The organism is Bacillus sp. TSO22, from assembly GCF_020223595.1.
Classification (GTDB): Bacteria; Bacillota; Bacilli; order Bacillales; family Bacillaceae; genus Bacillus; species Bacillus inaquosorum.
Map to the genome: position 1 here is coordinate 57672 of NZ_JAHAWO010000013.1, position 115343 is coordinate 173014.

102 protein-coding genes and 6 pseudogenes (2 of these 108 cut by a window edge) are annotated in these 115343 nt (G+C 47.2%); 36 read left to right on the forward strand and 72 right to left on the reverse strand.

Features of this window, described 5'->3' with window-relative positions:
• Both glvR and glvA read right to left on the reverse strand, forming a co-directional pair.
• Positions 1 to 315, reverse strand: the start of a protein-coding gene (gene glvR / locus KHQ79_RS16050) for a MurR/RpiR family transcriptional regulator GlvR (RefSeq protein WP_003239782.1). It extends 450 nt beyond the left edge of the window; 315 of the gene's 765 nt are visible here — the first part of the coding sequence; it begins with the start codon at positions 313 to 315; its stop codon lies off the left edge, out of view.
• 65 nt (positions 316 to 380) lie between these two features.
• The gene (gene glvA, locus KHQ79_RS16055; RefSeq protein WP_225516030.1) at positions 381 to 1730 is read right to left on the reverse strand and encodes a 6-phospho-alpha-glucosidase; all 1350 of its coding nucleotides are present in this window, start codon (positions 1728 to 1730) and stop codon (positions 381 to 383) included.
• 334 nt (positions 1731 to 2064) lie between these two features.
• Here glvA and KHQ79_RS16060 point away from each other — a divergent pair, with 334 nt between their 5' ends.
• From KHQ79_RS16060 to KHQ79_RS16080, 5 genes are read left to right on the forward strand one after another with little or no spacing between them, the layout of a single operon-like run.
• Positions 2065 to 2379 carry a WXG100 family type VII secretion target gene (locus tag KHQ79_RS16060; RefSeq protein WP_225516032.1) on the forward strand — a complete coding sequence of 105 codons (315 nt, stop codon included), beginning with the start codon at positions 2065 to 2067 and terminating at the stop codon, positions 2377 to 2379.
• Between the two features lie 5 nt (positions 2380 to 2384).
• Complete coding sequence (locus KHQ79_RS16065) at positions 2385 to 3608, forward strand: tape measure protein (RefSeq protein ID WP_088111310.1); 1224 nt, start codon at positions 2385 to 2387, stop codon at positions 3606 to 3608.
• Between the two features lie 11 nt (positions 3609 to 3619).
• Positions 3620 to 4387 carry a hypothetical protein gene (locus KHQ79_RS16070; protein ID WP_225516034.1) on the forward strand — a complete coding sequence of 256 codons (768 nt, stop codon included), beginning with the start codon at positions 3620 to 3622 and terminating at the stop codon, positions 4385 to 4387.
• A gap of 23 nt (positions 4388 to 4410) precedes the next feature.
• A complete protein-coding gene (locus KHQ79_RS16075) occupies positions 4411 to 4968 on the forward strand; it encodes a YfjD family protein (protein WP_003239791.1) in 558 nt (185 codons plus the stop codon).
• Positions 4969 to 5017: 49 nt separating this feature from the next.
• Positions 5018 to 5347: a YnfA family protein gene (locus KHQ79_RS16080; RefSeq protein WP_119913568.1), complete on the forward strand. Its 330-nt coding sequence runs from the start codon at positions 5018 to 5020 to the stop codon at positions 5345 to 5347.
• A 36-nt stretch (positions 5348 to 5383) separates the two neighbouring features.
• Here the strand turns inward: KHQ79_RS16080 and KHQ79_RS16085 are convergent, their stop codons facing one another.
• The 14 genes and pseudogenes from KHQ79_RS16085 to KHQ79_RS16150 form a co-directional block, all read right to left on the reverse strand.
• Positions 5384 to 5563: a small acid-soluble spore protein H gene (locus tag KHQ79_RS16085; RefSeq protein ID WP_003239795.1), complete on the reverse strand. Its 180-nt coding sequence runs from the start codon at positions 5561 to 5563 to the stop codon at positions 5384 to 5386.
• A gap of 52 nt (positions 5564 to 5615) precedes the next feature.
• Complete coding sequence (gene acoR, locus KHQ79_RS16090; RefSeq protein WP_225516036.1) at positions 5616 to 7433, reverse strand: acetoin dehydrogenase operon transcriptional activator AcoR; 1818 nt, start codon at positions 7431 to 7433, stop codon at positions 5616 to 5618.
• A gap of 115 nt (positions 7434 to 7548) precedes the next feature.
• Positions 7549 to 8925, reverse strand: a complete 1377-nt coding sequence (acoL, locus tag KHQ79_RS16095) for an acetoin dehydrogenase complex dihydrolipoyl dehydrogenase (protein ID WP_119913566.1) — start codon at positions 8923 to 8925, stop codon at positions 7549 to 7551.
• Between the two features lie 20 nt (positions 8926 to 8945).
• Positions 8946 to 10142: an acetoin dehydrogenase complex dihydrolipoyllysine-residue acetyltransferase gene (gene acoC / locus KHQ79_RS16100; protein WP_225516038.1), complete on the reverse strand. Its 1197-nt coding sequence runs from the start codon at positions 10140 to 10142 to the stop codon at positions 8946 to 8948.
• Between the two features lie 13 nt (positions 10143 to 10155).
• Positions 10156 to 11184 (reverse strand): acetoin:2,6-dichlorophenolindophenol oxidoreductase subunit beta, encoded by a 1029-nt coding sequence (gene acoB, locus KHQ79_RS16105; RefSeq protein ID WP_100276074.1) that lies wholly within the window; start codon positions 11182 to 11184, stop codon positions 10156 to 10158.
• 1 nt (position 11185) lies between these two features.
• Complete coding sequence (gene acoA, locus KHQ79_RS16110) at positions 11186 to 12187, reverse strand: acetoin:2,6-dichlorophenolindophenol oxidoreductase subunit alpha (RefSeq protein ID WP_225516040.1); 1002 nt, start codon at positions 12185 to 12187, stop codon at positions 11186 to 11188.
• A 230-nt stretch (positions 12188 to 12417) separates the two neighbouring features.
• Positions 12418 to 13106 (reverse strand): annotated as a pseudogene (locus KHQ79_RS16115) (YfjL-like protein).
• 29 nt (positions 13107 to 13135) lie between these two features.
• Positions 13136 to 13588, reverse strand: a complete 453-nt coding sequence (locus KHQ79_RS16120) for a DUF6884 domain-containing protein (RefSeq protein ID WP_225516042.1) — start codon at positions 13586 to 13588, stop codon at positions 13136 to 13138.
• A gap of 93 nt (positions 13589 to 13681) precedes the next feature.
• Complete coding sequence (locus KHQ79_RS16125; RefSeq protein WP_225516044.1) at positions 13682 to 14938, reverse strand: amidohydrolase; 1257 nt, start codon at positions 14936 to 14938, stop codon at positions 13682 to 13684.
• Between the two features lie 21 nt (positions 14939 to 14959).
• The gene (locus KHQ79_RS16130) at positions 14960 to 16492 is read right to left on the reverse strand and encodes an AbgT family transporter (protein ID WP_003239811.1); all 1533 of its coding nucleotides are present in this window, start codon (positions 16490 to 16492) and stop codon (positions 14960 to 14962) included.
• Positions 16493 to 16513: 21 nt separating this feature from the next.
• A complete protein-coding gene (locus KHQ79_RS16135) occupies positions 16514 to 17698 on the reverse strand; it encodes a M20 metallopeptidase family protein (protein WP_225516046.1) in 1185 nt (394 codons plus the stop codon).
• A gap of 146 nt (positions 17699 to 17844) precedes the next feature.
• The gene (locus KHQ79_RS16140) at positions 17845 to 18828 is read right to left on the reverse strand and encodes a tRNA dihydrouridine synthase (RefSeq protein WP_084990665.1); all 984 of its coding nucleotides are present in this window, start codon (positions 18826 to 18828) and stop codon (positions 17845 to 17847) included.
• A gap of 454 nt (positions 18829 to 19282) precedes the next feature.
• Positions 19283 to 20683 carry a 23S rRNA (uracil(1939)-C(5))-methyltransferase RlmD gene (gene rlmD, locus KHQ79_RS16145; protein ID WP_119913559.1) on the reverse strand — a complete coding sequence of 467 codons (1401 nt, stop codon included), beginning with the start codon at positions 20681 to 20683 and terminating at the stop codon, positions 19283 to 19285.
• 113 nt (positions 20684 to 20796) lie between these two features.
• Complete coding sequence (locus KHQ79_RS16150) at positions 20797 to 21660, reverse strand: DNA-3-methyladenine glycosylase family protein (RefSeq protein WP_225516048.1); 864 nt, start codon at positions 21658 to 21660, stop codon at positions 20797 to 20799.
• Between the two features lie 118 nt (positions 21661 to 21778).
• Here KHQ79_RS16150 and corA point away from each other — a divergent pair, with 118 nt between their 5' ends.
• Both corA and KHQ79_RS16160 read left to right on the forward strand, forming a co-directional pair.
• A complete protein-coding gene (gene corA, locus KHQ79_RS16155; RefSeq protein WP_003239822.1) occupies positions 21779 to 22738 on the forward strand; it encodes a magnesium/cobalt transporter CorA in 960 nt (319 codons plus the stop codon).
• 83 nt (positions 22739 to 22821) lie between these two features.
• A complete protein-coding gene (locus tag KHQ79_RS16160) occupies positions 22822 to 23682 on the forward strand; it encodes an NAD(P)-dependent oxidoreductase (RefSeq protein ID WP_225516050.1) in 861 nt (286 codons plus the stop codon).
• A gap of 244 nt (positions 23683 to 23926) precedes the next feature.
• Here KHQ79_RS16160 and pdaA read toward each other — a convergent pair whose 3' ends face one another.
• Positions 23927 to 24718 (reverse strand): delta-lactam-biosynthetic de-N-acetylase, encoded by a 792-nt coding sequence (pdaA, locus tag KHQ79_RS16165; protein WP_060398171.1) that lies wholly within the window; start codon positions 24716 to 24718, stop codon positions 23927 to 23929.
• A gap of 99 nt (positions 24719 to 24817) precedes the next feature.
• Complete coding sequence (locus KHQ79_RS16170) at positions 24818 to 25003, reverse strand: SE1561 family protein (RefSeq protein WP_003239829.1); 186 nt, start codon at positions 25001 to 25003, stop codon at positions 24818 to 24820.
• Positions 25004 to 25148: 145 nt separating this feature from the next.
• On the opposite strand from KHQ79_RS16170, the gene yfkAB reads away from it, so the two are divergent.
• Both yfkAB and mscC read left to right on the forward strand, forming a co-directional pair.
• The gene (yfkAB, locus tag KHQ79_RS16175) at positions 25149 to 26270 is read left to right on the forward strand and encodes a radical SAM/CxCxxxxC motif protein YfkAB (protein ID WP_060398170.1); all 1122 of its coding nucleotides are present in this window, start codon (positions 25149 to 25151) and stop codon (positions 26268 to 26270) included.
• Positions 26271 to 27113, forward strand: coding sequence for a mechanosensitive ion channel protein MscC (gene mscC / locus KHQ79_RS16180; protein WP_119913554.1), 843 nt, complete (start codon positions 26271 to 26273; stop codon positions 27111 to 27113).
• Positions 27114 to 27151: 38 nt separating this feature from the next.
• Here the strand turns inward: mscC and KHQ79_RS16185 are convergent, their stop codons facing one another.
• Positions 27152 to 27946 carry a YfkD famly protein gene (locus KHQ79_RS16185; protein WP_119913553.1) on the reverse strand — a complete coding sequence of 265 codons (795 nt, stop codon included), beginning with the start codon at positions 27944 to 27946 and terminating at the stop codon, positions 27152 to 27154.
• A gap of 70 nt (positions 27947 to 28016) precedes the next feature.
• Positions 28017 to 29072 carry a calcium/proton exchanger gene (gene cax / locus KHQ79_RS16190; protein WP_003239837.1) on the reverse strand — a complete coding sequence of 352 codons (1056 nt, stop codon included), beginning with the start codon at positions 29070 to 29072 and terminating at the stop codon, positions 28017 to 28019.
• 168 nt (positions 29073 to 29240) lie between these two features.
• Between cax and KHQ79_RS16195 the strand changes: the two genes are divergently transcribed.
• Positions 29241 to 30416 carry an MFS transporter gene (locus tag KHQ79_RS16195; RefSeq protein ID WP_084990678.1) on the forward strand — a complete coding sequence of 392 codons (1176 nt, stop codon included), beginning with the start codon at positions 29241 to 29243 and terminating at the stop codon, positions 30414 to 30416.
• A gap of 198 nt (positions 30417 to 30614) precedes the next feature.
• Here KHQ79_RS16195 and KHQ79_RS16200 read toward each other — a convergent pair whose 3' ends face one another.
• The 3 genes from KHQ79_RS16200 to yfkJ are packed head-to-tail and all read right to left on the reverse strand — an operon-like array spanning position 30615 to position 32274.
• A complete protein-coding gene (locus KHQ79_RS16200; RefSeq protein ID WP_019257785.1) occupies positions 30615 to 31442 on the reverse strand; it encodes a YihY family inner membrane protein in 828 nt (275 codons plus the stop codon).
• Positions 31443 to 31465: 23 nt separating this feature from the next.
• Positions 31466 to 31786 carry a hypothetical protein gene (locus tag KHQ79_RS16205; RefSeq protein WP_088111325.1) on the reverse strand — a complete coding sequence of 107 codons (321 nt, stop codon included), beginning with the start codon at positions 31784 to 31786 and terminating at the stop codon, positions 31466 to 31468.
• Positions 31787 to 31803: 17 nt separating this feature from the next.
• Entirely contained in the window at positions 31804 to 32274 is a 471-nt protein-coding gene (yfkJ, locus tag KHQ79_RS16210; RefSeq protein WP_003239845.1) for a protein-tyrosine-phosphatase, read from the reverse strand.
• A 203-nt stretch (positions 32275 to 32477) separates the two neighbouring features.
• Here yfkJ and KHQ79_RS16215 point away from each other — a divergent pair, with 203 nt between their 5' ends.
• Together KHQ79_RS16215 and KHQ79_RS16220 are read left to right on the forward strand one after the other, a co-directional pair.
• On the forward strand, positions 32478 to 32693 hold the full coding sequence (locus tag KHQ79_RS16215) for a DUF1128 domain-containing protein (RefSeq protein ID WP_003223104.1): 216 nt from the start codon (positions 32478 to 32480) through the stop codon (positions 32691 to 32693).
• Between the two features lie 210 nt (positions 32694 to 32903).
• The gene (locus KHQ79_RS16220; RefSeq protein ID WP_225516052.1) at positions 32904 to 34100 is read left to right on the forward strand and encodes an MFS transporter; all 1197 of its coding nucleotides are present in this window, start codon (positions 32904 to 32906) and stop codon (positions 34098 to 34100) included.
• Positions 34101 to 34132: 32 nt separating this feature from the next.
• Here KHQ79_RS16220 and yfkM read toward each other — a convergent pair whose 3' ends face one another.
• Entirely contained in the window at positions 34133 to 34651 is a 519-nt protein-coding gene (gene yfkM / locus KHQ79_RS16225) for a general stress protein 18 (RefSeq protein ID WP_225516054.1), read from the reverse strand.
• 242 nt (positions 34652 to 34893) lie between these two features.
• On the opposite strand from yfkM, the gene KHQ79_RS16230 reads away from it, so the two are divergent.
• Complete coding sequence (locus KHQ79_RS16230; protein WP_225516056.1) at positions 34894 to 39282, forward strand: multifunctional 2',3'-cyclic-nucleotide 2'-phosphodiesterase/3'-nucleotidase/5'-nucleotidase; 4389 nt, start codon at positions 34894 to 34896, stop codon at positions 39280 to 39282.
• A gap of 36 nt (positions 39283 to 39318) precedes the next feature.
• Here KHQ79_RS16230 and KHQ79_RS16235 read toward each other — a convergent pair whose 3' ends face one another.
• From KHQ79_RS16235 to treP, 4 genes are all read right to left on the reverse strand, one after another.
• Positions 39319 to 39984 (reverse strand): NAD(P)H-dependent oxidoreductase, encoded by a 666-nt coding sequence (locus KHQ79_RS16235; protein WP_019257780.1) that lies wholly within the window; start codon positions 39982 to 39984, stop codon positions 39319 to 39321.
• Positions 39985 to 40124: 140 nt separating this feature from the next.
• Positions 40125 to 40841 (reverse strand): trehalose operon repressor, encoded by a 717-nt coding sequence (gene treR / locus KHQ79_RS16240; RefSeq protein WP_084990689.1) that lies wholly within the window; start codon positions 40839 to 40841, stop codon positions 40125 to 40127.
• Between the two features lie 20 nt (positions 40842 to 40861).
• Complete coding sequence (treC, locus tag KHQ79_RS16245) at positions 40862 to 42550, reverse strand: alpha,alpha-phosphotrehalase (protein ID WP_225516058.1); 1689 nt, start codon at positions 42548 to 42550, stop codon at positions 40862 to 40864.
• A gap of 70 nt (positions 42551 to 42620) precedes the next feature.
• Positions 42621 to 44033: a PTS system trehalose-specific EIIBC component gene (treP, locus tag KHQ79_RS16250; protein ID WP_225516060.1), complete on the reverse strand. Its 1413-nt coding sequence runs from the start codon at positions 44031 to 44033 to the stop codon at positions 42621 to 42623.
• A gap of 222 nt (positions 44034 to 44255) precedes the next feature.
• On the opposite strand from treP, the pseudogene KHQ79_RS16255 reads away from it, so the two are divergent.
• A pseudogene (locus tag KHQ79_RS16255) lies at positions 44256 to 44587 on the forward strand (spore germination protein); the annotation flags it as partial.
• Between the two features lie 16 nt (positions 44588 to 44603).
• A pseudogene (locus KHQ79_RS22425) lies at positions 44604 to 44828 on the forward strand (endospore germination permease); the annotation flags it as partial.
• On the opposite strand, the gene KHQ79_RS16260 reads toward KHQ79_RS22425, so the two are convergent.
• The 3 genes and pseudogenes from KHQ79_RS16260 to KHQ79_RS22430 all read right to left on the reverse strand — a co-directional run.
• Positions 44825 to 46240, reverse strand: coding sequence for an alanine/glycine:cation symporter family protein (locus tag KHQ79_RS16260; RefSeq protein WP_225516061.1), 1416 nt, complete (start codon positions 46238 to 46240; stop codon positions 44825 to 44827). The pseudogene KHQ79_RS22425 and the gene KHQ79_RS16260 sit on opposite strands and share 4 nt — an antisense overlap.
• Before the next feature lie 129 nt (positions 46241 to 46369).
• Positions 46370 to 46762: a DnaJ family domain-containing protein gene (locus tag KHQ79_RS16265; protein ID WP_003239874.1), complete on the reverse strand. Its 393-nt coding sequence runs from the start codon at positions 46760 to 46762 to the stop codon at positions 46370 to 46372.
• Positions 46763 to 46831: 69 nt separating this feature from the next.
• Positions 46832 to 46915: pseudogene (locus tag KHQ79_RS22430) on the reverse strand (hypothetical protein); the annotation flags it as partial.
• Between the two features lie 104 nt (positions 46916 to 47019).
• Here KHQ79_RS22430 and ltaS point away from each other — a divergent pair.
• Positions 47020 to 48969: a lipoteichoic acid synthase gene (ltaS, locus tag KHQ79_RS16270; RefSeq protein WP_019257772.1), complete on the forward strand. Its 1950-nt coding sequence runs from the start codon at positions 47020 to 47022 to the stop codon at positions 48967 to 48969.
• 33 nt (positions 48970 to 49002) lie between these two features.
• Here the strand turns inward: ltaS and nagE are convergent, their stop codons facing one another.
• A complete protein-coding gene (nagE, locus tag KHQ79_RS16275) occupies positions 49003 to 50361 on the reverse strand; it encodes an N-acetylglucosamine-specific PTS transporter subunit IIBC (RefSeq protein ID WP_225516063.1) in 1359 nt (452 codons plus the stop codon).
• A gap of 170 nt (positions 50362 to 50531) precedes the next feature.
• Between nagE and map the strand changes: the two genes are divergently transcribed.
• The 4 genes from map to KHQ79_RS16295 all read left to right on the forward strand — a co-directional run bounded on the left by map (position 50532) and on the right by KHQ79_RS16295 (position 52251).
• Positions 50532 to 51281, forward strand: a complete 750-nt coding sequence (map, locus tag KHQ79_RS16280) for a type I methionyl aminopeptidase (protein WP_060398158.1) — start codon at positions 50532 to 50534, stop codon at positions 51279 to 51281.
• Positions 51282 to 51362: 81 nt separating this feature from the next.
• Complete coding sequence (locus KHQ79_RS16285) at positions 51363 to 51677, forward strand: DUF3243 domain-containing protein (RefSeq protein WP_003239880.1); 315 nt, start codon at positions 51363 to 51365, stop codon at positions 51675 to 51677.
• 109 nt (positions 51678 to 51786) lie between these two features.
• Positions 51787 to 51942: a hypothetical protein gene (locus tag KHQ79_RS16290; RefSeq protein WP_003239883.1), complete on the forward strand. Its 156-nt coding sequence runs from the start codon at positions 51787 to 51789 to the stop codon at positions 51940 to 51942.
• A gap of 171 nt (positions 51943 to 52113) precedes the next feature.
• Complete coding sequence (locus KHQ79_RS16295) at positions 52114 to 52251, forward strand: YflJ family protein (RefSeq protein WP_003239885.1); 138 nt, start codon at positions 52114 to 52116, stop codon at positions 52249 to 52251.
• 41 nt (positions 52252 to 52292) lie between these two features.
• Here KHQ79_RS16295 and KHQ79_RS16300 read toward each other — a convergent pair whose 3' ends face one another.
• A complete protein-coding gene (locus KHQ79_RS16300; protein WP_225516065.1) occupies positions 52293 to 52958 on the reverse strand; it encodes an MOSC domain-containing protein in 666 nt (221 codons plus the stop codon).
• Between the two features lie 66 nt (positions 52959 to 53024).
• Between KHQ79_RS16300 and KHQ79_RS16305 the strand changes: the two genes are divergently transcribed.
• Positions 53025 to 53300, forward strand: a complete 276-nt coding sequence (locus KHQ79_RS16305; RefSeq protein ID WP_060398155.1) for an acylphosphatase — start codon at positions 53025 to 53027, stop codon at positions 53298 to 53300.
• Here KHQ79_RS16305 and nosA read toward each other — a convergent pair.
• From nosA to KHQ79_RS16350, 9 genes are all read right to left on the reverse strand, one after another.
• Positions 53291 to 54382: a nitric oxide synthase gene (gene nosA, locus KHQ79_RS16310; protein ID WP_225516067.1), complete on the reverse strand. Its 1092-nt coding sequence runs from the start codon at positions 54380 to 54382 to the stop codon at positions 53291 to 53293. The genes KHQ79_RS16305 and nosA overlap by 10 nt on opposite strands.
• A 118-nt stretch (positions 54383 to 54500) precedes the next feature.
• Entirely contained in the window at positions 54501 to 55295 is a 795-nt protein-coding gene (locus KHQ79_RS16315; protein ID WP_225516069.1) for an MBL fold metallo-hydrolase, read from the reverse strand.
• Between the two features lie 55 nt (positions 55296 to 55350).
• Positions 55351 to 56652, reverse strand: coding sequence for an Mg(2+)/citrate complex secondary transporter CitM (gene citM / locus KHQ79_RS16320; protein WP_225516071.1), 1302 nt, complete (start codon positions 56650 to 56652; stop codon positions 55351 to 55353).
• Positions 56653 to 57031: 379 nt separating this feature from the next.
• Positions 57032 to 57991: a tripartite tricarboxylate transporter substrate binding protein gene (locus tag KHQ79_RS16325; RefSeq protein ID WP_003239899.1), complete on the reverse strand. Its 960-nt coding sequence runs from the start codon at positions 57989 to 57991 to the stop codon at positions 57032 to 57034.
• Positions 57992 to 57993: 2 nt separating this feature from the next.
• Positions 57994 to 58674: a two-component response regulator CitT gene (gene citT / locus KHQ79_RS16330; protein WP_003239901.1), complete on the reverse strand. Its 681-nt coding sequence runs from the start codon at positions 58672 to 58674 to the stop codon at positions 57994 to 57996.
• The gene (yflR, locus tag KHQ79_RS16335; protein WP_225516073.1) at positions 58646 to 60274 is read right to left on the reverse strand and encodes a two-component sensor histidine kinase CitS; all 1629 of its coding nucleotides are present in this window, start codon (positions 60272 to 60274) and stop codon (positions 58646 to 58648) included. Before yflR ends, citT begins: the two co-directional genes overlap by 29 nt.
• A gap of 156 nt (positions 60275 to 60430) precedes the next feature.
• Positions 60431 to 61867: an anion permease gene (locus KHQ79_RS16340; RefSeq protein WP_133488970.1), complete on the reverse strand. Its 1437-nt coding sequence runs from the start codon at positions 61865 to 61867 to the stop codon at positions 60431 to 60433.
• Positions 61868 to 61994: 127 nt separating this feature from the next.
• Entirely contained in the window at positions 61995 to 63257 is a 1263-nt protein-coding gene (locus tag KHQ79_RS16345; protein WP_148983141.1) for a pectate lyase, read from the reverse strand.
• A gap of 192 nt (positions 63258 to 63449) precedes the next feature.
• Positions 63450 to 63797: a YflT domain-containing protein gene (locus KHQ79_RS16350; RefSeq protein ID WP_225516075.1), complete on the reverse strand. Its 348-nt coding sequence runs from the start codon at positions 63795 to 63797 to the stop codon at positions 63450 to 63452.
• Positions 63798 to 64040: 243 nt separating this feature from the next.
• Here KHQ79_RS16350 and KHQ79_RS16355 point away from each other — a divergent pair, with 243 nt between their 5' ends.
• The 6 genes from KHQ79_RS16355 to KHQ79_RS16380 all read left to right on the forward strand — a co-directional run bounded on the left by KHQ79_RS16355 (position 64041) and on the right by KHQ79_RS16380 (position 69474).
• A complete protein-coding gene (locus tag KHQ79_RS16355; protein ID WP_225516077.1) occupies positions 64041 to 64409 on the forward strand; it encodes a YfmB family protein in 369 nt (122 codons plus the stop codon).
• A 109-nt stretch (positions 64410 to 64518) separates the two neighbouring features.
• Positions 64519 to 65466, forward strand: a complete 948-nt coding sequence (yfmC, locus tag KHQ79_RS16360) for a Fe(3+)-citrate ABC transporter substrate-binding protein YfmC (protein WP_084990710.1) — start codon at positions 64519 to 64521, stop codon at positions 65464 to 65466.
• Between the two features lie 71 nt (positions 65467 to 65537).
• Entirely contained in the window at positions 65538 to 66539 is a 1002-nt protein-coding gene (fecD, locus tag KHQ79_RS16365; RefSeq protein ID WP_003239919.1) for a Fe(3+) dicitrate ABC transporter permease FecD, read from the forward strand.
• The gene (yfmE, locus tag KHQ79_RS16370) at positions 66536 to 67537 is read left to right on the forward strand and encodes a Fe(3+)-citrate ABC transporter permease YfmE (RefSeq protein ID WP_088111342.1); all 1002 of its coding nucleotides are present in this window, start codon (positions 66536 to 66538) and stop codon (positions 67535 to 67537) included. Before fecD ends, yfmE begins: the two co-directional genes overlap by 4 nt.
• A gap of 12 nt (positions 67538 to 67549) precedes the next feature.
• A complete protein-coding gene (yfmF, locus tag KHQ79_RS16375; protein WP_225516078.1) occupies positions 67550 to 68347 on the forward strand; it encodes a Fe(3+)-citrate ABC transporter ATP-binding protein YfmF in 798 nt (265 codons plus the stop codon).
• Between the two features lie 107 nt (positions 68348 to 68454).
• A complete protein-coding gene (locus tag KHQ79_RS16380; protein WP_225516080.1) occupies positions 68455 to 69474 on the forward strand; it encodes an NADP-dependent oxidoreductase in 1020 nt (339 codons plus the stop codon).
• Positions 69475 to 69526: 52 nt separating this feature from the next.
• On the opposite strand, the gene KHQ79_RS16385 is transcribed toward KHQ79_RS16380, so the two are convergent.
• Entirely contained in the window at positions 69527 to 69973 is a 447-nt protein-coding gene (locus KHQ79_RS16385; RefSeq protein ID WP_225516082.1) for a GNAT family N-acetyltransferase, read from the reverse strand.
• A gap of 68 nt (positions 69974 to 70041) precedes the next feature.
• Positions 70042 to 71172 carry a DEAD/DEAH box helicase gene (locus KHQ79_RS16390; protein WP_225516084.1) on the reverse strand — a complete coding sequence of 377 codons (1131 nt, stop codon included), beginning with the start codon at positions 71170 to 71172 and terminating at the stop codon, positions 70042 to 70044.
• 174 nt (positions 71173 to 71346) lie between these two features.
• Between KHQ79_RS16390 and KHQ79_RS16395 the strand changes: the two genes are divergently transcribed.
• Positions 71347 to 72903 (forward strand): ABC-F family ATP-binding cassette domain-containing protein, encoded by a 1557-nt coding sequence (locus tag KHQ79_RS16395; protein ID WP_019257748.1) that lies wholly within the window; start codon positions 71347 to 71349, stop codon positions 72901 to 72903.
• Positions 72904 to 73066: 163 nt separating this feature from the next.
• On the opposite strand, the gene KHQ79_RS16400 is transcribed toward KHQ79_RS16395, so the two are convergent.
• From KHQ79_RS16400 to yfmT, 6 genes and pseudogenes are all read right to left on the reverse strand, one after another.
• A complete protein-coding gene (locus KHQ79_RS16400; protein ID WP_225516086.1) occupies positions 73067 to 74257 on the reverse strand; it encodes an MFS transporter in 1191 nt (396 codons plus the stop codon).
• 65 nt (positions 74258 to 74322) lie between these two features.
• Positions 74323 to 74745, reverse strand: coding sequence for a MerR family transcriptional regulator (locus KHQ79_RS16405; RefSeq protein ID WP_003239946.1), 423 nt, complete (start codon positions 74743 to 74745; stop codon positions 74323 to 74325).
• Between the two features lie 122 nt (positions 74746 to 74867).
• The gene (locus KHQ79_RS16410; RefSeq protein ID WP_003239949.1) at positions 74868 to 75314 is read right to left on the reverse strand and encodes a YfmQ family protein; all 447 of its coding nucleotides are present in this window, start codon (positions 75312 to 75314) and stop codon (positions 74868 to 74870) included.
• A 123-nt stretch (positions 75315 to 75437) separates the two neighbouring features.
• Positions 75438 to 77327 carry an ABC-F family ATP-binding cassette domain-containing protein gene (locus KHQ79_RS16415; protein WP_225516088.1) on the reverse strand — a complete coding sequence of 630 codons (1890 nt, stop codon included), beginning with the start codon at positions 77325 to 77327 and terminating at the stop codon, positions 75438 to 75440.
• A gap of 133 nt (positions 77328 to 77460) precedes the next feature.
• Positions 77461 to 77826: pseudogene (locus tag KHQ79_RS22435) on the reverse strand (methyl-accepting chemotaxis protein); the annotation flags it as partial.
• A 508-nt stretch (positions 77827 to 78334) separates the two neighbouring features.
• The gene (yfmT, locus tag KHQ79_RS16425; RefSeq protein ID WP_060398136.1) at positions 78335 to 79792 is read right to left on the reverse strand and encodes a benzaldehyde dehydrogenase; all 1458 of its coding nucleotides are present in this window, start codon (positions 79790 to 79792) and stop codon (positions 78335 to 78337) included.
• 247 nt (positions 79793 to 80039) lie between these two features.
• Here yfmT and bcaP point away from each other — a divergent pair, with 247 nt between their 5' ends.
• The 3 genes from bcaP to KHQ79_RS16440 all read left to right on the forward strand — a co-directional run bounded on the left by bcaP (position 80040) and on the right by KHQ79_RS16440 (position 83565).
• Complete coding sequence (gene bcaP, locus KHQ79_RS16430; RefSeq protein WP_225516092.1) at positions 80040 to 81425, forward strand: branched-chain amino acid transporter BcaP; 1386 nt, start codon at positions 80040 to 80042, stop codon at positions 81423 to 81425.
• 91 nt (positions 81426 to 81516) lie between these two features.
• A complete protein-coding gene (locus tag KHQ79_RS16435; protein WP_225516094.1) occupies positions 81517 to 82224 on the forward strand; it encodes a YjjG family noncanonical pyrimidine nucleotidase in 708 nt (235 codons plus the stop codon).
• A 111-nt stretch (positions 82225 to 82335) separates the two neighbouring features.
• Positions 82336 to 83565, forward strand: a complete 1230-nt coding sequence (locus KHQ79_RS16440; protein WP_003239961.1) for an MFS transporter — start codon at positions 82336 to 82338, stop codon at positions 83563 to 83565.
• A 28-nt stretch (positions 83566 to 83593) separates the two neighbouring features.
• Here KHQ79_RS16440 and KHQ79_RS16445 read toward each other — a convergent pair whose 3' ends face one another.
• The 7 genes from KHQ79_RS16445 to cypD form a co-directional block, all read right to left on the reverse strand.
• Positions 83594 to 84529: a putative nucleotide-diphospho-sugar transferase gene (locus tag KHQ79_RS16445; RefSeq protein WP_032732199.1), complete on the reverse strand. Its 936-nt coding sequence runs from the start codon at positions 84527 to 84529 to the stop codon at positions 83594 to 83596.
• 14 nt (positions 84530 to 84543) lie between these two features.
• Complete coding sequence (locus KHQ79_RS16450; protein ID WP_225516096.1) at positions 84544 to 85707, reverse strand: glycosyltransferase family 2 protein; 1164 nt, start codon at positions 85705 to 85707, stop codon at positions 84544 to 84546.
• 28 nt (positions 85708 to 85735) lie between these two features.
• The gene (locus KHQ79_RS16455) at positions 85736 to 86647 is read right to left on the reverse strand and encodes a putative nucleotide-diphospho-sugar transferase (protein ID WP_060398131.1); all 912 of its coding nucleotides are present in this window, start codon (positions 86645 to 86647) and stop codon (positions 85736 to 85738) included.
• 23 nt (positions 86648 to 86670) lie between these two features.
• Positions 86671 to 87639 carry a GDP-mannose 4,6-dehydratase gene (locus KHQ79_RS16460; RefSeq protein ID WP_225516097.1) on the reverse strand — a complete coding sequence of 323 codons (969 nt, stop codon included), beginning with the start codon at positions 87637 to 87639 and terminating at the stop codon, positions 86671 to 86673.
• A 6-nt stretch (positions 87640 to 87645) separates the two neighbouring features.
• Positions 87646 to 88410, reverse strand: a complete 765-nt coding sequence (locus tag KHQ79_RS16465; protein ID WP_003239970.1) for a glucose-1-phosphate cytidylyltransferase — start codon at positions 88408 to 88410, stop codon at positions 87646 to 87648.
• A 238-nt stretch (positions 88411 to 88648) separates the two neighbouring features.
• Complete coding sequence (gene ltaS1 / locus KHQ79_RS16470) at positions 88649 to 90568, reverse strand: lipoteichoic acid synthase LtaS1 (protein ID WP_225516273.1); 1920 nt, start codon at positions 90566 to 90568, stop codon at positions 88649 to 88651.
• 438 nt (positions 90569 to 91006) lie between these two features.
• Positions 91007 to 94192 carry a bifunctional P-450/NADPH--P450 reductase gene (gene cypD / locus KHQ79_RS16475; RefSeq protein ID WP_225516099.1) on the reverse strand — a complete coding sequence of 1062 codons (3186 nt, stop codon included), beginning with the start codon at positions 94190 to 94192 and terminating at the stop codon, positions 91007 to 91009.
• A gap of 149 nt (positions 94193 to 94341) precedes the next feature.
• Here cypD and KHQ79_RS16480 point away from each other — a divergent pair, with 149 nt between their 5' ends.
• Entirely contained in the window at positions 94342 to 95412 is a 1071-nt protein-coding gene (locus tag KHQ79_RS16480; RefSeq protein ID WP_003239976.1) for a DUF3900 domain-containing protein, read from the forward strand.
• Between the two features lie 34 nt (positions 95413 to 95446).
• On the opposite strand, the gene KHQ79_RS16485 is transcribed toward KHQ79_RS16480, so the two are convergent.
• Positions 95447 to 96556: an FAD-dependent oxidoreductase gene (locus tag KHQ79_RS16485; protein WP_225516101.1), complete on the reverse strand. Its 1110-nt coding sequence runs from the start codon at positions 96554 to 96556 to the stop codon at positions 95447 to 95449.
• 158 nt (positions 96557 to 96714) lie between these two features.
• Between KHQ79_RS16485 and yetL the strand changes: the two genes are divergently transcribed.
• Positions 96715 to 97218, forward strand: coding sequence for a transcriptional regulator YetL (yetL, locus tag KHQ79_RS16490; protein ID WP_019257731.1), 504 nt, complete (start codon positions 96715 to 96717; stop codon positions 97216 to 97218).
• 23 nt (positions 97219 to 97241) lie between these two features.
• On the opposite strand, the pseudogene KHQ79_RS16495 reads toward yetL, so the two are convergent.
• From KHQ79_RS16495 to KHQ79_RS16510, 4 genes and pseudogenes are all read right to left on the reverse strand, one after another.
• Positions 97242 to 98233: pseudogene (locus KHQ79_RS16495) on the reverse strand (DMT family transporter).
• A complete protein-coding gene (locus KHQ79_RS16500; RefSeq protein WP_019257729.1) occupies positions 98233 to 98877 on the reverse strand; it encodes a Bax inhibitor-1/YccA family protein in 645 nt (214 codons plus the stop codon). The pseudogene KHQ79_RS16495 and the gene KHQ79_RS16500 overlap by 1 nt, the downstream one beginning before the upstream one ends.
• A 108-nt stretch (positions 98878 to 98985) precedes the next feature.
• Positions 98986 to 99153 carry a YezD family protein gene (locus tag KHQ79_RS16505; protein ID WP_014476089.1) on the reverse strand — a complete coding sequence of 56 codons (168 nt, stop codon included), beginning with the start codon at positions 99151 to 99153 and terminating at the stop codon, positions 98986 to 98988.
• 156 nt (positions 99154 to 99309) lie between these two features.
• Positions 99310 to 100182, reverse strand: a complete 873-nt coding sequence (locus tag KHQ79_RS16510; protein WP_060398125.1) for an STAS domain-containing protein — start codon at positions 100180 to 100182, stop codon at positions 99310 to 99312.
• A gap of 196 nt (positions 100183 to 100378) precedes the next feature.
• On the opposite strand from KHQ79_RS16510, the gene KHQ79_RS16515 reads away from it, so the two are divergent.
• The 3 genes from KHQ79_RS16515 to hmoA all read left to right on the forward strand — a co-directional run bounded on the left by KHQ79_RS16515 (position 100379) and on the right by hmoA (position 101812).
• Positions 100379 to 100933, forward strand: a complete 555-nt coding sequence (locus KHQ79_RS16515; RefSeq protein WP_225516103.1) for a hypothetical protein — start codon at positions 100379 to 100381, stop codon at positions 100931 to 100933.
• A 93-nt stretch (positions 100934 to 101026) separates the two neighbouring features.
• A complete protein-coding gene (locus tag KHQ79_RS16520) occupies positions 101027 to 101389 on the forward strand; it encodes a VOC family protein (RefSeq protein WP_225516104.1) in 363 nt (120 codons plus the stop codon).
• Positions 101390 to 101488: 99 nt separating this feature from the next.
• Positions 101489 to 101812, forward strand: a complete 324-nt coding sequence (hmoA, locus tag KHQ79_RS16525; RefSeq protein ID WP_003239990.1) for a heme-degrading oxygenase HmoA — start codon at positions 101489 to 101491, stop codon at positions 101810 to 101812.
• Positions 101813 to 101851: 39 nt separating this feature from the next.
• Here hmoA and KHQ79_RS16530 read toward each other — a convergent pair whose 3' ends face one another.
• From KHQ79_RS16530 to rhgW, 10 genes are all read right to left on the reverse strand, one after another.
• Positions 101852 to 102547 (reverse strand): DUF421 domain-containing protein, encoded by a 696-nt coding sequence (locus tag KHQ79_RS16530; protein WP_003239992.1) that lies wholly within the window; start codon positions 102545 to 102547, stop codon positions 101852 to 101854.
• 111 nt (positions 102548 to 102658) lie between these two features.
• Positions 102659 to 103999, reverse strand: a complete 1341-nt coding sequence (gene lplD, locus KHQ79_RS16535) for a family 4 glycosyl hydrolase (protein WP_225516106.1) — start codon at positions 103997 to 103999, stop codon at positions 102659 to 102661.
• An 8-nt stretch (positions 104000 to 104007) separates the two neighbouring features.
• Complete coding sequence (locus KHQ79_RS16540; protein ID WP_019257725.1) at positions 104008 to 104895, reverse strand: carbohydrate ABC transporter permease; 888 nt, start codon at positions 104893 to 104895, stop codon at positions 104008 to 104010.
• Between the two features lie 13 nt (positions 104896 to 104908).
• A complete protein-coding gene (locus KHQ79_RS16545; RefSeq protein ID WP_225516108.1) occupies positions 104909 to 105865 on the reverse strand; it encodes an ABC transporter permease in 957 nt (318 codons plus the stop codon).
• Positions 105866 to 105919: 54 nt separating this feature from the next.
• Positions 105920 to 107428: an extracellular solute-binding protein gene (locus KHQ79_RS16550; RefSeq protein WP_225516110.1), complete on the reverse strand. Its 1509-nt coding sequence runs from the start codon at positions 107426 to 107428 to the stop codon at positions 105920 to 105922.
• Positions 107429 to 107550: 122 nt separating this feature from the next.
• Positions 107551 to 110124, reverse strand: a complete 2574-nt coding sequence (locus tag KHQ79_RS16555) for an exo-rhamnogalacturonan lyase family protein (protein WP_225516112.1) — start codon at positions 110122 to 110124, stop codon at positions 107551 to 107553.
• Positions 110125 to 110172: 48 nt separating this feature from the next.
• Positions 110173 to 112164, reverse strand: a complete 1992-nt coding sequence (locus KHQ79_RS16560) for a beta-galactosidase (protein WP_225516114.1) — start codon at positions 112162 to 112164, stop codon at positions 110173 to 110175.
• 5 nt (positions 112165 to 112169) lie between these two features.
• Positions 112170 to 112823 carry a rhamnogalacturonan acetylesterase gene (locus KHQ79_RS16565; protein WP_225516116.1) on the reverse strand — a complete coding sequence of 218 codons (654 nt, stop codon included), beginning with the start codon at positions 112821 to 112823 and terminating at the stop codon, positions 112170 to 112172.
• A 164-nt stretch (positions 112824 to 112987) separates the two neighbouring features.
• The gene (gene rhgX / locus KHQ79_RS16570; RefSeq protein ID WP_225516118.1) at positions 112988 to 114826 is read right to left on the reverse strand and encodes a rhamnogalacturonan lyase; all 1839 of its coding nucleotides are present in this window, start codon (positions 114824 to 114826) and stop codon (positions 112988 to 112990) included.
• 46 nt (positions 114827 to 114872) lie between these two features.
• Positions 114873 to 115343, reverse strand: partial view of a rhamnogalacturonan lyase gene (gene rhgW, locus KHQ79_RS16575; RefSeq protein WP_472771074.1) — the end only. 1374 nt of this gene lie beyond the right edge of the window; the window shows 471 of its 1845 coding nt (coding positions 1375-1845); the start codon falls outside the window, past its right edge — the gene reads right to left on this strand; its stop codon occupies positions 114873 to 114875.

Here is a 115343-nt window from a genome sequence, read left to right on the forward strand (position 1 = left end):
ATCCGTCATGTCCTTTGTCCTTAAGAACTTCAGATTTGATTCAATATCATCAAGCAGCTTTTGAAAACTCATACTCTCGCCTTCTTCCGGCTGATCTTCCCACTTTAAAAAAACGCGAAATTCACTGTAGCCGCTGAAACCGAGCTTTTGGGCAAGCCGCAAAATCGAGGAACGCGATACGCTGCAAGCCTTGGCCAACGCATCGATTCCAAGGGTGTAGCACGTGTGCTTGTGATTCAATATATATTTTAAAATATGAAAATCGTTGTCATTTAATTTGCCGTAGTGCTGATTAATCAGTTCATCTAGCTTCATATCAGATCCCCCCATTTTCTTTCTATTATATACAATAACAGATTCGAAAACGGGGGGTATTTCAGTTATGAAATGCGGGTTGGGCTTTGATCAAGCTCAGGCCAGAAGTCTTTGTTGGCCTCAATTAAATCCTCGAGAATCAGCCTTGCCACACGTGCGTTTGGCACAGTTTTTGACAGGATCAGCGCCTGCCACAGCTTTTGGAACGATTTCTCCGCCCACGCTTCAACAGTCAGTTTCTCAACGGATACCTGCTGCTCCATCAGCCCTTTTTGGAATTGCGGAATGGTGCCGACGGTGATCGGTTCAGGCCCATTTGAGCCGACAATACACGGCACCTCGACCATCGCAGCCGGGTCAAAGTTCGCAATCGCTCCGTTATTTTCAACGATCAAGAGCATTCTTTCACCTGTGTTGTAGGCAATCGCCCGGGCTAGATCAACAATATATGATGCGTGATCATCGATTTTGATTTCGCTGTTTTCCGAGGACTGCTCGCGTGTGATCATGTCACATTGGCTGAAAATAAAGGCTTCGCGCCCTTCCATCACTTCGTTTGCCCGCGTATGATTCGGATTTGATTTTTTCACCATATCATCCGGGAACAAGTAATATTGCAAATACGTATTCGGCAGTGTGTCAGGATCTGCGGCCTGTACGTCACGCGCTTTTGCGAACGTGTCATTCCAGCTCGCCTCGACAGCTTCAGCCTCCGTCTTCGGAATGTACCCGTATTGAGATACATGCTCCTTCAGCTTCGGCATTAAATCATTGCCCTCTTGATCCTGAATCGATGTCCACCAGCCGAAATGATTTAATCCGTAATAGCGGACCTTCATTTCTTTTCTTGAGGACAGGCCGAGAATTTGCGCCATCCGGTCTTCGATTCCAACCGGCATATCGCAGATGTTCAGAATTTTCGAATTCGGCCTGAGGCGTCTTGTTGCTTCGGCTACAATTGCCGCCGGGTTGGAGTAATTGAGCATCCACGCATCAGGCGAATATGTTTCCATGTAATCTAATATTTCAAGCACGCCGCCGATCGAGCGCATGCCGTATGCGATGCCGCCCGGCCCGCATGTCTCCTGGCCGACAACTCCGTACTTCAGCGGAATTTGCTCATCCAGCGCACGCATCGCGTATTTCCCTACCCTGATGTGCGCCATGACAAAGTCGACATCTGTAAAAGCTTCTTCCGGGTCAGTCGTCGCTGTAAATTCAATTTCCGGCGCTTTTTCTCTGATAAAAACGTCACAGGCGCCTGCTATGCGATCCTGTCTCTCCTTATCATTATCATACAGCTTCAGCTTTCTGATCGGAAACTCCTCCAAATGGTCCAAGAGCATCAGTACGATCCCTGGAGTGAAAGTGCTCCCTCCGCCCGCTATTACGATTGAGAATGATTTTTTCTTCATATGACGACCTCCTTGATAACGTTTACATTTTATTTATACCATGTGAAGGCCCGTCCCGTAACACGTTTGGCGCACTTAGATCATTTGATCAATTTTAGTGTTTTTTCCCACAAAGCGGGAAATTTCTCATTTACCTTACGTCTGAGAGATTTGATTTTTTTACCTTTTTTGTAATCTTAAAGTCTCACCTACTGTGAAATTTAAGTGAATATACGCCCTTCCATTTCTTATGAAAAGGTTCTTTTGTACGATTCGGATACATGCCGAATTATTTATAATCATTTATATAAAACATCCATTTGTGCGTGAATTTAGAAAAGGCAGGGGACAAAAGTTGGACTCATATAAAGTCATTGAGCTGGCAAACAAGTACAGTGCGGCCGCAGAAGAGGTCAGAAGCTCCAAAATGCTGCTTGAATCCCGGTTATCTGCATTAGGGGATGCTTGGCAGGGAAAAGCAAGAGATTCGTTCGACCAGGATTTCGAGGAAACAAAAGCCGCCTACGATCAATTCGAACAGGAGCTGCTTGAAACAAGCCAGGAGCTAAAGGCAGCCGCCGTCAAAATAGAAGAACGAAAAGCTGAAATTGCCAGAATGGAAGTACTGGAACGTAAAGCAAGAGAGGAAAGACATAAACTCAGGGGGTGAATGGTGTGTCAGGAAACATTGCAGTTGATCCGGATAAACTCGAACAGCTGGCAAATGATGTAGTCACTGAATTAACCGATATGGAAAGCAAATATAAGGACCTGCATTTGGAGCTGGGGCAGATGATTTTACAATGCGATCCCCGCTACAGCAGCTGTTTTTCCGGAGTCGGCGATGCGTGGAGCTCAGGAAAAGCGCTCGTCACCAAGCTGAGTGACAATGAGATTTTCATCAGAAAAACGGGCGATAAATTTGTTGAACAAGATGATATTCTGCGAAAGCTCTATAATGCTTACGACAAATACGGAACGATGACAAGCTTAACCGCCCTTATGCTGACACAAGGAAAATACTACGGATTAGGGCTTACGAAATTTGTGAAACAGCCAAGCGGTTTGCATACCGCCCGGCACTCAAAACTTCTATTGGATATTTCCAGAGCCGTTGACAGCTCACGTTATCAAAAAGCGGCTAGAGTGCTTATGAATCCTAAATATTTGTTTAAAAAGACAAACCGGCCATTTTCAGATTTGGTACATAAAAAGTTTACAAAGTACTTCCCTCAGGATACGGTCGATTTTTCAAACAGCGTCAGAAGCTACACAAGAGGATTTCTTAATGAAGCCGGCGTACGCTCAACTTTGAAGGATGTCGGAAAAACGGGCTTGAAATTCGCAAAAGGAAATGCCATTACCGCCACACTGATCACCGGTGCGACCGAAACGTTCGGAGCGGGCTTGAAAATTGCTGAAAATTACGCGAAATACCAAGACAAACCCGAAGTTCTCAAGCGTGAAAACGCCAAGGCCGTCGGGAATGCTGTGAATAACACTATTTTCATCGCAGGAGGAGCTACGGCAGGCGCTGTCGTCGGCGGTGCCCTTGGAAGTGTGTTAGGCCCTGTTGGTACAGTAGTCGGAGGCACAATCGGATCAGCCGTAGGAGGTTTTGTTGGGGAAAAAATCGCAAAATTCACATCAGGCTTTGCTGAAAAAGCGGCGATAAAGCTGAAAGAACCGATTCACGCTGTCGTCGATACAGCCAAGAAAGGGCTGGAATCAGCCGGCAAAGTCGTCAAATCAGTGAATGACGGCATAGATGCGGCGAATAAAACGATACATAAAGGGATAGACAGCGCGAAAAAAGGAATGGAAAAAGCAAAGAAAACAGCGGACTCGCTTATACACGGCGCAACCCATTTCCTCAAAGGGAAACTTTCATTTGGATAGGAGAATAAACAATGAAGCAGTTTACGATCAGCATAGAAGAACTCTTATTTTGTTTTTACAGCGAAGGGTTTTTTGAACAGGGAATGGCCTTGAAGCAGGCCTATTTTCCGGAAATAGAAGATGAACAGCTCGGTGCTTTGTTCGAAGCGGCATGCCGCTCGCTTTTGGCCAAAGATGCGGCGGAATACCGTAATCATCAATACCGATTAAAGGACGAGTACTGCCCGTTTATCCACGTATTAAACGACGCGGATTATACAGTGAAACTGTCCAAATTTGATGAACAAGGCAAAGAACAGAATGTGTCTTGCCACGTTTCTAAGTTCGGCACTTACTCTCATGAACTGCTGTTTGATGAACAGGTGCACAGCATCAAAAAAATGGATTCAAGTGACGGATTACTTTCTAAAACATCCGAGTTTTTAAATATAATAGATGCTGAGGATAACAAAGAATCAATTATTACTCTGACATCAACTGAATTTGAATTGCTTCTGGAAGGTGCTTCAGACACTCCCACATATCTGAAAGAGTTTCTAGTTAAGCATGAACATCAAGAGGATATTACCCGATTCGTAAATGATCTGGCTTCACAAAAAGGGAAAATGGATACGCTGATGCGCCTTGTTTATGACAAAGACAACTCGCCGGAAGTGGCTGACATGGCTTTCGTCTTGCCTGGCAGCCGTCATACTTGGCTGGTAACAGGTATCACTCAAAATGAATTTTCTATCGTACCAGCAAATAAAGATGTGGTAAAAGGAATACTTTTTTGCTAAAGAGCGATAAAGGAGAATAGCAATTGAAAAACAATGAAGTAATTAAGGTCAAGAGTAGAATGTTTTTTAGAATATGGCTGTTCCTCGCCACAGGGGGCGCTTTTATTGCAGGAGTGTGGCTGGTGTCTGAAGCTCTCACATTTGAATCTAAGTATGCCCTGCTTTATTTGGGCGGAGGATTAATGGCGATTGTTTATGGATTAATCACATTTTTTATGGCTTTTCCGGCGTTCACAAGCCGGGGAAATGTCATTTTCAGCGTAAAGACTGGGCCTGATGGCGAGATCTTCTCGAGAAAGCGCAGCGTGCTGTTTTCTGAGGTAAAACGGATTTATATGGGACGGCATCATTACAGTTTGAAAGGGATCTTTTTTGAGGATATTATCATCGAGAAAACAAACGGCAAAGTCGTTCGCATCCCTACCTGGAACATTATCGCGAATCCGTTGTTTTTTGAAGCGGTTGAACGCTATATCCTCCCCCATCTGAATGAAGAGGCGAAAAGCAACTGGATCAGCCAATTTACGGAGATTCAGCGCAGCGCGTATTTAAAGGAATTTGAGAATCATCCAAAGCTTTAACAGCTCTCCTCCTTTATAATAAAAGAGAAAAGCAACTTGAGGAGTGCACGTGATGCTGATTACCATTCTTTTATTTCTCGCGGCTGGGCTTGCCGAAATTGGCGGCGGGTATTTGGTTTGGCTGTGGCTGAGAGAGGCAAAGCCAGTCGGCTATGGGATCGCCGGAGCGCTGATCCTTGTTGTCTATGGCATTCTTCCGACGTTTCAGTCCTTCCCTTCCTTCGGCCGTGTATACGCCGCTTATGGCGGGGTATTCATCGTGCTTGCGGTTCTATGGGGATGGCTTGTCGACCGGAAAACACCTGATCTGTATGACTGGATCGGTGCATTCATTTGTCTTATCGGCGTCTGTGTCATTTTATTTGCTCCGCGCGGATAACAAAAATGGCCCGCTTATGAAGCGGGCCATTTTTGTTTAATCCTCTTTTAAGTTGGTCAGCTGTACTTCATGCTCCTGCTCAGGTTCGTCCAGCGGATAGATTCTCGCTGTTCCGTTTTCTTCATTCACGTGCTGAATGTAAATAGGAACGCCGTTATATGTTACTTTCTTCATGTCGGGAGATTCTACAATTTCTTTCGCCCTTTGACTATTCATTCTAACACCCTCCTTCATACATAACGTTTCCATTTCTTGAAAGAAGTATGCTTTATGATTCAGCGGACAAGTTGAATTTTTTCAGCCGTTTGTAGAAAGTGCTCCGGGGGATCCCGCTGATTTTGGCGGCTTGAGAGACGTTTCCTTTTGCGGATTCAAGCGCTTTGATGATGATATCTTTTTGGATTTGCTCACGAAGGGTCAGCGCGCCGGCAGCAGCCGGCTTTTTTTCCGCCGGGATGATCGGCAGTCCTGCAGCTTCCAGTAAAGCGGTAAGCGGCTCATCCCTAAGCCGGCCGTCCGGAAATCTGATGGAAAGACGTTCAAACACATTAAACAGCTCGCGAATATTCCCCGGCCACCTCCATTGCTTCAGCATATCCAAAAAAGCAGGGGGAAGTTCGCCAGGCCAATGATTCTTCTGTTTGTAGTACTGGAAAAGATCCGGAATATCTTCGGGGCGTTCGCGTAAAGGAGGCAGCTCAATCGGATAGACATGAAGACGGTAAAACAAGTCCTCTCTGATTTTCCCGCTTTCGGCAAGCTCGCGCAAATCACAATGTGTGGCGGCAATGACTCTGATATCAACCGGAATTTCTTTCGTTCCGCCGACCGGCGTAATCTTGCGTTCCTGAAGCACCCGCAAAAGCGCAACCTGCATCGAGTGGGAAATTTCTCCGATCTCATCTAAAAATAAGGTGCCTTGATTCGCCTTTTGAAAGGCGCCTTTGTAGCCGTTTCGTTTCGCTCCCGTAAAAGCGCCCTCCGCATAGCCGAACAGCTCGCTTTCAATCAAATCAGACGGGATCGCTCCGCAATTGACAGCAACAAACGGGCCGTGCCGCCGCTCGCTGTTCTCATGAAGTGCGCGGGCCGCGACTTCCTTCCCCGTACCAGTTTCGCCCGACAGACATACCGTTGCATCCGCCGCTGCCGCTCGTTCAAGGCTCTTCAGCATAGCTTGCGATCGGCCGCTTTGCCCGATAACTCCGTTGAATCGAAACGCCGTCTTTTTCTTTTGTTCCGCGAGATAAAAACAAGTGCCGCCATCCCCCATAGTGACGGCTTTTTCAATTGAAAAGCCCCGTTCCTTCAATTCATACAGGTGCCTGCCCTGCCAATCCGGCATTGAGGTTCGAACCGCTTCACTCGCGCTGATGATATGCTGTTTGACATTGCAGAGCACCATCGGCACACGGGATGCAGCTCTATCCGCAAAACGGCTGATCAGCTCCAGCTCTTTCTCACGGCTTTTAGCTGCCAGTTCCCGTTCCGCGGCATAGGCAATCGCCGTAGCAATACCGAGCATATGAGGATGCGCGCCTGCTGCCGGACACGATATGTCAATCACACCTGCAAGACTGCCATCCTCATGGTGAATCGGAGCGGCTGAACAGTTCCACTGATGGGAAGCGATAGAGTAATGTTCGGATCCTTGTATCGCAACCGGCTCACTAATGTGAAGCGCCGTGCCAATCGCATTTGTCCCGACAGCCGTTTCCGTCCAGCATGCGCCTTCAACAAAGTTGATGCGTTTGGCTTCATAAAGCGCGCGAGGATGGCCGTCCAATGCCAGAACAACGCCGTCTGAATCAATTAACAGCGCCATCATTTCCATTTCTTTTATGGCAGGCAGCAGTTTTTCGAGGTAAGGCTGTGCGGTCGTCAAGAAGAATGAATGCTTTTTTGACTGCTGATCCAGCTCGGTTTGCTGTAAAACCTTGGGGCCTTTTTCTAAATAAGGATTGACCTCAGCTTTTTTGCAGCGATGCCATGACTCGGCGATCCGTTTTCTTAATCGGGCTTCGTCAAGCACACCGTCTTTCACAAAACGTTTCCAGGTTTGCAAATCGTTTGGGATCGAATTCATTTCCTTGATCGCTCCTCCCTTACACGCCGTTTTCATCTATTGTAGGGGAAAAATAAAGCGCTTTCAACAATAAAAAAGCAGGCGCCTTGTATCCCTGCGCCTGCTTTTTCCCGTGTTACGCATGCACTGCAAGCCCAATCGTGCTTAACAGCGCCTCGTGCAATGTTTCCGACAGTGTCGGGTGGGCGGCGATAAAATGCTCCGCCATATCAGCGGTCATCTCACCATTCATGATCGCAGCCGCCTGGCCGATGAGTTCGGTCACATCAGGACCAATCATTGAAACACCGACGATTTCGCCGAATTCCGGTTCTGCCACGATTTTGACCTTTCCTTCCGCTTGCTGTTTAATGAGCGCCTTGCCGTTTGCGGAAAAAGGAAATTCGCCAATCTTCACATCCCCGTATACGCTTCTTGCCTGTTGTTCTGTCATCCCGATGCACGCGATTTCCGGTGATGTATAGATGCAGCGAGGCACATGCTTCTCATTGATTTTGACATCCCTTCCGGAAGCATGAGAAGCAGCGATGATGCCCTCATGGAAAGCCGCATGCGCCAGCTGAATGCCTCCGATTGCGTCTCCGCACGCATAAATATGAGGCACATTCGTCTGCATATGCCCGTTTACCGAAATGCCTTTTGGAGAAAAATCAACTCCGGCCTGCTCCAGCTGTAATCCGTCAAGACGGGGTTTTCTGCCGACCGCCACTAGTACATAATCGGCCTTCGTTTTAAACTCCCGCTGCCCGCTTTTCCATATTGCCGTTTTGGCCGTTTGATCCACCCGCTCTAACCTGGATGAAGTATGCACTTCAACACCGTCATCCTCGAGCTTCTCCTGAAAGAGACGGGCAATCTCTTCATCTTCAGCTGGGATCAGCTGGCCGGCTGTTTCAATGATGGTCACCTTCGATCCCAGTCTGGCAAACAGCCCGGCATACTCACACCCGATGACACCGCCGCCGATAATGACAAGCGAAGACGGAATCTCAGAAAGGGAAAGCGCGTCCTTGCTGTCGATGATCCATTCGCCGTCAAACGGGGCGAATGGCAGTTCGATCGGCTCTGATCCGGAAGCAATCAATACTTGATCTGCTTCTCTGATTTCTTTTCCGTTCTCTCCTTCGATCAAGAGCTTTCTGTCAGAAAGAAAGGAGGCCGTCCCCTTCACAATCTGTATTTGATTTTTCTTCATTAAGAATTGAACGCCCTGGACAAGCTGTCTGACAACCTGTTGTTTTCGGTTTTGCATTTTACTCCAATCGACCGATATCGCACCTGCCGGAAGTTCAATTCCAAAGCTGGTGGCATGTTTGATTTTATCAAGAACGTTTGCGCTTTCTAACAAAGACTTCGTCGGGATGCAGCCTTCATTCAGGCAGGTTCCCCCAAGCGGGCCTTTGTCAATCAGCAGCACGTTTCTGCCCTGCTGTGCCGCGGAGACCGCTGCCGCATAGCCTGCAGGTCCGCCGCCGATAATGGCTAGTGTCATGTCGTTTTCACCTGCTTTTCCTATAAAATTAATGCTGCCGGTTCTTCTAAATATGTTTTAATCGCCTTCAGAAATGCAGCGGCAGGGGCGCCGTCACATGCTCTGTGATCAAATGTCAGGCTGAGCGGCAGGATCGTGCTTCTGACAATCTCCTCCCCTTGATACACCGGCGTGTCATAGCTTGCTCCGATGCCGAGAATCCCTGTTTCCGGCGGATTTAATATCGGCGTGAAATGCTCGACTCCAAAAGCGCCAAGATTTGTAATGGAGAAGGTTGAGCCTTGCAGTTCTTCGCTTCCCGCCCGTCCCTCGCGTGCTTTTTTGGCATTTTCTGAGATGGATTGAGCCAGTTCGATCAGCGACTGCTTTTCAGCATGGCGAATCACAGGCACAACTAATCCATTTTCCAAGGCCACAGCCATTCCGAGGTGCACATGAGGATGTGTGATGATGCGTTCATTTTTATAAAAGCTGTTTAGCACAGGATGAGCTTGCAGGGCGAGAACGGCGGCTCTTGAGACAAAATGAGTCATCGTCAGCTTTGTGCCGTACCGTTCTTCCGCAGTTGGCGAAAGCTGTTTTTGAAGGGCTGTCAGCTTGGTGATATCAGCCTTCATCGTAATCGTCAGCTGCGCGCTGTTTGCCAGGCTTTCCTGCATTCGGGCCGCGATGACTTTTCTCATGCCTGTCACTGGGGTTTCCTGCGCTTTCTGCTCAGAAACCGGCTCAGCCTGATCTTTTTTCTGTTCAGCAAGCGCCTTTATAACGTCGTCCTTCACGATTCGCCCGCCTGGTCCAGTGCCTTTCAGCTGTTTCAGGTCTAATCCCGCTTTTTCCGCTATTTTTCTGGCGACTGGAGATATCTTGATTCGTTCTTTTTTGGCGGCTGCGGGTTTGTTTTCTTGTTTGACGGGCTGGACGGCTAGCGGCGCGCTATCTTCCGAAGCAGGCTCTTTCGCCTCTTCCTGCACCGATTCATTGGCGTCCCCGATGTAGCAGATCGCTGTGCCGGGCGGAACCTCTTCTCCCTCTTTCACTTTGATATCGATCAGCGTTCCTTTTTCAGGCGCCTCGATTTCCATTTCAATTTTCTCCGATTGAATGCTGGCAATGCTTTCTCCCTTTTCAACCGGGTCACCTACTTTTTTATTCCATATCGATACTTCCCCTTGTTTCATGGCCATTCCCAATTTTGGCATCACTACTTTTACTGCCATTTGTGTCCCCCCTTTAATTCATTGCCGGCTCGCCAAGCAATTCAAGCGTGACGCTGACAATTTGATCTGGTGTCGGCAAATATTGATCTTCAAGCACTGGCGAAAACGGCACTGGTGTATGCGGCGCTGTAATTCGTTTAATCGGCGCATCAAGCAAATCGAAGCCCTTGTCGGCAACAATCGCAGCTATATCCGTGGCAATGCTGCATCGCGGATTGGCTTCATCAATGATGATCAGCCGGTTTGTTTTTTCCAACGATGTGAAAATCGCTTCCTCATCCAAAGGAGACAGACTGCGGGGATCAAGCACCTCGGCTTCGATGCCTTTTTCTGAAAGCTTCGCCGCCGCTTCAAGCGCGGTATTAACCTGCTTGCCGACAGCAAATAGCGTAATATCGCCGCCTTCGCGTTTGATGTCCGCCTTTCCGAGCGGGATTGTATAATAATCTTCCGGCACCTCGCCCTTCATGTTGTAGGACGTTTTGTCTTCAAAAAAGAACACCGGGTCATTGTCTTCTATTGCTGCAAGCAGCAGGCCTTTGGCGTCATATGGATTGGACGGAACGACCGTCTTCAATCCCGGGATGCTGGTGAAAAGGCCATACAGCGCCTGTGAATGCTGGGCAGCGGCCCGGAATCCTGCTCCGTAGGTAGTGCGGACGGTAATCGGCACTTGCGCTTTTCCGCCGAACATATAGCGGAATTTCGCCCCTTGGTTGATCACCTGGTCAAAGCACGTGCCGATAAAATCATTAAACATCAGCTCCGCAATCGGCCTCAGCCCGGTTGATGCCGCAGCCATGGCCGCCCCCATATAGCCCGCCTCAGAAATCGGTGTGTCCAGCACTCTTGTGCGGCCGAATTCCTGTACAAGCCCCTTTGTGACCCCTAATACGCCGCCCCATGCTTCATCATCCTGCAAATGATCGACCGCCGCTCCCCCGGCGACATCTTCACCGATCAAAAGCACATTTTCGTCTCTTCTCATCGCAAGCTTCATCGCTTCATTGATCGCGTCTGACATGCTTATGACTCTCGCCATCTCACATTCCCCCTTTTTCATATGACACGTAGACATCTGTCAGCAGCTCTGACTCTTTCGGATACGGACTGTCTTCGCTGAACGAGACGGCTTTTTCAATCGATTTGCTGACACGCTGTTCAATGTCTGACAGTTTATTTGCATCTGTTTCTTTTAACAGGTAGTTTTTAAAGCCTTGAATAGCATCCTTTTCTTCAAGGTGCTCAGCTCTTTCATCCTTCGTTTTATAGGTTTGGGCATCCCCTTCGAAATGGCCATAGTTTCGATAAGTCATACATTCAATCAAAGACGGGCCCCCGCCGTTTCTTGCTCGTTCTATCGCTTCCTCGGCTGCCTGGTAAACTGCTAAAATATCTTTTCCGTCAACTGTGACCCCCGGCATGTTATAGGCAGCCGCCCGGTCGGCGATTGAATCACAGGCCGACGCGTACTCAAATGGGGTGGCTTCGCCATAGCCGTTGTTTTCAGCAACAAATACGACAGGAAGGTTCCATACTGCTGCTAGATTCAGCCCTTCATGGAAGGTGCCTTGGTTATTTGCTCCGTCTCCAAAAAAGCAAACGCTTACATTATTAGTCTGTTTATATTTAGCGGTGAGCGCTGATCCGCATGCGAGCGTAAATCCGCCCCCGACGATTCCATTTGCCCCTAACATACCTTTATCGAGATCGGCAATGTGCATAGAACCACCCTTGCCTTTACACAATCCGGTCGCTTTCCCGAAAATTTCCGCCATCATGCCGTCCAGATCACAGCCTTTGGCGATACAATGGCCATGCCCCCTGTGCGTGCTTGTAATGCTGTCGCCATCATGTAAATGAGCGCACACCCCTACAGCCACCGCTTCCTCACCGGCATACAAATGGACGAATCCGGGAAGCACTCCCTGTGCGAACAGTTCATGCACTTTGTCTTCAAAGCCCCTGATTTCCAGCATCTTTTGGTACATCCACAGCGCTTTCTCCTCAGTTAATGACAAGCCTTCTCGTTTTAACAATTCCATTTTGTGTGCCTCCTTCTATTTAGGGTTCACGTTTTTAAATGCAAGAAGTGTGCCAGCCTTTGGAGCCCGTAAAATCAGTCTTTCCGTTTTTACACTGGAGACAGTTCGAGACAGGTGTCTCATTTTGTCTCGATTTGATCCATTTGTCTCGTTTTATGGCATGCAAAAAAGACCGGGCATCACCCGGTCTTTTGACAATGATCGACGTATTTATTTCCTCGGAAATCTTTTTAACTTCCTAATTCCTCCGCATCGTTTGGCTGAATAGCCGTTTTCGCAAGAAAATCAATTGAATATTTCACAAACCGATACCGCCGTCGCCGTCCTTCTGCATACAGTCTATCGTGCCGTTTGAATATGTATATCTCTTTTCATTAAGCGTTTTTCTGACCGTTTCCGCCAGCTTTGAAGCACCTGTTTTTGATAACCCGCTGGCATCTAATTGCATCGTTATGCTCATAGGCGCTTTTTCAGCCAGCTGTTTGTTCCATTTTGTATCTAATGTGAACTGACCGTTTTCAATGCTCAAAGCAGTGTCGGCTTTTATGATTTGCGGAACCGCTTTTTTCAGATCTGCTTCGATTTCCTTCGATGCTTCTTCATTTAAACGTTTTGCTGCTGATTCTGTATACGCCTCTTCAATTCCATCGCAAGTGACTTTAGGATAGAGAAATCCCTTCGTACACATTGGGTAGCGATGAGATTGGGTGTTTGCTTGGAACACATATTCCGAGGTTTTAGCGTTATATACCCCATTCGTAATCTTGATTTCTTTTTTGGGATAGGTTTGTTTCGCATAAGATATAAGCTTCTGCTTTGCGGCATTTTTCGTAAATGGATCACCGAAACACACATGATAGATATATAGCCCGCATCCGAATACCGCAATAACAAGCAAGCCAAATACAAGTTTTTTCATGTTCACATTCTTTTCTTGATATGTACGTGCTACAGTTCATGCTTGTCTTCAACCGCCCGGTTCAGCGCTTGAAGCATGTAGCCAATGCCTTTGTATGATGACAGAGGCCAGCTGATGTGCTGATGCTCGCCGATGACGGCGTTTAGGACGCTTCGATATTTTTTGCCGCCAAGCATGACAAGCTCTTCGATGTCGGAAAAGCCTTTTTCGCAAAATTGGCGGCGGAGCTCCTCTGCTGTCATGATCTCCGGGTGACCGGTTCCAAAAGCCACATCGTAATTTTCGGGAACGATATCATCTGGGCGAAGGAATCCGTGCTTCGCAGACAAAATCACCCATTCATCGAAAAATGTTTTCGCATATCGCTCGCACGCCTGATGAAACGGGCTGAGATAAGCGTCTTCCGCACTTACCGGCCCTGTATCTGGATGGATGTCCCATATTTTTTTCTTGCCGCAGGGGATGATGCATAGTCGTTTCATTTTTCTCTCCCCTTTATCATGTATCTCATATCAATGTACCATTATTTTCTTATTCCTGCATGTCATACAATAAAAATAGAGGGGGTTCCCCCTCTATTTCAACAGCTTCATTGCAGCCCGCTCCAGCAGCTGGACACCTCGCGGCAGAATGTCTTCCTGGATATCGAACTTTTCATGATGATGCGGGGCGGCGATGTCGGTGCCGATGATCATATACGTTCCTTTTCCTCCCCGCTCTTGAACCCTTTTGATCATGTAGCTTGCGTCTTCGCTCCCTCTTGATCCTGTTTGAATGCCTTTGCGAGAAGAAAAACCGTCAACCTCTGCAGCCGCTTCAAGCACAGTTTTGACCATTTCCTCGTCACATTTGATCGGAATGGCTCCGCCGATGATGTCGATGTCATATTCAAGCTCATGCATGGCTGCACTGTGGGCAATGATCTTTCGTACGCGTTCCTCCAGATCACAATTGACCTCTTCTGAATCAGACCGCGTTTCAATGATCATTTTGGCGTGCTGCGGGATGATATTTGCCGCTGTTCCGCCTTCAAGCACACCGACATTAATGCGGGTATCTCCTGAGCTGAAACGCGGAATGGCGTGAATGTTTAAAAGCGCTGTTGCCGCACCTAGCAATGCATTCTTGCCAAGCTCAGGCGCCGCGCCGGCATGAGAGGAGACGCCGCGGAAATGGACGGCCATTTTTGTCGTGGCCAGAAATCCTTGCGCTCCGCCGTATATTTCTCCCAGCGGCACATTGGTGCCAAGATGGTGGCAGAGAAGATAATCGACATCATCCAGCATGCCTTTCTCGGTGACGGCGTACGCTCCGCGGACGCCCTCTTCGGCGGGCTGGAAGATCAGCTTTAAGGTGCCCGCAAAGTTTCCGTGTGCCATCGCTTTTGCCACACCTAACCCAATGGCGGTGTGGCCATCATGGGCACAGGCGTGCATATTTCCTTCAAATTCAGACCGGAAGCCCTTGGCGAACGGGACATGGTCCGCCTCTGCACTTTCTGTAATAGGCAGTGCATCCATATCAAAGCGAAGCGCGACGACCGGTCCCGGTACATTTCCCTCCAGCGTGCCGATGACTGCGGTGTATCCGCCTTTCATTGGCGCAATGATATCGGGATCCGCTCCATTTTCTATTGCACGTTCAAAAGCCCGCTGCAGGTCTTTTTCAGAAGGGACACCTCTGCGGGCATCGCCATCAATTGCATCCTTTCCATATGTCACGTCGTATCCAAGGGCCAGCAGGGTTTCCACAACCTTTCCGGCTGTACGAAATTCCGTGAAGCCCACTTCTGGATGCCGGTGAAAATCTCGTCTCACTTGAATAATATCCATATCTCCCACCCTTTGTTGTTTTTACTTTGCATAGACGCCCGGCCCGATTGGCCAGCCAAATACGTACCAAATAAACATCATGAGCAGCCACGCCAAGAAGAACAGAACCGTATACGGAATCATTGTTGAAATCACGGTTCCAAACCCCGCATCTGTTTTGTAGCGCTTATAGTACGCCAGCAGCATCGGCAAATAAGGATTCATCGGCGTGATGGTGTTGGTGGCAGAGTCCGCTATCCGATAGGCGATTTGAATAAAAGCGGGATGGAAATCCAGTAGCATCAGCATCGGAATAAACACGGGTGCCAGCAGCGCCCATAACGCGGAACCGCTCGTAATAAACAGACTGACGATACACGTCAGCAACGAAAATCCGATTAATACAGGGAATCCCGTTAGATGAATAGATTGCAGAAAGTCAGCGCCTTTTACCGCCATAAAAATCCCCATATTGCTCCATGTGAAAAAAGCGATAAACTGAGAAATGACAAATACGAGCACAATAAAACCTGACATGCCTTTAACGGAATCACCCATCAGCTTCGGAACATCTGTCTGATCCTTAATGCGTCCGGCCATGATGCCGTAGACAACCGATACAGTAACAAAAAACAGTAAAATGATTGGGATAATGCCTTTCAGAAAAGGTGAGGAAAGAATTGAGCCGTTTTCAGGATCTCGCAGGAGCGCTCCCTCCGGAACGACTAATATCGCAATGATGCCCGCGTATAAGAGAGCCGCAGCCCCTGCCCCCTTCAGCGCTTTGATCTCTTTTTTCGTTAAAGCCGCCATTTCCGGCTGATATTCGCCGCGGTAACTGCCAAGCCGGGGTTCAACGATTTTGTCTGTCACCCATGCTCCGATAAAGGCTAAAACAAACACGGAAGCGGCCATGAAAAACCAGTTATCAACAGCGGACACGTGAGCATTTTTGTCGATCGTTTGGGCGACCTTTGTGGTGATGCCAGAAAGCAGCGCATCTGTCCCGGCAATCATCAGGTTGGCCGTAAAACCTGATCCTACCCCTGCTGAAGCGGCCGCAAATCCGGCGAGCGGATGACGGCCGGCTGCCATGAAAATCAGCGCGCCTACCGGCGGAATAATCACCCATGCCGCATCGGAAGCCAGATTCCCTAAAATCCCGACAAATACAACGGAATAGCTGATGATCGCTTTCGGAATGTGGGCCATCATCTTCTGCAACACAGCTTCAATTAAACCGACCCGTTCCGCCAGCCCGATGCCGAGCACCATTGTAAGCACAAGGCCGAGCGGCGGAAATTGAACAAAGTTGTTTACCGCTTCCGTCAGCATCCAGTGAATGCCCTCGGTGCTAAGCAAACTTTTGACTGCTATTGCTTTGCCGTCCGCCGGATGTGTTACTGCGTTTCCAGCCAGCAAAACAGACATGGCGATGACGATCATAGATAAGTAGATAAACAGCATAAAAGGATCAGGCAGCTTGTTTCCAGCCTTTTCGATCCACTTTAATATTCCTTTATGCTCAATCTTTTGTAAAGAATCAGCAGTCATTTCCGGCAGATGTTTAGCCATAGCGCCCTCCTATAATCGGTTTTAGTATGCCTTTACAGAAAACGTATGATGGGAATTGAGAATAAAAAAGACTGAATTTACAAATAATTTAACGCCTGCTGGTAATGCGTTTTCGTCAAATGTGAATTTAGAATGGTGATGAGGATAGATCATCTCCTCGCCTCCCGCTCCCAAAGCGATGTAACAGCTCGGCACTCGTTCAGAAAATGCGGAGAAATCCTCACCGCCCATCATCGGTTCTAACGGAAATACCTGTCCCTCTCCCCAAAGACTTACTGCTGCTTGTTTCACAAGCTCGGTGATATCCCGATCGTTTACAACAGATTTGTATCCATGGCGAAAATCAAATTCATATGAGGCGCCGTGGGCTTCGGTTACACCTTTTATGATCTGCTCCATCCGCAGTTTCGCCTGTTCCCGGATTTCTTCCTTAAACGTTCGCAATGTCCCGCCCAGCGTTACGGTATCTGGGATGACATTGAAGGCTGAGCCTGCGCTGCACATCGTGACGGAGAGCACCAGCCTTTCAGCTGGATCTGTATGTCTCGAGGATATGGTTTGCAAATGAGAAATCAGCTGAGAGGCGATCACGAGCGGATCGACGCACTGTTCGGGCTGGGAGGCGTGTCCGCCTTTTCCTTGAATCGTGATATCAAAGCGGTCAGAATTCGCAGTGACAGCACCTGATGCCAGACCGATTTTTCCTAATGGCATGGCAGAAAACAGATGGATGGCTAAGCACATATCAAGATGATCGGTAACACCGGCCTGCACCATTTCCTGCGCTCCGCCGGGATGAACCTCCTCAGCATGCTGAAAAATGAAATAGACTTCTCCTCTGATTTCGTCCTTTCTCTGAGATAATATCTCAGCCGCCCCAAGCAGCATAGCGGTATGCCCATCATGGCCGCAGGCATGCATCACACCCGAATGCAGGGAAGAAAAATCGCTCTCATGCTCCTCCTGAATCGGCAGGGCGTCCATATCAGCACGCAGCCCAATGCGTTTACCGGTCCGGGAACCGATCAGCCGAGCGACCACGCTTGTCCTTGTCGGACGGCTGATGTCAAGGTTGCCAAAAGAAGAAAGCGTATCATATACAAATTGAGCTGTTTTTTCTTCTTGAAAGGACAGCTCTGGGTATTGATGGAGATGTCTCCTCCATCCAATCACATTCTTGTACGTAGCGGCATATTCATCCATCATGCTTCCAGCCCCCAATCGTTTTTAGAAACTCTTGCATTTACTTTATTGATTATATGGCGCTGGTTCAATCGGAATGTCAGACAATCTGACTTATTAAAGGTGACATGGATCAAAAAAAGAAGAGGAAATCTGACAGATTTCCTCTTCTACTGCTCTTCCACCCCATCAAGATACTTTCTCTCAAAGTCATCGAGCAATGCACGCACTTCATCTGTTGACTTTGTGTTCATGCATTGATTTCTTAATTCACTTGCCCCGCGGAATCCACGGAGATATATCTTGAAAAAGCGAGGAAGAGGCTTGTACGCACGAGCTTCTGTTTTAGAATATTCATCATGGAGATCCAGATGCAGCCTTAAGAGATCAAGCAATTCCTTACTGCTATGTTCTTTCGGTTCCTTTTCAAAGGCAAACGGATTTGTAAAAATACCGCGTCCGATCATAATCCCATCAACACCATATTGTTCAGCGAGCTTCAAACCAGTTTGGCGGTCAGGAATATCACCATTGATCGTCAAAAGTGTATCTGGCGCCACCTCGTCACGAAGTTTCTTAATCTCCGGGATGAGTTCCCAATGCGCATCCACTTTACTCATTTCAGCTCTTGTACGCAGATGAATGGAAAGATTAGCAATATCCTGCTTCAATACATGTGTCAGCCAATCACGCCATTCATCTATATCCGTGTAACCAAGCCTTGTTTTCACGCTTACTGGCAATCCACCTGCTTTTGCAGCTTGTATTAGTTCTGCTGCAACCTCTGGACGACAAATAAGGCCGCTTCCCTTTCCATTCCCTGCCACATTAGGCACAGGGCAGCCCATATTGATATCCAGACCCTTAAACCCTAATTCCGCCATCCCAATACTCATTTGGCGAAAGTTTTCAGGCTTATCCCCCCATATGTGGGCAACCATTGGCTGTTCATCCTCTGTGAAAGTCAAACGGCCACGCACACTATCCTTCCCATCCGGGTGACAATAGCTCTCCGAGTTTGTAAACTCTGTAAAAAACACATCCGGTCTGCCAGCTTCACTCACTACATGGCGGAAAACAACATCCGTCACATCTTCCATTGGTGCCAGTACAAAAAAAGGTCGTGGTAATTCACGCCAGAAATTATCTATCATAACAAATTCAAATCCTTTCATTATGGGAGACGGCCAAATCTTTATCCCAAATTAAAAAGCTGATCATGCTTCTTTTACACTTATAGCATGCTTCAGCACTTCTTATCAAACTATAGTAAATTTTGAACATTTAAATCTTTACCAAGTGCAAAGAAAACCAGTGAGAAAAGGCAGTTTAGATCATAGGCTAGGTATATTATCGAGATTTATACAGTATACTCCTGAGTATTTTTTAGATGGACGAGTATCACATACTTGTTTCTGCGCCCCTACCCAAATTTGTGAAAGAAAGTATCGCTAAGATATTGAATTGGTTTGGATCTTAAAAATCCCGGGATTCTTATTGAAAAAACCCGAGAAATTACAGACCGGACAAGGGCGGCGCATGAAAAAGACCCGGAAACCGGAATTGTTTATTTTACCGGAATCCAAGTCTGATTAGGAATTGTTTATTTTAGTTAGACGATTTCAATACAAGCTTCGCTACAGCTTCCACATGAGCCGTCTGCGGAAACATATCCACAGGCTGAATATATTCCACGCGATAATCTTTCGACAGCGCCTGCAAGTCCTTCGCAAGCGTGGATGGATTGCAAGAAACGTAGACAAAGCGTTTCGGTTTGACTTTTTTGATCGTGTCCAGGAACGTGCTGTCACAGCCGGTTCTTGGCGGGTCGACGATAACGACGTCCGGACGGAAGCCTTCTTTCGTCCATTTCGGGAGCCAATGCTCAGCTGTTCCTGTTACGTATGTGGCATTTGTCATGCCGTGTTTTTTGGCGTTTTTCTTGGCATCATCAATTGATTCCTTGATGACGTCCATGCCGCGGACTTCCTTCGCTCCGTCCGCCACCCACATTCCGATGGTGCCGACGCCGCAATACGCGTCAACGACTTTTTCTTTTCCGGTCAGCTGCGCCGCTTTTTTCACTTCGTCATACAGCTTGACGGTTTGCTCCGGGTTGAGCTGGAAGAAAGCGCGGGCGCTCAGTTCAAATGATACGTCGCCAAGCACCTCTTGGATCACTGTTTTTCCGGCGAGCGGTTTTGTTTTCTCACCGAAAATCACAGAGGTTTTCGCTCCGTTTACATTTTGGATAATGGATTTGACCTCTGGCAGGCGCTTTTGGATCGCTTTGACGATTTCTTCCTTGTGCGGAAGCGTTTCTTTTGCTGTCACAAGCACGACCTGCACTTCGCCTGTTTCAAAGCCGACTCGCGTCACAATGGTGCGAACGTCGCCTTTTCGCTTCCGTTCATTATAAACAGACACATTGAAATCCTCTAAAATGCGGCGGACGATTCCTGTTGTTTTATTTGTTGCCGGATGCTGGACGACGCAGTCTTTAATCGGCACAATATCATGAGAATCAAGGCCGTATAAGCCGGCGATGATGCTGCCGCTTTGCGAGCGCCCGATTTGGAATTGGCTTTTGTTGCGGTAATTCCACGGGTTGTCCATGCCGATCGTTTCTTTGATTTCCATGTTCTCTATTTTAAACTTCGTATGGCGCTCAAGCGACTGAATGACGATGTCTCGTTTTTCCCGAAGCTGCTGGCTGTATGCAAGGTGCTGAAGCTGGCAGCCACCGCACTGTTCATAGACAGGACAAGGCGGTGCCACGCGGTGCTCCGACGATTTGCGGATCTTCTTAATGCGCCCCTCCGAAAACTTCGGCTGAACCTTTGTGGCCTGCACGACAACCTCTTCACCAGGAAGCGCGCCGGGCACAAAGACGACTTTTTTCTTAAAGTAGCCGACACCTTCACCGTTAATGCCGAGACGCTTAATCGTCAGCGGAAAGGTTTGTCCGACTTTCAGTTCGACGGGCGCCTGTTTCTTTTGTTGATTCACGTTGTTCTCTCCGTTTCTATAATGAAGCTTTCTGCAGATGGCAGAAAGTGAAATGTTTTTTCACATCTTTCTAGTATAACACGTTTGCAGGATTTCCTTCATTGTCAGACGAATTATTCGATACTCCTCCACAAATACAGAGACGCATAGCTTAAGTAAGGCTCCCACTCCTTGCTCATCGCCAGCATGATATCCTTTGCCGGCTTATCGTCCAGCTGAAAATGGCGTTTGATCGCATTCTGGAGACCGATATCGGCAAGCGGGAATAAATTAGGGCGTCCAAGGCCGAACATGAGGACGTTTTGCACGGTCCACGGGCCGATGCCTCTGATTTTGATCAGTTTCTTCATAATGTCTTCATCCGTCATATTCGGAAGCTCTGACAAGTCGAGTGTGCCTTCTGCGATCATCCTTGATGTATCAATGGCGTATTCCGCTTTTCTCATGCTGAATTGCAGATCGCGAAGATCCTGATAATCGAGTTCCGCAATCGTTTCCGGCTTTGGATAGCACCACACGCCGTCCTTCTGCTTGCCAAACGCATGGACAAACCGTTCTGTTAACGTGTAAGCGAAGGAAAGATTGAGCTGCTGGTGGATGATGCATTTCATGATGCAGTTGTACACGCTGTAGTCCAGTACAAGCGGCGTGCCTGCATGCTCTTCAAAAATGGCGGACAGACTCGTTTTCGAAAAATGATCGAGAACGTGATGCAAATCATGTTCCCATTGAAAAATCCGCTTGATTTCCTTCATCATCTCATCCTGATCCGTTTCCCCGCTGACGAGAAAATCAGGCTCGGCCGCATGGCCTAACGCCTGTACCTTCACAATACACACGTCCCCCGCCTGGTTTCTGATCGGCACGCGGATTTCCCGCGCTTCTTTATCTACCGCATTGAGGGGATCTAAAGACAGTCTGTCCAACACCCGGTCAAAATGGTACGGAGGCGTGACAGATACGTTTTCCTTCCACATGCAATCCACCCTTTTTCCGTTTTTTGTTCAGTATAACACGCCGCTGGAAATAGGCAGAGAACACCGTATACTTTTCTCATAAAGGCCGCATGATATAATGGCAGGTGGAGGGTTGTTTATGATCAACATTACCGCAATTACAACAGAGCATCAGCTGCTGAAAAATATACCAATCGAACGTGTGGAACAGCCTGATATTGCATGGTACTGGGTTGATTTTTACGGCCCGGAGGATACGGAAACGGCGTTATTGAGAGATTTTTTTCATTTTCACCCGCTTGCCATTGAGGATTGCTTCCAGCATATGCAGCGACCGAAGCTTGACCATTATGACGGCTATCGGTTCTACGTGATTCATGCGTTGAATAAGGAAACGCTGGAGACGGAGGAAGTCGATATCTTTCAAGGAGACAAATTTGTCGTCACCTTTCATTTACACGAAACACCCGGTATCGCCAAAGTCCGGGAGCGATTGTATGCTTCACCCGACATATTTAAAAAAGGGCCTGGGCACATTTCTTATATGATCATGGATCAGCTTGTTGATGAGTATTTTCCTCTCGTGTACAAAATTGAAGACCGGCTAAACGAAATTGAAGAAAGCCGGCCCCACAAAACGTACGGAACACTGATGAATGAGGTGTTTGATCTCAGGACAGACCTTTTGCACTTGAGACGGACAATTATTCCAATGCGTGATTTACTCTATCGGATTTTAAGCCTAGACCATGTGAAAGAGCAGCGGGAAACGAAAGCCTACTTCAGTGACATATACGATCATTTGTTAAAATTGTCTGAGATTGTGGAATCCAACCGTGACATGACGTCCGACTTGCGCGACAGCTACGTGACACTGAATTCAAACCGGATGAACGCGATTATGATGACACTGACGATCGTGTCAACCATTTTTATTCCGCTCACCTTTATCGCCGGGGTATACGGCATGAACTTCGACAACATGCCGGAGCTGCATTGGAAATACGGATATTTTGCCGTGCTCGGCCTTATGGCCGCGCTTGTGATCGGGATGCTGATATGGTTTGTACATAAAGGATGGTTCAATATATTTAAATGAGGACAGCGTGAAGCTGTTCTTTTTATGTTGGCAGATCATGTTCTTTTGTTTATAATGGAAAAAATATTCAGGGAGTGATCAGATTGAAAATCGCTGTCATCGGACTCGGCAATATGGGACAGCCCATTGCCAGAAATGTGCTTCAAGCAGGCTACAAATTGACTGTTTATAATCGAACTAAACAAAAGACGGAAGAACTTGCATCAGAAGGCGCACAGGCAGCTGACACGCCGCGACAGGCGGCAGAGTCAGCTGATATTGTCATAACGATGCTTTCAGATGACGATTCTGTCAGCGCCGTGACATTTGGAGAAGACGGATTGATTGAAGGATTAACAGAGAACGGCATTCACATCTCGATGAGCACGATCAGTGTTGAGTTCTCAGAAAAGCTCGCAGCAGCTCATGCGGAGAAAGGACAATCCTTCCTCGCCGCTCCTGTGCTCGGCAGGCCGGATGCCGCCGCCAAAGCCGCGCTCCGCATCATAACAGCCGGACCAGCGGAAGCAAAGCAAACAGCCAAGCCTCTGCTTGACAGCCTGAGTCAGCAGGTATTTGACGTCGGCGATGAAAGCAAGACTGCAAATGCAGCCAAAATCAGCATCAATTTCTTGCTCGTGTCTATGCTTGAGGCATTATCTGAATCATTCTTACTGATGGAAAAGTACGGCTTAGAACAAAAACAATTTTTAGAAATCGCCAGCGCGCTCTTTGGCTCTCCTGTCTATCAAAATTACGGAACCATCATGGCCGAGCAGAAATTTGAGCCGGCCGGTTTCAAAATGACCTTAGGTCTCAAGGATACCAATCTGGCACTCGCCGCCGCAGAACGAGTCTCTGCAAACCTCCCTCTTGCCGAGCTGGCCAAGAGCCATTTTGAAAGCGGGATTGAACAAGGCTTCGGAGATCTGGATTGGGCCGCACTGATTAAATGTATAAAGTAATGAGAAAAGCCTCTCCGTTTAAGGAGGGGCTTTTCAGATTGTTGACAAAATCCTAAAACGGGTTATGGTTTTAGGATTTTGTCATCTTTTCAGCGTGATTGAAAACCCTTGAAGTCTAGGAAGGCCGAGCATTGGAGCACAGCGAATGTTGAAATTCGTGAGCACCGAAGCGCAGGCCTGACAACGAATGCGAGGGTTTGTCGACACGCTGAAAAGCCTCTCCGTTTAAGGAGGGGCTTTCCTGTTACAAAGACGGCAGCTTCATCTCTTTCTCAAACATCAAATCATCAATGCTTTTAAATGTATAGCCTTGTTTTTTCAGATCTGTGATCGCATCATCCAGAGCTTCGGCATTGTCCCTCGATACGGTGTGAAGCAGGTAAATGGCTCCTGGATGCGCCTGCTTGATCATATGATCGTAGGCATATTTCTTCCCTTTTTGGTTGTTGATTTTCCAATCAACAAAAGCGACCGACCAGAAAACGGTTTGATAGCCTAAGCGTTTCGTTTCTTTTAGCACATACTCACTGAACACGCCGCGGGGCGGGCGCAGATACAGGTTGTCCTGCTTTCCCGTAATTTTATAGACCTCTTCGTTGACGGAATCAAGTTCGTCTTGAATCTGGTCAGCTGTTTTTTTCGTCAAATCCGGATGGTGAAAGGAATGGTTGCCGATAATATGCCCTTCATCTGACATTCGTTTGATCAGCTCAGGCTGATCCTTTACGAAATGCCCTGTGACAAAAAACGTTCCTGTTACGCGATGTTTTTTTAAGACATCAAGCACTTTTGGCGTATAGCCATTTTCATAGCCGTTATCAAACGTTAAGTAAATCGTTTTTTCCTTTGTATTGCCTAAATAAAACGCGTCATATTTTTCAATTAAACTGTTCAGCTGCTTCCCGGCATCAGGCGGCTGATGATTGACACTTCGTTTAAAGCCCCAGTTAATCGGCTCATTCGGCACCGCTTCCGCCTGTGCTGCGCCCCCGGCAAGCAAGACGGCGGCGCAGCATATTGAACACATCCACTTCATGGCCAGCGCTCCTTCTGCATTTTTTCTTATTTTACAGAAAGGTCCTTCGTTTTATACTGACGCTTTATGCCAATATAAAAAACCGCGGCATGCGCGGTTTTATTCCCAATCTTTTTTAAAGCGTTCGTATTTGGCTTCCAAGTCATCAAGCATGCTGATAAGCCTATCTATATCTTCAACGTCGGTTGCTTCAGGGTCTAATGAATCGATGACGTTCATAAACATATCAAGTCTGTTCTTTAAATAATCTAGCTGCTGATCCTTATTGTTTACTGCGTTCCCCATTCTGTTCCTCCATTCATTTTTTATTATGGTAGCTCATTTTTTGCCGTTTTTCAATCGTTCCGCTACTTGCGAACTTGTCAATTCAGGTCTAAAATTAACTGTTGGCAGCGTTAGTATGCCCCATTTATAAAGGAGTTAGATAGTCATGACACAAAACACGAAGCTGCGTCCGATTACACCCGAGTTTGACCCTTGGGAAGCCTATATGGATGTTGAGCAGTATGGCGAAATGCAGCTGACAAACGTTGAATTCACAACGACGACACTGTGCAATATGAGATGCGAGCATTGCGCTGTAGGCTATACCTTGCAGCCTAAAGACCCGAATGCTCTGCCAATAGATCTTCTGTTAAAACGGCTGGAGGAAATCCCGCGCCTGCGATCCATCAGTATTACAGGCGGAGAGCCGATGCTTTCGTTAAAATCAGTAAAGGAATATGTCGTTCCATTATTGAAATACGCCCATGAGCGGGGTGTGAGGACGCAGATCAATTCCAACCTGACCCTTGATATTGAACGATACGAATGGATTATTCCGTATCTTGATGTGCTTCATATTTCTCATAACTGGGGTACAGTTGAGGATTTTGCTGAAATCGGATTTGCCATGATGGACAGAAAACCGACCTTCGAACAGCGCGCGCGTTATTTTGAAAAAATGATCGAAAACAGCCGCACGCTTGTGGAAGCCGGGGTGATGGTATCTGCGGAAACAATGCTTAATAAACGCACACTTCCTCATATTGAGCATATTCACCGCCAAATCACAGAAGATATGAAATGTCAGCGTCACGAAGTCCATCCGATGTATCCGAGCGATTTCGCAAGCGCTCTTGAATCTCTCAGCCTGAAAGAGATGAGACAGGCCATTCACCGCTTGCTGGATATTCGTGATGAAAATACGTGGATGCTGTTCGGGACACTTCCGTTTTATGCCTGCAGTTCAGACGAAGAGGATCAAAAGCTGCTTCGCCGGCTTCGCGCGGCGAAAAACGTCACGGTGAGAAATGACCCTGACGGCCGTTCCCGCCTGAATGTGAACATTTTCGACGGAAACATTATCGTGACCGATTTCGGCGATACACCGCCGCTTGGCAATATTCAGACGGACAGCCTCCCTTCCGCCTATGAAAAATGGAGAGGGACCAAGCTTGCGAAAGAACTGAATTGCCACTGCCCGAATGTCCGATGCCTCGGGCCGAATGTTCTCGTCAAAAACAGTTATTATCAGAATACAGATTTCACAAAACGTCAAGCCAGGAGTTAGATGCGGATGGAAGAAACACTTACGGAGATTTTTCAGAATAAAATCGTCGATATTCTCCTCGTTGCCGTTATCCTTTGGATCGGTGTCTTTATCATCAACCGATTGGTGCAGCTATTTTTTAAACGGACGGACTTTATTGAAGAAAGAAAAGAAAAAACAATTGAAAGCCTTGTCCGTTCTGTCACCCAGTATACGGCGACGATTGGTTTTATCTTTTACGTTATTTCTTTATTTGTGCATGATTTCGGCAAAATTTTAGCCGGGGCAGGCGTGGCCGGTATCGTGATCGGTTTTGGCGCCCAATCGCTGATTAAGGATGTGCTGGCGGGTGTGTTCTTAATTTATGAACGCCAGCTGCACAAAGGCGATTATGTCACCGTCAACAATTTGTTTAACGGGACAGTGGAAGAAATCGGCCTTCGCTCTCTGCAAATCCGGGAATGGAGCGGGAAGCTTCTCACCATCAGCAACGGTGAGGTCAGACAGATAGAGAACTATAATATCGATTTTATGCGGATTACCGAATCCTTTCTCATCAGCTTTAAAGAAGATCCGGACCGCGTGTACAGCGTATTGGAAGAGGCATGTGACATGCTGAATGAAGAGCTTCGGGAATCATTGAAGCGGGATGAATTCGGCAATCCGACAGAACCGTTTCAAATCCACGGAATCACCGCATTGAATAAAATCAATCGCGGCGTCGAATTTACGGTAAAAGGCATGGTGAAAGATGATGATTATTTCAGTGCCAGCCTTGCAGTAAGACGGGTTCTCGTTCGCCAGCTGTACCAAAACAATGTGCAAATGCTTGAGGAAGCGGTCAGAATCGAGAGAACGCAATAAATAAAAAAACTGATTCCGAGTTGGAATCAGTTTTTTGTTTATCTTGGCTGTGAGGAAAGCTGAAAGCCAAACGAGACGTGGTCTTGAACCGGAATCCAGGCGCCGATACCCTGTGACGTGACATTTTTCACGACAAGTTTTCGTTTATTCCCTTTCAGCACTAAGTACACTTCTCCGTAAGTCACTTTTCCTTTTTCATTCACAGCCGGTGCATATGCATTTAAATAACCGATTTTTTTAGGAGCGACTTTATAAATCTGATCCCGCTTTGTACCCGCTCCGACGACTGTATCAAATGCAAGCGGAAGGTTCGTTTTTTTCATCGCTTTCAGCATCATCATGCTTTTGACATCTTCCGCATTTGGAACCTTAGCTGTGAGGCCGCCCTTTACTTTGTATTGCTGTTCCTGGGCATAATGCATTTCAGCCGTTTCTTTCCCGCCGCGGTTATCTGCACGGTTTGTGTTGATTTTTTTATATTCCCAGTTCGCAACTGTTTCATTTGATTCATAGCCGAGCGCCCATTTCCCGAGAAATATTGTTGCCCGGTAGCCGACCGCAAGCGGTGTGCCGGATATGTTGGATTCATTCAGCATTTTGATGAGGTGCGGATTTTCAATCTTCACCTCAGAATGATCGAGCAGTTCCTTTGCCAGCTTGCTCGGCTGAAGCATCGGCTGATCCTGTGAAGCATTTGGATACGTATTTTCCTTTGAAATGCTTGCGACAGAATTAGGAACCTTAAACTGCTTTTCCGCGTGGATGGGCTGAACGCCGAAAAAACCAAAGAATAACAACACAATAAGTGTGGAATGAAATAGCTTTTTCATCATATCACTCTTTCTATGGCATTTTCCCTTAGTCTTTTCATCCCGCTTTATTGTTATCCATCATTTTTTTAGGTTAAAGAAGGAAAAAGCCGATCGCCATAATGATATATGCGGCAAGCAGTGTCGCCCCTTCAAACCAGTTGGAATCGCCGTCATTCGAAATGGCGATCATCAAGAGAACCGATGATACCATCGCCACTAGCTCCGGCAGTGTAAACACAAGCGGCATGCTTACCGGGAAAAAGATGGAACAGATGACGAGAACCGGTGCGACAAACATAGCAATTTGCAGCGTGGAACCGACTGCGATTTCAACCGCAATGTCCATTTTATTTTTATAGGCCATGATGATGGCTGATGCGTGCTCCGCGGCATTACCGACAATCGCAACGATAATGACCCCGATAAACAGCTCACTCCAGCCGAACTGCTCAGCCACCGAGTGGAATGTGTGCACCAGGTTTTCGGATATGTATGCCACAGCAATCGTTGCGGCAAACAAAACAATCGTGGCAACCTTCCCTGACCATTCCGGCTCCTCCTCTTCCACATGCTGGGCAGCATGATTCGGCTGATAAACACCGCGGTGCGTGACGAGCTTAAAGTATAGAGCCGCCACATACAACAGAATCAAAATGATGCTGATGCCGATGCTTAAATTAAGCTTGCTCACGTCGCCCATACCAACCGAGAATACCTCCGGAATCACGAAAGCGACAATGATGGCAAAAATCAAAAGACCGGAATTATGGCGCGCATCATGGATATTAAATTCCTGCCGCTTATATTTTAAACCGCCGACAAAAAACGATAGGCCCGCTACCAGCAGCAGGTTCCCCAGCACTGAACCGGTTAAAGAGGCAAGCACGATTCCGGTCAGGCCTTCCTTTAATGCAAAAAGGGAAATAATCAGCTCAACCGCATTCCCGAAGGTGGCGTTTAAAAGACCGCCGATTCGCGGGCCTGCGATGATGGACAGCGCTTCTGTCGCCCTCCCCATATAGCTTGCAAGTGCGATAATCGTTATGCAATACACTGCAAAGAGAATGGCAGAAGGCCAATGCATGAAACTGCCGATCACAGAAAGCGGAATCCCCGCAGCTACTAAAATAAAAAAGATACGATTCATGGTGAGTTGGCTCCTTTTATATGACTTGTTTTATTTTTATTCTTCACAAAAATCATCATGATTACACGAGGTCAAATGTTTACCTGTGATATAGGCTTTTTTCAGGTTGCCTGCTTTTGGAAATCATTGTACGATCAACATAGATTCCACATAAGGAGAACAAACGCGATGTCACGATTTCATTTCTTTATTCTTGTTTTGCTCGTTTCCATTTCCGGGTTTTCACAAGGCATGCTGCTGCCTGTCATCTCGATCATTTTTGAAACAAATGGGGAATCGGCCGCCATCAACGGCCTGCACGCGACCGGACTGTACATCGGCGTGCTTTTAGCTTCACCGTTTATGGAGGCGCCACTCAGAAAGCTCGGATTCAAGCCGCTGATCGTCATTGGCGGAAGCATTGTGATTGTAAGCTTGTTCGGATTTGTTTGGCTTCAGTCGGTTTGGATCTGGTTCCTGCTTCGCCTGTTTATCGGAATCGGCGACCACATGCTTCACTTTTCTACGCAAACGTGGGTGACCTCCATGTCATCGAAACAAAACCGCGGAAGAAACCTGTCGATTTACGGGCTTTCCTTCGGTCTTGGCTTTGCCGCGGGCCCGTTCATGGTTCCGCTTGTCAAGCTGAGCCCGGCGCTGCCTTTTATCGTGTCCGGCTGCTTCAGTCTGTTTGCGTGGCTTTTTGTTTTCTTTCTACAAAATGCATACCCGGAAACCAGTCCTTACGAAACCAAATCAGACAATAGTTTCAGGCGGTTTTATCAAGCCATGCTGTTTGGATGGGTTGCCTTTATGCCTACATTCGGCTACGGCTTTTTGGAGACGGCCCTAAACGGAAGCTTTCCGGTGTACGCGCTCCGACTGGGAATAACAGTAGATGCAGTGGCACTGATCCTTCCCGCTTTTGCGATTGGCAGCATTATCTTTCAGTTTCCGCTCGGCATCCTCAGCGATAAATACGGGCGACGGAATGTGCTGCTTGTCATTTTACTGACAGGGGCGCTCTGCTTTTTCATCGCCGGCGTATTCCCTTTGCCTTTCGTGATCGGCTGCTCCTTTTTTATAGCGGGAATGGCAGTCGGATCAACCTTTACACTTGGCATCAGCTATATGACAGATCTTCTTCCGCCCCACCTGCTGCCGGCGGGGAACCTGCTTTGCGGCATTACATTCAGTCTCGGCAGCATCCTTGGCCCGATTGCCGGCGGCTGGTATATGCAGACATTTGAAAGCGCAAACTTGTTTTATTTCATTACCCTTACGCTTAGCGCTGTATGGCTGGCCCTTGTCCTGGGCAAACCCAAAAGCTGGTCACCGGCTGAGACTTATTCTTCATCTTCCTAATCAAAAAGCCTCCTGACATGACGTCAGGAGGCTTTTATGCTAATGATAGCCGTTTTGTCCGTTGGCGCTTCCGCTTGTTTTATTGCTCGATTTGCTTTTCGAATTTTGTTTATTGTGGCTTCCGCCTTTTTTCGTATGTTTGGTCATCACGATAGCCCCCCGACATCTTTTTGAACCGAAGTTCGTTTATAGGGTGCACTAATAATAGGGATTTTCATCAGGAAGCTTTTTACGTTTATGTAAAAGAGCGTTGATTTCTCCCCCCAGGATAATTAAAATGCCGCTCAAGTAAAACCAAATCATCAGGACGATGATTCCCCCGATGCTTCCATATGTGGCGCTATAATTTGCAAACGTACTGACGTAAAATGAAAACAGGGTGCTGACAACGATCCAGCCGATGGTCGCAAACACCGCACCGGGCATGACAAAGCGGAGGGACAGCTTTTTGTTCGGCGCGATGACATACAGGGCGGAAAAAACGATCAGCAGCACAAGCGGGCTGACACCCCAGCGAACCGCCTCCCAAACGGATAAAAACAGATCCGACGCACCGACAAAGTCTGAAGCAAGCATCCCGATCTGCCGGCCAAATACCGGCAGAAGCAAAGCCACTAAAATGGTAAATACCATGGCGATTGTCAGAAAAATTGAGGTTAGACGAACAATGATAAAAGAGCGGTTTTCCTCCACATCATACGCATGATTTAACGAGCGGACGATGGCGTTCATTCCATTAGACGCAGACCATAAAGCCGCGATAATCCCGAATGACAGCAAACCGCCATTTCGATTATTTAAGGTTTGATGGGTAATGGATTCAACGAGGGACATCGCACTGGCGGGAGCATATTGTTCGACAACTCCCAGAACATCATCGGTAGAAAGCGGAAGATACGCGGTGAGCGTCAGCATAAAAATCAAAAACGGGAACAACGACAATAGAAAAAAATACGCCAGCTCCGCTGATTTGCTTTGCCCTTCATGAAGGGTATATCTGCTGAAAAGCTCTTTTAAAAAATTCATGTCGCCTCACCTCGCATGTTTGATTATTTTTTTGTAAAATGCTCTTTCGTTTGTTGTACGAGCTCCATCACTTGCGGCGTTGTTTTCTTCAGTTCTTTCACCTGCTGATTCACAAAGTCGACTTCTTTTGACAGCGTTTGGGCCAGCTTCTTAGCCTCATCCACTTTTGTGATGACCGTGTTTTTCAACAGTTCCGGATTGCTTTTGTACAGTGAAAGTTTATGCTTGCATGTCAGCCATCTCATGCCGCATGCCTGTCTTGTCGGCTTATGGAGCAGCGATAACGCCGCGCCTGCCGCAGCTCCGAGAAATATACCTTTCAGCATTAAACGTTCGTTGTTCATGCAAATTCTCCTTTCACTCACAATTGTTTTTCTTTTTGAATGGATGCAAGCAGATGCTCACAGCCCGATTTGATTAGTTGGCAGACCTCTTCAAAGTTCCCTGTGTAGTAAGGATCGGGAACGTCGGCAAGGTCTGAATCTTCAACATAGTCCAAGAGCCTTTTGATATGCGAGGTGTTCTTAAAACCCGCCATGCTTCTGAGGCTCCCGATATTTTCTGCGTCCATCGCAATGATGTAATCAAAATCGGCCAGATCCTGTTCGCTGACTTGACGCGCCAGCATGCCCTCAAAGCTGATTCCTTCTCTCTGCAATATCTCCTGCGTTCCTTCATGCGGCGGATTGCCGATGTGCCAGCCGCCGATACCGGCTGAATCCGTCTTGATTTTCCCCTCTAATCCTTTTTTGGCTGCCAAGTCCCGAAAAATCGCTTCCGCCATCGGAGACCGGCAAATGTTTCCTAAACAAACAAATAACACGCTTATCATGTTGCGCAACCTCCCTATTCTTTGCCCATATTTCTCTAAAAAGAAACCTTCATCAATATCTTAGTAGGATGTTCATTTCCTTTTCAACTGATGTCTCCACTTTTTTGAAATCAACAGCCAGCTCTTAGAATAGGGTTTTTTTCTGAGCGAATTCTGTTAGAATAAAACATACCCAATATCGCGCAAAGAAAGGATGGAACCATTTGTCCAGCCCAAATACAGAAACGTTAACTCAAATGATTGAAGAGATTTCCCAAAAACTGAACATGCTGAACGTCGGCGTGATTAAAGCGGAGGATTTCAGTGATGAAAAGATCGAAGACCTCACGTACCTTCACAGCATGGTGATGAAAAAACAATCATTCAGCCCAAGTGAAATGCAGGCGATTGCTCAAGAGCTAGCCTCACTTCGTAAATAATGGAGACTGGCCGAAAACTCGGCGAGTCTTTTTTATCATTGCCCCAAAACCAATTTTCCTTAAGACAGGCGTCATGAATTAAGAAATACAGACTGCCAAACATGATACTGCGGCAGGGCGCCCACGCTTTCCAATATCGGACAGGCCAAGACATGCCTGTTTATAACATCAAACAGCAAATGTTCGAAAAAGATTTGAAGGAGTACAAGCATGAAAACGACATCTATCAAAACAGCATCCGGAATGTATATCAACTACTTCTTTCTCGGAATGGTCAATATCATTCTCGCATCCAATATGTCCTCTTTAACGAAACAGTGGAATACAGACCCGACCGGCATCAGTTATGTGATTGCCGCTATTGGATTCGGCAAGCTGCTGACATACGGCATTTCCGGCGTTTTATCAGATAAAATCGGAAGAAAGCCGCTTGTTGTCGCTTCTGCAGGAATTATGGCCGTCTTTTTAGTCGGTATTCCTTTATCACCGAGCTATGAATTGGCGTTTGTGTTCGCCTTATTAGCCGGAGTCGCTAATTCAGCGATGGACGCCGGAACCTATCCTGCCTTAACCGAGCTCTTCCCGGCAGCTTCCGGCTCGGCGAATGTCTTGGTCAAAGCCTTTATGTCTGTCGGGGCAGCACTTTTTCCGCTTTTGATCACATTTTTATCAGACCACAGCCTGTTTTACGGATTTGCTTTTTATCTCCCGGCAGCAGTCTATGCGCTGAATATCGTTTATTTATCAACGCTTTCGTTTCCTAAGAGACAGAAGATGCCAACTAGCAGCGGCCAACAGGAATCTCCCGCTTTCTTGTCTGAACCCGTTTTTCAGAAAGAAGGCACCGCACTGATCATTATCGGTTTTACATCAACGGCTTTATTTACCGTTTCTCAAATCTGGCTCCCGAGCTACGCGCAAAAGGCTGCCGGTCTAGCTGAATCAGCATCCGTGCAATTGCTGAGCTATTACAGTATAGGATCTCTGACATCCGTTTTATTATTAGCCGTTTTGCTGAACAGATGGGTAAAGCCAGTCATGATTACGCTCTTATATCCTGTTATTACTTTATGTACGCTCGCAGTCATGCTGACGGTTCATGTGCCAGTTGTGCTGGACATCACCGCCTTTTTCTTAGGGTTTTCAACCGCGGGTGTGTTTCAAATTACCATTACATTAATGACAGAGCTTTTCTGGAAGCGAAAAGGAACCGTTACCGGAATTGTAGCGACCGCTTCAAGCATCGCGTCAATTCTGTTGCCAATTGCCACCGGGCTTATCGCAAAAGCGGGAGGCATCGCCCATATCTTTATGTTTGACTTCGGCATAGCAGTCATCGGAACAGCTGCAGCCGCCTTCTTGTATTATAGATACAAAAAACTGACGGCTGCTCCAAGCCGTAATTAAATAAAAAACGGACGCCCCGGGCGTCCGTTTTTCTATTTCTCAAGCAATGCGAGGGATTCGCGGTTAAATGCCGGAATATCATCCGGTGTGCGGCTTGTAACCAATTGATTTTGGCAAACGACCACTTCCTGGTCCACAACGTCGGCACCCGCGTTTTCCATGTCAACACGAATGGACGTATAGCCTGTTGCTTTTCGGCCATCGAGCGCTTTCGCGTTGATTAAGAGCTGCGGGCCGTGGCAAATGGCGAATACCGGTTTTTTGTCAGTCATAAACGCTTTTGTCAACTGAACGAAACGGTCATCAGCGCGAAGCTGGTCTGGTGAAAATCCTCCGGGAATCAAAAGCGCATCAAAGTCTGAAGGGTTTACGTCATCAATGGACGCGTCAACCGTCACTTCCGCGTTCCCCTGCTTGCCTTTTACTGTTTTTCCTTTTTCATTTTCGATAACAGTCAGTTCATGTCCCGCTTCTTTAAAGGCTTTCGCAGGTTCCGTGTACTCGCTGTCCTCAAAATAATCTGTCAAAACAACTGCAATGTTTTTCCCCATCATTCATAACCTCCCGCTTAATATGACTACATAAAACACTCTACCCCAGCCACACTAAAATAAACATTCCGCAGATCTGACAAGCGCTAAGCATAAATACCCAGCAGCTGTCGTTTGATGCCGTTACATAATACTCATTTTTCTCCCTTTTACAATAATCATAAAGAAACACCTACAAATAGTTACAAAATATTCTTACAATAGGAGCTGTAACACAAATTTCGTTGAAAGGTGGAGAACTGGTGAGAATACAGAAAAGACGAACACACGTCGGTAACATTCTCCGTATTCTTTTGCCCCCAATTATGATACTTAGCCTAATCCTCCCAACACCACCCATTCATGCAGAAGAAAGCGCGGCCCCTCAGGTACATCTGAGTATTTTGGCCACGACTGATATTCATGCCAACATGATGGATTACGATTACTACAGCGACAAAGAAACGACGGATTTTGGCCTGGCAAGAACGGCACAGCTGATCCAAAAGCACCGCCAGCAAAACCCAAACACCCTTCTCGTCGATAACGGCGACTTGATTCAAGGGAATCCGCTGGGCGAATACGCGGTGAAATATGAAAAAGACGACATTATCTCCGGTGCGAAAACCCACCCGATTATCAGCGTCATGAATGCGCTGAAATACGACGCCGGCACACTGGGCAATCATGAATTCAACTACGGGCTCGACTTTCTGGACGGCACGATCAAAGGAGCCGATTTCCCGATTGTAAATGCTAACGTCAAAACAACAAGCGGTGAAAATCGCTATACGCCGTATGTCATTAAAGAAAAAACCGTCACCGACGAAAACGGCAATGAGCAGAAAGTGAAGGTTGGCTACATAGGCTTTGTCCCGCCGCAAATTATGACATGGGACAAAAAGAATCTCGAGGGTCAGGTGCAGGTGCAGGATATCGTAGAATCCGCCAATGAAACGATCCCGAAAATGAAGGCGGAAGGCGCAGATGTCATTATTGCCCTCGCCCACACCGGCATTGAAAAGCAGGCGCAATCGTCTGGCGCGGAAAACGCCGTGTTTGATCTTGCCACCAAAACGAAAGGCATTGACGCGATCATCTCGGGCCATCAGCACGGACTCTTCCCTTCCGCCGAGTATGCGGGTGCTGCCCAATTCGATGTTGAAAAAGGAACGATTAACGGCATTCCTGTCGTCATGCCAAGCAGCTGGGGCAAATACTTAGGCGTGATTGACCTCAAACTCGAAAAAACGGACGGCTCATGGAAGGTGGCAGATTCCAAAGGCAGTATTGAATCCATTGCCGGCACCGTCACATCCCGAAATGAAACGGTCACAAACACCATTCAGCAAACACACCAAAACACACTGGAATATGTCAGAAAACCAGTCGGCAAAACAGAAGCAGATATTAACAGCTTCTTTGCACAGGTCAAGGATGACCCTTCCATTCAGGTTGTGACCGATGCGCAAAAATGGTACGCCGAAAAAGAAATGAAGGATACCGAGTACAAGGACCTGCCGATTTTATCCGCTGGAGCGCCGTTTAAAGCAGGCGGCAGAAACGGGGCCAATTACTATACGAACATTCCGGCCGGAGATCTTGCCATTAAAAATGTCGGTGACTTGTATCTTTACGATAATACCGTTCAGATCGTCAAGCTGACAGGAAGCGAGGTCAAGGACTGGCTGGAGATGTCAGCAGGCCAATTCAATCACATTGATCCGTCAAAAGGCGGCGATCAAGCCTTGCTGAATGAGAATTTCCGCTCCTACAATTTTGACGTGATTGACGGCGTCACATATCAGGTCGATGTTACAAAACCGGCTAAATACAATGAGAACGGAAAAGTGGTCAATGCGGATTCATCACGGATTATCAACCTTTCCTATGAAGGTAAGCCGATCAGCCCAAGCCAGGAATTTCTCGTCGTCACAAATAATTATCGCGCATCCGGAGGCGGCGGTTTTCCTCACCTGACGAGCGATAAGATTGTCCACGGCTCCGCGGTTGAAAACAGACAGGTACTGATGGATTACATTATTGAACAAAAAACAGTCAATCCAAAAGCGGACAACAACTGGTCAATCGCACCTGTTTCCGGAACGAATTTGACGTTCGAATCCTCGCTTTTGGCCAAGCCATTTGCCGATAAAGCAGATGATGTTGCATATGTAGGCGAGTCTGCCAATGATGGCTACGGTGTGTACAAGCTGCAATTCGATGATGATTCAAATCCTGAGCCTCCTAAAGACGGACTGTGGGATCTGACTGTGATGCACACGAATGATACGCACGCCCACCTCGATGACGCAGCGAGACGAATGACGAAAATCAACGAAGTACGAAACGAAACAGATCACAACATTCTCCTTGATGCGGGAGATGTGTTTTCGGGCGACCTGTATTTCACAAAATGGAACGGTTTAGCCGATTTGAAATTCATGAACATGATGGGCTATGACGCCATGACCTTCGGAAACCATGAATTTGATAAAGGTCCGACAGTGCTTTCTGATTTTCTAAGCGGAAACAGCACAACCGTCGATCCGGCAAACCGCTATCACTTTGAAGCACCTAAATTTCCAGTCGTCAGCGCAAACGTAGATGTATCAAATGAACCTAAGCTGACACCATATGTCAAAAAGCCGCAAACCTTTACGGCGGGTGAAAAGAAAGAGCCTGGCATCCACCCTTACATTCTGTTAGATGTTGATGGTGAGAAAGTCGCTGTATTCGGACTGACAACGGAAGATACAGCCACCACATCAAGCCCGGGCAAAAGCATTGTATTTCATGATGCGTTTGAAACAGCGCAAAACACTGTCAAAATGATTCAGGAAGAAGAAAAAGTAAACAAAATCATTGCTTTAACCCATATCGGGCATAACCGAGACCTTGAGCTAGCCAAAAAAGTAAAAGGCATTGACTTGATCATCGGCGGACACACTCACACTCTGGTTGACAAAATGGAGGTCGTGAACAACGAAGAGCCGACGATCGTGGCACAGGCAAAAGAATACGGCCAATACTTGGGGCGTGTTGATGTTGCGTTTGATGAAAACGGCGTGGTGCAAACAGACAAATCAAATCTGAGCGTACTGCCGATTGATGAACATACAGAAGAAAACGCAGAAGCCAAAAAAGAGCTCGATCAGTTCAAAAGTGAATTAGAGGACGTGAAAAATGAAAAAGTCGGCTACACGGATGTCGCGCTTGACGGCCAGCGTGAGCATGTGCGCACGAAGGAAACCAACCTCGGAAACTTCATCGCGGACGGCATGCTGGCAAAAGCGAAAGAAGCAGCCGGCGCCAGAATAGCGATAACAAATGGCGGCGGCATCAGAGCCGGCATTGACAAAGGCGACATCACACTCGGCGAGGTGCTGAACGTGATGCCGTTCGGCAACACGCTTTACGTGGCCGATTTGACCGGAAAACAAATCAAAGAAGCCCTTGAACAAGGCTTAAGCAATGTGGAAAACGGAGGCGGCGCCTTCCCTCAGGTGGCCGGAATCGAATATACCTTTACATTAAACAACGAACCTGGACACCGTGTTTTAGACGTGAAATTCGAATCGCCTAACGGAGACAAAGTTGATCTGAATACGGATGATACCTACCGCGTGGCAACGAATAATTTTGTCGGCGCCGGAGGAGACGGATACTCTGTCTTCACAGAGGCATCCCATGGTGAAGACCTTGGCTACGTGGATTATGAGATTTTCACCGAACAGCTGAAAAAACTAGGAAACAAGGTCTCTCCTAAAATCGAAGGACGCATCAAAGAAGTATTCCTGCCGACAAAGCAGAAGGACGGCAGCTGGACACTTGATGAAGACAAATTTGCGATTTATGCGAAAAATGCCAACTCGCCGTTTGTCTATTATGAAACACATGAAGGATCTCAAGAGAAGCCTATCAATCTTAAAGTAAAAGAAGATCAGGTCAAGCTTTTGAAAGAAAGAGAGTCAGATCCTTCATTGACGGTGTTCAACTACTGGTACAGCATGAAGATGCCAATGGCGAACCTTAAAACCGCGGACACTGCAATTGGAATCAAATCTACCGGTGAATTGGACGTGTCCATCGGAGACGTATATGACTTTACAGTGAAGCAAAAAGGAAAAGAAGTGAAATCATTTAAAGAACCCGTTCAGCTTTCACTTCGCATGTTTGATATTGAAGAAGCCCATAACCCTGCCATTTACCATGTTGATCGTAAAAAGAAAACTTTTACAAAGACAGAAAACGGATCAGTCGACGATGATATTGTAACAGGGTACACAAACCACTTCAGTGAATACACGATCTTAAATTCCGGTGAGAATAACAAACCGCCCGAATTTCCGTCCGATCAGCCGACAGGCGGTGATGACGGCAGCAATGGCGGAGGCTCTGATAAACCAGGCGGAAAACAGCCGACTGACGGGAATGGAGGAAATGATACACCTCCTGGCACAGACCCGACAAACGGATCTGGAGGAAACGGATCGGGCGGATCCGGTACGGACGGCCCGGCTGGCGGCTTGCTTCCGGATACAGCCACATCCATGTACTCGATTCTCTTGGCCGGATTTCTGATCAGCGCGCTCGGAACGGCAATGTACTTGCATCAGAGGAGAAAACAGAATAGAGCGAATCAAGCATAAAAAAAGAGCTGCTCATTATCGAGCAGCTTTCTTTATTTAGACCCACTTCACAACATCTTCAACAGCAGATCTTGTTTTCGGACGAGGGTCTCGTACACGGTAGCCGAATGCCACCATCACAGAAATGTCGAAGCTTCCGTTTTCCAGAAGGCCTTCTTCTTCAAGAATGCGGTGAATGTGATCATACTGGAATCCTTCGATAGGGCAAGAATCAACGCCGATTTGCGCAGCGGCAGTCATCATGTTGCCAAGCGCAATATAGGTTTGTTTTGATGCCCAGTCAAACAATGTTCTGTCACTTTCAAGCAAATGCAAATCGTTTTTTTGGAACTCTTCTGTTTTGCTGAGATAGCCTTCATACACGTCCTGAGGCATTTGTTTTACTTCTTTTAAATGACGTTTGATGTAGTCCGCATCATATTTGATATCCTTCGCTGTACGCGCAAGAATCAGGACGAAGTGGCTTGCTGTCGGAAGCTGCTTTTGCGCGCCCCATGTGTATTCGCGAAGCTTCTCGCGAAATTCCGGATTTTGGACGACAACAAATTTCCAAGGCTCAAGGCCGAGGGAGCTCGGAGACAGTCTTCCCGTTTCTAAAATAAATTCAAAATCGCTGTCTGATACTTTTTTATTTGGGTCAAATTCCTTTGTTGCATGTCTGAAATTGTATGCATCCAGAATTTGTTTCTTTAGATCTGCCATGTTAAACACCTCTCCTTTTGGTTACTCTCATCTCTATTGTAGCCATTATGATAAAAAGTAAAAGTACGCACATTTTTGTTGGATAGTATCAATTTTGATACCAAACAAAAAAAGCGCACTGCCACAGGCAGGCGCCTTTCTCATTTTCCCCGCCGCGCAAAATCAACAAACCGGAATTTGTCGAGACGGTGTCTGCTTTCCGTATATTGAAACAGACTCGTATCCTCCAAAAAGACGTAGTTTCTCACCACGACCATATGGTCATAGCCGCGTAAATCGAGCAGCTCCCTGTCCTCATCCGTACACGGCTCGGCTACAATTTCTTTTTGGGCATAGCTGATTGAAAGACCGAGCTCTCCTTCTATATATTCATATATGGAGTTTTCACAGATTTCTTTCGTTAGGTGAGGCACATGCTTTCTGAAAAAGTAATCCTTGTCCAAAATCACATGTTCCCCGTCAATCTTTCTAGACCTGATGACTTCCCAAATGTCGTCATCCGGCTGGGCCCGGAGCTGTTTTTGGATCAGCTCTGACGGGGGCTCCAGCCCGAATTTGTGTACAGTTGTTTTCGTTTCTTTGCCAAGCGTTTGCGCGAGCTCCTTGAAGCTGACAAGGCCTGAAACGGGAAACTGCATTTTTTCACGGTTGAGAACGACGGAGCCCTTCCCTCTGATTTTCTGGATATAGCCGTTTTGCGCAAGCATGTGAAGCGCCTTTCGGACCGTTTCTCTTGATGTATCATACTGTGCGGTCAACTCATGTTCAGACGGAAGAATCTCTTCCGCTTTCCACCGGCCGCCTTCAATTTGCTGTGCGATGTCTTTATAGATTGCGATGAATTTGTTCACCTTCATTATGGACCACCCAGCTTAGTTTAACACGGTTTCGTTAAACGATAAACAATGGACTCATACGGACGGAGCGTCATGTTCTGCAGTTCTTCCCTCACCTCATCGTTCGTCAACAGCACCTCTGCCTTCCACTCGTCAGGCGCTAAAGAGTCCGGCAGTGTAAAGGCTGCCTCTGTCCCGTAAAAATTATTGATGACGAGCAGCTTTTCATTGCTGCCGTGTCTGAGATACGCAAAAATGTTCGGGTCATCCTTTGCGATTAACTCATATGTTCCCTCTGTCACAATGTCATATGTTTTGCGAATCTGAATCAGCTTTTGATAATGGTAAAACACCGAGTTCCGGTCCTTCAGCGCCGCTTCGGCATTGATTTCCCGATAGTTGCCGGCGACCGGTATCCATGGCGTGCCCTTTGTAAAACCGCCATTCGGCGTATGATCCCATTGGACAGGCGTTCTGGAATTGTCGCGGGATTTCGCCTGTAAAATCGCTGTGATCTCTTGATCAGCCATTCCTTTTTCCTTAAAGGCGTGATATATGTTCAGCGATTCGACATCCCGATAGGAGCTGATGTCCGAAAACTTCGGATTCGTCATTCCCAGCTCCTCACCCTGATAAATATAAGGCGTGCCCTGCATCATATGAATGGCGGTAGCGAGCATTTTCGCCGATTTCACCCTGTACGCGCCGTCATCTCCATATCTCGATACGACGCGCGGCTGATCGTGATTGCACCAGAACAGAGCGTTCCATCCTCCTCCAGCGTGCATCCCCGTCTGCCACTCGGATAAGATCTCCTTCAGCTTCAAAAAGTCAAACGGCGCCAAAGCCCATTTCTCACCATTTGGATAGTCAACCTTGAGATGATGGAAGCTGAACGTCATATCAAGTTCTTTATTGGCAGGATTCGTATACCGGATGCAATGGTCCACAGACGTCGAAGACATCTCACCGACCGTCATACTGTCATAATGCGAAAACACCCTTTCGTTCATTTCATGCAGATATTCGTGCACCCGCGGTCCGTCAGTGTAAAAGGAACGGCCATCGCCTCCGTCTTCCGCATTCGGAAAGCGCTGATCTTTAGAAATCAGGTTAATGACATCAAGCCTGAAGCCGTCTATTCCCTTTTCAAACCAAAAATGCATCATGTCATAGACATGCTTTCTGACCTCTTCATTTTCCCAATTCAAATCAGCCTGCGTCACATCAAACAAATGTAAATAGTATTGGCCCGACGCTTCGTCAAGCTCCCATGCCGAGCCGCCGAATTTCGATTCCCAGTTCGTTGGAGCAGAACCGTTTTCCTGCGGGTTTTTCCATATATAAAAATCACGGTACGGGCTGTCTTTTGACGAGATCGCCTCTTGAAACCATTCGTGCTCTGTTGACGTATGATTGACGACAAGATCCATGACGACTTTCAAGCCTCTTTTATGCGCCTCAGACAGCAGGCGCTCAAAATCCTCCATCGTCCCGTATTCAGGATAAATCGAGTAATAATCACGAATATCATACCCATTATCATGCTGCGGAGAGTCATAAATCGGCGTCAGCCAAAGCACATCCACCTGAAGTGTTTTTAAGTAATCAAGCTTTTCAATAATGCCGTTCAGATCGCCGACACCGTTTCCCGTCGTATCGTTAAAGCTTTTCGGATAAATTTGATAGACCACAGCTTTTTTCCACCATGGCGTTTGTTCTGTTTTCATCTGTCTCCACCACCATATTTAAATTAAAAACGGGAAAAGGGAACGTTCAACACGTCCCGCTCCCCATTGGTTATCTATGTTTGAATCTCGCATACGCGTATGTTCCGGCAAACGGCACGATCAATACAATGGCCATCCCGATTGCAAACGCGCCCCAGTACTGGCTCATGATTGAGAAAATCCCCGGCACGCCGCCGACACCGACGGAGCTTGCCAGCACACCTTGGGAAGAAATATACATTCCGGCCAGCCCTGAGCTGATCATCGCAATAATAAACGGGAATCTGTATCGAAGATTCACCCCGAAGATGGCAGGCTCTGTAATGCCGAGATAAGCTGAAATCCCTGAAGTGAGGGAAAGGCCTTTTTGTTTCTCATCCTTCACGATAAACATCATAGCCAGCGCAGACGAACCTTGTGCGATATTAGAAAGCGCCAGCATCGGCCATAAAAAAGTGCCGCCGAGCTTTGAGCCGATGAGCTGCAGGTCGACTGCAAGAAACGTGTGATGCATGCCAGTAATCACGAGCGCCGAGTATAAACCGCCATATAACAAACCGCCCAGTGCGGCAAAAGAGCCAAACACCGAGATAAGCCCTGAAGTCAGCACGTTTCCGATCGCAAATGTAACCGGGCCGATTATGATAAAAGAGGCAAAGCCTGTTACGAGAAGCGTAATCGGCGCGACAACGAGCAGCTGTATGCCTTCAGGTGTGCGTTTTGTTAAGAACACCTCTATCTTCGCCAGCATATAGGAAGCCAGCAAAATCGGGAGCACCTGTCCCTGATAGCCGACTTTCTGCACTTCAAGTCCAAACAAATTCCATACCGGGATCTTTCCGCTTTGCTCCGCGGCTCCATAGCCCCACGCGTTCAGCAAATCAGGATGCACGAGCATCACGCCGAGCACAATGCCAAGCAGCGGATTGCCGCCGAACCGTTTGACCGCAGGCCAGCCGATTAACGCTGGCAGAAACGTAAAGGCCGTGCCCGCAATCAGGTTAATCATATTAGCGAGATCCGCCCACTGCGGATAGACCTGCACAATCGACTTTGTGCTGAAGAAAATGCCTTGCGCCGTTAAAATGTTATTGATCCCCATCAAGAGACCTGCCGTGACAATCGCAGGCAATATCGGAATAAAAATATCTGCAAGCGTTTTCACAGCACGCTGCAAAGGATTCATATTTTTTTCTGAAGCCTTCTTCACTTCATCCTTTGTTGACTCGCCAATCCCCGTTTCCTTGACCAGTTCAGCATATACTTTGTTGACCGTTCCCTGGCCGATTACGACCTGAAACTGCCCGTTTGTCGAAAACGACCCCTTTACAACGTCAATCTGATCAAGTTCCTCTTGGTCAACCTTGCTCTCATCTATTAATGCAAAACGCAAACGTGTCACACAATGAGTTGCCGCTGCAATATTTTCAACACCGCCGACTGCTTCGACAATCTGCCGTGCCGTTTTGTTCAGTTCCCCCATGCCAACCCCTCCGTATTCGTTTTATAACTTGTATATACAACTTATGATTATATTGTATTCCTGTATATACATGTCGTCAACAACTTTTTATAGCGCTTTCATCCTAGGCCAGGAATATCTAAAACAACAAAGTTCCCCTAAAAAGTCACAAGCACTTATTGAATAAGACATTGAAAAAGCAGGGTGAGCCATGGATAAACGCGCGAAAAAGCGCTTCAGCTCATCAAAGAGCTTAAGAAATCAGGACAGACCGCTCTCTCCCGATTTGAAGGAGAACTTCGATAATCTGACTTTATTAACAGAAGGCTGCTCAGACATCGTATTTAGACAATTTAACTTTGGAAACGTGCTGTGCGGATTTATTGTTTATATCGAAGGAATTGTAAAATCTGAACATATACAGGCTCACGCCCTCCGACCTTGCTTGAGGGATTTGATGGGGATCAGATAGATGAACATAAAGAAGCGCTGCAAAATACACTATCGATTTCAAGCATTGCGGCAGAAACGATTTTAAGCAAAGGGGCTGTTTATTTGCCGACGGGCATTCAAAATGATTGATCTTGAAGATACGGACTTTCCTTCTTACATTAAAAATCGACCTGAAAGCCATGTAACACCAACCGGCATGTTTTCGTCGTATCCAGATTTTGGTTCTTCCTAAATACAAACCAGCTGATCGACTTTAACAGAATCAAGCCGATCATCAATGTATTGATTTCCCTTTTGCTGCTTTTATTCATCTTTTTGATCATCAAAAGCAAAGCGATGTTCGCCGCCAACGCAAAACACTAAGAATTTTTGGCCTCTTTTTTCTGATAAACAGAGTTCTGTTTTGTTTTTCCTCTATCTTTCAGATAATACTGTTCAGATGTAAAAAATTCGGTATATAACGCTTTTACCTTTCTGCTCAATAACAACAGTGCAATCACATTCGGAACGAGAATAAAAGCCAATGCTAGATCCAGAAAGCCCCAGATGGCTTTTGCTCCGCCAGCAGCACCTATGATAATAGCCGCTAAATAAACGAATTTGATCACATGTCCTGCCAGCCGCCCGAACAGAAATTCAGCTTGCTTAACGCCGTAAAAAATGACAACCATAATGGTCGAGACAACAAAGAAAACGAGGGAAATCGAGACGAAGTACCCTCCTCCAGAACCGAAATAGTGCTGAAATGCAGCCGTCGTCAGTGCCGCCGGGTCATTTGAGGCATTCTTCCCTGTCCAGACTCCGGATGCAAGGACAACAAAAGCCGTGGTGGTGCAGATGATCAAGGTGTCAATTACAATGCCTATCACAGACCAGAACCCTTGCCTCACAGGGTGATCAGTCATAGCCGCCGCATGTGCAATCGGGGCTGTTCCCATTCCTGCTTCATTAGAATACAGCCCGCGGGCGAATCCCCAGCGAACGGTTTCAGCCAGTGCAGCACCTGCAAATCCTCCAACTGCTGAAGAAGAGGTAAACGCATTGGAAAAGATGAGAGAGAAAAATGCCGGCACTGATGAAAGATTCGTGAGAACAATTAGAAGACCGGCTCCCGCGTATGCCCCTGCCATAAGAGGCACGATAAACTCTGTTACTTTTCCGATCCGCTTGACCCCTCCTATCACCACTAACCCGATCAAAAATGCAATGCCGATTCCCGCGTATATTTTATTGAAAGAAAACGTTTCGGCAAGTGAGACTGAAACCGAATTCCCCTGAACCATGATGCTCGGGACCAGCTCCACGATCAGCGCAACAGAGAAAAATACGCCGAGCCATTTCATGCGCAGCCCTTTTGTTATGTAATACATCGGTCCCCCGACAAATTCCCCCTGCTCGTTTTTTTCTCTGTAATGAACAGCAAGCACACTTTCAGAAAACTTAATCGCCATCGCAAATAAGGCAATAAGCCACATCCAAAAAACCGCTCCGGGACCGCCAAACATAATAGCAGCAGGCACACCGACAATGTTCGCCGCACCGATTGTTGAGCTAAGGGCTGACGTCAATGCCTGAAGCGGTGTGACTGTGCCCTCTCCCTTCGGCTTTTTTCCTACGCTGCCGATCGTCTGCTTCAAAATATATAACGGATAGCGAAATTGAAAACATTTCAGCAAAATGGTGAAGTACAATCCCGTCCCCGTCAGCAAGATGATTAGCGGCGGCCCCCACAGCCAATCAGATATTCGCTCTATCCATTCCAATAGTCGTTCCATCCCATCACCCTTTTTTCGTTTATGAGTTCATTTCCCCACAGACGGAAAAACATAAACCTATAAGACTGAGAACTGCTGGAACATAAAGAGGATGGCTGTTATCAATCGCCATCCTTCAGACAGGAAAAATCAGCTGGAAGAAGGTCTGTTTCGTCCAAGCCGGTCATATACTTTATTCTTATAAAAAGCGGACGCTGGCTTTGAAAACATGCCTTTTTTGTCGACAAGCTTATCAAGCATCATCTGCTTTTCTGTTTTTTTTCTCATTAGTTGCTCGCGTTCTTTGTCGTCATAGCACTTTGCGATTAAATGGTCGATGGTCATAAGCTCTTTTTTGAGCGCACCCTCGTCCTCTGCCATTCCCGCATTTTTTAACATACGGTAGCTCATGCGGAGCGATTCGGGCAAGTGTGCCGCGTCATCTTTTGGCAGCGGCTTTCCCATTCCCGGGAGGTTTTCAAATTCTCCGTCTTTGATGGCGCGCTTAATTTTATCTTCAGACACAATATGAGAAAAATCCATCCTTCCACCTCTTTTCATTTATAGCTTATATTTTATCATACAACCGTCACAATACCATTTTATTCCTTAATTTCTAGAAAGAAACCTCTTTTTACATTTGGCAATATGTCAAGAAAACGTTGATTCGACGGCGTTTTTCGCCACTTTTACCATCGTACGATTTTCACTTTTCTAATCCGCCGATTCGTGTTATATTTGATACGTTCGTTTTTTCTATCGTTTCGCTCGAACTGTGATCGGAAAAAAGGAGTGTAACAATGAAAACATTTATTAAAGAAAGAGGACTGGCCTTCTTCTTAATCGCGGTCGTCCTATTATGGATCAAAACGTATGTCGGTTATGTCCTTAACTTCAACTTAGGAATAGACAACACGATACAAAAAATATTGCTTTTTGTGAATCCTCTCAGCTCAAGCTTGTTCTTTCTTGGCTTTGGACTTTTGTTCAAGAAAAAATTACAGCAGACAGCCATTATAGTGATTCATTTTTTAATGTCTTTTTTACTGTACGCAAACATTGTGTACTACAGATTTTTCAATGATTTTATTACAATTCCGGTCATTATGCAGGCTAAAACAAACGGCGGCCAACTCGGCGACAGCGCATTTTCGCTGATGAGACCGACTGACGCCTTTTACTTTATCGATACGATCATTCTGATTATCTTGGCGATTAAAGTGAACAAGCCTGCCGAAACGTCGAGCAAAAAATCGTTCCGAATCGTTCTTGCGTCTTCAATTCTGGTTTTCCTAATCAACCTGGCAGTTGCGGAATCAGACCGTCCTGAATTGCTGACAAGATCATTCGACCGAAACTATCTTGTGAAATACTTGGGAACGTACAATTTTACGATTTATGACGCTGTGCAGAATATCAAATCCAACAGCCAGCGCGCGCTTGCCGATTCAAGCGACGTGACGGAAGTTGAAAACTACATGAAAGCCAATTACGACGTGCCGAATAACGTATATTTCGGCAAAGCGGAAGGAAAAAACGTTATTTATGTTTCTCTTGAATCTCTGCAGTCATTTATCATTGACTATAAAATTAACGGCAAAGAAGTCACACCGTTCTTAAATAAATTGGCACATGACAACGAAACGTTTTACTTTGATAACTTTTTCCACCAAACGGGACAAGGTAAAACATCTGATGCGGAATTTATGATGGAAAACTCTCTGTACCCGCTGGCTCAAGGTTCAGTTTTCGTAAACAAAGCGCAAAACACGCTTCAATCCGTTCCGGCAATTCTGAAGTCTAAGGATTACACATCTGCTACGTTCCACGGAAACACGCAGACGTTCTGGAACCGAAACGAAATGTACAAAGCGGAAGGCATCGATAAGTTCTTCGATTCTGCCTACTATGACATGAACGAAGAAAACACGAAAAACTACGGCATGAAAGACAAACCGTTCTTCAAAGAATCAATGCCGCTGTTAGAAAGCCTGCCGCAGCCGTTCTATACGAAGTTCATTACCCTGTCTAACCACTTCCCATTCGGAATGGATGAGGGGGATACAGACTTCCCGGCTGGAGACTTTGGTGACTCTGTCGTCAACAACTACTTCCAGTCAGCCAATTACCTTGATCAGTCCATTGAACAATTTTTCAATGACCTGAAAAAAGACGGGTTATATGATAAATCGATTATCGTGATGTACGGAGACCACTATGGCATCTCTGAAAACCACAATAAAGCGATGGCCAAAGTCCTTGGCAAAGATGAAATTACCGATTATGACAACGCCCAGCTTCAACGGGTGCCGCTCTTTATCCACGCTGCCGGCGTGAAAGGCGAGAAAGTTCATAAATATGCCGGAGACGTCGATGTGGCTCCGACCATTCTGCATTTGCTCGGAGTGGATACGAAAGACTATCTGATGTCCGGTTCTGATATTTTATCTAAAGAACACCGTGAAGTGATTCCGTTCCGTAACGGAGACTTTATTTCACCGAAGTACACGAAAGTATCCGGCAAGTATTACGATACGAAAACCGGAAAAGAGCTTGATGAATCTGAAGTCGACAAGTCAGAAGACTCACTCGTCAAGAAGGAACTTGAAATGTCCGATAAAATCATAAACGGAGACCTGCTGCGTTTCTACGAGCCGAAAGGCTTTACGAAGGTGAATCCTTCCGATTATGATTACACAAAACATGGCGAAGATTCTTCCGAAACGTCAACGGATGATGAAGATAAATAAGAAAAAGCAGAGAGGCTAGCCTCTCTGCTTTTTTCATTTCACCGCAGCTCTTAATTCCTCCGCCGCAAATTCTACATTTGGGCCAATGATCACTTGAACCGATTGCCCGCCTGATTTGACGACCCCTTTTGCGCCTGCTTTCTTTAACAGCGCTTCATTCACTAAAGCGGTATCCTTCACAGTCAGTCGCAGTCTTGTGGCGCAATGATCAATGGTTTGAAGGTTTTCTTTTCCGCCGAGCCCTTTCAGCATGATGTTTTCATTGACATCATGAACTGTATTTTCATCCAGCACTTCATCAATGTCATCATCTTCCCGTCCCGGCGTTTTTAAATTCAATGCCTTAATCAGTACATAAAACACGATAAAGTATATTGCCGCATAGCATATACCTACCAGGAGCAGAAGCAGCGGTTTTTCTGCGATTCCGTAGCTGAGCACATAATCGATGGCTCCGGCTGAGAAAGAGAAACCTGTGCGGATGCCGAGCCAGTTGACGATAAATAAAGACAGCCCGGTTAAGACCGCGTGAACAGCGTATAAAAGCGGAGATAAAAACATAAATGCAAACTCAATCGGCTCCGTAATCCCTGTAATAAACGCAGTCAAGGCAAACCCGATCATCATTCCCGCCGTCGCTTTCCGTTTTGACGGCTTCGCAGTTACAACCATAGCCAGACATGCCGCCGGAAGACCGAACATCATAATTGGGAAGAATCCGGTCATATATGTGCCCGCTGTCGGATCTTTCGCGAAAAAGCGCGCCAGATCACCTGTCACTCCGTTATATTCTCCGAATTGGAACCAGAAAATATTGTTCAGCACGTGGTGAAGGCCAAGCGGAATTAACAGCCTGTTGAACAGGCCGAATATGCCAGCTCCAATGCCGCCGAGCCCCAGCATCCATTCTCCAAACGCATTAATGCCCGATTGAATCGGCGGCCAGACAACTCCGAATATGCCGGCTAAAATAATCGTAATAATGGCTGTTACAATCGGCACAAGCCGTCTGCCGCTGAAGAATCCAAGATATTCAGGCAGCTTTGTATCCTTGAAGCGGTTATAGGTGTAACCGGCTATTAAACCAGCAATGATTCCCCCAAATACCGCCATGTTGTTTGTTTTATCAATTGTCTTTGTCGCCGCGTCAAGCATCAGATACGATATCGCCCCTGATAAACCCGCGGCCCCATTGCTGTCCTTTGAAATGCCGATGGCAATCCCGATCGCGAAAATAAGCGGCAGATGATCAAAAACCGCCGTCCCCGCTTGATAGATAAACGGGATATTAAATACATCCTCTCTGCCAAGCGCAAGGATTATTCCAACTGCAGGCAGAACCGCAATCGGGAGCATAAATGACTTCCCGAGTTTTTGTAAAAATGAAAGCATACCCATCCCCCTCATACCCTTTTTTTTCAAATATACCATATAAGATATCTAGTGATCTATACCAATTTTCCCGGAGTATTTCTTTTTTCCCAGGTCCGTGTGTTTCCTATTTTTAAGACAGTTGTGGTAAGCTTAATCTAGATTATTTAAAAAGAAAGCGGGAATGACAGATGATTGTAACAAACGATCAAGAATTAGAAGGCCTGAAAAAAATCGGAAGAATCGTCGCGCTGGCGCGTGAAGAAATGAAACGGAAAGCAGAGCCCGGAATGAGCACAAAAGACCTTGACCTTATCGGAAAAGCGGTGCTTGATGAGCACGGCGCCGTTTCAGCTCCTGAGAAGGAATACGACTTTCCGGGCGTGACATGCATCAGTGTAAATGATGAAGTGGCTCACGGCATACCAAGCACCTCCAAAATTTTAAAAGCCGGAGATCTTGTGAACATTGACATCTCTGCTGAATTTGGCGGCTTCTATGCCGACACAGGCATCTCATTTGTGCTCGGTGAAGGAGAAGAACGCCTTCATAAGCTTTGCCAATGCGCAGAAGACGCTTTTCAAAAAGGGCTGCAGCAGGCAAAAGCAGGCAAGCGCCAAAACCAAATCGGAAGAGCCGTTTATCATGAAGCACGCTCTCAAGGCTTTACCGTCATCAAAACCCTGACCGGCCACGGAATCGGCAGAAGCCTGCATGAAGCGCCGAACCACATCATGAACTATTATGATCCGTTCGATAACGCGCTTTTCAAAAACGGCACAGTCATCGCGCTTGAACCTTTTATTTCAACGAAAGCGGAAACGATTGTTGAGGCTGGAGACGGCTGGACGTTCAAGACACCGGATAAAAGCATGGTTGCCCAAGTTGAACACACCATCGTCATCACAAAAGATGAACCGATTATCCTGACAAAACTGTAAAACACATTCCGGGCTACCGGATGGTTTAACCTCCGCCAATTGCAGGTAAAGCATCACTATTCTGCAGGAGGAGGTATTGCAATGAACAGAGATCAAGAAAAAATCCAAATTGAAAACGAAATGAATGCAATGCATGGCACAACAAAAGAAGAAATTTTAAAAGACTTCGAGGAATTTAAAGACTACCTGAAAAAACAAGTTAACCGAGGCAAAAAGCTGGGATTGGATGACGGCAAGCTTGTGAAAAGCGCCGCGATCCTGGGAGACTATCTCAAGAAGCATGAAGAGCCGCAAAACAGTGAAGAAATGCTGCTGCAAGAGCTTTGGAGCGTTGCGGACGAAGATGAGAAACAACATTTGGCACAGCTGCTGGTCAAATTGGTTGATAAACAATAAAAACACGAGCCGGGCACATATGCTGCCCGGCTTTCTTGATATTGTCACAGCCCGGCTCTTCCAGATATGCTACACTACTATTATGTCTGTGAAAGGAGCCTTTATCTGCATGTGGTTTATTATTTTCGGCATCATTTTTTTCATTGAAGGCATCATTATGACCGTTTACGGCGTGAAGAAAAAAAACGGGATGCTCACATATATCGGCATTGTGTTCAGCATTATGACATTTGGCGTTGTCATGATGAAACTAACTGGCCATTAAATCATATTCAGCTTTACTCCGCATATACATACAGAAGAACATTCGTACAGCTAGTGCGAAAGGCTCAGTTTTTCCCACATCTCTTTTCAGCATCTTTTCATGGATGTTACAATGCCAATCGTTTGGTAAAATCCTCTCCATTGGGAGAGATAGGGAAAGGAGTTTTCTGACATGCATTACGGCAGTAAAGGCTGGTATGTGGCAGAATTAAAAAAGCAGGGGATCACGCACCATGAAGGAAGAAAGCTTCAAAGCTATAAAACCTATTTTCTTGCCAACCTGCTTGAAACAAAGAAAAAACAATCTTAAAAATGGTAAAGCCGCGCACGTTGATATGCGCGGCTTTTTTTCTATTCAGCGGGCTGCAGCCTGTCCCTTTTTTTCATAAATGACGCTCTCCAGCTTTCCGACAGTGCGTCTTCACTTAAAATCCGCTCAATGGCAGCAAGATTTTTTGTGTCATGGTAGTTGATACGGTTTGCGAATTGGACTGAGATGCCTGCCGCTCCTCTGGACAGCAATTCCAGTTTGGCGCCGGGAGCCACTCTGCCCTCTTCCAGCACGCGAAAATAAAAGCCGGTATAGCCGGTTTGCTGAACCTTCAGCACCATTTCCTTTACACCAAACTTTTTCGCCAGCTTTACACACGGCTGGCGCGGCTGGCTGACCTGAACAACAGCTTCATCAAGCTTGAACACATCCCCGATGCAAACGTTCTCCTCGGTCAGGCCCGTGACCGTCAGATTTTCACCAAATGCGGCGCTTGGCAGCGGTCTTGAGAGGAACTCTTCCCAATACGGATAATGCTCCGCCGGGTAGACACAGACAGCCTTATCAGGTCCGCCGTGATTGACGAGATCCGCCTGTCCATCTCCTTCAAAATTCTCCCGATACAGCATGACAGCGGAATCAGCCGGCCGCTTCATGATGCCGGTTTCGATTTTCTTTCCGTCATATTCAAGCGTCTGCGGCTTGCCTAGATTAAGAGAAAGAACTGAATAATGCGCTGGTTCCATACAAACACATCCCCTTTACAGGTTGTAAAATGATTGATTATCATAAAAAGAAAAGGTGGTTTTTACATGCTTCAATACCGAATCGTTGTAAACGGCCGGGTTCAAGGTGTGGGCTTTCGCTATTTTGTTCAAATGGAAGCCGATAAGCGAAAACTGGCCGGCTGGGTCAAAAACCGAGATGACGGCCGTGTCGAGATTTTGGCAGAAGGCCCGGAAAACGCCTTACAATCGTTTCTTGAGGCTGTAAAGAAAGGCAGCCCTTTCTCAAATGTTACCGACGTCTCTGTCACTGAATCCCGCAGCCTTGAAGGCCATCACCGTTTTTCCGTTGTTTACTCGTAAGGCTTATCCTGATAAAAGTAGTTTGGCTTAACGATTGTGTTGTCATAGGAACGGTGGAAGATATGAGTGGCAGCGGGTGAAATCGGCGGAATCAGCCACGTCCAGTCCCCCGTCAGCTTTCTGCCCGCTTCTTCCTCCTGTTCTTCAAACCGTTTAAACTGGCTTGCCGCGGTATGATGGTCAACGATGCTGACACCCTGCTTTTTATACGAGTGCAGCACAGCTTTATTCAATTCAACAAGCGCTTGATCCTTCCATAAATCCGTATTGTAATCAGTAGAAATGCCGATAACGGACGCGACTTTTTTGAGCTTGTCGTACCGCTTTTCATCTGCCAGGTTTCTCGCTCCGATTTCCGTGCCCATATACCAGCCGTTAAACGGCGCGGCATTATAATGAATGCCCCCGACCTCAAGCTTCATATCAGAAATAATCGGCACCCCGTACCATTTCAGCTCCAGATCAGAAAACGCTTCGATATCCGGATGTGTGATTGGAACCTCGATCACAAGTGAACGCGGCAGGTCATACCAGACCGGCTGTTCGTCGCCTTTCATGCGAAAAATGAGCGGCAGCAGGTCAAAATCCGTTCGCTCTCCGCGCCAGCCGAGCTCTTCGCAGGCTGCGGTCAGGGAACGGGAAGCCGGGTCGCCGATTCTTTCTCCGCCTGATTCATATCCAGCGTACCGGATCAGCTGATGATTCCAGATCTCGACTTGCTTTTCACCCTTCTCTTCCGGAGGGAAAATCGTAATGGTCGGCCTGATTTTCCCGTTATTGGTGGCGGTTTCAATATGATGAAAGAGGGCGTCACGCACTTCTTCCTTCGTCCGGACGTCACGTCTGTCGATGACATTCAGCGAATTCCAGAACAATCTGCCGATGCAGCGGTTGCTGTTTCTCCAAGCCATTTTTGCCCCGTGCGCAAGCTCTTCCCTCGTATGTACATAGCTTCCGGTCCGGTCAATTTCACTTTTAATGCTATCGAGACGGTCTTTCACTTCCTCTTCCTTGCCCAATTCCTGATAGCATGCGGCAATAAACGCTTTCGCTTCGTTCCAAAGTATTTCTTTTTCTTCCAACAAACTCTCCCCTTCAAATCGCATTCATGCTTTTCATTGTATCGTTTTTAAGCCGGAAGACAAATGATTTTTCTGTATCTTCTTGGAAAACAATAAAAAACACCCGCGTGTGCGGGTGTTAAAGAGACGCTAAACGATTTGCCAATTCAATTAAGTCACTGCGAAAGTTTTTGCCGGTCATCGGTATGCCATGCCCGGTCAGCAGTGCTTCCGGTTCAAGGCCGGCAAGCTTCTGAATGGATTCGGCAGCCGTCTCTGTGTCAGGCGTGAAATAAGCCGGCGGCCCATGAAGCTCCTGTTTCTGAATCAGGACGTCTGCCATTTTCTCCTGTTCCACGGTAATGACTGCATCGCCTGCTACAAGCACGCGTCCGTCCTCGCGGAATAACGAAATATGGCCCGGCGTGTGTCCCGGAGTCGCAATCCACATCCACTCGTCAAGAAACGGTACAGAGCCGTCTTCCGACAGTGTCTGCACATGTGAGGAAATATCGATGGAGTGCCGCGGAAACAGCGGCGACAGCTTGGCAACCAGCCCGCTCTTGCTGTCAGGACGAGCCGGAGGATAATCCTCTTTACCTGTTACATAAGGCATTTCCCGAGAATGGACATACACAGGAACATCCCAATGCTCAAGGATCCCTTCGATTGCCCCGATATGATCAAAGTGCCCGTGTGTGAGGATAATCGCCTTCAGCTGAAAATCATCGCCGAATCTTTGTTTGGCTTCACTTACAATCATGTCGGCTGATTGAGGCATGCCCGCATCAATTAAAACAAATGAGCGAGGTTCAGAAGGCAGCTGAATAAAATAGACATTCGCAATTTGCACGGTCAAGCCGTGCACCCCTTTTGCCGCTTCGAACCCCGTTCCGCTTCTGACCGAAGTCAGCGGCATATAAGGATCACTCATGATGACACCTCCGGTATGTTGTATGCCGTTAGTGTGTGTCATTACGCTTGAATTATCATACTGAAATAGAGATCGCACCGATCAATAGAGCGATAGCCGTCATGACGATCACTGCGAGAACCGCCCATTTCAATGCGAATTTTTGATGGTCGTCAATAGAAACCCCGACAAGTCCGACAAGCAAATGAGTAGATGGCACAAGCGGGCTCAGCATATGGATCGGCTGGCCGATGATAGAGGCTCTGGCAATTTCCACTTTATCAACACCATATGCGACAGCCGTTTCTGATAAAATCGGCAGCACCCCGTAGAAATATGCGTCATTCGGCATCAGGAATGTGAAAATACCGCTGGTTAAGGCCACAATCGCCGGGATCAATCCGCCCATTTGTTCCGGAATCATCGACACAAGTGAAATCGCCATTTCATCAACCATTTTGGTGCCTGTCAAAATCCCCGTAAAAACCCCTGCCGCAAAAATCATTGAGCCAATAGCCAGCACGTTGCTGGAATGCGCCGAGATGCGCTGTCTCTGATGCTCAAGGTTTGGATAATTCACAATCAGCGCAATACAGAACGCAATGACAAACAGTACGGTTAAACTGACTTTACCCGATACTAAACATCCTATCAAAGAAAGCGTTAACAATAAATTGAACCACCACAGCTTCGGCCGCCTCCACTCATCTTCAACCGCAGCCGCCGGCTCATTGGCATTGGCCGGCTGTTTCAGTTCAATCACCCCAAGGCGCTTTCGTTCCGCTTTTCCAAGCACATACGCAACTGCAACCATACAAAGCATCCCGCTTGCGATGACAGGAATCATCGGCCCTGTAAGTTCAGCCGGATCAACCCCCAGCGCGCTCGCCGCCCGCGGCGTCGCGCCACCCCACGGAATTGTGTTCATGATCCCCATGCCGACTCCCGCGATTCCCGCCAGGATAATCGGCCGGATGCCAAGCAGCAGATAGAGCGGAAGCATTGCGCTTGTCGTAATCATATACGTGGTCGAGCCATCTCCGTCCAAGGCGACGAGCATCGTAAGAACCGCTGTCCCGACAACAATCTTTAACGGGTCGCCTTTGACCATGCTTAAGATTTTGCCAACCATCGGATCAAACAGCCCTGTATCAATCATAATCCCAAAATATAAGATCGCAAACATAATCATGACCGCAGTCGGCGCTACCTGCTGAATCCCCGAAATCATCATGTCCCCGACTTCAGTAAATCCAAATCCGGCGATCAGCGCAAACACAATCGGCGTCAAAACTAACGCTGTCAGTACAGAAAGCCGTTTTGTCATGATCAATGCCATAAACACGAGCATCATGAGAAAGCCTAAGATTGCTAACACACCCATTCCCCCTTAAATGAATCCGCTTACATTTTTTTCTCCCTTACTCCCCTTTTTGTCTTGCCTTTTTGCCATCGTATGGGAAAAACATTCGCAAGTAAATAATTTGGTTTTTTTGTATTTTTAAATTTTTAAAACCTTTTTGTTCTTTTTGATCATTTCTGGGCACATAAAAAGATAGCGTGATTGAAAACCCTTGAAGTCTAGGAAAGGCGAGCATTGGAGCAGACTTTTACAGGATGTGATGACGGCGGGGTTTAGGCAGGGCGCCTGAGCGATTAGCCGTCGTTCCTTTCATAACTGGTAAGCACCGACGCGCAGGCTTGACTATGAATGCGAGGGTTTGTCGACACGAAAAAAATCCCGGAATGCCGGGATCTTAATTTCCTGTCATAATGCTTTGATAAAAAACGGATTGCTGGTCAAGAAACCGTTTCGTTTCCCTGCTGTTCAAATAAAAGCTTTCCCAATCCTGTTCGTTTATTTTTCGCTTCCACTCAGGCGAGGATGTGACCTTCTTTAGCGCTTGATCCCAGTAAGAAATCTCTTCCTCCGACATGTTTTTCGGGCCCAAAACCCCTCTCCAATGAGAAAACACAAACGGGATCCCCTGCTCCTTCCACGTCGGAACATCAGGAAAACCTGGAAGCCTTTTATCAGACGTTACAGCAGCTAATGTGATATCGCCGTGCCGCTCATATGGTTTCGCTTCAGATAGTGTCATTGAAGCCGCTTCTATCTCATGTCTGAACAGCGCCTGAATGAGCTGCTCACTGCTGTCATACTGCAGAAATTGAATGTCAAAAGGGTCAATGCCGTACATATCAGCCGCTCTGACAAACGAGAGCTGATCATCATTGCCAAGCCCCGGCGCAAAGCCGATTTTCACCTTGCCGGGATGCATCTTAATCTCATTCAGCAAATCCTTGCCGTTTGTTAACGCTGATCCTTTTGGCAATGCAACAGTCTGCCATTCCTTGGAGAGAATGGCGAGCGGAGTAAAATCGTCCGTTTTTAATTTACTTTGCCCGAGAAGATCATTGCTCAGGATTAAACTGGACGTCATGCTGATGGTCTGTTTACTGCTTTCATTGACATATTTCCAGCCTTTCTCTCCCCCGCCGCCGGGTTTATAGACAACATGAACCTCACCCTTCACGATCTGCTTCTGCCTCAGAACAGATTGGATCGCCTGCGCTGTGACATCCCAGCCGCCAGAAGGCTCAGCGGGGACGACAATTTCAATTGGCCCGTCTGGCAGGCGCGGCGCAGCCGCCTGCCTGATGTCCCCCTGCATAAAGATCAATAGAGCAATCAATAGGATCATATACTTTTTCATATCTAGTCCGCCGCCAAATAATATTTTCTCTCCGGCCTGCCGATAATCCCGTATTCAAGCTCGGCTCTTGCTTCTTCCTTTGCCACAAGGTACTCGGCATAGCGGCGGGCGGTCGTTCGTGACGCCCCCATTTTTTCCCCAAGCTCTTCTGCTGTTAATCCTTCTGCTGCATTCCGAAGCGCTTCTTTAATTTTTCGCAGTGTTATCGAATTAATGCCTGTCGGCAAATTCTCTGCCGGCAAAGATGTCTTCACACCGTTCCCGAAAATATGATCAATCATGGATTGACTGACCTCCGGCTGAGACAAAAGCAGCTTCCTTTTTTCTTTATACTGAAGCAGCACTTGTCTGAACTTGTCAGCCGTTACGGGTTTGATCAAATAGTGGGCAACCCCTGCCCTGAGCGCTTCCTGTAAATGACGCGTTTCTGTTGCCGCTGTGATGATCATAATGTCCACTTCAGGAAATCGGCTTCGTATCTCAGGAATCAATGTGGTCCCAAGCTCGTCCGGCATATAAATATCGAGCAGAAGCAAATCAGCCTTTTGTTCCTCCAAAAGCGCCATTGTCTCTTTGGCATTGGCCGCTTTTCCGATAATCTTGAATCCATCAAGCTGTTCAATCAATCTCTCATGGATTTGCGCAACCCGAAAATCATCCTCCGCAATCGCGATGTGAATCAAATGGATTCCCCCTTTGTTTCTCCTTCGGTATAAATACAGTGAATACCGCACCGCCACTTTTTTGGTTCGCCAGTTCGATCCAGCCGCCCAGTTCATGCACTGAGTCTTTGACATTAGCCAGACCGTAGCCTCTCTTCATCCCCTTTGAAGAATAGCCTCTTTGAAATACAGCTTCCATCTTATCGGGCGATACACCGGGCCCTGTGTCTGATACTTCGATGACAATATCATGGCCCATATCCGTGATGAAAAACAAAACCTCCTTCACGCTTTGCTCTGCTACCGCTTCGAAAGCGTTATCAATTAAGTTGCCAATAATCGTAATGAGATGGGACAAGCCGATATGTGCAGGAAGAGGCGCGAGCGAGCTGTTCTCATCAATAGACAGCTTGACCTTTTTTTCCGATGCCTTGCTTATTTTTCCCAGCAAAATCGCCTGCACCTGCTGCGAATGGATGTTTTGGAATAAAATATCATGCTGTTCATTTTGTATCGCGTATTCTTCTTTAATCAGCTCAATGGCTTCATCATACTCACCGAGCTCAAGCAGCCCTAAGATCGCGTACAGCTTATTTGAGAATTCATGGGTCTGCGCCCTGAGATCCTCTGAATATTTGCGAACCTCCGTCAGTGTATCGATCAGCTTTTTCAGCTCTGTTTTCTCCCGGAAGCTGACGACAATCCCATACGCCTGCCCGCCTTGAGTCATCACTTTCGTATTGATAATAAAAACTTGATCATTGACACTTACCTCCTGGTTCGGCAGTATGTCTCCTTGTTCAAGCACAGATTTCAGCCCGGCTCCTGGCATGACGTCATCAATAGGAAGATGGATCACAGGCTCGGGAAGCTTCAGCATCTCGGCCGCCGACACGTTCATCATAGTGACGACGCCTTCACGATTGGTGGCAATGATTCCTTCTCTAATCGCAAAAAGCATTGCATTCCTTTCCCGATAAAGAGCCGCGATCTCATGCGGCTCAAGGCCAAGCGTATCCTTCCTGATGCTTTTTGCCAGCGCGGCGGCACCGGCAAATCCGAGCAGCAGCACAAGCACAGCGATCACACTCAAGTTTCTCAAATGCTTTTTGATGCCTTGCTCGGTCTCCGTTTGCAGAAAATCAACAGACACGCTGCCGATCACTTGGCTGTATCCCTTCTGCTCTTTAATGATCGGCGCGCTCCCTCTGATGACTCTTCGTCCATCTGCTTTTGTTTCAGAAACATGCGAGCCGCCAAACAAAATTTCTCTGCTGCGCTCCAGCTTCTTTTGACCGCTTTTTTCTGAGGCGCTCCGAATGTCTCCTTTTTCGTCCAACACATAAATGGCATACGCGCCAGTCTGTTCTTTCATTTGTTCAATGACCTCTTGCGTCTCAGCCGCATACCCGCCTTTTCTCTCAATGAGCTCTTTAGCCGGCGGCATATAGGAAATGGTTCTCGCCGTCTGAACCGCCAGCTGCTCTGCCTGTCTCCGTTCCTCCTGTGTATGCTGAACGGCTAACGTAATGGTCAGCACACCAATGACAAAGACCAGCAGAGCCGCAATGAGCCCCATTATTTTTGTTTGCAGGGAAAAATGGACCCGCTTTTTCACCACAGCACCAGCCGTCCTTTCTACCTAGATCATATCATTTTTTATAGGGAATTTTCTTATTTTTCAAAATCCATTCTCTTGTGAAAGGGTAAAATATTTTTTGCAGATAGTAAAATGAAGAGAAAATAAAAAAGGCAGACGAAGTCTGCCTTTTTCTTTCTACCATATACCTAGTACTTTCCACCATAATCCGCCGATCACAAGCCATACGACAATATGAACAATCGACAGGATAAATCCGATGGACCACCATTTGCTTTGCGGAACGTAGCCTGCTCCGAAGAAGACCGGAGCCGCTCCAGCACCGTAGTGAGTCGTTGACCCGAACAGGTTGCTGAAGAATGCGAGACTCAGTGCTGCTAAAAGCGGAGGTGCGCCCGCTGCCACGATGACAGCCAGGAATGCTGAATACATCGCACTAATGTGGGCTGTCGCACTTGCAAAGAAATAATGAGAATAATAATACACAACAATTAAGATTAAGAACGCCACAATCCAAGAGAATCCTGATACGGATGATTTCATGGCATTGCTGAACCAAGACACCATGCCTAACTCATTCAGGAAGTTGGCCAGCATGACAAGCGCCGCAAACCAAGTGAGCGTATCCCAAGCGCCCTGTTCTTTCTTGATATCATCCCAAGTCAGAACCTGTGATAATAATAGAACGGCCAAACCGATCAATGCGGTTGTGGTTGCGTCGATGTTGAAGCTGCCGCCAAAAATCCAAAGCACAAGCACCAAAAGAAAGACAATAACCATGGAAAGCTCTGATTTTTTGAATGGTCCCATTTCTTTCAGTTTTTCTGTTGCGATTTTCGCCGCATCCGGTGTTTCTTTGATTTCCGGCGGATACAGCTTGTAAATTACAAGCGGTGTGATGATTAAGCTTACAAGTCCCGGTACAATCGCGGCAATTGCCCAGCTTGTCCATGTTAAGTCCACCCCTGCGACATCATGGGCCAGCTTGGCAATCAGCGGGTTTGCCGCCATCGCCGTTAAGAACATAGCAGATGTGATCAGATTCCCCTGAAAACCGGTTTTCAATAAGAATGCGCCGATTTTTCGCTCTGTTCCATTTGCCGGGCTTGATCCGAATGTTTCGGATAATGATCTGATAATAGGAAATATAATGCCTCCTGCACGCGCCGTATTACTTGGAATAGCAGGTGAAAGTATTAAATCACTGAACAGCAGTGAATAAGAAAGTCCAAGGGTTTTTTTCCCGAATTTCTGAACGAATACATACGAAATTCTCGCACCGAGCCCGGTTTTGATAAATCCCCGGGAAATAAAGAATGCGATCACGATAAGCCAAATGGTCTTATTCCCGAATCCGCTTAATGTATCCTCAATTGATAGTGTTCCAGTTAGTGCAGTAACCGCCAATGCAAAAATTGCAATTGCACCCATTGGCAAGGGCTTGGAGATAAAGCCGATAATTGTCGCGACAAAGATCGCAAACAAATGCCAAGCTTTAGGTTCAAGTCCGGACGGAGCGGGAATAAACCAGATGATTAGTCCCACAGCGACAGTAATAAGCAATGGAACAAGCTTTACTGCTGACTGTTTTCCTGCGTCTTTTTCTGAAGCCATAAATAGGTCTCCTCCTATATACTTGTTTTCCGATCCCCTTTCCCATTCTACTCCTTAACTAAGTTAATAAACAATTTAATTAATTAAAAAACACAAAGGTGAGCAGCCCTTTGTGTTTTTTCATTTCTTAATTCAGTTTACCCGCACCCGCTTGAGATATAACATTCGATTTCACATTCGCTGAAGCATCGATTGTGCCGTGCAGAGACGGTGTCCAGCCGACAGAAGAGCTCAATCCGTTTGCAGCCGATGCGCTGATTTGCGTGCCATTCAGCAAGGTGCCTGAGTCATATAAAGCTGTTCCCCCGCTGAATACGCTGATTGTTTTAGCAGCAGTCAATCCCGGAACGTCAATGGCATTGTTTTGAGCATAAATTTTAGATGACTTTCCGATTCCCCACGCATAGCTGAAGGCATAACCTGAGGAGCTTGTGCTGCCTTCATAATAGTTGTTGTATACGTGCACTTGTCCAAAGCGGACTCTCGGTGCGCGCTGGACGATATTTTTGTAGTGGTTATGGTGAAGCGTAATTTTCAATTTGCCATCATCAGATGTTTTGCTGTCGCTTGATCCGAAAATGGAGCTTTTATCATGATCGTGATAATAGTTGTAAGACATCGTGATATAGTTAGCGCCGTTAGAAGCATCAGTTTGTCCGTCATGGTGCTGATATTCTCTGCCGAAATACTTTGGCGATGTGCTGTCCGGACGTGAGCCGTCATTAAATGTACAATGGTCAATCCATATATGCGTGCCGCCGTTTATCGTGATGTTGTCGTATTGAGAGTTCCAGTTTCCTGAGCTTCCGTCAGTTGGATCCCATTGCGGAAAATAATCATAGGCGTCCTGGAATTCGAGATTGCGGATAATGACGTTATCACTCTTAATTTGGAAGTTTCCGCCCACAATTTTGGCATTTGTCCCTGAACCGACGATTGTCGTGTTTGCAGGAATATCCAGCATGACCCGTGCTTTTTGGTTTTTCTGAGAGCGTGCTCTGGCTTCTTCTTGTGTTCCGGAAGGCTCTTTTTTGCCCCATGTGCTTGGATCATAGGCTTTCAAATATTTGTTCAAATCGTACTCTGGATCTTTATAGTCATTTAAACCAAGCGGCTTCAAATTGTCATCCACATTCATGTCAATTGTTCCCTTGATATAAATGATTTTTGGCGTTGTGTTGGTATCCTTGCCTAATGCCGAGACAAGCTGGTTTCTGTTGCTGACGGTATACACGTTCGAGGACGATGCTTTTGATCCGCCTGTCGTGCCCGTCGAGTACGCGCCCCAGCCATCATTTGACCCTAATGTTTGATGGCCCAAATCAGCCGCGTTTGCGCCAGCTGGAGTCAACCCTAAGAATAGAGCCGTAGCTAACATCACTTTTTTCATCCACTATGAACCCCCATTTTCTATTTTGTGAGATTTTATTCCAATTTATCACAAAAATATAATAGCAAATTGAGGGACATCCAGAACCGAAAATGTTCCGCTATCTAATTGCGGCATTCTGCAAAACATGCACCGCAAAAACCGCAAAAAACCCAAAAGGCCGAAGTTTGCCTTTTGGGTTCTATCCCTGCATTAAGCCCAGGATTTCACTTTTTCATTGTCTGTTACAAAGAGAAGCACTTTCCCTTCATCCAAACGTTTTTCAAATTGAGCGGCTTCATCTTCAGAAAAGCCGATTTCATGAATTTTATTGCGGAGCTCGTCTCCTTTTTTATTAAACACGTTTCCTACCGCATTCTTAAAACCCGTTTCTTTGGCTCCGATCGTGTTGACGTTCGTGTTGTCTGCCAGCCGTTCCGTTCTGTCATCGTCGTGAGCTAAGACGTATACATCCTCTTTCGCAACACCCATTTGCTGTAATTCTTCTACATCCTTCATGAGCTGTTCGTCGTTTGTATACTCTTTTACTACTGGTTTCATTCCGACATTCCTCCTTCATGATTACTATATTTCTTTCATACCCGGTAGGATATAGATGAAACAGATTCCAGAACATTGAAGCGAAAAACAGGAAGAATGGTAGTAGCCATTTATTTTCCGCCCATGGTAAAGTGATAGGAACGGGGAATATTTTCAGAAAAATCAAAATCAAAGAGAAACCGCTGCACGGAGCAAACGATCATGAATTGCTGTCTTTATCCGTACGAGCAGGAGGTATGTCTAATGCAATACTTTTCACCAGAACAGCAATACAATGCATGGGTTGTGAGTGATTTAGTCAAACAGATTTTCCATCAGCGCGCCGGCTGTTCACCCGGAATTCACGAGCTTGCGGTCTTTGCTGAGGAACATTTTCATATCGATATCGACTTTGTCTTCTCGATTATCATGAATATCGGCGACATTGAATTCGCGCTCGCAGAAGAAATAGAAAAGAAATTATCCGGTTATCTCGGCGCTCTCCTTCCTTATGTTAATGCTGATATGCTTAAAAACTCTAAAGCTAATGCCCAAGCGTTTTTGTCTCGGAGACACAGCGATGCTGTATACCATTTATTTGTGTCTGATGATGCTTTCATGAGAAAGCAGTAAAACCGACGCTTTCTTTACTAAAAAAATATTGACATGATGAGCCATGCTATTATAGTGTTTACATGTGATAATGATTCTCATTACTAAATCTAAAAAAAGGAAGAATGACATGCGCACCTATTCTAACAAGTTGATTGCCATCATGAGTGTTCTATTAATCGCCTGCTTCATTGTATCCGGCTGTTCATCAAGCCAGAATAACAGCGGAAGCAGCGAAAGCAAGTCTAAGGATTCAAGAGTGATCCAGCACGAAGAAGGAAAAACGCCAGTAAGCGGCACACCTAAGCGGGTGGTTGTCCTTGAGCTTTCATTCTTGGATGCTGTCTACAACCTCGGCATTACGCCGGTGGGCATCGCCGATGACAACAAAAAAGATATGATTAAAAAGCTTGTCGGCAGCTCAATTGATTATACATCGGTAGGCACACGCAGCGAACCGAATCTAGAGGTCATCAGTTCCTTAAAGCCTGATATCATCATCGCTGATGCTGAACGCCATAAAAACATTTATAAACAGCTGAAACAAATCGCCCCGACGATTGAATTAAAAAGCCGGGAAGCGACATATGACGAAACGATCGACAGCTTTACAACCATTGCTAAAGCATTAAATAAAGAAGATGAAGGAAAAGAGAAGCTTGCAGAGCACAACAAAGTGATCAACGATCTAAAAGCGGAGCTTCCGAAAGATGAAAACCGCAACATCGTTCTTGGGGTTGCTAGAGCAGATTCATTCCAGCTTCATACGTCATCATCTTATGACGGAGAAATCTTTAAAATGCTTGGCTTTACGCACGCAGTGAAATCAAATGAAGCCTATCAAGAGGTCAGCCTTGAGCAATTGAGCAAAATCGATCCAGATATTTTGTTCATCTCAGCCAACGAAGGCAAGACAATTGTAGACGAGTGGAAAACGAACCCGCTCTGGAAAAATCTCAAAGCGGTGAAAAACGGACAAGTCTATGATGCAGACCGTGACACTTGGACAAGATTCAGAGGGATCAAGTCTAGTGAAACAAGCGCCAAAGACGTCCTCAAAAAAGTGTATAATAAGTAAGACTATGAGAAGCGAGGGGAAATCCTTGCTTCTTCGTTTTTGCAATCAGACGCAGTAAGGAAGTGAGACTGTTGTATCATTCAGCCAAACGGCGCTTATCATCGAGACTGATGATATTTATCATCGCACTGATCATTTTTATATTCGGGCTTGGGCTTAATCTATCAGTAGGAGCCTCAGACATCGGCATCATAGATTCATTGAAATATCTTTTTGTATGGGACGGTTCAAAGGAACAGCTCATCATCTCTACTCTTCGCCTTCCCCGCACATTAATCGGCGTTTTCGTCGGTGCCAGCCTTGCCGTAGCAGGGGCGCTGATGCAGGCCATGACTAGAAACCCTCTGGCTTCACCTCAAATTTTCGGTGTGAATGCGGGCGCATCGCTTTTTGTCGTTGCTTCTCTCGTCATTCTGCCGGCATCGCCCTATTCTTCCGTTGTATTCGCTTTTGCGGGTGCGGCAGCAGGCGGCGCGATTGTGTATATGATTGCCTCATCCGGCGGAATGACACCAGTCAAGCTGGCGCTGTCGGGAATGGCGGTGCATTTGTTCCTCTCCTCCATGACACAGGCCGTCATTATTTTAAATGAGTCGGGAGAGGATGTCCTGTACTGGATGACAGGCGCGATTGACGGAAGCAATTGGCAGGACGTCATGACCATCGCTCCGTTTTCTGTCATCGGCATCGGGCTTGCCCTCGTGTTTTCCGGTTCTGTTTCTGTCCTCGGTCTTGGGGACGAGACAGCAAAAGGGCTAGGGCAAAACATGAACGGCATTCGGATTCTGATCAGCTTTATCATTTTAATTCTTTCCGGCGCTTCCGTAGCCGTCGCCGGGCCGATCGGCTTTGTCGGACTGCTCATTCCGCATATTGTCCGCAAGCTGATCGGAGAACATTATCAATATGTGCTTCCGTTTTCAGCGCTGTTCGGTGCCATTTTGCTTGTGTACGCAGATGTTCTGGCCAGATGGATTGCGTTTCCTTATGAATCACCGGTCGGCATTGTCACCGCGATTATCGGAACACCGTTTTTCTTATATTTGGCAAGGAAAGGGCGAAATCTGAAATGAAGAAAACAACCAGAAAACAAAAACGCCCCTTGCTGGCGATACTCATATTGGCCGTGCTTCTGATCGTTCTGTCCGTCATCAGCATCGGCTTCGGTGCATTATACATTTCACCGGATGCGGTGGTGACAAATTTGCTGGGACTGGATCATTCCTTTGAATTCATCATCCAGCAATACCGCCTTCCCCGGATTATACTAGCGATTTTGGCCGGTGCCGGGCTTGCCGCGGCCGGTGCGATTTTGCAGGGTGTCATCCGCAATCCGCTCGCTTCCCCGGACGTTGTCGGCATTTCAAAAGGGTCCGGACTTGCGGCCATGGCTGTGATTCTGATTTTTCCTAAATCGCCAGTGTACGTGCTTCCGTTCTCTGCATTTGCCGGAGCCGCCATTATTGCTGTACTATTATTAATGATAGCCCGCAAAAAAAGCATTCAGCCCTCTTCATTGGCTCTATCAGGCATCGCCTTAGGCGCGGTCTGCCACGCCGGGATGCAATATATGATGGTGAAGTTTCCGGGCGACGTGAATGCTGCACTCATTTGGCTGACAGGCAGCCTCTGGGGAAGAAACTGGGAAGAAGTCAAGCTGCTTGCGCCATGGCTTTTGATTCTTTTGCCGATCGTCTGCATTCTCATACCGAAGCTGGATCTTATGTCACTCGGCGATGAGCTTGCGCAGGGTCTCGGCGAAAACGCAAACCGGCTGAGATTCATTCTGATTTTCACCGCGGTTGCGCTGGCGGGAAGCTGTGTAGCCGTCGTTGGCTCAATCGGTTTTATCGGTTTGCTTGCTCCGCATATCGCCAGACGGCTTACCGGAGAAAAAGCTAAATATTTACTGCCTGCATCGGCATTGATTGGTGCTATTATATTATTAATTGCAGATACGTTAGGGCGCGGCATCATGCCTCCGGTTGAAATACCGGCCGGAATATTGACAGCCGTGATCGGCGCGCCTTATTTCTTATATTTATTGAAATTCGAAGCGAGGAAACAGTAGGGAGAGGATATCATGGGAAAACTGGCTGCAGACCAGCTCACTCTTTCATATGACAGCACAGTGATTATTGACGGAGTCGATTTAAAGATAGAAGAGGGAAAAATCACTGCACTCATCGGCGCCAATGGCTGCGGGAAATCAACAATCCTCAAATCACTCGCCAGGCTGATGGCGCCAAAAAGCGGTACGGTACTATTAGAAGGAAAAGATATCCACCGCCAGCCGTCAAAAGAAGTCGCAAAAAAACTGGCCATTCTTCCTCAATCTCCTCAGGCGCCTGAAGGATTGACGGTAGAGGAATTGTGCTATTTCGGCAGACATCCTCACAAAAAACTGTTATCCAAGCATACCCAAGAGGATCACGATATGGTAGAGTGGGCCCTGGAAGCAACGGGAATGATAGAGCTGAAGGAACGGACACTGGATGCTCTCTCAGGCGGTCAAAGACAAAGAGCATGGATTTCCATGGCGCTTGCTCAAGGAACTGATTTGCTTTTGCTTGATGAACCGACCACGTATTTAGACATTTCACACCAGATTGAAGTGCTTGAGCTGCTGAAAAAGCTGAACCGCGATCATGGCCGCACCGTTGTGATGGTGCTCCATGATTTAAACCAGGCCGCTCAATATGCTGACTATCTGATCAGTGTGCTGGACGGAAAAGTATACAATGCCGGAACACCGGAAGATGTGTTTACCCAGCCATTTTTCCGTGAAGTCTTCGGCCTGGAATGCTGCATCATGAGAAGCCCGATCGACCAGAAGCCAATGTGCCTGCCGACGGGACTGTGTCCGAAATTACGGGCGTGATAAAAAGGAGAGGAACCCCCTCTCCTTTTTTGCATGCCGGCTTACCTTTTGTATTTCTCCTCCTCTCCATGTTACAGTGGTGTCAATCAAGTGATAGGAGGATGAAAATGACAGCATCTCAGCAGCAAATTCAATTAGCAAGACGCCCGCAAGGTGTTCCCGTTCATGAAGATTTTCGCTTTGAAACCATTCCGGTCCCCGAGCCGAAGCAAGGGGAAGTGCTTGTCAAAACGCTTTATGTATCAGTTGACCCTTATATGCGTGGCCGTATGCAGGATACGAAGTCATATGTTGAGCCGTTCGCCTTGAATGAAGCGCTCTCTGGCGGGGTCATCGCTGAAGTCGTATCAGACGGCGATCATCTAAAAAAAGGCGATATCGTCATCGGAAACCTCAGCTGGCAGGAATTTTCCGCTGTGAGCGAGTCAGCCTTGCGAAAAATTGATACAAGCCTCGCTCCCGCTTCGGCCTATCTCGGCATTTTGGGAATGACCGGCTTGACGGCATATTTCGGACTGCTGGACATCGGGCGCCCGAAAGAAGGCGAAACCGTGGTAGTCTCCGGAGCAGCGGGAGCCGTCGGTTCAGCGGTCGGGCAGATTGCCAAAATCAAAGGCGCGCGAGTCGTCGGCATCGCGGGCTCTGATGAGAAAATCGCGTATTTAAAACAGGAGCTGCAGTTTGACGAAGCCATCAACTACAAAACAGCTGATGATATCCAAAAAGCGCTTGAAGACGCTTGTCCTGACGGTGTCGATGTGTATTTTGACAATGTCGGCGGGCCAATCTCAGATGCGGTCATGAATCTGCTCAATGAATTTGCCCGCATTCCGGTGTGCGGCGCCATTTCTTCCTATAACGCTGAAAGCGAAGAAGATGATATGGGGCCCCGCGTCCAATCGAAGCTGATCAAAACCAAGTCGCTGATGCAAGGGTTTATCGTAGGCGACTACTCCGATCGCTTTTCTGAGGGAGCAAAACAGCTGGCCGAATGGCTAAAGGATGGAAAGCTCCATTACGAGGAAACCATCACAGAAGGCTTCGAAAACATTCCTGACGCGTTTCTCGGTTTATTTAAAGGCGAAAATAAAGGAAAACAGCTGATCAAAGTCAGTGATCCGAGCTGACATGATAATGAAAACACGGAGGGATTTTTGCCCTTCGTGTTTTTGTGTATGGTCAGGTGCGAAGAATCAAAGTGAGAAAGCCATCTTCATCAGGTTCAGTGTCCTCCAAAGTATATCCGGCTGCTTGAAAGCAAGCCAGACTGATTCGATTGTCTTCTTCAATGCATGCAGCCCATTCCCGCACACCATTAAAATCAGGGTCACTCAGCAGTTTTTGCAATATCTGTTTTCCGTACCCTTGAAGCCGGTACAAAGGATTTACGATCAATCCAATATACGCCCGCTTCTCCCCGAACTCCATAACGACCATCCCTGCCGGAAGCTGCCCGTCATAAGCCATCATGACAGTATCGTCTTCATCTTTATTCACTCGTGCATACCACACATCTAATGGCAGCATCCCATCCATTCTCCGCCTTGTATCCTCATCTTCAAACCATTGTTCAAGGATTTTCAGCTCCGGCTCCTTCATCACTTGAAATCTGTCTATTGAAACCATCTTCCCACCCCGCGCGATCCCTTTTCTATTATTTTACAACAAAAAAGAAGGGCTTACCGCCCTCCTTTTTATTTCGTCTTCAATTTTCCGCCTGTATACACAGCTTCACTCAGCTCCACGCCAAGCTTCTTCGCCATTTTTTTCAGCTTTGATTCTTCGAGTTTCGTAACGAGGCTCAGCACGTTGCCTTCTTTTCCGGCCCGGCCTGTTCGGCCTGATCTGTGTACATAGCCGTCTTCGTCAGGAATATCGGCATGAATCACGTACGGCAGGTTTTCGATATCCAAGCCGCGTGCAGCAATGTCAGTCGCCAATAAGAGCGGGAATTCTCCGTCTTCAAATGCGGCAATGATTTTCGCCCGCTCCATTTTTTTCGCTTCACTGTGCAGAACACCGAGATCGACATGATGATACGCCAGCTTTTCCGCATATACGCTCAGGTTGCCGATGTCTCTCACAAATACAAGCGCCTGCATGCCTTGGAGTCTTGACAGCTTTTGCAGCAGCTTCACTTTATCGCGCTGGTCGCAAATCAGATATTGATGCTTCACTTTCCCAGCTTCCGCCTTGCTTCGCTGCACCTTCAACACCTCAGGCTCTTGCGCCAATTCGCGGAGCACGTCCTCAGTTTCCTTTTTAAGAGTGGCAGAAAAACAAAGAAGCTGCCGATCTCTCAATGTCGTTTTAATGATTTGCTTCATCGTTTCGCGATGCTCCGGCAGGACAAGCTGATCTGTTTCATCAAGCACGATCGTTTTCACTTCATGCATTTTGAGTTTCTTCGCTTTAATCAGCTCAAATACCCTGCCCGGCGTACCGACAATGATATGCGGATGTTTTTTCAGCTTTTCGACCTGCTTCTTCACATTCGCCCCGCCGATTAAGGAAGCCGCGCGCAGCTCTGAGCCCGCTTTCCAATCCTGAATCACCTGAAAAATCTGCATCACCAGCTCACGCGACGGCGCTAAAATCACCGACTGCGGATGCTTCTGATCTGGCTTAATTCGCTCCAAGACCGGCAGCGCATACGCAAGCGTCTTGCCTGTGCCTGTCGGCGATTCCGCGATGACATCCTTTCCATCCATGATCAGCTGTGCTGCCTGCTCCTGAACAGGTGTTGGCTTTTGAAAGCCGGAAGCATTCCAATTCTCTTGTATAAATGATTGTGCATTATGTAAAAATGGCCAAGTTTGCGTCATTTTTGTTCTCCTCAATTCCTGAAATCTACTCCATAGTATCTCAAAACCTCGCCCGGAACGCAATTTTTCTTTTTCTTTCCTATACCTTTCAACATTCCGATTCCTCCTTTATAATCAAAAGGGTGAATAATACACGCCGATTGTGCGTGTTTGATAAACGATAGAGGTGTAAACATGAGTATTTTATCTGTAAAGGATTTAAGCCACGGCTTCGGTGACCGGGCCATTTTTAATAACGTCTCCTTCCGCCTGTTAAAAGGCGAGCACGTCGGGCTGATCGGCGCAAACGGTGAAGGAAAATCAACCTTCATGAATATTATTACCGGAAAGCTTGAACCTGATGAGGGAAAAGTCGAATGGTCAAAAAATGTCCGTGTCGGCTACCTGGATCAGCATACCGTGCTGGAAAAAGGAAAATCCATCCGTGACGTCCTGAAAGACGCATTCCATTATTTATTTGCGATGGAAGAAGAAATGAACGAGATTTACAACAAAATGGGCGAAGCTGATCCCGACGAGCTCGAAAAGCTGCTTGAAGAAGTCGGTGTGATTCAAGACGCGCTGACGAACAATGATTTTTATATCATTGATTCCAAAGTGGAAGAAATTGCCCGCGGCCTCGGCTTGAGCGATATCGGATTAGAGCGTGATGTCACTGATTTGAGCGGCGGACAGCGCACAAAGGTTCTTCTCGCCAAGCTGCTTCTTGAAAAGCCGGAAATTCTGCTTCTCGATGAGCCGACCAACTATCTTGATGAACAGCATATCGAATGGCTGAAACGTTATCTGCAGGAATACGAGAACGCGTTCATCTTGATTTCCCATGATATTCCGTTCTTAAACAGCGTCATCAACCTGATTTATCACGTTGAAAATCAAGAGCTGACACGCTATGTCGGCGACTACCATCAGTTTATGGAAGTCTACGAGGTGAAGAAACAGCAGCTTGAAGCAGCGTATAAAAAGCAGCAGCAGGAAGTCGCTGAGCTGAAGGATTTCGTTGCCCGCAACAAAGCCCGCGTCAGCACGAGAAACATGGCGATGTCCCGCCAAAAGAAACTCGATAAGATGGATATGATTGAGCTCGCGGCAGAAAAGCCAAAGCCGGAATTCCACTTCAAGCCGGCGAGAACGTCAGGCAAGCTGATTTTTGAAACGAAGGATCTGGTGATCGGTTACGATTCCCCGCTGTCACGTCCGCTGAACCTCCGCATGGAGCGCGGCCAAAAAATCGCCCTTTACGGCGCGAACGGCATAGGAAAAACGACATTGCTGAAAAGCCTGCTTGGCGAAATCCAGCCGCTTGAAGGCTCGGTTGAACGCGGCGAGCATCTCTTTACCGGCTATTTTGAGCAAGAGGTCAAGGAAACAAACAACAATACGTGCATCGAAGAGGTATGGAGCGAATTCCCTTCGTATACGCAGTATGAAATCCGGGCCGCTCTGGCGAAATGCGGACTGACGACAAAGCATATCGAAAGCCGCGTCTCCGTATTAAGCGGGGGCGAAAAAGCGAAAGTTAGATTGTGCAAGCTGATCAATTCGGAAACAAACCTGCTGGTGCTCGATGAGCCGACAAACCATTTGGATGTCGACGCGAAGGAAGAGCTCAAGCGCGCGCTGAAAGAATACAAAGGCTCGATTCTGCTTATTTCCCACGAGCCCGACTTTTATATGGATATCGCGACAGAAACATGGAACTGCGAGTCATGGACGACGAAAGTGCTTTAAACCGAAGAAAACCCGCCTGCTAAAGGGCGGGTTTTTTACTGCCATTTTTTCTGAACGATTCTCAACAGCTCTCTGTCTTTTAAAATGAGCTGCAATGGATATGGTAGTAAAGAGAAGGTTGCATGATAAAAAAGACACTGCATCTGCGCAGTGTCTTTCGTTATTAATGTCCCGCCTTAATTCCGGCAAGATGTTTACGTCCCATGAGAAGGACAAGCATGCCGACAAAAACGACGATCCCGCCTACTGTATATGGTGTGCTTGCGGTGAAGTGTTCTGACAACATTCCCGCAATCCACGGAGCGAGCGCGCCGCCGATGAAGCGGACTGAGCTGTAGGCTGAAGACGCGATTGGACGTTCAACCGGCGCAGAACCCATCACAGCGGTTGTCATGATCGTATTCACCATACCGAGGACAGCACCGGCGACAACGATACATGTAATAATCAATGTCTGATGCTCTGTCCAGATCCCCATAATGATGAGAATGACCGCAAAGGAGATAAAGAGAACGACCAAGGAACGCACTGTGCCCATCGCTTTGTGCACGAGCGGCGCAGTAAAGACTGACGTAACAGCCAGCAGAAGGCCCCAGCCGAAGAAGACATATCCAAGACCATGTTCATCTAAATCCAGAACGAACGGAGAATAAGCAAGCAAAATAAAAAATCCAAAGTTGTATAAGAATGCAGATACCGCCATCGTCAGCAGACCTTTATATTTGAGCGCCTTCATGGCATCAAACACACCGACGCGTTTCGCCGGTTTCGGCAATTTCGGCAGCATGAAAGAAATCGCGATTAACGCAATAAACATCAGGACAGATACCCCGAAAAACGGTGCGCGCCATGAAATGCTTCCAAGCTCTCCGCCTGCAAGCGGCCCGACAGAAATCCCGAGACCGAGCGCAGCCTCATACAAAATAATCGCTTGGGCGCTGCCCCCGACTGACACGCCGACGATAACCGCAAGCGCTGTTGAAATAAACAAAGCATTACCTAATCCCCATCCTCCGCGATAGCCGACTAGCTGAGCAATTGAGCTTGAACTGCCGCCAAGCCCCGCAAACACAATAATAAAAATAAGTCCGAGAATTAACGTCCATTTCGCGCCGATACGGCTGGAAATGGCGCCTGAGAAAAACATCATAAATCCGGTTACAAGCAAATAACTTGTAAACAAGAGTGATACTTCACTAGGTGAAGCATGTAATTGTGCGGCAATTGCCGGAAGAATTGGATCGACCAGCCCGATTCCCATAAAGGAAATCACACAGGCAAACGCGACAGCCCATACCGCTTTCGGCTGACTGAGCAAGCCCGTTTTCTGATTCACTTGTTTTGTCTTATCCATTTGACCTGACCTCCATCTTTATTCCATTAAAAGAAACGCTACAAAAATAGCGTTTGGCAAACTTTTCATTCGATTGATTGAATAGCACGTTCCGCTTTATCTTTCATGCCTTGCAGGCGTTCTTTAAAGCTTTCGAATGTGCGGATTTTCTCATCAATCAAATCCAGCTGGTGATTCAGTGTTTCCTGAATTTCCTCCAGTTTTTCTTTCCGTTCCTTAGGATCCAGTGACAACAAATACCCCTCTTTGTTTAACTCTAGCTGGCGGCTGGTTTCCATGAAATGCTGAAGCTCCTGAAGGGAAAAACCGAGCACTTCTTTTGTGCTGATGACTTTCTCAAGCTCCTCCATATCATCCTCTGAATAAAGCCTTACGCCGCCGTCTGTCCGTTTCGGCGCCGGAATCAAACCGATTTCTTCATAAAACCGGATGGTCCGCTTTGTCAGCCCACTTCTTTTGGCTACTTGATCAATCTTCATCCATTCCAAGGTAAATCCCCCTTCGCCGTTTCTGTTCCCATTATACACCTTTTGAACCTTAACGTAAACGTAAAGTTTTGAAAAGCAATAAAAAAACGAGTGCATAAAGCACCCGTCTTTCACTGTCCTGTTTAAGCCAAACTTCCTGTCACTGACAGAGACTGCTTTTGAAGGCTTTCAGAAAGCAATTGATACGCAATCACTTTCTTCTTGTACTGCTTCACGACGTCAATATGGTCGTCGTAGCGGTACACAAACAGCTTCACATCATTTTTGCCTTTTTTCGTATCTATCACCAGCGGCGTACCGCCGTTTTCCGGATATAAATAACGCTCTTCGTCACCTGGGTAAATATAATACTTCTCCAGGAAGACAGCTTCGTTAAATTGGTCAATCACTTTCTGCTTCTCTTCCCCCTCAAGACGTTTTCCAGCTAGAGAGAGAACGGCATTTTCGTCACTCAGCTTGGCGTGCACCTCAAATTTGCTGAGCAGCCATTCCATGACGCCTGTTGGAAGACAGGTTAATACGATTTTCACCAGACTCATGAGGATTAACATCACGATAGTCAATGTCATACTTCATCATCTCCATTAGTTTTCCATGTGCCGCTGACACACAATTTCATCCTATCATAAGCAGGGTGTTTCGTTTTTGTACATTATGTGAAAAAAGCGCGGCCTGCTGCGGGCCGCGCTTTTCTAACTTTCAAGTTCTTCAATCATAAGGGACAATTCTGTCCAGCGGTCCATAGCCGCCTCAAGCTCTTCCGCCGTTTTCGCCTGTTCGGCCATCAGCTCTTGGATTTTTCCGAAATCGCTGCCTGCTGCGGCGATGTCAGCTTCAAGCTGCTCATGCTTTTCTTCCAGCTGGGCAATTTTATCTTCGATGCCGTCCCATTCAAGCTGATCTTTGTAGGAAAGCTTTTTCCGTTTTTTCTTCGGCTCAGCTTCGGGCTGTTTTGCTTCAGCAGCCGGTTTTTCAGCTGTTTTTTTCGCTTTTGATTCCTCCATGTAATCACTGTAGGAGCCTTGGAAGCGGGAAATGACACCATTTCCTTCAAACACAATCAAACGGTCGACGACACGGTCAAGGAAGTAGCGGTCATGGGATACGGTGATGACGACGCCAGGGAACTGGTCGATATAATCCTCCAGGACGCTTAATGTTTCGGTATCCAAATCGTTCGTCGGCTCATCGAGAAACAGGACATTCGGCTCCTGCATGAGAACCTGAAGCAAGTATAAACGGCGTTTTTCTCCTCCGGACAGCTTGCGGATATACGTCTGCTGCATCGAACGCGGGAAGAGGAAACGCTCCAGCATTTGTTCAGCTGTAATGATATCGCCATCCGCTGTTTTTACGACCTCCGCCGTTTCTTTTATATATTCAATGACCTTTAACTCGCCATTCATTTCACTATGATCCTGGGTATAGTAGCCGATTCTAACGGTCTGGCCGATCGCAATATGGCCGCCGTCTGGAGTATGACGGCCGGCAAGGGCGTTTAACAGCGTTGTTTTTCCGATGCCGTTTGGCCCGATGATCCCAATCCGTTCACCCGGTATGACCAGTTCATTAAAGCGGTCGACAAGTATGCGGCCGTCATAAGCGATCATCACGTTCTCCGCTTCAATGACCTGGTTGCCAAGACGGTGGGAGCCAATCGCAAAGTCGAGTGAGCCAGATGACTGAGGGCCTTTCTGCTCCTTAAGCGCCTCCACTCGGTCAATTCTCGCCTTTTGTTTTGTGGAGCGCGCTTTCGCTCCCCGTCTAAGCCAAGCCAGTTCGCGGCGCAGCAGGTTTTGCCGCTTCGTTTCCTTTTGCTCAGCCTGCGCTTCCCGTTCCGCGCGTTTTTCTAAAAACACTTCATAGTTGCCTTTGTACGTGTAGAGGCTGCCTCGTTCGAGCTCATAAATGCGGTTCGTGACACGATTTAAGAAATACCTGTCGTGCGTCACCAGCATGACGGCGCCGGGGTATTGGCTTAAATATCCTTCAAGCCACTCAATCGTTTCATTATCCAAATGGTTCGTCGGCTCGTCTAAAATCAGCAGATCAGCGGGCTGAATTAAGTTTTTGGCAATGGCCACCCGTTTTTTCTGACCGCCTGAGAGCTCGTTTACTGGCTTTGTTACGTCGTTGACGCCCAGCTTAGACAATACGGTTTTTGCCAAGGTGTTCGCATCCCACGCGTTGTTCGCATCCATTTTCGCCTGCGCAGCCAGCAGGTGCTTCTGGCGCTGTTCATTTTCGGGATCTTCCCCCAGTTCATTCAGCGCTTTTTCATATTCACGCAAGGTTTTCATCACAGCCGATTCACCGGAATAGATATGCTCCAGCACAGTTTGCCCCGCAGGCAGCTCCGGGTCTTGATGAAGAAATTCAACGTGCACGCTGCCTGATTTCGTGATGTCTCCCTCTTCAATAGATTCCAAGCCGGCAATCACTTTCAGCAGCGTGGATTTTCCTGTTCCGTTCGGCCCGATTAATCCGATTCTTTCATTCTCTTCAATATGAAAGGAGATGTGGTCAAATAATGTTTTATCTCCGTATGTTTTATACAGATTTTCCGCTTTTAATATGCTCATGGTTCCTATCAATCCTCACGTAAGTTCATGTGTACATTTTAAATCAGCCGTTGGAATAAAACTAGTAAAACGTCAGACAAAGTTCATGGAAATCAGGATAGAAAAAAGACCGGGGACGTTCGTCCCCGGTCTTTTATTCTTCCTCAAGTGCTTTTTCTGCCATTTTTGCGAGATGCTGTGCGCTTCCTGAAATCTCCTGCATCGTGGCGGAAATTTGTTCAACGGCAGCGGCTTGTCCGTCTGTATGCTGATTAATCGACTCGATTGATTCCTCCAGACCTTTCAGCAGGCTGTGGATTTTTTTCGTGATCTGGTCAATCTGGCCGACATTTTCTTTCGAATGCGTGGCTAGCTTTCTGATCTCATCTGCAACGACAGAGAAGCCTTTTCCAGACTCCCCTGCTCTCGCCGCTTCGATCGCGGCGTTCAGGCCGAGCAGGTTGCTTTGGTCAGAGATGCCTTTCACGGTTACTGAAATATCGGCGATTTCACCGGCGCTTTCGCTTACCTTTTTCGCCTGAGAGGAAATGCCCGACATTTGAGTTGAAAACCCGTTGATTGAATCAGAAATATCGGAAATGGCTGCTGCCGTTTGTTCAACAACAGCCGATAAGCTTTCCGCCACATCATGAAGCTTAGACGACTCCTCAAGGCTCGTTCCGAGGCCGACGCCCCCTATCACTCTTCCATTCTCGTCGTGGAGCGGGATGGCGCGTGCAATCAATGGGAAGCCGAACAATTCTTTCGGAACCATGCTCGTCTTCTTCTGATTGGTGCGGATGGCGTCTGTAATAATATCCCCTTCCTGCAGCGGATCGCCGGCTTTTACGTTGAGAGAAAAGGTTTTGGCAGGTATATTCACAAGCAGTTTTTCCGTATCGTAAATGCCGATTGTAATATCATCCTGAACCAGGCTGTTTAAATAAGGGGCTACTTTGACAAACGCGTTCAGAAGGTCTGCGGTTTCTTTTTCCGTTCTTATGCTCAATTCCATTCACTCCTATTCATTAATAAGGGAAGCTGCGTTTTTCGTGCTGGACCGAAATCCATTTCAGTGTCGTAAATTCTTCAAGGCTCCACTCGCCGTTCAAACGGCCGAGACCGGATTGTTTTTCACCGCCGAAGGCCACATTCGGTTCATCGTTGATTGTCGTGTCATTAACGTGAATCATGCCTGTTTCAATGCGCTTCGCAAAAGCCACGCCGCGCTCAAGGTTTGACGTATGTACGGCACCGCTCAAGCCAAACGGGGTTTCGTTTGCGATATCGACCGCTTCGTCTTCTGAATCAAACTTCATAAAGGAGACGACAGGTCCGAACAGCTCTTCCTTGGCAATGCTCATGAACGGTTTCACGTCTTTTAAGATCGTCGGTTCCACGATCGTTCCGTTAAATCCGCCAAGCTTCACTGGAACAGCGCCTTCTTCAATTGCTTTCTCAACAGATCTCATCAGCCCGTCAGTCTGTCTGCTGTTGATTAGAGGCCCGATAATCGTATCAGGGTCCATCGGGTCACCGACTTTCAGCGATTCCACTTTTGCCTGATACAGTTCAAGGAACTTATCATAAATTGATGAGTGAACAAGTACGCGGTTGGCTGACATACAAATCTGTCCTTGGTGTGTAAATCGGCTGAACACTGCCGCATTAACCGCATATTCGATATCCGCATCTTCAAGCACGATAAAGGCGCTGTTTCCGCCGAGTTCAAGAAGCGGCTTTTTAAAATGCTTCATCGCAAGCTGGCCGATGTAGCTGCCGACTTTCGTAGAACCTGTAAATGAGATGATCCGCGGCACCGGGTGTTCGACAAAGCTGTCTCCGATCTCTGCAATGTCTGTAACAACAACATTCAGCAGCCCCTCTGGAATTCCCGCGTTCTCAAAAATTTTCGCAATCAGCGTACCGCCGCAAATCGGTGTTTCCTCATGCGGCTTTAACACGACGCCATTGCCGGCTCCAAGCGCGGGCGCCACTGATTTCATAGATAAAAAGAATGGAAAATTAAATGGACTGATGACACCGACAACGCCTGCCGGCACGCGATATAATCTGTTTTCCTTGCCGTCTATTGTTGACGGAAGAATTTTCCCTTCCATGCGGACAGGGAACGTCGCCGCTTCTTTCATGATGTTTTTAACAAGCCCGATTTCAAAGGCCGCTTTGAGCCTTGTTCCGCCAAGCTCTTCCATAATCAAATAAATGATGGCTTCTTCGTTCTCTTCAATATACGTGACAGCTTTTTCTAAGATATTTCTTTTCTCGAACGGATTGACCGCATCCCATTTTTTCTTTGCCAGCGCCGCTGCTCGATACGCTTCATCTACATCGTCAGCAGTCGCTTTTTGGAAGGTTGTAAATGTTTTTTGAGTATAAGGATTTTTGTTTTCCAATACATTCGGGCTGCTGCCCTCCTGCCATTTCCCGCCGATAAACTGTTTATTCAACTCTTCATATTGAAACATGGTCAGCATCTCCTTTTTAACCGCAAGTCAAAATTGGGCGAATCTATTTTTTCTATCGGTTCACCCTGCATAAAATTGAATATGTTATTAGTAAAAATTACTATCCTATAATACGACAACGCTGTTTCGCTTCTATCGTTTAAAGTGGAAAAATATTTTATTGACTACGCTAAATTTCGACAATATAATACAACAAGAACTGTATATAATGATTAGAATATTTCGAATCTTCCAGGAGGAACTTTTGATGAGTTCATTATTTAGAAAAAAACCGCTTGAAACATTGAGTGCGCAGAGCAAGTCAAAAAGCCTTGCCCGTACGTTAAGCGCATTTGATTTAACCTTGCTTGGTATCGGTTGTGTCATCGGTACAGGGATTTTTGTCATTACAGGAACAGTGGCAGCGACCGGTGCAGGTCCCGCCCTTATCATATCGTTTATTTTAGCGGGGCTCGCCTGTGCGCTCGCTGCCTTCTGCTATGCTGAGTTTTCGTCTTCGATTCCGATTTCGGGAAGCGTGTACTCATACTCCTACGTGACACTCGGAGAGCTGCTTGCCTTTTTGATCGGATGGGACCTCATGCTTGAATATGTCATTGCGCTGTCGGCGGTTGCCACCGGCTGGTCTTCATACTTTCAATCACTGCTTGCCGGCTTCAACCTTCATATTCCGGTCGCACTGACAGGAGCGCCGGGAAGCACGCCGGGCGCCGTGTTCAATCTTCCGGCTGCAGTGATCATTCTCCTCATCACTGCGATTGTCAGCAGAGGCGTCAAGGAAAGCACACGCTTTAACAACGTCATCGTACTGATGAAAATCGGAATCATTTTATTGTTCATCATTGTCGGCATCGGCTATGTCAAACCGGAAAACTGGTCTCCTTTTATGCCATTCGGGATGAAAGGCGTCATTGTCAGCGCAGCAACTGTATTCTTCGCGTATCTCGGGTTTGACGCGGTTTCTAACGCTTCAGAGGAAGTGAAAAATCCGCAAAAAAACATGCCCGTCGGCATTATTTCAGCGCTTGCCGTCTGTACGGTTCTATACATCACGGTATCGCTAGTGCTGACAGGCATGATGCCTTATACGAAATTGAATGTCGGGGATCCGGTGTCCTTTGCGCTTAAATTCGTCGGCCAGGACGCTGTTGCCGGAATTATTTCTGTCGGTGCCATTATCGGGATTACGACGGTTATGCTCGCTTTGCTGTACGCTCAGGTCCGTTTGACATTTGCCATGAGCAGAGACGGCCTTCTGCCTGGATTGTTCGCAAAGGTTCATCCGTCATTTAAAACCCCGTTCCGCAACACATGGCTGACAGGTATCGTTGCAGCGGGGATCGCCGGGTTTATTAACCTCGGAACGCTGGCCCATCTGGTGAACATGGGAACACTGGCCGCGTTTACGGTCATTTCAATTGCTATCATTGTGTTAAGAAAGAAACATCCGGAAATCAAAGCGTCCTTCAGAGTGCCGTTCGTTCCGGTTGTGCCGATTATCAGCGCAGGCATCTGCCTTTGGTTCATGTACAGCCTTCCCGGCGTCACATGGCTTTCATTTGTGATCTGGATCGCTGTCGGAACACTGGTTTATTTCCTGTATTCAAGAAAACACAGCTTATTAAACAAATAATCTCTTTTCAGCCGGCGGTGCCTCAACCGCCGGCTTTTTCCTTTTTTTATGTGCTATACTTTCAGTACATATGAGAAAGGGAGACAAACTGATGAAACAATACCGCACTTTATTATTTGATGTAGATGATACCATCCTTGATTTTAAAGCGGCAGAAGCATTAGCGCTGCGTTTGCTGTTTGAAGATCAGAACATTCCTTTAACAGATGAAATGAAGACGCAGTATAAAACAATCAATCAAGGTCTCTGGAGAGCCTTTGAAGAAGGAAAAATTACACGGGATGAAGTCGTGAACACCCGTTTTTCCGCTTTGTTCAAGGAATACGGTTATGAGGCGGACGGCGCCTTGTTTGAGCAAAAATACCGCAGCTTTCTTGAAGAAGGGCATCAGCTTATTGACGGCGCTTTTGATCTTATCTCAAATCTGCAGCACCAGTTTGATTTGTATATCGTGACAAACGGTGTGTCTAAGACACAATACAAGCGTCTCCGTGATTCAGGATTATTTCCGTTCTTCAAGGATATTTTCGTTTCCGAAGACACAGGCTACCAAAAGCCAATGAAGGAATATTTCGATTACGTGTTTGAACGGATTCCCCAATTTTCAGCAGAGCACGCATTAATCATCGGCGATTCGCTGACTGCTGATATCAAAGGCGGACAGCTCGCCAGGCTTGATACGTGCTGGATGAACCCTGACATGAAGCCGAATGAGTCAGAAATCATGCCAACTTATGAGATTCGTAAGCTTGAAGAGCTGTATCATATTTTGAATATCGAATATACCGTCAGCTGCTAATCATGCTGACGGCGTTTCTTTTAGAAGAGTCTATTTTCCTCTTGATAAATTCTTCACCTTATGAATAATATGGTGATATGCTTTGGCTATATATGTAAGGAGGAGACTCATTTGGCTATTGCCGCCCCGCTAAAAGAAAAAACAGTTCAAAAACCCGGCACCACGGTGTATCCGATTTTGATTATCATCGGAATCTGCCACATGCTCAACGATTCGCTGCAAGCCGTGATTCCGGCCATGTTCCCTATTTTGGAACGCTCCATGAGCTTGACATTTACACAGCTCGGCATCATCGCTTTCACATTAAACATGGTGTCATCTGTCATGCAGCCTGTCGTCGGCTGGTATACCGATAAACGGCCGCGGCCGTACGCGCTGCCAATCGGTCTGACCGCCAGCATGCTCGGCATTTTAGGCCTTGCATTTGCCCCATCATTTGTAACGATTTTATGCTGTGTGTTTTTCATCGGATTAGGTTCGGCCATTTTCCATCCGGAAGGCTCCCGTGTGGCGTATATGGCAGCCGGCACAAAACGCGGGCTCGCCCAGTCGATCTATCAGGTGGGCGGAAACTCAGGCCAGGCGATGGCGCCTCTGATCACCGCGCTGATCCTTGTGCCGCTCGGGCAATTCGGCGCTGTTTGGTTCACGCTTGTCGCCGCGCTCGCTGTTATGTTTCTGCTGTATATTGCGAAATGGTACGCTGCACGTCTCGGAAGTCTTGCCCAGAAGTCCGGCAAACAAAAGAAAACGGCTGAAAACAAGGCTATCACCAAGTCTGTTGTATCTGCTCTTATCATTATTATATTTCTCATTTTTGCACGTTCTTGGTATACGAGTGCAATCGGCAACTTTTACACGTTTTACGCGATGGATACATATCACGTAAGCATTCAGCAGGCACAGAGCTATATTTTTGTCTTTTTGCTGTTCGGCGCTGTCGGCACGTTTCTTGGCGGCCCGCTTGCAGACCGTTTCGGAAAACGCTTCGTGATTCTCGGTTCGCTGCTCTGCTCGGCGCCGCTGGCGATTGTGCTTCCATTTTCCGGACCGGTGCTCGCCTATGGCGTGCTCGCATTGATCGGCTTGGTTCTGATGTCGAGCTTTTCCGTAACGGTTGTCTACGCACAGGAGCTTGTTCCTGGAAAAATCGGCACAATGTCCGGTTTGACCGTCGGGCTTGCCTTCGGAATGGGCGCGATCGGCGCTGTGGCGCTGGGCGCTCTGATTGACGCCGCGGGATTGACCCCGACAATGATCGCCATTGCCTTTCTCCCTGTCCTCGGCATCCTAGCCTTCTTATTGCCGAGCGATCAGAAGCTGAGAGAGTGGCATAGCTGAAAAACCCCTGCCATGCGGCAGGGTTTTTTTAATCCAGCTGTATAAAATGAGTATCAGGCACTGCGTGCTTCGGGATAAAGCCGTCCGCAAAGTCCGGGAACGCCGACTGTATTTCGTCAATCCATCTTTTCAGGTTTAACACATACGGCATATAAATCATTTCAATGGCCGCTTCGTCTTCAATCCGATAATACCAGCAAAGATTGAACTCATTTTCTGTCACCAGTGTAAACCCGGAGAAATGATAGAAAATCAGCGGCGTTTCATCTATATACACGCGGCCATCCTTTTGCCCGACCTTATAGTTTTCGATATTCCAAAGCGCTGTATTGGCTCCGATTGATTTGACAACATGCACACCCTTGTACTGCGCCGGCCACTTCTCCACATACCGTTGATCACCGTACGTCTTTCGTTCCGTATTCATTTCTACCGTACAAAATTCAATGCAGTCCTGTCTCCACTGCCACACCGCTTCATATGCTTCCTTCGTATTCCCGGCACCGACAAAACCTGTGTTATAGCGGCCGGTCCGTTCATAGTAGGACATGAACCGCGGCGAGTTGCGGTGATCGGTCAAATACAGAGAAGCCGTTGGGTTTTCCGCAAAAATACGTGATGGATCAGAAAAGAAGAACAGATCGGTATCCATATGGGCAAAGTATTCAGCATCATCCCACTTGCTCATGACATGGAATAAAAAGGCGGGCTTCAATGTCCAGCAATATTCATGAAACGTTCGATTGCTTTTCGCTTTCAGCAGCTCCGGGTCTTCCATTTCATGCAGCTGCACAAAGGTCACATGCTCCCATGGCACGTGCTGAAGCAATTCATACGCTTTCTGATCGACACACAGCACATACAAATGAAAATCATCGCAATGCTCATGGAGAGAATGAATCATGGGCATGAGCTTAAAGATATGCGTCCTTGACACTATCGTTGAAAAATGAAATGTACTCATCATACCACATCCAATTATCTAAGATCCACGTGCAGCAAATCGTTGACAAGCGCATACAACGCATTGGCAAAATCGTTCACGCCAAGCTTTTTCTTCGCTTTGGGCAGAAGCTTGCGGACAGTTTGTAAATCAAAGTTTTTCGCCGTCACCCTTGGCGCTTTCTTTTGCCAATCCGGGTCAATATTGCGCTCTTTGACAACATGGAGCAGCTCAAGAAACAGATTCAGCAGCATGTCGTATTTCTGAGATTCCAGCAGCTTATGAATATCAGTCATGATGCCGTTCGTCATGTCAGGAGGAAACGGCCCGTTAAAAGCGAGATGAACGTCTAAGGAGCGGATGTTATTGTATTTATCGCACATATAGGCAATGTTTGCCCGAATATCGTCTACAGACTTACAATTGCTCGGGTGCTCCTGATGAACACTGACAATATCGCGATGCAGCCTGAAGGTCAGTCCGGCCTGATGAAGCCTGATCCCAAGGTCGTAATCCTCAAACCCGTACCGCACAATGCCTTCATCAAATAAACCGAGGTCAACCACATGCTTGCGTCTAACAGAGGAATTATTCGTGATAAAAAAGCGCCATGGCATATGATAGCCTTTCAGGTCATCGCCGTACTCATCCAAAATCTTCTTGAGCACGTCAATAAAGTCGGTGTCAAGGTCAAAGCTTTTGTCCAAGAAGCTTCCGTTTTTGATATCCGCTTCATTCAGCAGCTTTTGTTTGTCTTTCTTCGGCATTTCGTCTACGATCTTTGCGAGCTGTTCCTTATGTTCATCTTCAAAGCGTTCATAATAAAAACTGTAGATCCGTTTCCAAAACAAACCGCACACGACGAGATTCTCTTCGTTCTCATGGGCTTTGATATGCTTTGCCACAAGATCCTTTGCCGCAAGCATATCGCTGTCATGGAAAATCAGGATATCTCCTCTGGCATTGCGAAGCGCCTGATTTCGGCCGTACGCAATGCCCCTGTTTTCCTTAATTCGTGTAAAAACCAGCGGAAAATCCGCTTGAAACGACTCGAGCATCGAGAGCGTCCCGTCCTCAGAGCCATTGTCCGCTACAATGACTTCAAATTCTTCATCGCACTCCTGCTGGTTTAATGACAGAAGGCTGTTATAGAGACGCTCCTTTGAATTATATGCAGGAATAATAACGCTTGCTTTCACTTCATTTTCACTTCCTGTATTTAATCATTTATTTGTTATCATCTTTTGAAGCAAAACCGTTAAATTCGGGGTCTAACGTTTTAATGTGCTGAATGATATGCGGCAGTGTCTCTTGATACAGCTCATGCACAAACGGCAGGTCTGTGCGGGTTGTTTCATGAATCTGTTTGATTTCATTGATGCTGACGATTCGGTATCCGCTGAAATGGTAAAAAATCAGCGGGCTGCCATCCTCCAGCACGATCCGGCCATCCTCCCAGGAAAACGTATGCTGCCCGTAGTTCCAGTGGCCGATGTTCACACCGGGTGTCGTAATGTCACATACATTCGGAAACAGCTCAGACATATAATCCAAATAGCCTTGATCACCGAATTTCCCTTCACCCGGGGCATTTTTGCATTCCTCAAGACAGCGTTCCTTCCACCACTCCAAGCAATCCGTGCCGGCATCATCATGCTTGAAGCTGATAAAGCCGGAGTTATATCTGCCTAAAAGACGCTGCAGCATGTCAATCTGCTCTCTCTCAAAGGAAGGTATTACGATATCACCCCGTGAAAGGAGCACCGAGCAGTCCGGCTGGTTTTCAAAAATCGGCGACGGGTCGGCGTAAAAAAATAAATCCCCGTCAATATACGTCACACGCTCCAGCTCGGGGTTGCTGTTCAGCACAGCTTGCAGAAAGATCGGCTTCATCGTCCAGCAGTACTCGCTTTGATCTCTCGTTTCCTTGAGCTTCAGAAGCGTTTCATTTTCAAGCGCGTCCACCGGCACAAGGTTCAGCTGCTTCATCTTCAGCTTCTGTAAGACGCGGTGTGTATCTTCATCCATGCACAGTATAAAAATGGGACTGTCTTGATCCACTTGCTCTAACGACTTAAATAAGGCGACTGCCTGATATAATCTCCCTTTTGATAAAACGGTGCAATACGCGCTGGTCACAGTCATGTTCACCTCGTTTCACATTACTTTTTGAAGAATTCCGTATACCACTCAATCGTTTTTTCAAGTCCTTCATCAATGGTGTAGGCCGGTGACCAATTCAGCAGCTTTCTCGCTTTTTCCGCGGATAAATATTGATGTTTGATTTCATTGCTCCCCTGATTCAGCACCTTCGGCTTCAGGCTGCTGTTCATTTTCTTCAATATTTTTTCTACCAGTTCAAGGACAGTCAGCTGGATCTCATTGCTGAAGTTAAAGGCCTCTCCGGCAAGATTGTTTTCTTCCATTTTTTCTGCCAGAAGCAAATAAGCCTGAACGGCATCTTCAATATAGAAGTAGTCGCGGACAAAGGTGCCGTCACTGCGGATTTCCGGCGCTTCCCCGTTCAGAACAAGCTGAATCGTCTGCGGAATAATGCGGTTGAAGTTCAAATCCCCGCCGCCGTACAGGTTCCCGCAGCGCGTGATGCAGACTGGAAGCCCGTACGTGTGAAAATACGTGTGGCTGATCAGATCTGCGCAGCTTTTTGAGACGTCGTACGGATGCTTGCCTTGCAGCGGCATATTCTCATCGTACGGAAGGTTTTCTTGATCGCCGTAAGCTTTATCACTTGAAGCGACAATCACCCGCTTAATTAACGGATGCTTCCGGCAGGCTTCGAGAATATTCCACGTGCCGAGGATATTCGCTTCAAAGGTAGAAATCGGGTTGCGGTTTGCCACGCCGACAATCGCTTGTGCAGCAAGGTGAAAGACTGTGTCAATTTCATATTCGCCAAGCGCGCGTTCTATCACAGGCAAGTCTTCAAGAGATCCCCGTACGATGTTCATTTTCTTGATATGTTCTTCCTGATAAAGGTTGGATTGAGGCACATGATCTCTGACAAGCCCCGTAACGTTTGCACCCTGTTCGATCAGCTCTTTCACCAAGTAGCTTCCTAAAAGACCTGTACACCCCGTGACAAATACGTTTTTATTTTTCCAGAAACTCAAATCAGTTCACCATACCTTCCATACTTGTTGTCCTTGATCCCACATTTTGTTGACTTCTAAGAGATTTTTATACGTATCGATGGCCGTCCAAAATCCGTAATGGCGGTACACGGCAAGCTCTCCGTCTTTGGCAAGGTTCTTCAGCGGTTCATCTTCGAACATCATATTCCCGTCCTTCGGCAAATAATCGAAAACCTTGGGACTGAGAACGAAGAATCCGCCGTTAATGATTCCGTCACTCGATGTCTTCTCAGAAAATGTTTTCGCCATGCCTTCCTCGACCGTCAAGGTGCCGAACTGCGAGACTTTGTCAATGCCGGTGACAGTCGCAGCAGCACCCTTTGTCTGATGATAGCTGATGAGATGGAAAAGATTGATATTGGCCAGCCCGTCCCCATAGGTGAGCAGAAACGTTTCATCGCCGATATAGTCTTTTGCCTGCAAGATTCTTCCGGCTGTCAGCGTGTCTTCCCCTGTTTCCAAAAACGTAATTTTCCACGTTTCAGGCTGCCCCAGCATCTGCACCTCTCCCGTAGAGCTGTCGAGTGTCAGGCTGTTGTGCTTCCATTCATAGTCGAGAAAGTATTCTTTGATTTTTTCTCCTTTATAGCCCAAAAGCAGAATAAACTCGTTTACTCCGTAGTACTGATAGATTTTCATAATATGCCATAGAATCGGTTTGCCGCCTATCATGGCGAGCGGTTTAGGAATATCATGCGTGACTTCACTCATTCTCGTTCCTTTTCCGCCGCAGAGAATGACCGCTTTCATCTCTACCCCTCATCTCTATGAATATTGAGTTCGAAACCTGGTACATCTTTACAATCTATCAAGGCGTTTCCCCGATAATTTGTCCGACTTCAATACCGGTTTCAAAATCTACTGTAATGATATGAGAGAAAGGCGGCCTTGGTGACCAAATGGAATCTATTTTTTCAAGTTGGTTATGTAACCAAAAAAAAAGAGCCTTGAGCGAAGGCAATGTGCCCGCTCAAGGCTCTTTCTCGTCTTATTTGATTTCTTTTTCCTTGCCGTAATGATAATCAGACGGATCAACGGCTGTGAAATCGCTGAGTTTGTGGAATCTCAGCAAGTCTTTGTACAGGACACTGTCTGACAGACTTAGCTGCTGGTTCACTCTTGTTTTCAGATTCTTCGTTTCTTCATTCGCTTTCAGTTTTTCACCAGTCTTCGTATCGTAAATGACATTATCGACAGATGTGTACTTCGGCGTCACGAAGTCTCCGTTTCTGAACGCCACTGTATCGTCGTGGTCTTTAGAGAATAAATCAGTACCGAAGTTGATGTATTTCTGAGAATCAATTCCTTGTAAGTGCAGAAGTGTCGGCATGACGTCAATTTCACCGCCATACGTATGGTTCACTCCGCCTTTTTTGCCAGGAACGCGGATCATCAGCGGCACGCGCTGGTTCTGTGCGTTTTGATAATCTGTGATCTCTTTTCCAAGAATTTCTTTCATCGCACGGTTATGATTTTCAGAAATACCGTTATGGTCACCGTAAATCACGATGACTGAGTCGTCATACAGACCGGCTTCCTTCAGCTCCTTGAAGAATTGCTCAAGCGCCTCGTCAAGGTAACGGGCTGTCTGGAAGTAATTATCAACTGTTTTATCACCGGTTGTCGCTTTTTTAATGGACGCATCTTCTTCATCCAGGTTAAATGGATAATGGTTTGTCAAAGTAATCAAATGCGCGTAAAACGGCTGTTTAAGAGATTCAAGTTTTGGAATCGACTCTGTAAAGAACGGCTTATCCTTGAGTCCCATATTAATGACGTTCTCATCTGACATATCATACGTGCTTGCGTCGAAGAATTTGTCATATCCGATATGTTTGTAAATCTGGTCACGGTTCCAGAACGACTTGTAGTCACCATGCAGGACGGCGCTTGTGTAGCCTTCCTTCTGGTCTAAAATCGCAGGAAGCGACTGATATGTGTTTTCGCCTTTCGTCACAAACGCGGAGCCTTCAGGAAGACCGAAGATGGAGTTATCCATTGTCAGCTCGGCATCAGATGTTTTTCCCTGACCTGTCTGATGGAAGAAGTTATCAAAATACGTCACATCTTCCCCGCCGTGTGCGAGTTTATTTAAGAACGGCGTCACCTCTTCACCATTCAGCTTGTAATCAATCAGGAATGACTGGAAGCTTTCGAGGTGAATCTTAATGATATTTTTGCCTTTGGCAGAGCCGAAGTACTCGGCATTCGGTTTCGCATAATGTGACGTCGTGTAATTCTCGACGCTTGTTAAATCATCGCTGCTCGCGTAGGCTCTTTGCGTTTCCGTTTGAGCCGTCTGAACACCGTCATAAATGGTGTAATTGTAAAGACCTAAATATTTCACGATATAATTGCGGTCAAACGTTCTTGTCAGCAGCTGCGGACGGTCTTTTTCCGCATAGTGCAGGTTGATGAAAAACAGTGCGATCCCGGAAAGGATCACCAAAGACGCAAAACGTTTTTTCATTTTGTATTCTTTTAATTCAGGTCTCCAGATCAATACCGCAATCAAAATAATGATATCTAAGAAATAGAAAATATCATGACCGGCCATGATGCTGAAAATCCCGTCTCCCATGTTTCCGACGTTGCCGGACTGTTTGATGTTCGGGAACGTCAAGAAATCGTCAAAGAAACGATAGAATAAAATATTTGCATATAACACAAATGTCATCACAAAATCGATAATCAGCATGATAATGGCTGATTTTCGCCCTTTCGCCAGCAAAGCCAGTCCTAAAAAGAAGACGGCGCTTGAGAACGGGTTAAATACCAGGAGGATCTCCTGGGTTGTGCCTTTTACCCCAAGATTAAATTCAGTCTTGTAGGATAAATACGTTTTTGCCCAAAACAGTATAACAGCCAGCACAAAAAAGCTAAGTTTGTAAGAAAAAAGTTTCTTCATGGCAACCTCTACTTTCTTAAACACTTTAAGTTCTTCATTCATATTTACCTGCTCTTTATCCTGTCTTCCAATTCCTTCTTTCCAAACAAAATCAAGGCATCACACAACAATAAATACACCGCGGTACCCCCCGGAATATTTACGCTTTGCACCATACCAGTTTTATTACACCTATTTCAAACCAAACACTGGACGAAAGAAGCCTTCGTTTCGTTTCACATTTTTTCTCGCAAAATAAAAAAAGGATTTCTTTTGTCGTGTGTGCCGCGGAAAAAAGAAATAGATACCGAGTATAAGAATAACATAAACTAGCAAAAACGAAAAATAGGTTTTGCAGACAGCCCGCCCTTCAAGCGGACTGTGGCTATTGTATGCACTAACGTTTAGCTCCATCACATTTTTTTGAAAGGACAAAAAAAGACTGGATGTCTCCAGTCTTTACAGCCCCGACCAAACATCTTTTGCATATATACCGGTATCCTGCAGATGTTTCAGCCAGTTTTGTGCTTCTTGTTCGCTGGTGCCATGAACAGACTGATATGCTTTTTGCAGCGCTGCCTCCACATCTGGGGCCATTTTGCTGCCATCACCGCATACATAGAGCCTGCCTCCGCGATCGAGAATCGAAATTAATGTTTCTGCATGGTCAGACATGAGATGCTGGACATACGTTTTCGGCATGCCTTCTTTTCGGGAAAAGGCTGTGTGGACAGTGACGATTCCGTCTTTTTCAAACTGCTCAAGCTCTTCACGGTAAATAAAATCCCGATCGTTCCTGCATCCGAAATAGAGATGGGCTTCACCGAGCGTTTTTACCTCCCGCTTTAAAGCTGCGCGAGCTTGGAGAAAACCGCGGAATGGCGCTACTCCTGTACCCGGCCCGACCATAATGATAGGGGTTTCAGGGTTTTCCGGAAGCTGAAACCGGGATTCCGGTGTACGGACAAACATCACGACATCATCCCCCGTCTTGCGTTCAGCTAAGTAATTTGAAGCCACACCTCTGTATTCGCCAAGGCCGCTCCAAGCAGGGCCTCGTACAACACCGACTGTAATGGATGCTTGCTCCGGATTCACCCTTGGAGAGCTTGAAATCGAGTAATATCTCGGTTTTAACGGCCGTAAAAGCTCTAAAAATCGTTCAAATGGCATGTCGCACGCTTCATATTTTTCAAGCAAATCCAGCATGGAAATCCGTTTTTTCAATATTTGTTCCTGGTAGACACCCTCTGCCGTCAGATCTTCTAATTCGCGTTTATGCGGCGGGCAGACTGTGAATGCCGCCAGCTCCCTTATTTGCGCCCTTGTAGCCGCTTCCTGCACCTCGACGCTGTAGCTGAGAAGATCTTGCAGACTGACAGGCCGGCCCAAAGGCAAATGCCCCGCACTGCGTCCGCTTGCCGACAATGTCACCTGGTCGGTTCCCTTCAGACCGAAGCGGTGAAGAATCCGGCTGACATTGGTTTGGCTGTTCCTCGGCAAGACGCCAAGGTGGTCGCCCTCTCGATATTCAACATCCGGCGGCAGTGCGATTTCGATATGGCGGGTGCTGCGGTCGCTGTTTGCGGACTGGAGTTCACGATTTTCAGCAATGGATGCATGAGCTGCCTCGTACGATCGGGCCAGCGGGGACTCGCCCAGCCCTCTGACAAACTGAAGGCTCAGCGTGCTTCGTTCCTTATCGGCGTTTTCATTAAGCTCTAGTCCGAATGCTTTGATGGCGTCGGACCACATGCTTTTTTTCCACTCGTCAAGCTGCCCTTCAAAATCGCCGCTTACATCACCCTCTCCGCGCGGAGAAAACCGAGTCGCGCCTTTCTCCGCAAGCTGCTCATCAATGAATCTCGGCACGTATTGATACGTGCTCGCCCAGTTGTGGTCGCCACAGCCAAATACCGCATAATGGACGCCCTCAAGCTCACCCGGTTTGATTTCTTGAAGCCACTGAACAAACTGCCCCGCATTGCTTGGCGGCTTTCCGTTATAAGAAGAGGTCACAATGACAATAGCCCCCTCCTGCGGCAGCTTGCCAATCTGGTCGTTCAGAGGTGCCACCTCGGTCCTTACGCCGTGAAGACTGGCAGTATCCGCAAGCTCCCGGGCGACGCCTTCTGCAGTGCCTGTATCAGATCCGTACAGCACGAGAAGCGGGCGGTTGTTAAGACCGATGACCGATGCACCCTTTGTTTCTGTTTTCTCTTTTTGCTCATCAGGCGCCGCTTTTTCAGCTGCCGGGACGTCCGCATGAATGGCTTCCTGATTCCTGGTTTGAACCCTGATGCGAAAATCGCCAGGCTTGAGTGTTAAAGTTTGTTTAATATCAAGCTCATAATTCTCATGATCAATTAACGTGAAATATTTTAAAACCATGCCCAGCACAAGTGTCGCTTCATGAAGGGCAAACTGCATGCCGATACAGGCCCGCTGTCCATTTCCGAACGGTTTGTACGCATGATGAGGCACTTGGTCCTGATGTTCGAACCGTTCCGGACGGAATTCTTCAGCGTCCGCTCCCCAAGCGTCTCGATCACGATGAAGCTGCGGAATCAGCACAGAAATTCTGTCTTTCGTTGTAATCGGGTATTTTCCGCCAATGACTGTGTCTTCCTTTGGATAAAGGCTGAAAGCAGGAGCTGTTGGCCATAAGCGCAAGGATTCATTTAAAATCATCCGTATGTATGTCAGCTCGAGCACTTGTTTATAAGTCGGCGCTGCATCCGTCAGCACCCGGTCAACCTCTTCATACGCCTTTTTCAGTTTGTCAGGATGCTTCAATAAATAGTAGATCGCAAAGGAAAGCAGGCCGCTCGTTGTTTCATGCCCGGCAATCAAAAACGTAATGATTTGAAAACGGATATTTTCATCGTCAAGCTTTTCACCTGTTTCCGGATCTTCCACATTCAGCATGCGGGCAAGCAAATCTTTTTCATCCTGGTCTCCATTCGATCTCCGCTCCGCAATAATGCTGTCGACTAACGAAAACATCGTTTGAATATCATGATGAAATTGCCGTTTTGTTCTGACCATAAGCTTATCTTGAAAATCAAGCCGCTGCATCTGGTGCATCGCTTCATCAAGCGCCCGCACCATGCTGTTGATAAACGGGTGGGGCGTTTCTCTGTAGTAGCTGTTAAAGCGATAGTTAAACCCGCACAGCCCAATTGTGTCGAGCGTCAGCCGGGTCATATCTCCAGGGACATCGACTGCTTCATTCGGGTTGAGCCTGGCCCATTTTTGAATGAGCTGAACGGCGATATCGACCATTTTCTCATGGTAGTCCTTCATGGCCCGCTGGCTGAACGTTGGCATCAGAATATTGTGCGCTTTTCTCCAGTTAGGCTCATGTGTCCAGCTTGTAAATAATCCGTCCCCGGAAAACGCGCGAACCTTCTCCAAGGCGCCTTCAATGCTTTTATCGAACCGCTCTTCATCACAAACCTCTTTCACCAATTCATGGCCGGACACCACAATCGTCGTGCCCGCAGGTGTATGAATTTGAAAAATCGGGCCCTGCTCTTCCGCCAATTTAATCAGCGACAATGTCGGTCTGTCTTTATCAATTAAAGGCAGGTTGCCGAGCGGCCCAAACGTCTTTGGCTGAGGAATCGGGCTTGTTTCCTTCATCGAACCATTCCTTTCCGTATGAAATGCCTTCTATCTGACTACATTTCCCTTTCATGGTCAGGATTATTCCGTTCCTCTGATTGACGTACGAACATCGTTTTTTCTATACTTGAGAAGCTGTACAATACGCGAATAAGGTGAGTTCATATATGGATTTTGAAATTCGATTTTTATCCTTTTATGTCATACAGGTGGAAGGCAAGGACGAGCAGGCAAACAAGCAGTTCAAGCACTTCCAGACCCTTGATACGGGTGAATTTGAAGAAAGCGAGCTGAAGGACTTTCTCGACGGGGAGCTAAAAAAAATCGTCAAACGGAAAGCAGACCGCCATCCGCAGTCCGAGCAGGTGCCGACGAAAATCGGCCATTTTATCGTCGAACCCGGCCACGAGCTCGATTCCAACCCGAACTATAACATGTTCAACCGTGCGCGCCTGGCGGAAACAAAAGAGGACTTTAACGAGCTGAGCGAGCAGTTCGTCCGCACGTACCTCGACACGAGCGCAGTCCGCGGCGGTGTGTTCCTCGTCGCTTCGGCCGTGCCGAGAAAATACTTCGACGAGTCATTTGTCTTCATTATGAAATGTGATTTCGAGCCAAAGGTCGCCCGCATTTCAGACGCGTCTTCTCTTATTAAAAAAGTCGAAATGGCGATTACGACAAAAAACATGAAAAGCATCCAATACCCGTTCATGCCGGAGGAAGGGATGGTCGAGGAAGGCGAGCTGAAAATCCACCAAGCCTCGCACGCCCGCTATTTTGAGGACTTTCTGAAATTCGTCGAGTACGGAGAATCGATGCCGGAAATCATGAAAAACCAGGTCATGAACATGGTGCAGGAGCACGTCTACGAGACATTTGAAGACAACAGCGAAGAGCTCAAGCAGTTCGAGCACGACATCGAAATATGGGAAGCAAGCGAAAAACGGGAAATCCAAGAGCGCCTCGACACCCATCAAGTCATCGAAGCCTCCGCCCAAATCATCGAGCACACGCCCGAAGCCCAGCTGAAAATGAAAGTCGGAGAAACTGAGATTAAGGGATTGCTAGCGGATTTTGGCGATTCGATTCACCTCGCAAAAGTGAACGGGCGCTATGTCGCGCTGATTGAAGCCGAGACGATTTCTTTTGAGAAGGGCAGTTCTCCGGTGGAGTTTTATAAGCCTGAGGGGCTGCATGAGGTGATTGATCGGATACGCCACAAAACAGAGCAAGAATAAAAAAGTCCAGAAATTACTTTCTGGACTTTTCCTATTAGTACCCTTCCCTCAACACCGCATAGCACTCCCCGATCAGCTCTTCCGCTCCCGGCTCTCCTTTTAGCCCGCGGCGGACGATTTCTGAGGATAGGTTCTGGACTTTGAGCGCTCTTGGGGCTCTTCTTTCGTAATACGCATGAAATGCGGTTTCGATGTCGTCGTGGTTTTTGAGTTCTTCGGCGAGGACGATGGCATCCTCGATGGCCATTGCCGCTCCTTGTGCTAAGGTCGGCGCTCCGGCATGGGCGGCGTCTCCTCCGATGACGACGCGGCCTTTGTACCATGGCTCCTGCACTGCGACCTGTTCCAGTTTGTTAAATATGACAGGATGCTCTTTTGACATATGCTTTGTGACAAAATCGAGCCCCGGAAAACCAGAGAGAATCTCTTTTACTCTATCAAATCGGGTATCTTTTATATCCCAGTAATCACTTGTGCAAGGCTGGAGAACGAAGACATAGCCGGCGTGTTCTGCCAATGGCACGACGCCAATTTGTGTGTCTCCGCTTCTATACATCAATGTCGCGTCCTCAAATGTAAAATCAGGAAGCTCGATATAAAAGCGCCACGCCCCCATGCCGAGGTGCTCTTTTTCTGTTTCCTTTTGCAGCATCTTATCGCGAACAACGGAGTGGATGCCGTCAAAGCCTGCCAGAATATCAGCCTGTATCTTCTCTCCGTCTTCACATACGGCAGTAACCGATTCAATCGTTTCTTCATAGGCGACAACCTTTTTCCCCCACTTGATATGTACACCCGCCGCCTCGGCATGCTTAATGAGAATGTCATTTAGCGTCTTTCGCAGAATATTATTTCGTCCCGGAAGTGTATCGTCTAAAAAGGATTCACTGACTTGAAACAGCAAATCCCCCTGTGCATCAAACGTTTTAAACCATTGTGTTTGAAAGCCATGCTTACAGCACTCTTCGAATATGCCCAATTCTTTCAAGACCGCCAGTGCGTTTTGCGGCTGGAGAATCCCCGCACCCGTTTTGCGGTTTTCTGTAGCCGCTTCACACAAGGTGACGGAAAACCCTGCTTTACTAAGGGAAATGGCCGCTGATAATCCGCCGATTCCGCCTCCCGCTATCAAAATATGTTTCATATAAATAACCACCTTTTCAGTTCTCTATATAGTTAGGCACCTAACTATATTACCTTACTATGTCCCGTGAAAAGCTGTCAATCATCTCCAAGACAAGTTGCGTTATGATTTTCGCTCCTTTATAATCGTGTCACAACGAACGTACGGGAGTTATTATGATGGAATTAAAACATTTACCGAAATATAAGCATATAACAGAGCACGCCGAGACGTATGCTAATATTGACGCCGGCTCTCTTGAATTGTTTTTATCTCTTTTTGATATCTCAAAAAAAATGAATCATGTGATGGAGCATTATTTCGCAGGCCGCGGGCTGTCAGAAGGAAAATTCAAAATCCTGATGTTGCTCTTTGATGCCAAGGACCATACGTTAAGTCCGACCGAGCTTGCCAAGCAATCCAACGTCACGAAAGCAACGATTACAGGGCTGCTGGACGGGCTGGCGAGGGACGGGTTTGTCAGCCGCAGACATCACACAGAGGATAAACGAAAAATCAGCATTGAACTGACAAAGGAAGGCAAAGAACGGCTGGAGCAATTTCTGCCCGGCCATTTCAGCAAAATCTCCGCGGTGATGGAAAACTACAGCGATGAGGAAAAAGACATGTTCGTGAAGATGCTTGGTGATCTTTTTGAAAAGCTAAGCGTGTTTAAAGACTAAAAAACCCGTCCGGCCAGGACAGGCTACAGCGTCTTTTCTTCTGAAGCCGGATACGTATCCGGCTGTTTTTTCTTTATGACCGTAACAAATATGCCGCTGATGACACATGCAATGCCGATCAAATGCACAAGCTCAAACGGCTCCTTCAATATCACACCTGACAAAATGACAGCAGAGACCGGAAGAACGGATGTGAAAATGCCCGACACTCCCGCCGGCACCTTCGTCACTCCGCTATACCATAGGTAAAACGCCAAAACGGTCACAAAAAGCGCGTAATACAGCACATACGACCAATCCAAAACAGTCGGCACGCTGAAATCAAATGAAGAGGCCTCAAACAAAGCAAACGGGAGAAAAAACAGGAAGCCGAAGCATGATACGAAGGTCGAAATCGCCAGTGCCGAAATATGCGGAGATAGCAGCTTGGCCATCAATGTAAACAACGCTTCGCCAATGACTGCAGCAATGATCAGCATGTTCCCGAATAAGGCGTGCGGCGTCCCGTCTTGGCTCCCCGCACCAAACAGATTAATCGCCATTACGCCGCAAACCGCCAGCAAAATGCCGATCAGCGTCTTTTTCTCAATTTTTTCTCTAAGCAGGAAAAAGGATAAAATCCCGATCACCATCGGGGTTGTGCTTGTCAAAATGCCGCTTTCCGTTCCTGTTGTATATTGAACCCCATACAGCAGGCAAATACTGAACAAAAACACACCTGTGAATGATTGCACCAGTAATACGAACACATCTTTTTTCGTCAAAGCCGGAAACCCTTTTTCAATGCAAAACAGCAGCGTCAGCAATACGATAGAAGCCAGCAAAAAACGCAGTCCCGTGGATAGAAAAACCGGAATGCGCTCGACCATCAGCTTGCCGACGACGACCGAGCTGCCGACGATCGCCATGGCTGCTGCCAAGGAGACATAAGCGCCCATTTGTTTTTTCATCACTACATCACCTGCCTTTTTATGTATGACGAAAAGCGCCTATCCAATGACAGGCGCTCTCTGATTAATCATCACTGCTCAAAATGCCGAAGAAGCGAAGCAGGTTGATGAACAAGTTGATAAAGTCAAGGTACAGCGATAATGCCATAACAGGAATTAAGTCTTCCGTAATATGGCGGTGTTTGATTTGGTTCAAATCATACAAAATGTAAAGGGAAAAGACGATGGTTCCGATCACGGAATACGCCATCATCGCCGCTGAGTTTAACGGACTGAAAATATTGAAAATGCCAACCACTGCCAGTGCGAGCACCGCTACCAGCAGAAATGACCACAGGAAGGATAAATCCTTCTTCATTTTTGCGCCGATTGTGCCCAGAACAGCAAAAATAACAAATGTAGAGCCAAAAGCTTCAAGCACGACATAGGCGCCGGCGATGGAAGCGTAGTGGCTGACGATCGGAAATAAGGTAATGCCTGAAACAAACGCGAATGTATATACAAACGCATATCCGACCGCTTTTCTTCTGCGCATCCAGAAGGCCAGAATAATCATCCCCACTTCAAGAATAGAAAGCGGGAGCATCAAAGCGATAGGAACAAATTGGCCGATAAAAAGACCGACAGTTGCGATTAACAGTGTGAAAACAAAGACTGTCAAAATGCGCTGCATGATCGATTGCTTACTCTCGTGAACCGTAGCTTGCATGTCAAAAATCCTCCTAAAAAATGATCTTAAAGGTCTATTATATAAAAATTGGATGAAATATGTATATGTTTTAAGGAGAATTTAATGAAAACAAACGCCCTTATGCGATCACTTTGATTCTTTCCTTTTCAGCGAAAAACGGTGCTTTTCTATTTTCTCAATTTGGGTAACCTGAGAATCATGAACCGTAATCTGAACGGTGCCGAAGTCGAGCGTTTCCAGCGAGCTGATTATTTTTTCAATCACTTCCGGATCAATGGTTGATTTTGAAACCAAAGGACCTTCCCCCCTGTTGAATTTATTTTAATTCACAGTATTCTTATAAGAATTATAATATTATGTTTTTTTTGATAAATCAATGGTGTTTTCTGTTCAAATCAAAAAGGCACATGATCACCCGATGGCGGACAATCATATGCCTAATCAGACTTCCTATCTGTTTTCTTCCAATTCCTCAACAATACAGCGGACGCCCATATTTTCTAATGCCTGCTTCAGCGTGCCGTATGTTTCATATTCACTGAAATCTAGCCCCAATTGAATCGATGTCTGGGCCACATCCGGGCGAATCCCTGAAAATACAGCTTTAACGCCTAATAAGACAAGCGTTTTTGACAGGTTGTACAGTTGCTGCGCCACCATGGTATCCACAATCGGAACACCCGAAAGATCAACGACAAGGCTTGTGATTTTTCTCTCGATACAGCGGACAGGCACTGTTTCTAAAATGACCTGTGCCCGTTTCGTATCTATGGAGCCGATTAGCGGCAATATCCCGATTCCATCCGCAATGGAAATGACCGGGCAGCCCAGCTCAGAAATCAGTTCCTGCTGAGACGTGAGCCTCATCAGCATAAATTTTTGGTACTGCTCGGAAAATTCAATAATCAGCTTATCGAACGACTGATTCACAATGCGGTTCCACCGGTCGGCATCCTCATTTGTGACGATATCCTGATTCTCTTTTATAAACGCAACGACAGCATCCCAGAATGAGATTCTTGAGTTTGATATGGCTTCTACGACCTCATGCACCTGAACATCTTGCTCTACCCTGTTTTTCGCGACGGTTTGCGCCCATTTAGTCATATTTTCTTGGAACTCGGTTTGATCCTCCAGAAATGCGCTTGCGATTGTTATATTGGTAAACGTATGCTGCTCGGTTAAGAGCTTTTTCATTTCTTCACTTAAATGGTCGGCGGAATATAGCTCGCCTTTCAGCTGACATCGCAAACTGAACCATTTGTCAGTAATATCCGCAGTGTGGTCTATGATATATTGATATAATAATTGATCGATATTCACGGTCTGTCTCCTTTTTCATAATAGAAGCTCTTTCATTATAAAATGATAAATCGGAATTGTGAATGGGACTAGGGAAAAATGAAATGATTCTGCATCCCGAACACATTCCAATTTCATCCATAGGCGAATGCACCAATAAACGTCCGCATGCATAGACTGCAAATGTACAGTTTACAATGAGAAAGGACGTTATCACATGTATTATGTTGATCCTTATATGTTTGCCGGGCATTTTTATGATCCTTGGCCTGCTTTTGAATATGAATACCGTTATCCAAATGGTTACCCATGGTCGGGCATCGGCGGCGGGGCTGTGCCCGGTACTGGCGGCGGATCCGGCCCTGGCATTGGCAGCGGGGCTTTGCCTGGCTTCGGCGGCGGTTCCGGCCCTGGTATTGGCGGTGGGGCTGTACCTGGCTTCGGCGGCGGTTCTGGCCCTGGCATTGGGGGCGGGGCTGTACCTGGTTTCGGCGGTGCGCCACAGGGCCCCCCGCCTTCCCAAATACCAGCGAAGCCGCAAAAGCCGCAGGGTACTCAAGGAGCTGCTTTTTTAGTTGAACCCATCACCATTCGGCCTTGCCTCTTCCGGTTTACCTATGTTTGGTTAACCAATGGCCGCTCATTTTGGTTCTTCCCGATCATTCTTGGCAGAAGATCCGTCGGCGGCTTTTATTGGGATCCTTCACGGCGACGCTGGGTTTATTTCGCCTTAGACACTAATTTGATAGATGTTGTGAGCTGCTCGTATTAATCGAAAATCAGCCGTTTTCCGGCTGATTTTTTTATGTTACTTCGGCCATAAACAGGTTATAGTATTACTATCTTTCAAATTGGAGGTTTCCCTATGATCAAACAAATTGGCACTGTTGCTGTATATGTTGAAGACCAGCAGAAAGCGAAGCAATTTTGGGCGGAGAAGGTTGGCTTTGATATTGCGGCGGACCACCCGATGGGGCCCGAGGCAAGCTGGCTGGAGGTTTCGCCAAAAGGAGCCCAGACTCGTTTAGTCATTTACCCGAAAGCTATGATGAAAGGCTCTGAACAAATGAATGCTTCTATCGTGTTTGAATGTGAAGACATCTTTGATACATACGAGAAAATGAAAACAAACGGTGTAGAATTTCTCGGTGAGCCCAATCAAATGGAGTGGGGCACCTTCGTTCAATTTAAGGACGAAGACGGCAATGTGTTTTTATTGAAAGAATAACGATGCGGCGGCGGTTCTATTCCGCCGTGCTCTTCCTTTGACATTGAGAATGAATTTCATTTACAATCATTCATATATGAGAATGATTGGAGAGAGACGATGTTTGTTCAATTGAGAAAAATGACGGTAAAAGAAGGCCATGCAGATAAAGTCATAGAACGTTTCAGCGCTGAAGGAATCATTGAAAAACAAGAAGGTTTAATTGATGTGACAGTGCTTGAGAAAAACGTCCGCCGCGGTGATGAGGAAGTTGTTGTCATGATTCGCTGGGAATCTGAGGATCACTGGAAGCAATGGGAAAAGAGCGATGCGCATATCGCCGGCCATAAAGCAAACAAAGGCAAACCAAAGCCTGACTATCTGATCAGCACTGAAGTGAGCATGTATCATGTAAGAGCTGTTAAACAAGGGACTCACGAATAACAAAAAGAGCTTGCACCAGCTGCAAGCTCTTTTTTGCGGTCATGATGAACTGCTTTCTTCGTATGTGATGAGATAAAGAGGCTGGTTGGCGTGCCACTCCGCATATAAGACGTCCTCAACCCTTTCAACTCCATGCTTTTGCAGCGATTGTTTCAGCCATTGTTCATCCACGCCTGCTTCCGTCAGGTTGTCAAACACAATCTCCCCATCCAGTATTAATGTAGCCGGCAAAGACACATCCTTAGGCGGAAGGTTCATATCTTTTCTGGTCGGTTTATCAAAATCGGCTTTCGGGAGCACACTGATCATCCCGTTTGTTTCCAAAATCGCATATTCCACTTCCTGAATCGAAAAGCAGCCTTTTTGTCTCAGGAGGCTTTGCAGCTGATTAATATCGAGCTTGTTTTCCTTCAGCATCTTGTATTTCAGCTTTCCTTTATGGATCACAATATTTGGTTCGCCCTCCAGAAACTTTCTGGATCCTTTTAGCTTTTGTGTAATCAATTCAATTAAAAAGATAAGCAAGCCCCATAGAAGCGAAGCAAAAATAATTTCTTTAATCTTGATTTCATGATCATAGACGGCATTTCCAACCAGTTCCCCTAAAATTAAAGCAGAAATAAAGTCAAACGGAGTAAGTTGAGAGAATTGGGTTTTCCCAAGAAACTTCAAAATGACAAATAAAATACCGAGACCGCAAACTAATTCTATTGCTACATTTAGATAATCTCCCACGTTGATAGCACCTACTTCTTAAAAGCTACTACCATTATGGTCAACTGCACTATTTCTAAACCGGAACTGCACATTTCGATAAAAAAAGCAGCCCGTCGCCGGCTGCCGTTTTCACATCATTTGGTGCATTGCCAGCATGTCATGAAAAAGCCGCTCTGCATCACTGCGGTCAATTGTGACAAGCGGATCATTGAGAAACGCCTGAAATGCGAGAGCGCGATCCTTTGTTAAACCGGCTACCGCCACTGCCTCCTGATTGGATACGTGCCTAGCCGCCAGCATTTCCACACCTTTCGGCAGCGCTCCAGAGAAAATCGGGTGGACGCTGTTGCGGGTAATCAATGCATTCGTTTCGACAATCGCTTGTAAAGGAAGATTCGAAACTTGGCCTTGATTCGGCACATTTACATTCGTGACGAATTCACCCAATCCGAGAAGAGCCGCTATGATGTTCACGCCTTCTTCTCCCGAGGCTTTCCCGGCAGCGCCCCGTTTTTGTACGATCAATCGTTCTGTTTCTTTTCGTTTCTCATCTCTGTCTTGTTTTCTGAATGATACAGATGTGAGATGAAATTTCCAAGCCTCAGGCTGTTTGAGGTAAGGACCGTGAAGAAATTCTGCCAGGTGCCTGTCACCTGCAGCGGGGATGGCGCCATACGTTTCAAATAAATCAAACGCGACACGGTGTGCCGAACGAAAGACGCTATCCCTCCAGCTTTCCCCCTGCAGCTCATACCCTGATTCTCCATAATGCGCGCTGAATTCATGGAATATAGGCAGCAGGTCAATATGGCGGTAAGAGGCTTCCGTGATCCATGTGAAATGGTTAATGCCGAGTACATTGACGCGGATATCTTCGCGCCGCAGCACCTCTACTCCGAGCCTTTCCGTGACCATTTCCGCCAGCAGCTTTTGCGTGCCGAATACCTCGTGGCAGCAGCCAATGGCTTTGATGCCGGGAAAGACTTTATACAGCACTCTTGTACAGACAGACATCGGATTTGTATAATTAATGACCCATGATTCCGGTGCGTAGTCTCTTATTGCCCGGGCAATTTCCGCAAACATCGGGGCCGCTCTTAAACCTCTGATGATCCCGCCCGGCCCGACAGTATCACCCACAGATTGATAAATGCCGCAGCGCTCAGGCAAGTGGACATCGATTTCCATGTCATCCAGTGAACCCGGCAAAATAGAAATAATGACGATATCCGCGCCTGATAACGCCCTTTTCAAAGTAGAAACTGCTTCGTACCTCCATCTGCCGTCTCCGCTGTAATTGCCGATCACTTCATTTTTTTGAGCCGCTTCAAAATCAAGATCATAGAGCGCCACCGTGCCTGACATCCGTTCATCAATCGACAGATCACTCATCAGGCTTCTGGCCCAGCCTTGAGATCCCCCGCCGATATAGGCGATTTTAATCTGATTTAACGTACTGATATGAAACACTCCCTTTCTCAGCCTTTCACCGAACCGATCAGCATTCCTTTCGCAAAGTGTTTTTGTAAGAAGGGATAGACCGCCAAAATCGGAAGCGTCGCAATCACAATGACGGCGAGTTTAATCCCCTGCTCAGGCGGAACGGTATTTTGCATCGTATCGCCATTGGTCGCCGTTAAATCCGATAAGATTGTGACTTGGCGAAGCACCATTTGCAGCGGCCATTTTGCACTGTCATTGATATATAAGAGGGCGTGGAAGAAATCATTCCAAATCCCGACCGCATAAAACAGCGCAAAAGTCGCAATAACCGGCTTTGACAGCGGCAGGGCGATTCGCCAGAAAACGCCGATTTCGGAACAGCCATCAATTTTTGCCGATTCCTCCAGCTCACGCGGCAGCTGCTGAAAGAAGTTTTTGATAATAATAAGATTGAACGGATTGATCGCCATCGGCAGAATCAATGCCCAATACGTATCCAATAGGCCAAGTGATTTCACGACAAGGTACGTCGGAATCATGCCGCCGGAAAACAGCATGGAGAAAATCACCAGGTTCAACAGCAGATTCCGCCCCTTCACATGCCGCTTCGCCAGCGGATACGCCATCGTGAAGGTGAAAAACAGCTGCACAGCCGTCCCCACCACGGTGATGAAGATGGATACGCCCATGCTTCGGATGAACGTCGGTGTCGAAAACACATACTTATAAGCATCGAGTGTAAAGGTTTTCGGGAAAATAAAGAAGCTGCGCTGGGCGAGCTCCGCTTCTGTCGCAAAGGAACCCGCGATAATATACAAAAACGGCAAAATGGTAATCGCGCCGACACCGCCGAGAAACAGAATGTTGCAGACATCAAACACCCGTCCGGCTTTTGTGTTGTGCATCGTGTGAACTTCAGCCATACCTCTCCCTCCTCTAAAACAATCCTTCCTGATCAAACTTTTTCGCAATGTAATTGGCGCCGAAAATCAAGATAATCCCGACAACCGATTTAAACAAACCGACTGCTGTACTGTAGCTGTACGCGCCTTGGGTAATCCCCATCATGTACACGTACGTGTCAAAAATGTCGGCCACACTGCGGTTGAGCGAGTTCGTCATCAAATACACCTGTTCAAAGCCGAGATTCAAAAAGCTGCCGATTCTTAAAATCAACAAAACGATAATGGTGCTTCTGATTGCCGGCAGCGTAATATGCCACATTCTCCTGAACCGGCCCGCTCCGTCCATAATGGCGGCTTCATACTGCTCCTGATCAACCGTCGCCAGCGCGGCCAGAAATAAAATCGTTCCCCAGCCTGTCTCCTTCCAGATGCTTTGCATCACGATCATCGGCCGGAACCAGTCCGCGTCTGATAAGAAGGAAATCTGCTCACCTGTCAAGCTCATGACCATTTTGTTGATCACACCGGTATCAACAGTAAAGAAAACAAAGGTGATGCTGACCACGATTGTCCATGACACAAAATGGGGCACGTAAATAAAGGTTTGGATGCATCTTTTATACACGGCCTTTCTCAGCTCATTCAAAAGCAAGGCCAAAATGAGCGGTGCAGGAAAGGCAAACAAAAGATCCAGGCTCGCCAGCATAAGCGTGTTGCGCAGCAGCCGAAAAAAATCCGGATTCATAAAAAAGTCTTTGAAATAATCAAAGCCAACCCATTCGCTTTTCCAGAAGCCGAGATATGGAGAATAATCCTTAAATGCAATTAGCACGCCCCACATCGGCAAGTATTTGAATATCAAAAAATAAAGTAGACCGGGAATAAGAAGAAGATAAAGCCATTTGTCCCGTTTGAGCGCAGCCATCCAGCTGATGCCTTTTCCAGCAGTGAGAACAGGTGAATCTCCCTTCTTCGGCACTGTTTCCATATCTGTTCTCCTTTCGTGGTACCGGCGCGCCCGCCGAACGGCAGGCGCATCGGTTTATTTTGACGATTGATACAATTTGTTCAAGTCCTTCATCAGTTCATTGCCGCCGCTGTTTTTCCAAAGCTCCACCGCATCCTCGAACCCTTTTTCATCAATTTCTCCAATGATAAATTGTGTTCTCGCGTCGAGAATGATGTTGTCAAGCTGGGCTCCTTTTTGGGTATACACATCAGATACAAGCGACTCAGCCGGGTTAAAGACGGCTATTTTTTCTCCTTCGGTTATGATGTCCTTGCGATGCTGGAAGAGCTTTGTTTTCTGGTCTTCGATGTAATACTCGCTTTTCGGAATCGACATGCTGAACTGCGCCAAGCCTTCATGCTCATAGAGGAGTGATTTGTTGTTTTTTTCAAGTGAGGTGAATACGCCGTCCTTGAGCTCGTAATTGCGGCCCTCCACGCCGTTGTTCGTGAGAATCTGCGCTTCCTTATCATTCATCTTATCGAGGAAGGACAGCACCTCTTTCAGCTCTTTTTCGGTTTTGACGCTTGATTTTGGTATCGCGATCATGCCTGAATAACCGGATGTCGGGAAGGTGCGCTTGCCATTCGGTCCCTCAAGCGAGCCGACGATATCAATGATATCCTTGTTCGACTCATCCGCCTCCTCCATCGCGCTTTGGATTTGAGACGCTCTGGAGCCTGTATCAACGATGACACCCGCTTTTCCTTTCACAACCGGATCGTTCCACTTCGCTGAATCCATGACCGCAAAGTCCTTATTGATTAAGCCTTCATCATAAAGCTTTTTAAAAAAAGTGAGCGCCTCCATGTATTCCTTCGTTGTAAAATCAGGAACCAGCTTTCCGTTTTCAACGCCGTAGCGGTTCGGAGCGCCGAACCAGATTTGCAGAACATCCCACGGGCTTCCGTTGCCGAGCCCCATCCATTTCGGCACGACCATGCCGTACGTATCATCCTTTCCGTTTCCGTCAGGATCTTTTTCCTTAAAGGCTTTCAGCACTTCATAAAAATCATCAATCGTTTCCGGCATATCCAGACCGACGTTTTTAAGCCAGTCGGTTCTGATGATCATACACGCTCTGATCAGGTCCCTCGTTCTGTAGATTCCGTACACCTCGCCGTTCACCGAGCTGTTCTTCAAAATCTTTTCATCTGCCTGGCTTATATTCTTGTAGTCTTTTAAATAAGGAGACAGCTCCCAAAATGCCCCCGCTTTGACGGACTTGATAAAGCCCGCTGATTTATCTTTAATCACAATGGCATGAGGCATCTCTCCGGAAGCCATAACGATGTTAAATTTGTCGTTGTAGGATGAATCAGGCACCCATGTCACCTTAATATCTTTGCCTGTATATTTTTCGAGCGCTTTTAATGAAGGGCTCTTTTCACTCGGGCTTTCCGGCGATAAGAGCGGCGCCATAATTTTGATCGTGTCTTTCGAACCGCCTGCTGAACTGGATGATTCCGAATTGCTGCATCCGGCGATCATCATGGCAGCGAGCGGCAAGGCCAGCCATTTTTTTCGCATTCCATTTTTCATGATGCGTAGGTCCCCCTTTTTTTCATTTTGCATTTCCCCTTTGCCCCTCCAAATATAAAGCGCTTACATAAATTCTTGCAATCTTCATTTTTTGCACCATTTCTCCTATGAAATTGCGGCTGTTATCCTTTTTTGCCGGATGTATCTTTTTTTGCCGGAAGGGAATCCCCGATCAGTTCCAGCGCTACTATGACGTTCAAACACCATTGAGAGACGGTGTTCGTTGTCACCCAAGGGAGCTCAGCCAGCTCCGTCCATGTTTCGATGCGCTCCGGTTTGATCGGAAGCGGCGTATGGCTCAGCTTATCATCAAGCAAAAGATTCCACGCTTTGGCAGCGAGATGAGAATCTTGTTTGTTTCTTGCGGCGTAGGCAGTCATGGCAGCGGCAAACATCGGCCAGTGAAAATGCCTGTCATGAAGCGCGCCTCCGCTTTTTTTCCGTTTTTCTTCATCACTGAGTGTGTAAAATTCGCCGAATTCACTCAGCATTTCCTCCCATTCCCGGTCATGAAGAAGCTCAGCCAGCTCCATCCACACTTGCGGCGCGCCGAAGGCAATGATCATATGATATCCGCCAGCTATGCCGTCTCCCATGTGATGAAGCATCGAGGTCGCCGGATCATATTCAAATGTCGGGCCGGATAATAAGCGGAGCGGCAGCCGCTTCAGGCAGCTGATACCCGTTTGGATTTTCTTGAGATAATCTGGATTTCCGGTACGCTCCCATTCAGTCAGCCAGTTCGAGCAAAACGCCGCCCAGTCCGGTCCTGTTCTCGCGTGGGTCGGGTGCTTGCCTTTTTCGTAAAAAGCACGCATCGGATCGGTTTTGACGAGGGCGTAATCGGCGTCCTTCACTTCTGTCAAAAGATCTCCCGTCCGCTCATCTCCCGTCAGATAATAATAAAATTTATAAAGCCCAGCCATGCTGATCCTTGCTTCCTTGCAGCCGCATCCCCAGTGCACAACATTATGCCGTGAGCCAAGCCCTGCGTATTCCCCGAGATGAAAGCTATCCGTTTCGCTCGTGTGGCGGGTCATGGCTTCTGCCATGCGGAAGATATCCTCTCTGCCAGAGCGGAAAAACGCCTGCCACAGCCATAAGGTCGGAACGAGCTCATTATTTTGCCATGCGTACCCGCCGAGATCATACCGCCACATATGCCGGATCGGGTCATACGTATGCATGACGTCGCCATAATGCCAAAACCCGTACCATCTGCGCTGCTCTACTTCCTTTTTGTAAAATAGAAAGGCGGCGTCAAGCTGTTCTTCCAGTTCTTTTTTAATCGGATGGGATGTGTCAATGACACTCCAAACCCCCAGCGCCTTTGATTCGTAATAGACGTCTGGCTCGCATACAAGCAGCGGAGGCGCCTGCCATTTGTCAGCGAGCGTATTGAGGACATCGTCAGACGGTGTGCGAGAAAAGCACGACAGGCTGATTTCATTTGTATTGGCAATACCGGTCGGGTCAGAGCGCATTTCATCAAAGCCCTCATACGCGCTGACCACATAGGTGTTTCCTGTATAATGCCGCAAATCCATTGTCTCTCCATCCGGGGGCCAAAGCCAGACAGTCATTTTGGGATGGCTGCCGGCAAGACCTGTAATTTCCAGCGCTGACGGATATTTCTCAAAAAAATACCGCAGACCAAGTGCTATGCCGCCATTTTCGCCGCCCGCATAGCAGAGCCCCTTCGCCCGGCTGCCATGCAGCATGCCGACCCACGCATAATCTTTTCCGGTCCGTTTTGACAGGCTGTAATGATCGCTGGAATCCTGAACAAGCTTGACATCGTTCCAAATCGCATTCTGTGTGCCGTGCGCAAACCATTCCTTGTGCTCTTCACTTGGAGACAGTATTTCGCCATTGATTTGTTTTTGATAAAGCGGATACCGTTCACTAAATTTACGTGTGCCAAATAGCTGGGCGGGTTCTTTGTACATCCCTTTGTCTCCCGCAAAACGGAAATGTCGGTTGTACGGCTCCCCTTCCAGAAAAAGGTCAAACACTATGCCGAGCCCCTTAATGAAATCTTGTTTCCCATTCCTGTCAATCAGCTGCGTGTGTACGATGCCGATTTCAGACAGTCCGGCATAAAACGTCAATCGGATGACAAACGGCAGCCACTCCTCATTTGTTTTTTGGAGAATATGCACGCCCTCTATCTTGACCACCGCTTTGATAGGGCCGCTCTTCTCAATTGCCGCACGTTTGATGAGACTGACAGACGTTTCATGAAAAAGAGCCGTTTCCGCCGCCGTCTCTTTTCTCGTTTCTCTTATGGCAACGAGCCTCCCGCCTGCGGCGATCGGCTTTCCGTTGATCTGCAATGATTGAATGAAGTCGGAGCCTGTTTTATGGATGGTACAGATGAGCATTCCTGTATCGACTTGGATGTGATGCTCTGACTCATTGATGCTGAGCGATTCTGTTGGCTGCGGGGCTTCTCCTTTTTGCACTGTAAAGCTTTGGTTTGCCTGTCCGCTGAACACCGCCGCGTGCTTCGTCCACTTGATGCTCCCGTCCGGCCAATAGGCCGACGGTTCGCTTTGCACATATCGGCTTACCGCATTTTCATTTACAAGCGCCAGTGGATCTCCTTTTTTCAATTCTCCTTTTTTCCATGGCACGCCCCACGTTACACCGCTTGTCACCTTTGGCTGTTCTGATAACCATTTGATCTTTTTCATAGGTCCTCTCCCTCCATAGAAAAAAGCTGATTCGATGCAAAGAATCAGCTACGATTTGTCAAACTGAATCACACGGTATTCATGCGGTCCGACCGCCAGCCTCCCCGCTTTCACCGAACAGTTTGTCAACAGATCCGTTCCCGCTTCCGGCAGTGTCACGCTTCCGCCTTTTCCATCCATATTGATGATGATCCACACAAGGCCGTTATCACCTTTGCGCGGGGCAACGATCGTGCCGGGTGTAACATCCGACCGGACAGAAATGGCTGCTTCAGCCGCGTAATGCCTGACGAGCGCTTCCAGCATTGCATCCCCTTCTTTCCCGGATGGAAGCGAGCCGAGCATGACGATTTTCCCTTTGCCGTGCTTCTGTTCTGTCAGAAAAGCATGGCCTGCTCCCGGTCCTGATTCAACCGTGCCGAGGGTGTTTCCGTTCTTTGTATCAAACACCGCGCTCCACAGCCCGAGCGGCGCCGTGATGCCAAACGCTTTTCCTGTATTCACGTCCTCGTTCATTGGAAAGGTAAACAGCGTTTTGATCCCGGCTGTTTTCTCAAGTTCTCCAAGTCCGCAATCGGTGTGAATGGTATGTTCGCTTGTACGCCCTCCAGTCAGCGGCCCGGCGATCCAGATGCCGCCCGCTTCAGCGAATGCCGAAGCTTTGTTGATAAATTCAGCAGACAGATACGGCACAAATGGCGTAAACAGCAAGCGGTAGCCGTCCAGCGGAACGCCTTCCGGAATGAGGTCACGGTGAATCCCCGTGTTAAGAATGCGCTCATAAAAGTGCGTCACTAGCGAACGGTGCTGGAGTCCCCGGTGAGGCTCAGTTTTGATAAATGCTTTTGCTCTGTCGGAGTAAGTCATCGCCGCCTCGGCTTGAACAGGTTCAGTCGATAGAATGACCGGTTCGATTTCCTTTCTTGCCCGCTCGACCGCCAGCACATTTCGGTAGCCGACGGTGGGCTCGCCCCAGGCACTCAGAACAGAACCGTGTGAAATCTCACTGCCTGAACGCTGCTGGCGCCACAGCCAATAGCAAAAGCCCTCGCTTCCTAAGGCGTAGGAGGATACGGCTTCAGCCTGCAAATACCCGTCGGCGTGCGGGAAAGCGGAGCTTACGAGCGAGGCAGCATATGACGGACTCGTTTCCAATATCCAAAACGGGCGACCTTGTTTCAAATTTCTCCATAAATCACAGTTCAATAAGAAGGCAGAGGCGTTTTCCTGAGAAGCGTACGTATCATAGGAGGCAAAATCGAGATTCCGAAACATCCGCTCATTGTCCACACTGAACATGACAGAGCCGTTATGCGTGATCGGCGCATCCGAATAGCAGCGGATGATTTTGGCTTGTTCATCGGCAAATAAAGCGATCATCTCCATCGAAAACAGCTGATACATTGTGCTTAGTGAGGCGTGATGCAGAAACGGTGCTGGCCCCGGCTGCGGCACCTGCTCAAATGTCTGGTAGGTTTCGCTCCACACATCGGTTCCCCATGCTTCGTTTAACCGCTCAATCACACCGTAGCGATTTTTGAGCCAGTCATGCCATAGGCGCAAGCACGTCTCACACATGCATTCAGCAACATGGCATTTAAACTCATTGTCGAGTTGCCAGCCGATCAGTGCCGGGAGCTGGCCAAGCTCCTTGGCGATGCTTGTGGTGATGATGGCGGCTTTTTTTCGGAAATACGGGTTGTTCGTACAAGCATGCTGACGGGAGCCATGCCCCATGACCTCTCTTTTTTCATTGACATGCATGCGTTCCGGCCGGCCGTGCGACAGCCAAATCGGCGGTGTTGGCGTCGGCGTGCACATGATCGTTTCGATGCCGTTATCATACAGACGGGTGATGATCTCTTTGAAAAAACTGACGTCAATTTTTCCTTCTTCCGGTTCCATGACGGACCAGGCAAATTCACCGATCCGCACAACATTCACGCCAACTTCACGCATCATGTCAATGTCCTGCTGAATCGTCTCTTCATCCCATAATTCGGGATAATAACAAGCGCCGTGATATAGTTTTCTCCTCACATTTTTCACCCTTCTTTGATGATCGATTCTGTCAATGGCAGGCCGAGCTCCTTTATGCCTTTTGCCACAAGTTTCGCCATTTCATTTGCGCCCTTTTTTGTAAAGTGCGTGTAATCGTTAATTCCTTCTGAAACCATAAAATAGGTATACACTTTTCCCTCTCCCTTTTCGGTAAAGAAAGCGAGGCTTTTCTCCATCAGATCAATGAGCTGGACATTCTCCTCATCAGCCGTTTGCTTCATGGCAATGCAATAATCAGGAAAGTCGTTCAAAAACACGCCGTTTTCATAATGAAAGCGGGCTACGGGGGTAATGAGAAGCGGATGGGCGCCTTTTTCTCGCGCACCTGCGATATACTGCTTTAAATATTGTTTATAGGTGGTATAAGGCTCGGTGTAGCGCTCCGGCTTATTTTTCGACGCGTCATTATGACCCATCTGCACAAACAGCCAGTCATCCGGCTCGATCACATCAAGAATCGCCTGAAGCCTGCCCTCTTCCACAAATGTTTTCGAGCTTCTTCCCCCGATCGCCCTGTTAATCACTTGAATATACTCCGGCAGATGTGAGCCGAGAAACTGTCCCCAGCCCCCTTGATTTGTGCTGTCTCCATACGTTTGAACAGTCGAATCGCCAGCAAGATAAATATGATTTGCCACTTCTTATTCCCCCTCGTTTTTTTCGTTTAATACGGCTTCAATCAAGGACAGCTCTCCCCTTGAAAAAACCGGTGCGTGCAACGCCTGAACATTGTTCGTCCTGCCCTTTGATAAGCCATTCTTTCAAAGCGATCAGCTTTTGCTTTGTATACCATACGTTCCTCCTATAGTAGCGCCTCCGCTTTGCCGCCCGCTATGTACAGAGCGGGCTTCGGCGGTTTTTTCATTCCCGTTCCAAGATAAAAACCTGTGTGCGGCGGCTGGTTGTAGGCGGTGTTCTGCCAGGCAATGCCAAGCCTGTAAACCGGGTCGTGCATCAGCGTGTAAAAGCGGTGGCGGGTGAGATGTGTCGTTGTATAGATGCGAAGCGCGCTGCTGTCTTCCGTTCTCCATATCACTTCTTCCCGCCAGTCTCCGAACAGATTGGCCTGAAGAACAGGGTTTCCTTTCGTGCCGTTGTTGGACAGCACGCCGTCCGGCTGAAGAATCGTCTTTAGACAGCGATTTTCGGCATCCCACTTTTCAATCTTTGGCCTGCCGATTGTTCCGTCCCAGTCATGATCGAGCAGCTCCCTGACCAAGTCGCCGTCCCACCAGATGGCGAAATTGGCTGAGGCAGGCGCTTTGTCGCTGATTTTTTCTCCTTTGCTCGTAAAAAGGCCGTATGACATTCCGTCATTGCCCGGCGGATCAATTCCCCAGACAAGCGACCCTTTGTAGTTTGGATCGATATGAGCCGCCATGCCTCTGCCGACATCTGTCCCGGCATGGACGCCCCATAATATCTCGCCGGTTCCGGCATCTCGCAGTGACAGTCCGTACGGCTTTGTGGCATCCTCATGCACCTGAAACACTTCAAGCCCTTTTCGGGACGGATCCAGATCCCCTACATGCATCGCATCTCCGTGCCCGAGTCCCGTTGTGTACAGGCCGGTACCGTCATGATCGACCGCCATGGCGCCGTAAATGATTTCATCCTTCCCGTCGCCGTCAACATCCGCCACGCTCAAGCTGTGGTTGCCCTGCCCTGCGTACGCTTCATTACCCGGCTGATTGGAATCAAATAGCCAGCGCTTTTTAAGCCTCCCGTTTCTGAAATCGTATGCCACGAGCACCGCTCTCGTATAGTAGCCGCGCGCCATCACGAGGCTCGGCCGTTCCCCATCCAAATAAGCGATTCCGGCGAGAAAACGGTCCATGCGGTTTCCGTAGCGGTCTCCCCAGTCCTCCAGCTTGCCGCGGGGCGGTTCATATTCCACGGTCGTGAGCGCTTCACCGGTTTCTCCTTTAAACACCGTCAAATATTCCGGACCGGACAGGATTCTGCCCTGTTCATTTCTAAAATCGGCATGCTCATCGCCGATGATGTGTCCTTTCCCGTCGATTGTGCCGTCGGCTGTTTTCATGGCGATTTCTGCTTTTCCGTCACCGTCCAGGTCATAAACCATAAACTGGGTATAATGCGCGCCCGCTCTGATGTTTCTGCCGAGGTTAATGCGCCACAAAAAGGTGCCGTCCAGTTTATAGGCATCTATGAGAACCTCCCCGGTATATCCGTCATGGGCGTTGTCTTTGGAATTGGACGGGTCCCACTTCAGGATGATTTCATATTCTCCATCCCCGTCCACATCCCCGACACTGGCATCATTGGCGCTGTAGGTGTACGGCTTTCCATCCGGCGTCACACCGCCTTCCGGTTTGTTAAGCGGAACCTCTAGGACATTTTCCCGCCAGACGGGAGCTTCTTTGGAAAGCTTTTCTTCCCGTCCTTTATTGACGGCCGCCACCTGATAAACAGAGTCCGCCGTCCCGTTTTGATCAAGAAAATTGGTGCTGTCCGCGATCGGCTCGCGGGTGATCCGCTTTCCGTCCCGATAAAGGTGAAAAGCCGTCGTCTCATGATCCGTTCCGAGAAAACGCCAGCTGACAAACACACCCTGCTCTGTCTTGACCGCAATTAAGCCTCTGGTCAAGTATTCCATCTGCCTCTTTTTTGGTTTCATTTGATGGGAACGGGCTGCGCACAGCCCGTTCCTCCCCCCCTTTCTGTTAAGGCGTATACATATTCGGTTTTGGCTGTTCCGCCATGCCGTCCCCTAAAAAGAAGCTTGTGTGCGGCGGCTGATTATACGCGACATTTTGCCAGGCGATGCCAAGCCGGTACACAGGATCGTGCATCAGCGTGTACAGCCTGTGCTCAGTCGGAATGGTCGTGGTGTAAATGCGGAGCGCACTGCTGTCCTCCGTTCGCCACACAACTTCCTCACGCCAGTCACCGAGCAGATCAGCCTGAAGTGCCGGTGTTGCTTTTGTGCCGTTGTTGGCGGCCGCGCCTGACGCAGTCAGCACATTTTTCGATACGCCGTTTTGATAATCCCACTTATCGATTCGGTTGCTGTCCAGCTGTTCCCGCAGCAAGTCGCCGTCCCACCAGATGCCGAAGTTGGTCGAGGATGGAACGCTGCTTCCGATTTTGACTCCTTTCGCTGAGTAAAGAGAACCGTTTGCCCATACTTCCTG

Coding starts and splice junctions, on each gene's coding strand:
- glvA (WP_225516030.1), bottom strand. CDS start 1,730: ATGAAGAAAAAATCATTCTCAATCGTAATAGCGGGCGGAGGGAGCACT.
- KHQ79_RS16070 (WP_225516034.1), top strand. CDS start 3,620: ATGAAGCAGTTTACGATCAGCATAGAAGAACTCTTATTTTGTTTTTAC.
- KHQ79_RS16085 (WP_003239795.1), bottom strand. CDS start 5,563: ATGAATAGTCAAAGGGCGAAAGAAATTGTAGAATCTCCCGACATGAAG.
- acoR (WP_225516036.1), bottom strand. CDS start 7,433: ATGAATTCGATCCCAAACGATTTGCAAACCTGGAAACGTTTTGTGAAA.
- acoL (WP_119913566.1), bottom strand. CDS start 8,925: ATGACACTAGCCATTATCGGCGGCGGACCTGCAGGCTATGCGGCAGCG.
- acoC (WP_225516038.1), bottom strand. CDS start 10,142: ATGGCAGTAAAAGTAGTGATGCCAAAATTGGGAATGGCCATGAAACAA.
- acoB (WP_100276074.1), bottom strand. CDS start 11,184: ATGGCGAGAGTCATAAGCATGTCAGACGCGATCAATGAAGCGATGAAG.
- acoA (WP_225516040.1), bottom strand. CDS start 12,187: ATGGAATTGTTAAAACGAGAAGGCTTGTCATTAACTGAGGAGAAAGCG.
- KHQ79_RS16120 (WP_225516042.1), bottom strand. CDS start 13,588: ATGAAACGACTATGCATCATCCCCTGCGGCAAGAAAAAAATATGGGAC.
- KHQ79_RS16125 (WP_225516044.1), bottom strand. CDS start 14,938: ATGGATATTATTCAAGTGAGACGAGATTTTCACCGGCATCCAGAAGTG.
- KHQ79_RS16130 (WP_003239811.1), bottom strand. CDS start 16,492: ATGGCTAAACATCTGCCGGAAATGACTGCTGATTCTTTACAAAAGATT.
- KHQ79_RS16135 (WP_225516046.1), bottom strand. CDS start 17,698: ATGATGGATGAATATGCCGCTACGTACAAGAATGTGATTGGATGGAGG.
- KHQ79_RS16140 (WP_084990665.1), bottom strand. CDS start 18,828: ATGATAGATAATTTCTGGCGTGAATTACCACGACCTTTTTTTGTACTG.
- KHQ79_RS16150 (WP_225516048.1), bottom strand. CDS start 21,660: ATGTGGAAGGAAAACGTATCTGTCACGCCTCCGTACCATTTTGACCGG.
- corA (WP_003239822.1), top strand. CDS start 21,779: ATGATCAACATTACCGCAATTACAACAGAGCATCAGCTGCTGAAAAAT.
- pdaA (WP_060398171.1), bottom strand. CDS start 24,718: ATGAAGTGGATGTGTTCAATATGCTGCGCCGCCGTCTTGCTTGCCGGG.
- KHQ79_RS16170 (WP_003239829.1), bottom strand. CDS start 25,003: ATGGGGAACGCAGTAAACAATAAGGATCAGCAGCTAGATTATTTAAAG.
- yfkAB (WP_060398170.1), top strand. CDS start 25,149: ATGACACAAAACACGAAGCTGCGTCCGATTACACCCGAGTTTGACCCT.
- mscC (WP_119913554.1), top strand. CDS start 26,271: ATGCGGATGGAAGAAACACTTACGGAGATTTTTCAGAATAAAATCGTC.
- KHQ79_RS16185 (WP_119913553.1), bottom strand. CDS start 27,946: ATGATGAAAAAGCTATTTCATTCCACACTTATTGTGTTGTTATTCTTT.
- cax (WP_003239837.1), bottom strand. CDS start 29,072: ATGAATCGTATCTTTTTTATTTTAGTAGCTGCGGGGATTCCGCTTTCT.
- KHQ79_RS16195 (WP_084990678.1), top strand. CDS start 29,241: ATGTCACGATTTCATTTCTTTATTCTTGTTTTGCTCGTTTCCATTTCC.
- KHQ79_RS16200 (WP_019257785.1), bottom strand. CDS start 31,442: ATGAATTTTTTAAAAGAGCTTTTCAGCAGATATACCCTTCATGAAGGG.
- KHQ79_RS16205 (WP_088111325.1), bottom strand. CDS start 31,786: ATGAACAACGAACGTTTAATGCTGAAAGGTATATTTCTCGGAGCTGCG.
- yfkJ (WP_003239845.1), bottom strand. CDS start 32,274: ATGATAAGCGTGTTATTTGTTTGTTTAGGAAACATTTGCCGGTCTCCG.
- KHQ79_RS16220 (WP_225516052.1), top strand. CDS start 32,904: ATGAAAACGACATCTATCAAAACAGCATCCGGAATGTATATCAACTAC.
- yfkM (WP_225516054.1), bottom strand. CDS start 34,651: ATGGGGAAAAACATTGCAGTTGTTTTGACAGATTATTTTGAGGACAGC.
- KHQ79_RS16235 (WP_019257780.1), bottom strand. CDS start 39,984: ATGGCAGATCTAAAGAAACAAATTCTGGATGCATACAATTTCAGACAT.
- treR (WP_084990689.1), bottom strand. CDS start 40,841: ATGAAGGTGAACAAATTCATCGCAATCTATAAAGACATCGCACAGCAA.
- treC (WP_225516058.1), bottom strand. CDS start 42,550: ATGAAAACAGAACAAACGCCATGGTGGAAAAAAGCTGTGGTCTATCAA.
- treP (WP_225516060.1), bottom strand. CDS start 44,033: ATGGGGGAACTGAACAAAACGGCACGGCAGATTGTCGAAGCAGTCGGC.
- KHQ79_RS16260 (WP_225516061.1), bottom strand. CDS start 46,240: ATGGAACGACTATTGGAATGGATAGAGCGAATATCTGATTGGCTGTGG.
- KHQ79_RS16265 (WP_003239874.1), bottom strand. CDS start 46,762: ATGGATTTTTCTCATATTGTGTCTGAAGATAAAATTAAGCGCGCCATC.
- ltaS (WP_019257772.1), top strand. CDS start 47,020: ATGAAAACATTTATTAAAGAAAGAGGACTGGCCTTCTTCTTAATCGCG.
- nagE (WP_225516063.1), bottom strand. CDS start 50,361: ATGCTTTCATTTTTACAAAAACTCGGGAAGTCATTTATGCTCCCGATT.
- map (WP_060398158.1), top strand. CDS start 50,532: ATGATTGTAACAAACGATCAAGAATTAGAAGGCCTGAAAAAAATCGGA.
- KHQ79_RS16285 (WP_003239880.1), top strand. CDS start 51,363: ATGAACAGAGATCAAGAAAAAATCCAAATTGAAAACGAAATGAATGCA.
- KHQ79_RS16290 (WP_003239883.1), top strand. CDS start 51,787: ATGTGGTTTATTATTTTCGGCATCATTTTTTTCATTGAAGGCATCATT.
- KHQ79_RS16295 (WP_003239885.1), top strand. CDS start 52,114: ATGCATTACGGCAGTAAAGGCTGGTATGTGGCAGAATTAAAAAAGCAG.
- KHQ79_RS16300 (WP_225516065.1), bottom strand. CDS start 52,958: ATGGAACCAGCGCATTATTCAGTTCTTTCTCTTAATCTAGGCAAGCCG.
- KHQ79_RS16305 (WP_060398155.1), top strand. CDS start 53,025: ATGCTTCAATACCGAATCGTTGTAAACGGCCGGGTTCAAGGTGTGGGC.
- KHQ79_RS16315 (WP_225516069.1), bottom strand. CDS start 55,295: ATGAGTGATCCTTATATGCCGCTGACTTCGGTCAGAAGCGGAACGGGG.
- KHQ79_RS16325 (WP_003239899.1), bottom strand. CDS start 57,991: ATGAAAAAGTATATGATCCTATTGATTGCTCTATTGATCTTTATGCAG.
- KHQ79_RS16340 (WP_133488970.1), bottom strand. CDS start 61,867: ATGGCTTCAGAAAAAGACGCAGGAAAACAGTCAGCAGTAAAGCTTGTT.
- KHQ79_RS16345 (WP_148983141.1), bottom strand. CDS start 63,257: ATGAAAAAAGTGATGTTAGCTACGGCTCTATTCTTAGGGTTGACTCCA.
- KHQ79_RS16350 (WP_225516075.1), bottom strand. CDS start 63,797: ATGAAACCAGTAGTAAAAGAGTATACAAACGACGAACAGCTCATGAAG.
- KHQ79_RS16355 (WP_225516077.1), top strand. CDS start 64,041: ATGCAATACTTTTCACCAGAACAGCAATACAATGCATGGGTTGTGAGT.
- yfmC (WP_084990710.1), top strand. CDS start 64,519: ATGCGCACCTATTCTAACAAGTTGATTGCCATCATGAGTGTTCTATTA.
- yfmE (WP_088111342.1), top strand. CDS start 66,536: ATGAAGAAAACAACCAGAAAACAAAAACGCCCCTTGCTGGCGATACTC.
- yfmF (WP_225516078.1), top strand. CDS start 67,550: ATGGGAAAACTGGCTGCAGACCAGCTCACTCTTTCATATGACAGCACA.
- KHQ79_RS16380 (WP_225516080.1), top strand. CDS start 68,455: ATGACAGCATCTCAGCAGCAAATTCAATTAGCAAGACGCCCGCAAGGT.
- KHQ79_RS16385 (WP_225516082.1), bottom strand. CDS start 69,973: ATGGTTTCAATAGACAGATTTCAAGTGATGAAGGAGCCGGAGCTGAAA.
- KHQ79_RS16390 (WP_225516084.1), bottom strand. CDS start 71,172: ATGACGCAAACTTGGCCATTTTTACATAATGCACAATCATTTATACAA.
- KHQ79_RS16395 (WP_019257748.1), top strand. CDS start 71,347: ATGAGTATTTTATCTGTAAAGGATTTAAGCCACGGCTTCGGTGACCGG.
- KHQ79_RS16400 (WP_225516086.1), bottom strand. CDS start 74,257: ATGGATAAGACAAAACAAGTGAATCAGAAAACGGGCTTGCTCAGTCAG.
- KHQ79_RS16410 (WP_003239949.1), bottom strand. CDS start 75,314: ATGACATTGACTATCGTGATGTTAATCCTCATGAGTCTGGTGAAAATC.
- KHQ79_RS16415 (WP_225516088.1), bottom strand. CDS start 77,327: ATGAGCATATTAAAAGCGGAAAATCTGTATAAAACATACGGAGATAAA.
- yfmT (WP_060398136.1), bottom strand. CDS start 79,792: ATGTTTCAATATGAAGAGTTGAATAAACAGTTTATCGGCGGGAAATGG.
- bcaP (WP_225516092.1), top strand. CDS start 80,040: ATGAGTTCATTATTTAGAAAAAAACCGCTTGAAACATTGAGTGCGCAG.
- KHQ79_RS16435 (WP_225516094.1), top strand. CDS start 81,517: ATGAAACAATACCGCACTTTATTATTTGATGTAGATGATACCATCCTT.
- KHQ79_RS16445 (WP_032732199.1), bottom strand. CDS start 84,529: ATGAGTACATTTCATTTTTCAACGATAGTGTCAAGGACGCATATCTTT.
- KHQ79_RS16465 (WP_003239970.1), bottom strand. CDS start 88,410: ATGAAAGCGGTCATTCTCTGCGGCGGAAAAGGAACGAGAATGAGTGAA.
- ltaS1 (WP_225516273.1), bottom strand. CDS start 90,568: ATGAAGAAACTTTTTTCTTACAAACTTAGCTTTTTTGTGCTGGCTGTT.
- cypD (WP_225516099.1), bottom strand. CDS start 94,192: ATGAAGGAAACAAGCCCGATTCCTCAGCCAAAGACGTTTGGGCCGCTC.
- KHQ79_RS16480 (WP_003239976.1), top strand. CDS start 94,342: ATGGATTTTGAAATTCGATTTTTATCCTTTTATGTCATACAGGTGGAA.
- KHQ79_RS16485 (WP_225516101.1), bottom strand. CDS start 96,556: ATGAAACATATTTTGATAGCGGGAGGCGGAATCGGCGGATTATCAGCG.
- yetL (WP_019257731.1), top strand. CDS start 96,715: ATGGAATTAAAACATTTACCGAAATATAAGCATATAACAGAGCACGCC.
- KHQ79_RS16500 (WP_019257729.1), bottom strand. CDS start 98,877: ATGCAAGCTACGGTTCACGAGAGTAAGCAATCGATCATGCAGCGCATT.
- KHQ79_RS16515 (WP_225516103.1), top strand. CDS start 100,379: ATGTATTATGTTGATCCTTATATGTTTGCCGGGCATTTTTATGATCCT.
- KHQ79_RS16520 (WP_225516104.1), top strand. CDS start 101,027: ATGATCAAACAAATTGGCACTGTTGCTGTATATGTTGAAGACCAGCAG.
- hmoA (WP_003239990.1), top strand. CDS start 101,489: ATGTTTGTTCAATTGAGAAAAATGACGGTAAAAGAAGGCCATGCAGAT.
- KHQ79_RS16540 (WP_019257725.1), bottom strand. CDS start 104,895: ATGGCTGAAGTTCACACGATGCACAACACAAAAGCCGGACGGGTGTTT.
- KHQ79_RS16545 (WP_225516108.1), bottom strand. CDS start 105,865: ATGGAAACAGTGCCGAAGAAGGGAGATTCACCTGTTCTCACTGCTGGA.
- KHQ79_RS16550 (WP_225516110.1), bottom strand. CDS start 107,428: ATGAAAAATGGAATGCGAAAAAAATGGCTGGCCTTGCCGCTCGCTGCC.
- KHQ79_RS16555 (WP_225516112.1), bottom strand. CDS start 110,124: ATGAAAAAGATCAAATGGTTATCAGAACAGCCAAAGGTGACAAGCGGT.
- rhgX (WP_225516118.1), bottom strand. CDS start 114,826: ATGAAACCAAAAAAGAGGCAGATGGAATACTTGACCAGAGGCTTAATT.